The sequence below is a fragment of the Hymenobacter actinosclerus genome (assembly GCF_900111515.1).
GTDB classification, from domain to species: Bacteria; Bacteroidota; Bacteroidia; order Cytophagales; family Hymenobacteraceae; genus Hymenobacter; species Hymenobacter actinosclerus.
The window spans coordinates 113,518-225,353 of the sequence record NZ_FOHS01000004.1; the positions used below are offsets into that span (position 1 = coordinate 113,518).

General features: G+C 63.1%; 109 protein-coding genes and 1 tRNA gene (1 of these 110 running past the window's edge). 51 read left to right on the forward strand and 59 right to left on the reverse strand.

Annotation, left to right across the window (positions count from 1 at the left end; genetic code table 11):
* Positions 1–61: 61 nt before the first annotated feature.
* From BMY67_RS15185 to BMY67_RS15215, 7 genes are all read left to right on the forward strand, one after another.
* Positions 62–658 carry an acyltransferase gene (locus BMY67_RS15185; RefSeq protein ID WP_092773137.1) on the forward strand — a complete coding sequence of 199 codons (597 nt, stop codon included), beginning with the start codon at positions 62–64 and terminating at the stop codon, positions 656–658.
* A 74-nt stretch (positions 659–732) separates the two neighbouring features.
* Complete coding sequence (locus tag BMY67_RS15190) at positions 733–2,031, forward strand: nucleotide sugar dehydrogenase (RefSeq protein WP_092773139.1); 1,299 nt, start codon at positions 733–735, stop codon at positions 2,029–2,031.
* A gap of 93 nt (positions 2,032–2,124) precedes the next feature.
* Positions 2,125–3,156: a UDP-glucose 4-epimerase GalE gene (gene galE / locus BMY67_RS15195; RefSeq protein WP_092773141.1), complete on the forward strand. Its 1,032-nt coding sequence runs from the start codon at positions 2,125–2,127 to the stop codon at positions 3,154–3,156.
* An 82-nt stretch (positions 3,157–3,238) separates the two neighbouring features.
* The gene (rfbB, locus tag BMY67_RS15200; RefSeq protein WP_092773143.1) at positions 3,239–4,291 is read left to right on the forward strand and encodes a dTDP-glucose 4,6-dehydratase; all 1,053 of its coding nucleotides are present in this window, start codon (positions 3,239–3,241) and stop codon (positions 4,289–4,291) included.
* A gap of 127 nt (positions 4,292–4,418) precedes the next feature.
* Positions 4,419–5,426 carry an SDR family oxidoreductase gene (locus BMY67_RS15205; RefSeq protein ID WP_092773145.1) on the forward strand — a complete coding sequence of 336 codons (1,008 nt, stop codon included), beginning with the start codon at positions 4,419–4,421 and terminating at the stop codon, positions 5,424–5,426.
* Positions 5,427–5,564: 138 nt separating this feature from the next.
* Complete coding sequence (rfbA, locus tag BMY67_RS15210) at positions 5,565–6,437, forward strand: glucose-1-phosphate thymidylyltransferase RfbA (RefSeq protein WP_092773147.1); 873 nt, start codon at positions 5,565–5,567, stop codon at positions 6,435–6,437.
* A 137-nt stretch (positions 6,438–6,574) separates the two neighbouring features.
* The gene (locus tag BMY67_RS15215; RefSeq protein WP_092773149.1) at positions 6,575–7,111 is read left to right on the forward strand and encodes a hypothetical protein; all 537 of its coding nucleotides are present in this window, start codon (positions 6,575–6,577) and stop codon (positions 7,109–7,111) included.
* 104 nt (positions 7,112–7,215) lie between these two features.
* On the opposite strand, the gene BMY67_RS15220 is transcribed toward BMY67_RS15215, so the two are convergent.
* The 7 genes from BMY67_RS15220 to BMY67_RS15250 form a co-directional block, all read right to left on the reverse strand.
* Complete coding sequence (locus BMY67_RS15220; RefSeq protein WP_092773152.1) at positions 7,216–8,772, reverse strand: hydroxymethylglutaryl-CoA reductase; 1,557 nt, start codon at positions 8,770–8,772, stop codon at positions 7,216–7,218.
* A 90-nt stretch (positions 8,773–8,862) separates the two neighbouring features.
* Complete coding sequence (locus BMY67_RS15225) at positions 8,863–9,375, reverse strand: energy transducer TonB (protein ID WP_177189855.1); 513 nt, start codon at positions 9,373–9,375, stop codon at positions 8,863–8,865.
* A gap of 1 nt (position 9,376) precedes the next feature.
* A complete protein-coding gene (locus BMY67_RS15230; RefSeq protein WP_177189856.1) occupies positions 9,377–9,805 on the reverse strand; it encodes an energy transducer TonB in 429 nt (142 codons plus the stop codon).
* A gap of 61 nt (positions 9,806–9,866) precedes the next feature.
* The gene (locus BMY67_RS15235; RefSeq protein WP_177189857.1) at positions 9,867–10,082 is read right to left on the reverse strand and encodes an energy transducer TonB; all 216 of its coding nucleotides are present in this window, start codon (positions 10,080–10,082) and stop codon (positions 9,867–9,869) included.
* Positions 10,083–10,154: 72 nt separating this feature from the next.
* Positions 10,155–10,388: a hypothetical protein gene (locus BMY67_RS15240; RefSeq protein WP_092773160.1), complete on the reverse strand. Its 234-nt coding sequence runs from the start codon at positions 10,386–10,388 to the stop codon at positions 10,155–10,157.
* A 1-nt stretch (position 10,389) separates the two neighbouring features.
* Entirely contained in the window at positions 10,390–10,821 is a 432-nt protein-coding gene (locus BMY67_RS15245) for an energy transducer TonB family protein (RefSeq protein WP_092773162.1), read from the reverse strand.
* 160 nt (positions 10,822–10,981) lie between these two features.
* Complete coding sequence (locus tag BMY67_RS15250) at positions 10,982–11,782, reverse strand: WG repeat-containing protein (protein WP_092773164.1); 801 nt, start codon at positions 11,780–11,782, stop codon at positions 10,982–10,984.
* A 224-nt stretch (positions 11,783–12,006) separates the two neighbouring features.
* On the opposite strand from BMY67_RS15250, the gene BMY67_RS15255 reads away from it, so the two are divergent.
* Both BMY67_RS15255 and BMY67_RS15260 read left to right on the forward strand, forming a co-directional pair.
* Positions 12,007–12,822 carry a phytanoyl-CoA dioxygenase family protein gene (locus tag BMY67_RS15255; RefSeq protein WP_092773166.1) on the forward strand — a complete coding sequence of 272 codons (816 nt, stop codon included), beginning with the start codon at positions 12,007–12,009 and terminating at the stop codon, positions 12,820–12,822.
* Between the two features lie 116 nt (positions 12,823–12,938).
* Positions 12,939–13,721, forward strand: a complete 783-nt coding sequence (locus tag BMY67_RS15260) for an SDR family NAD(P)-dependent oxidoreductase (protein WP_092773168.1) — start codon at positions 12,939–12,941, stop codon at positions 13,719–13,721.
* A gap of 202 nt (positions 13,722–13,923) precedes the next feature.
* Here BMY67_RS15260 and BMY67_RS15265 read toward each other — a convergent pair whose 3' ends face one another.
* Entirely contained in the window at positions 13,924–14,619 is a 696-nt protein-coding gene (locus tag BMY67_RS15265; RefSeq protein WP_092773170.1) for a phosphatase PAP2-related protein, read from the reverse strand.
* Between the two features lie 138 nt (positions 14,620–14,757).
* Here BMY67_RS15265 and BMY67_RS15270 point away from each other — a divergent pair, with 138 nt between their 5' ends.
* Both BMY67_RS15270 and BMY67_RS15275 read left to right on the forward strand, forming a co-directional pair.
* Positions 14,758–16,086: an amidohydrolase gene (locus tag BMY67_RS15270; protein WP_177189858.1), complete on the forward strand. Its 1,329-nt coding sequence runs from the start codon at positions 14,758–14,760 to the stop codon at positions 16,084–16,086.
* A gap of 144 nt (positions 16,087–16,230) precedes the next feature.
* Positions 16,231–17,106, forward strand: coding sequence for an ATP-grasp domain-containing protein (locus BMY67_RS15275; protein ID WP_092773172.1), 876 nt, complete (start codon positions 16,231–16,233; stop codon positions 17,104–17,106).
* 161 nt (positions 17,107–17,267) lie between these two features.
* Here BMY67_RS15275 and BMY67_RS15280 read toward each other — a convergent pair whose 3' ends face one another.
* Positions 17,268–18,059 (reverse strand): SDR family oxidoreductase, encoded by a 792-nt coding sequence (locus BMY67_RS15280; protein ID WP_092773174.1) that lies wholly within the window; start codon positions 18,057–18,059, stop codon positions 17,268–17,270.
* Positions 18,060–18,356: 297 nt separating this feature from the next.
* Here BMY67_RS15280 and BMY67_RS15285 point away from each other — a divergent pair, with 297 nt between their 5' ends.
* On the forward strand, positions 18,357–20,831 hold the full coding sequence (locus BMY67_RS15285) for a M4 family metallopeptidase (RefSeq protein WP_092773176.1): 2,475 nt from the start codon (positions 18,357–18,359) through the stop codon (positions 20,829–20,831).
* A gap of 387 nt (positions 20,832–21,218) precedes the next feature.
* Here BMY67_RS15285 and BMY67_RS15290 read toward each other — a convergent pair whose 3' ends face one another.
* Both BMY67_RS15290 and BMY67_RS15295 read right to left on the reverse strand, forming a co-directional pair.
* Positions 21,219–21,998 (reverse strand): outer membrane beta-barrel protein, encoded by a 780-nt coding sequence (locus BMY67_RS15290; protein ID WP_177189859.1) that lies wholly within the window; start codon positions 21,996–21,998, stop codon positions 21,219–21,221.
* Between the two features lie 188 nt (positions 21,999–22,186).
* Positions 22,187–22,927, reverse strand: a complete 741-nt coding sequence (locus tag BMY67_RS15295; RefSeq protein WP_143069854.1) for a tetratricopeptide repeat protein — start codon at positions 22,925–22,927, stop codon at positions 22,187–22,189.
* A gap of 236 nt (positions 22,928–23,163) precedes the next feature.
* On the opposite strand from BMY67_RS15295, the gene BMY67_RS15300 reads away from it, so the two are divergent.
* Positions 23,164–24,042: an alpha/beta hydrolase gene (locus BMY67_RS15300; RefSeq protein WP_092773182.1), complete on the forward strand. Its 879-nt coding sequence runs from the start codon at positions 23,164–23,166 to the stop codon at positions 24,040–24,042.
* A gap of 81 nt (positions 24,043–24,123) precedes the next feature.
* Here the strand turns inward: BMY67_RS15300 and BMY67_RS15305 are convergent, their stop codons facing one another.
* Positions 24,124–24,672, reverse strand: a complete 549-nt coding sequence (locus tag BMY67_RS15305) for a methylated-DNA--[protein]-cysteine S-methyltransferase (protein WP_092773184.1) — start codon at positions 24,670–24,672, stop codon at positions 24,124–24,126.
* Between the two features lie 219 nt (positions 24,673–24,891).
* On the opposite strand from BMY67_RS15305, the gene BMY67_RS15310 reads away from it, so the two are divergent.
* The gene (locus BMY67_RS15310; protein WP_177189860.1) at positions 24,892–26,511 is read left to right on the forward strand and encodes a PA14 domain-containing protein; all 1,620 of its coding nucleotides are present in this window, start codon (positions 24,892–24,894) and stop codon (positions 26,509–26,511) included.
* A 184-nt stretch (positions 26,512–26,695) separates the two neighbouring features.
* On the opposite strand, the gene BMY67_RS15315 is transcribed toward BMY67_RS15310, so the two are convergent.
* The 3 genes from BMY67_RS15315 to BMY67_RS15325 all read right to left on the reverse strand — a co-directional run bounded on the left by BMY67_RS15315 (position 26,696) and on the right by BMY67_RS15325 (position 29,828).
* The gene (locus tag BMY67_RS15315) at positions 26,696–27,478 is read right to left on the reverse strand and encodes a phospholipase D-like domain-containing protein (protein ID WP_092773188.1); all 783 of its coding nucleotides are present in this window, start codon (positions 27,476–27,478) and stop codon (positions 26,696–26,698) included.
* Between the two features lie 76 nt (positions 27,479–27,554).
* On the reverse strand, positions 27,555–28,748 hold the full coding sequence (locus tag BMY67_RS15320; RefSeq protein WP_092773190.1) for an amine oxidase: 1,194 nt from the start codon (positions 28,746–28,748) through the stop codon (positions 27,555–27,557).
* A gap of 117 nt (positions 28,749–28,865) precedes the next feature.
* Entirely contained in the window at positions 28,866–29,828 is a 963-nt protein-coding gene (locus tag BMY67_RS15325) for a cation diffusion facilitator family transporter (protein ID WP_092773192.1), read from the reverse strand.
* A gap of 282 nt (positions 29,829–30,110) precedes the next feature.
* On the opposite strand from BMY67_RS15325, the gene BMY67_RS15330 reads away from it, so the two are divergent.
* Positions 30,111–31,478 carry an APC family permease gene (locus BMY67_RS15330; RefSeq protein ID WP_092773194.1) on the forward strand — a complete coding sequence of 456 codons (1,368 nt, stop codon included), beginning with the start codon at positions 30,111–30,113 and terminating at the stop codon, positions 31,476–31,478.
* Here BMY67_RS15330 and BMY67_RS15335 read toward each other — a convergent pair.
* The 8 genes from BMY67_RS15335 to BMY67_RS15370 all read right to left on the reverse strand — a co-directional run bounded on the left by BMY67_RS15335 (position 31,475) and on the right by BMY67_RS15370 (position 37,232).
* Positions 31,475–31,801 (reverse strand): hypothetical protein, encoded by a 327-nt coding sequence (locus BMY67_RS15335; RefSeq protein ID WP_143069855.1) that lies wholly within the window; start codon positions 31,799–31,801, stop codon positions 31,475–31,477. The genes BMY67_RS15330 and BMY67_RS15335 overlap by 4 nt on opposite strands.
* Positions 31,798–32,004: a hypothetical protein gene (locus BMY67_RS15340; protein ID WP_092773198.1), complete on the reverse strand. Its 207-nt coding sequence runs from the start codon at positions 32,002–32,004 to the stop codon at positions 31,798–31,800. Before BMY67_RS15340 ends, BMY67_RS15335 begins: the two co-directional genes overlap by 4 nt.
* An 8-nt stretch (positions 32,005–32,012) precedes the next feature.
* Complete coding sequence (locus BMY67_RS15345) at positions 32,013–32,543, reverse strand: GNAT family N-acetyltransferase (RefSeq protein WP_092773200.1); 531 nt, start codon at positions 32,541–32,543, stop codon at positions 32,013–32,015.
* Positions 32,544–32,736: 193 nt separating this feature from the next.
* A complete protein-coding gene (hemB, locus tag BMY67_RS15350) occupies positions 32,737–33,729 on the reverse strand; it encodes a porphobilinogen synthase (protein ID WP_092773202.1) in 993 nt (330 codons plus the stop codon).
* Positions 33,730–34,333: 604 nt separating this feature from the next.
* Entirely contained in the window at positions 34,334–34,873 is a 540-nt protein-coding gene (locus BMY67_RS15355; protein ID WP_092773204.1) for a hypothetical protein, read from the reverse strand.
* An 89-nt stretch (positions 34,874–34,962) separates the two neighbouring features.
* Positions 34,963–35,196: a hypothetical protein gene (locus BMY67_RS15360; protein WP_092773206.1), complete on the reverse strand. Its 234-nt coding sequence runs from the start codon at positions 35,194–35,196 to the stop codon at positions 34,963–34,965.
* A gap of 211 nt (positions 35,197–35,407) precedes the next feature.
* Positions 35,408–36,676 carry an ornithine--oxo-acid transaminase gene (rocD, locus tag BMY67_RS15365; RefSeq protein ID WP_092773208.1) on the reverse strand — a complete coding sequence of 423 codons (1,269 nt, stop codon included), beginning with the start codon at positions 36,674–36,676 and terminating at the stop codon, positions 35,408–35,410.
* A gap of 64 nt (positions 36,677–36,740) precedes the next feature.
* Complete coding sequence (locus BMY67_RS15370; RefSeq protein ID WP_143069856.1) at positions 36,741–37,232, reverse strand: DUF2314 domain-containing protein; 492 nt, start codon at positions 37,230–37,232, stop codon at positions 36,741–36,743.
* A 77-nt stretch (positions 37,233–37,309) separates the two neighbouring features.
* On the opposite strand from BMY67_RS15370, the gene BMY67_RS15375 reads away from it, so the two are divergent.
* The 4 genes from BMY67_RS15375 to BMY67_RS15390 all read left to right on the forward strand — a co-directional run bounded on the left by BMY67_RS15375 (position 37,310) and on the right by BMY67_RS15390 (position 40,139).
* Complete coding sequence (locus BMY67_RS15375; RefSeq protein WP_092773212.1) at positions 37,310–37,699, forward strand: Rid family detoxifying hydrolase; 390 nt, start codon at positions 37,310–37,312, stop codon at positions 37,697–37,699.
* Positions 37,696–37,896: a C1orf53 family protein gene (locus tag BMY67_RS15380; RefSeq protein ID WP_092773214.1), complete on the forward strand. Its 201-nt coding sequence runs from the start codon at positions 37,696–37,698 to the stop codon at positions 37,894–37,896. The genes BMY67_RS15375 and BMY67_RS15380 overlap by 4 nt, the downstream gene beginning before the upstream one ends.
* Before the next feature lie 97 nt (positions 37,897–37,993).
* The gene (rpmB, locus tag BMY67_RS15385; protein ID WP_019946872.1) at positions 37,994–38,233 is read left to right on the forward strand and encodes a 50S ribosomal protein L28; all 240 of its coding nucleotides are present in this window, start codon (positions 37,994–37,996) and stop codon (positions 38,231–38,233) included.
* A 286-nt stretch (positions 38,234–38,519) separates the two neighbouring features.
* Complete coding sequence (locus BMY67_RS15390; RefSeq protein ID WP_092773216.1) at positions 38,520–40,139, forward strand: aminopeptidase P family protein; 1,620 nt, start codon at positions 38,520–38,522, stop codon at positions 40,137–40,139.
* A 46-nt stretch (positions 40,140–40,185) separates the two neighbouring features.
* On the opposite strand, the gene BMY67_RS15395 is transcribed toward BMY67_RS15390, so the two are convergent.
* Positions 40,186–40,614, reverse strand: a complete 429-nt coding sequence (locus tag BMY67_RS15395) for a thioesterase family protein (RefSeq protein WP_092773218.1) — start codon at positions 40,612–40,614, stop codon at positions 40,186–40,188.
* Positions 40,615–40,981: 367 nt separating this feature from the next.
* On the opposite strand from BMY67_RS15395, the gene mnmD reads away from it, so the two are divergent.
* Positions 40,982–41,662 (forward strand): tRNA (5-methylaminomethyl-2-thiouridine)(34)-methyltransferase MnmC2, encoded by a 681-nt coding sequence (gene mnmD, locus BMY67_RS15400; protein ID WP_092773220.1) that lies wholly within the window; start codon positions 40,982–40,984, stop codon positions 41,660–41,662.
* Positions 41,663–41,670: 8 nt separating this feature from the next.
* Here the strand turns inward: mnmD and BMY67_RS15405 are convergent, their stop codons facing one another.
* Positions 41,671–42,114 carry a rod shape-determining protein gene (locus BMY67_RS15405; protein ID WP_092773222.1) on the reverse strand — a complete coding sequence of 148 codons (444 nt, stop codon included), beginning with the start codon at positions 42,112–42,114 and terminating at the stop codon, positions 41,671–41,673.
* A gap of 177 nt (positions 42,115–42,291) precedes the next feature.
* Between BMY67_RS15405 and BMY67_RS15410 the strand changes: the two genes are divergently transcribed.
* Entirely contained in the window at positions 42,292–43,539 is a 1,248-nt protein-coding gene (locus BMY67_RS15410) for a DUF2157 domain-containing protein (RefSeq protein ID WP_092773224.1), read from the forward strand.
* Complete coding sequence (locus tag BMY67_RS15415) at positions 43,536–44,114, forward strand: GDYXXLXY domain-containing protein (RefSeq protein WP_092773226.1); 579 nt, start codon at positions 43,536–43,538, stop codon at positions 44,112–44,114. The genes BMY67_RS15410 and BMY67_RS15415 overlap by 4 nt, the downstream gene beginning before the upstream one ends.
* 174 nt (positions 44,115–44,288) lie before the next feature.
* On the opposite strand, the gene BMY67_RS15420 is transcribed toward BMY67_RS15415, so the two are convergent.
* From BMY67_RS15420 to rpmG, 10 genes are all read right to left on the reverse strand, one after another.
* Positions 44,289–44,786, reverse strand: coding sequence for an ExbD/TolR family protein (locus tag BMY67_RS15420; protein WP_177189861.1), 498 nt, complete (start codon positions 44,784–44,786; stop codon positions 44,289–44,291).
* Positions 44,787–44,903: 117 nt separating this feature from the next.
* Positions 44,904–45,485 (reverse strand): 5-formyltetrahydrofolate cyclo-ligase, encoded by a 582-nt coding sequence (locus BMY67_RS15425; protein ID WP_092773230.1) that lies wholly within the window; start codon positions 45,483–45,485, stop codon positions 44,904–44,906.
* A gap of 68 nt (positions 45,486–45,553) precedes the next feature.
* Positions 45,554–46,432, reverse strand: coding sequence for a carboxypeptidase-like regulatory domain-containing protein (locus BMY67_RS15430; RefSeq protein ID WP_177189862.1), 879 nt, complete (start codon positions 46,430–46,432; stop codon positions 45,554–45,556).
* A 57-nt stretch (positions 46,433–46,489) separates the two neighbouring features.
* Positions 46,490–47,032: an FmdB family zinc ribbon protein gene (locus tag BMY67_RS15435; RefSeq protein ID WP_092773234.1), complete on the reverse strand. Its 543-nt coding sequence runs from the start codon at positions 47,030–47,032 to the stop codon at positions 46,490–46,492.
* A 12-nt stretch (positions 47,033–47,044) separates the two neighbouring features.
* The gene (gene bshC / locus BMY67_RS15440) at positions 47,045–48,637 is read right to left on the reverse strand and encodes a bacillithiol biosynthesis cysteine-adding enzyme BshC (protein ID WP_092773236.1); all 1,593 of its coding nucleotides are present in this window, start codon (positions 48,635–48,637) and stop codon (positions 47,045–47,047) included.
* A gap of 193 nt (positions 48,638–48,830) precedes the next feature.
* Positions 48,831–49,640: a phytanoyl-CoA dioxygenase family protein gene (locus BMY67_RS15445; protein ID WP_092773238.1), complete on the reverse strand. Its 810-nt coding sequence runs from the start codon at positions 49,638–49,640 to the stop codon at positions 48,831–48,833.
* A gap of 129 nt (positions 49,641–49,769) precedes the next feature.
* A complete protein-coding gene (rimO, locus tag BMY67_RS15450) occupies positions 49,770–51,083 on the reverse strand; it encodes a 30S ribosomal protein S12 methylthiotransferase RimO (RefSeq protein ID WP_092773241.1) in 1,314 nt (437 codons plus the stop codon).
* A 277-nt stretch (positions 51,084–51,360) separates the two neighbouring features.
* Entirely contained in the window at positions 51,361–52,338 is a 978-nt protein-coding gene (gene ftsY, locus BMY67_RS15455) for a signal recognition particle-docking protein FtsY (RefSeq protein WP_092773243.1), read from the reverse strand.
* 242 nt (positions 52,339–52,580) lie between these two features.
* Entirely contained in the window at positions 52,581–52,742 is a 162-nt protein-coding gene (locus BMY67_RS15460; protein WP_092773245.1) for a DUF4295 domain-containing protein, read from the reverse strand.
* A gap of 8 nt (positions 52,743–52,750) precedes the next feature.
* Positions 52,751–52,933, reverse strand: a complete 183-nt coding sequence (gene rpmG / locus BMY67_RS15465) for a 50S ribosomal protein L33 (RefSeq protein ID WP_019946888.1) — start codon at positions 52,931–52,933, stop codon at positions 52,751–52,753.
* A 325-nt stretch (positions 52,934–53,258) separates the two neighbouring features.
* On the opposite strand from rpmG, the gene rlmN reads away from it, so the two are divergent.
* Positions 53,259–54,335: a dual-specificity RNA methyltransferase RlmN gene (gene rlmN / locus BMY67_RS15470; RefSeq protein WP_092773247.1), complete on the forward strand. Its 1,077-nt coding sequence runs from the start codon at positions 53,259–53,261 to the stop codon at positions 54,333–54,335.
* A 74-nt stretch (positions 54,336–54,409) separates the two neighbouring features.
* On the opposite strand, the gene BMY67_RS15475 is transcribed toward rlmN, so the two are convergent.
* Together BMY67_RS15475 and BMY67_RS15480 are read right to left on the reverse strand one after the other, a co-directional pair.
* On the reverse strand, positions 54,410–55,123 hold the full coding sequence (locus BMY67_RS15475; protein WP_092773249.1) for a hypothetical protein: 714 nt from the start codon (positions 55,121–55,123) through the stop codon (positions 54,410–54,412).
* Between the two features lie 75 nt (positions 55,124–55,198).
* Positions 55,199–56,170: a YihY/virulence factor BrkB family protein gene (locus BMY67_RS15480; RefSeq protein WP_092773251.1), complete on the reverse strand. Its 972-nt coding sequence runs from the start codon at positions 56,168–56,170 to the stop codon at positions 55,199–55,201.
* Between the two features lie 171 nt (positions 56,171–56,341).
* Between BMY67_RS15480 and BMY67_RS15485 the strand changes: the two genes are divergently transcribed.
* Positions 56,342–57,169 (forward strand): hypothetical protein, encoded by an 828-nt coding sequence (locus tag BMY67_RS15485; RefSeq protein ID WP_143069857.1) that lies wholly within the window; start codon positions 56,342–56,344, stop codon positions 57,167–57,169.
* 91 nt (positions 57,170–57,260) lie between these two features.
* Here the strand turns inward: BMY67_RS15485 and BMY67_RS15490 are convergent, their stop codons facing one another.
* Positions 57,261–57,995: a DUF3891 family protein gene (locus BMY67_RS15490; protein WP_092773255.1), complete on the reverse strand. Its 735-nt coding sequence runs from the start codon at positions 57,993–57,995 to the stop codon at positions 57,261–57,263.
* 144 nt (positions 57,996–58,139) lie between these two features.
* Positions 58,140–59,123 (reverse strand): NAD-dependent epimerase/dehydratase family protein, encoded by a 984-nt coding sequence (locus BMY67_RS15495; protein ID WP_092773257.1) that lies wholly within the window; start codon positions 59,121–59,123, stop codon positions 58,140–58,142.
* A gap of 154 nt (positions 59,124–59,277) precedes the next feature.
* Here BMY67_RS15495 and BMY67_RS15500 point away from each other — a divergent pair, with 154 nt between their 5' ends.
* The 5 genes from BMY67_RS15500 to BMY67_RS15520 all read left to right on the forward strand — a co-directional run bounded on the left by BMY67_RS15500 (position 59,278) and on the right by BMY67_RS15520 (position 63,466).
* Positions 59,278–59,715 carry a BLUF domain-containing protein gene (locus BMY67_RS15500; RefSeq protein WP_177189863.1) on the forward strand — a complete coding sequence of 146 codons (438 nt, stop codon included), beginning with the start codon at positions 59,278–59,280 and terminating at the stop codon, positions 59,713–59,715.
* A gap of 59 nt (positions 59,716–59,774) precedes the next feature.
* Positions 59,775–60,926 (forward strand): patatin-like phospholipase family protein, encoded by a 1,152-nt coding sequence (locus BMY67_RS15505; protein ID WP_092773261.1) that lies wholly within the window; start codon positions 59,775–59,777, stop codon positions 60,924–60,926.
* A gap of 59 nt (positions 60,927–60,985) precedes the next feature.
* Positions 60,986–61,639, forward strand: coding sequence for a PH domain-containing protein (locus BMY67_RS15510; RefSeq protein WP_143069858.1), 654 nt, complete (start codon positions 60,986–60,988; stop codon positions 61,637–61,639).
* Positions 61,640–61,666: 27 nt separating this feature from the next.
* Positions 61,667–62,863, forward strand: a complete 1,197-nt coding sequence (gene kbl / locus BMY67_RS15515) for a glycine C-acetyltransferase (protein ID WP_092773265.1) — start codon at positions 61,667–61,669, stop codon at positions 62,861–62,863.
* 189 nt (positions 62,864–63,052) lie between these two features.
* Positions 63,053–63,466, forward strand: a complete 414-nt coding sequence (locus tag BMY67_RS15520) for a hypothetical protein (protein WP_092773267.1) — start codon at positions 63,053–63,055, stop codon at positions 63,464–63,466.
* An 11-nt stretch (positions 63,467–63,477) separates the two neighbouring features.
* Here BMY67_RS15520 and cdaA read toward each other — a convergent pair whose 3' ends face one another.
* Entirely contained in the window at positions 63,478–64,320 is an 843-nt protein-coding gene (cdaA, locus tag BMY67_RS15525; protein WP_092773269.1) for a diadenylate cyclase CdaA, read from the reverse strand.
* On the reverse strand, positions 64,317–65,198 hold the full coding sequence (gene folP, locus BMY67_RS15530) for a dihydropteroate synthase (protein ID WP_092773271.1): 882 nt from the start codon (positions 65,196–65,198) through the stop codon (positions 64,317–64,319). Before folP ends, cdaA begins: the two co-directional genes overlap by 4 nt.
* Before the next feature lie 214 nt (positions 65,199–65,412).
* On the opposite strand from folP, the gene BMY67_RS15535 reads away from it, so the two are divergent.
* The 6 genes from BMY67_RS15535 to BMY67_RS15560 all read left to right on the forward strand — a co-directional run bounded on the left by BMY67_RS15535 (position 65,413) and on the right by BMY67_RS15560 (position 72,281).
* A complete protein-coding gene (locus BMY67_RS15535) occupies positions 65,413–65,961 on the forward strand; it encodes a DUF1599 domain-containing protein (RefSeq protein ID WP_092773273.1) in 549 nt (182 codons plus the stop codon).
* Between the two features lie 155 nt (positions 65,962–66,116).
* On the forward strand, positions 66,117–67,223 hold the full coding sequence (locus BMY67_RS15540; protein ID WP_092773275.1) for a BT_3928 family protein: 1,107 nt from the start codon (positions 66,117–66,119) through the stop codon (positions 67,221–67,223).
* 77 nt (positions 67,224–67,300) lie between these two features.
* The gene (locus tag BMY67_RS15545) at positions 67,301–68,359 is read left to right on the forward strand and encodes an ABC transporter permease (protein WP_092773277.1); all 1,059 of its coding nucleotides are present in this window, start codon (positions 67,301–67,303) and stop codon (positions 68,357–68,359) included.
* A gap of 61 nt (positions 68,360–68,420) precedes the next feature.
* Positions 68,421–68,942: a shikimate kinase gene (locus BMY67_RS15550; RefSeq protein ID WP_092773279.1), complete on the forward strand. Its 522-nt coding sequence runs from the start codon at positions 68,421–68,423 to the stop codon at positions 68,940–68,942.
* Between the two features lie 65 nt (positions 68,943–69,007).
* Positions 69,008–69,688: a sterol desaturase family protein gene (locus BMY67_RS15555; protein ID WP_092773281.1), complete on the forward strand. Its 681-nt coding sequence runs from the start codon at positions 69,008–69,010 to the stop codon at positions 69,686–69,688.
* Between the two features lie 277 nt (positions 69,689–69,965).
* The gene (locus BMY67_RS15560; RefSeq protein ID WP_092773283.1) at positions 69,966–72,281 is read left to right on the forward strand and encodes a T9SS type A sorting domain-containing protein; all 2,316 of its coding nucleotides are present in this window, start codon (positions 69,966–69,968) and stop codon (positions 72,279–72,281) included.
* 75 nt (positions 72,282–72,356) lie between these two features.
* Here BMY67_RS15560 and BMY67_RS19375 read toward each other — a convergent pair whose 3' ends face one another.
* From BMY67_RS19375 to pheS, 5 genes are all read right to left on the reverse strand, one after another.
* Positions 72,357–72,530: a hypothetical protein gene (locus BMY67_RS19375; RefSeq protein WP_177189864.1), complete on the reverse strand. Its 174-nt coding sequence runs from the start codon at positions 72,528–72,530 to the stop codon at positions 72,357–72,359.
* A gap of 145 nt (positions 72,531–72,675) precedes the next feature.
* Positions 72,676–72,749 (reverse strand) — tRNA-Asn (locus BMY67_RS15565).
* A gap of 95 nt (positions 72,750–72,844) precedes the next feature.
* The gene (locus tag BMY67_RS15570; RefSeq protein ID WP_143069859.1) at positions 72,845–73,288 is read right to left on the reverse strand and encodes a Rieske (2Fe-2S) protein; all 444 of its coding nucleotides are present in this window, start codon (positions 73,286–73,288) and stop codon (positions 72,845–72,847) included.
* 71 nt (positions 73,289–73,359) lie between these two features.
* A complete protein-coding gene (locus BMY67_RS15575) occupies positions 73,360–74,262 on the reverse strand; it encodes a 3-hydroxyacyl-CoA dehydrogenase NAD-binding domain-containing protein (protein WP_092773287.1) in 903 nt (300 codons plus the stop codon).
* 100 nt (positions 74,263–74,362) lie between these two features.
* Entirely contained in the window at positions 74,363–75,436 is a 1,074-nt protein-coding gene (gene pheS, locus BMY67_RS15580; RefSeq protein WP_092773289.1) for a phenylalanine--tRNA ligase subunit alpha, read from the reverse strand.
* 224 nt (positions 75,437–75,660) lie between these two features.
* On the opposite strand from pheS, the gene BMY67_RS15585 reads away from it, so the two are divergent.
* Together BMY67_RS15585 and BMY67_RS19380 are read left to right on the forward strand one after the other, a co-directional pair.
* A complete protein-coding gene (locus BMY67_RS15585; protein WP_092773291.1) occupies positions 75,661–76,167 on the forward strand; it encodes a hypothetical protein in 507 nt (168 codons plus the stop codon).
* A gap of 258 nt (positions 76,168–76,425) precedes the next feature.
* Positions 76,426–77,079 carry a hypothetical protein gene (locus tag BMY67_RS19380; protein WP_177189865.1) on the forward strand — a complete coding sequence of 218 codons (654 nt, stop codon included), beginning with the start codon at positions 76,426–76,428 and terminating at the stop codon, positions 77,077–77,079.
* 111 nt (positions 77,080–77,190) lie between these two features.
* On the opposite strand, the gene BMY67_RS15595 is transcribed toward BMY67_RS19380, so the two are convergent.
* Positions 77,191–78,471 carry a M16 family metallopeptidase gene (locus BMY67_RS15595; RefSeq protein WP_092773296.1) on the reverse strand — a complete coding sequence of 427 codons (1,281 nt, stop codon included), beginning with the start codon at positions 78,469–78,471 and terminating at the stop codon, positions 77,191–77,193.
* Positions 78,472–78,604: 133 nt separating this feature from the next.
* Positions 78,605–81,313, reverse strand: a complete 2,709-nt coding sequence (locus tag BMY67_RS15600; protein WP_092773298.1) for a SusC/RagA family TonB-linked outer membrane protein — start codon at positions 81,311–81,313, stop codon at positions 78,605–78,607.
* A gap of 138 nt (positions 81,314–81,451) precedes the next feature.
* Here BMY67_RS15600 and BMY67_RS15605 point away from each other — a divergent pair, with 138 nt between their 5' ends.
* The 4 genes from BMY67_RS15605 to ytxJ all read left to right on the forward strand — a co-directional run bounded on the left by BMY67_RS15605 (position 81,452) and on the right by ytxJ (position 84,668).
* Positions 81,452–83,500, forward strand: coding sequence for an alpha-ketoacid dehydrogenase subunit alpha/beta (locus tag BMY67_RS15605; RefSeq protein WP_092773300.1), 2,049 nt, complete (start codon positions 81,452–81,454; stop codon positions 83,498–83,500).
* Positions 83,501–83,511: 11 nt separating this feature from the next.
* On the forward strand, positions 83,512–83,832 hold the full coding sequence (locus BMY67_RS15610; protein WP_143069860.1) for a hypothetical protein: 321 nt from the start codon (positions 83,512–83,514) through the stop codon (positions 83,830–83,832).
* 128 nt (positions 83,833–83,960) lie between these two features.
* Positions 83,961–84,296, forward strand: a complete 336-nt coding sequence (locus tag BMY67_RS15615; protein WP_143069861.1) for a hypothetical protein — start codon at positions 83,961–83,963, stop codon at positions 84,294–84,296.
* A gap of 30 nt (positions 84,297–84,326) precedes the next feature.
* Positions 84,327–84,668: a bacillithiol system redox-active protein YtxJ gene (gene ytxJ, locus BMY67_RS15620; protein ID WP_092773306.1), complete on the forward strand. Its 342-nt coding sequence runs from the start codon at positions 84,327–84,329 to the stop codon at positions 84,666–84,668.
* A gap of 75 nt (positions 84,669–84,743) precedes the next feature.
* On the opposite strand, the gene BMY67_RS15625 is transcribed toward ytxJ, so the two are convergent.
* The gene (locus BMY67_RS15625; RefSeq protein WP_092773308.1) at positions 84,744–85,148 is read right to left on the reverse strand and encodes an OsmC family protein; all 405 of its coding nucleotides are present in this window, start codon (positions 85,146–85,148) and stop codon (positions 84,744–84,746) included.
* Between the two features lie 102 nt (positions 85,149–85,250).
* Here BMY67_RS15625 and BMY67_RS15630 point away from each other — a divergent pair, with 102 nt between their 5' ends.
* A complete protein-coding gene (locus BMY67_RS15630; protein WP_092773310.1) occupies positions 85,251–86,144 on the forward strand; it encodes a hypothetical protein in 894 nt (297 codons plus the stop codon).
* A 136-nt stretch (positions 86,145–86,280) separates the two neighbouring features.
* The gene (lipA, locus tag BMY67_RS15635) at positions 86,281–87,174 is read left to right on the forward strand and encodes a lipoyl synthase (RefSeq protein WP_092773603.1); all 894 of its coding nucleotides are present in this window, start codon (positions 86,281–86,283) and stop codon (positions 87,172–87,174) included.
* An 89-nt stretch (positions 87,175–87,263) separates the two neighbouring features.
* Here the strand turns inward: lipA and BMY67_RS15640 are convergent, their stop codons facing one another.
* Complete coding sequence (locus tag BMY67_RS15640) at positions 87,264–87,896, reverse strand: DUF4136 domain-containing protein (RefSeq protein WP_092773312.1); 633 nt, start codon at positions 87,894–87,896, stop codon at positions 87,264–87,266.
* Positions 87,897–88,109: 213 nt separating this feature from the next.
* On the opposite strand from BMY67_RS15640, the gene BMY67_RS15645 reads away from it, so the two are divergent.
* Positions 88,110–88,406 (forward strand): hypothetical protein, encoded by a 297-nt coding sequence (locus BMY67_RS15645; RefSeq protein WP_092773363.1) that lies wholly within the window; start codon positions 88,110–88,112, stop codon positions 88,404–88,406.
* A gap of 151 nt (positions 88,407–88,557) precedes the next feature.
* On the forward strand, positions 88,558–92,145 hold the full coding sequence (locus BMY67_RS15650; protein WP_092773366.1) for a PAS domain S-box protein: 3,588 nt from the start codon (positions 88,558–88,560) through the stop codon (positions 92,143–92,145).
* Between the two features lie 121 nt (positions 92,146–92,266).
* On the opposite strand, the gene BMY67_RS15655 is transcribed toward BMY67_RS15650, so the two are convergent.
* Positions 92,267–92,998, reverse strand: a complete 732-nt coding sequence (locus BMY67_RS15655; RefSeq protein WP_092773368.1) for a LytR/AlgR family response regulator transcription factor — start codon at positions 92,996–92,998, stop codon at positions 92,267–92,269.
* Positions 92,999–93,163: 165 nt separating this feature from the next.
* Positions 93,164–94,546: an FAD-dependent oxidoreductase gene (locus tag BMY67_RS15660; RefSeq protein ID WP_092773370.1), complete on the reverse strand. Its 1,383-nt coding sequence runs from the start codon at positions 94,544–94,546 to the stop codon at positions 93,164–93,166.
* Between the two features lie 251 nt (positions 94,547–94,797).
* Between BMY67_RS15660 and BMY67_RS19065 the strand changes: the two genes are divergently transcribed.
* Together BMY67_RS19065 and BMY67_RS15665 are read left to right on the forward strand one after the other, a co-directional pair.
* Positions 94,798–95,031 carry a hypothetical protein gene (locus BMY67_RS19065; protein ID WP_143069862.1) on the forward strand — a complete coding sequence of 78 codons (234 nt, stop codon included), beginning with the start codon at positions 94,798–94,800 and terminating at the stop codon, positions 95,029–95,031.
* Positions 95,032–95,217: 186 nt separating this feature from the next.
* Positions 95,218–97,914, forward strand: a complete 2,697-nt coding sequence (locus tag BMY67_RS15665; RefSeq protein ID WP_177189866.1) for a TonB-dependent receptor — start codon at positions 95,218–95,220, stop codon at positions 97,912–97,914.
* 198 nt (positions 97,915–98,112) lie between these two features.
* On the opposite strand, the gene BMY67_RS15670 is transcribed toward BMY67_RS15665, so the two are convergent.
* From BMY67_RS15670 to BMY67_RS15690, 5 genes are all read right to left on the reverse strand, one after another.
* Complete coding sequence (locus BMY67_RS15670; protein ID WP_092773375.1) at positions 98,113–98,700, reverse strand: alpha-ketoglutarate-dependent dioxygenase AlkB family protein; 588 nt, start codon at positions 98,698–98,700, stop codon at positions 98,113–98,115.
* Between the two features lie 16 nt (positions 98,701–98,716).
* Positions 98,717–99,385: a hypothetical protein gene (locus tag BMY67_RS15675; protein ID WP_092773377.1), complete on the reverse strand. Its 669-nt coding sequence runs from the start codon at positions 99,383–99,385 to the stop codon at positions 98,717–98,719.
* Between the two features lie 149 nt (positions 99,386–99,534).
* On the reverse strand, positions 99,535–100,812 hold the full coding sequence (kynU, locus tag BMY67_RS15680; protein ID WP_092773379.1) for a kynureninase: 1,278 nt from the start codon (positions 100,810–100,812) through the stop codon (positions 99,535–99,537).
* 129 nt (positions 100,813–100,941) lie between these two features.
* Positions 100,942–101,475: a 3-hydroxyanthranilate 3,4-dioxygenase gene (locus BMY67_RS15685; RefSeq protein WP_092773381.1), complete on the reverse strand. Its 534-nt coding sequence runs from the start codon at positions 101,473–101,475 to the stop codon at positions 100,942–100,944.
* Between the two features lie 57 nt (positions 101,476–101,532).
* Positions 101,533–102,084, reverse strand: a complete 552-nt coding sequence (locus tag BMY67_RS15690) for a carbohydrate binding domain-containing protein (protein ID WP_092773383.1) — start codon at positions 102,082–102,084, stop codon at positions 101,533–101,535.
* 247 nt (positions 102,085–102,331) lie between these two features.
* On the opposite strand from BMY67_RS15690, the gene BMY67_RS15695 reads away from it, so the two are divergent.
* From BMY67_RS15695 to BMY67_RS15710, 4 genes are all read left to right on the forward strand, one after another.
* Entirely contained in the window at positions 102,332–104,641 is a 2,310-nt protein-coding gene (locus BMY67_RS15695) for a DUF6311 domain-containing protein (protein ID WP_177189867.1), read from the forward strand.
* A gap of 170 nt (positions 104,642–104,811) precedes the next feature.
* Positions 104,812–105,579, forward strand: coding sequence for a class I SAM-dependent methyltransferase (locus tag BMY67_RS15700; protein ID WP_092773387.1), 768 nt, complete (start codon positions 104,812–104,814; stop codon positions 105,577–105,579).
* Between the two features lie 27 nt (positions 105,580–105,606).
* Entirely contained in the window at positions 105,607–106,530 is a 924-nt protein-coding gene (locus tag BMY67_RS15705; RefSeq protein WP_218144624.1) for a glycosyltransferase family 2 protein, read from the forward strand.
* Between the two features lie 78 nt (positions 106,531–106,608).
* Positions 106,609–108,108, forward strand: coding sequence for an ArnT family glycosyltransferase (locus BMY67_RS15710; RefSeq protein WP_177189868.1), 1,500 nt, complete (start codon positions 106,609–106,611; stop codon positions 108,106–108,108).
* 219 nt (positions 108,109–108,327) lie between these two features.
* Here BMY67_RS15710 and BMY67_RS15715 read toward each other — a convergent pair whose 3' ends face one another.
* Both BMY67_RS15715 and BMY67_RS15720 read right to left on the reverse strand, forming a co-directional pair.
* The gene (locus tag BMY67_RS15715; protein ID WP_143069863.1) at positions 108,328–109,779 is read right to left on the reverse strand and encodes an energy transducer TonB; all 1,452 of its coding nucleotides are present in this window, start codon (positions 109,777–109,779) and stop codon (positions 108,328–108,330) included.
* 213 nt (positions 109,780–109,992) lie between these two features.
* Positions 109,993–111,836 carry the 3' portion of a S9 family peptidase gene (locus BMY67_RS15720; protein WP_092773395.1) on the reverse strand. The gene runs 382 nt beyond the window's last position, so only the last 1,844 of its 2,226 coding nucleotides appear in the window; its start codon lies beyond the right edge, outside the window — the gene reads right to left on this strand; the stop codon is at positions 109,993–109,995.

The following is a 111,836-nucleotide window of genomic DNA, read 5'->3' on the forward strand; positions in this document are numbered from 1 at the left end:
CCGCTAACTTCCAAAAGCCCTACCTTTGCCGGCTCAATTATTGCCGGCCCCGTCTGCCCGTATGTCCGAAACGCCACCCGCCTACTACGCTCACCCAACCGCCGTCCTCGATGAGGGCAGCCGGATTGGGGCAGGATGCCGCATTTGGCACTTCTGCCACGTGAGTGCCGGGGCCGAGCTGGGCGCCGGCTGCAACCTGGGCCAGAACGTGTTCGTGGCCGACGGCGTACGCCTGGGCCGCAACGTGAAAGTGCAGAACAACGTGAGCCTGTACGCCGGCGTAGAGTGCCAGGACGACGTATTTCTGGGCCCCTCGGTGGTGTTTACCAACGTGCGCAACCCCCGCGCCGCCGTGCCCCGCCGCGGCGACGCCCATTACCTGCCCACGCGCCTTGGCCGGGGCGTGAGCATCGGGGCCAACAGCACCATCGTGTGCGGCGTAACGCTGGGCGAGTATGCCTTCGTGGGCGCCGGCTCGGTGGTCACGCGCGACGTGCTGCCCTACGCCCTGGTGTACGGCAACCCGGCCCGCCCCCGCGGCTGGATGAGTGCCCACGGGCACCAACTCACCTTTGATGCCGCCGGCCACGCCACCTGCCCCGAAAGCGGGCAGCAGTACCAGTTCACCAACGGCCAAGTGGCCCTGCTAAGCAGCTAGTATGGCGTTGTCAGGCAAGCAGATAACCCGTCATTCCCGACCCCTCAGACCCCAAGTTTCCAAGACCCTATATCGTGTACGACCAACTAGTTAACAAGCAGGCCAAGCTGGCCGTTATCGGCCTCGGCTACGTGGGCCTGCCCATTGCCCTGGAGTTTGCCCGTAAAATTCAGGTTATCGGCTTCGATATCAACGCCAAGCGCGTGGAGATGATGCGCAACCACGTGGACCCGAGCGGCGAGCTGGTGGCCGCCGACTTCGAGGGCTGCGACATTGAGTTCACCGACTCGCTCGACGTGCTGCGCGAGGCCACGTTCTTTATCGTGGCCGTGCCCACGCCCATCGATGAGCACGCCCAGCCCGACCTGCGGCCCCTGCTCGGGGCGTCCTCTTCGGTGGGCAAGGTGCTCAAGAAGGGCGACTACGTGGTGTTCGAAAGCACCGTGTACCCCGGCTGCACCGAGGACGACTGCATTCCGGTGATGGAAAAGCACTCGGGCCTGAGCTTCGCTAACGGCGACTTTAAAGTAGGCTACTCGCCCGAGCGCATCAACCCCGGCGACAAGGAGCACACGCTCAGCAGCATCGTGAAAGTGGTGGCCGGCTGCGACGCTGAGTCGCTGGAGGACATTGCCAAAACCTACGAGCTGGTGGTGAAAGCCGGCGTGCACCGGGCCAGCTCCATCAAGGTGGCCGAGGCCGCCAAAATCATCGAAAACACCCAGCGCGACGTAAACATTGCGCTCATGAACGAGCTGTCGATGATTTTCGACCGCATGAACATCAACACCTACGAGGTGCTGGAAGCCGCCGGTACCAAGTGGAACTTCCTCCGGTTCTCGCCTGGCCTGGTGGGCGGCCACTGCATCGGCGTCGACCCTTACTACCTCACCTACAAGGCCAAGGAGCTGGGCTACGATGCCAAGGTGATTCTCTCGGGCCGCACTACCAACGATAATATGGGCGCCTACATCGCCCGTAAAACCGTGCAGATGATTATCAAGAAGGGCAAGGACGTGGCCAAAAGCCGGGTGCTGGTGATGGGCGCCACCTTCAAGGAAAACGTGGAGGACATCCGCAACTCCAAAGTCGCCGACGTTATCCAGGAGCTCAAGAACTTCTCGGTGAACGTGGACATCGTGGACCCCCACGCCGACTCCGACGAGCTGTTCCACGAGTACGGCTTCCGCCTGACGCCCGCCGCCGAGGTGCGCACTGACTACGACGCCGTAGTAGTCGCCGTCAGCCACCAGCCCTACACCGAGTGCGACGAAGCCTACTTCCAGTCGATAACCTCCGACGACGCCGTGCTGGTGGATATCAAAGGCCTGTTCCGCGGCAAGGTGCAGCAGATGCAGTACTGGAGCCTGTAAAATCAGTTGTCGGTTGTTAGTTGTTAGTTGTTAGTTTCAGAACGGAACTAACAACTAACAACTAACAACCGACAACTAACAACTGACAACTAGATGTCTAGAACGAAAATACTGGTAACGGGCGGGGCGGGCTACATTGGCTCGCACGCGGTGGTGGAGTTGTATGAGGCCGGTTTTCAGCCGGTTATCATTGACAACTTCGTGAATTCGCGGGAGTCGGCGCTGGATGGAGTGGAGAGCATTCTGGGCGTAAAGGTGCCGCTGCACCGCATCGACTGCAACGACGCCGAGGCCCTGCGGGCCGTGTTTGCCGAGGAAGGTAACGTGCGCGGGGTGATTCACTTCGCCGCTTACAAGGCCGTAGGCGAATCCATCGAAAAGCCGCTGGAGTACTACCAGAACAACGTGGGCTCGCTCCTGACGCTGCTGACGGTGATGCGCGAGTTCGGGGTGGAGGCGCTGGTGTTTTCGTCGTCGTGCACCGTGTACGGCGTGCCCGAAGCGCTGCCCGTAACCGAGCAGACGCCCACCAAGCAGGCCAACTCGCCCTACGGCGCCACCAAGCAGATGTGCGAGGATATCCTGCGTGACGTAGCCGCCGCGCCGGCCAACAAGCTGCGCACTATTCTGCTGCGCTACTTCAACCCGATTGGCGCTCATGCCTCGGCCAAAATCGGGGAGCTGCCGCTGGGCGTGCCCCAGAATCTGGTTCCGTACGTGACCCAGACGGCCGCCGGCATCCGCGAGCAGCTGACCATCAACGGCGACACCTACGACACGCCCGACGGCACCAACATCCGCGACTACGTGCACGTGGTGGACCTGGCCAAGGCCCACGTGGTAGCCGTGCAGCGCCTGCTGGCCGGCACCGGCGAAACGGTGGAGACCTTCAACGTGGGCACCGGCCGCGGCAACTCGGTGCTGGAAGTGGTGCAGGCCTTCGAGCGTGCCACCGGCGTCAAGCTCAACTACCGCATCGGCCCGCCCCGCCCCGGCGACGTGCCCGCCATCTACGCCGACGTCACCAAGTCCGTAGAAATCCTGGGTTTCCAGACCTCGGCTTCGCTGGAAGAGGCGCTGGCCAGTTCGTGGAAATGGCAGCAGCATTTAGCTGATAGCCAATAGCTGTTAGCTGACAGCTTTATGTTCAAACGGACCTTCAACAAAAAGCTAACAGCTGTCAGCTGTCAGCTAAAAGCTTAAAGACATGAAAATCATCATCACCGGCGGGGCCGGCTTTATTGGGTCGCACGTGGTGCGCCTTTTCGTGACCAAGTACCCGGAATACCAGATTCTGAACCTGGACGCGCTGACGTACGCCGGCAACCTGGAGAACCTGCGCGACGTGGAAACCGCGCCCAACTACCGGCTGGTGAAGGGCGACATCACCGACCAGGCTTTTGTAGACGAGCTGTTCGCTACCGAGGAACCCGACGCCGTGATTCACCTGGCCGCGGAAAGCCACGTCGACCGGAGCATTACCGACCCGCTGGCCTTCGTGAAAACCAACGTGCTGGGCACGGTGCACCTGCTGAACGCCGCCAAAAACCTGTGGAAGCCGCTGAACTACGAGGGCAAGGTGTTCTACCACGTGAGCACCGACGAGGTGTACGGCTCGCTGGACTTCGGCCCCGAGATGTTCACCGAGGAAACCAGCTACGACCCCCGCTCGCCCTACTCGGCCTCCAAGGCGGCGTCCGACCACTTCGTGCGGGCCTGGTACCACACCTACCACATGCCCATCAAGCTGAGCAACTGCTCGAACAACTACGGCCCCAACCACTTCCCCGAAAAGCTCATCCCGCTGGCCATCCACCGCATTCAGAACGGGGAAGCCATTCCGGTGTACGGCAAGGGCGAAAATGTGCGCGACTGGCTGTTCGTGAAAGACCACGCCACGGCCATCGACGCCGTGTTCCATAAGGGTACCGTGGGCGAAACCTACAACATCGGCGGCGTGAATGAGTGGGCCAACCTGGAACTCATCCACCTGCTCTGCGACACGCTCGACGAGAAAACCGGCAAACCACAAGGCACCTCGCGCCAGCTGATAAAGTTCGTCACCGACCGCGCCGGCCACGACCTGCGCTACGCCATCGACAGCAGCAAAATCATGAACGAGCTGGGCTGGAAACCGTCCGTTACGTTCGAGCAGGGCCTGAGCCAGACCGTGGACTGGTACCTGGAAAATCAGCAGTGGCTCGACAACGTAACCAGCGGCGCTTACCAGGATTACTACCAGAAGCAGTACAACCGGTAGATCAAGGCAGAAGAAACGTCATGCTGACGAAGGAAGCATCTCTACCGCTTCGTTGCAATGGTTGAATTACTAGCTCGGTAGAGATGCTTCGACAAGCTCAGCATGACGTGCTGATTATCCAAGAAGAATGTACGAAACTCCTTTTCACGACCGGCCGCTCGATAACCTGAGCTTCCTCGTTACCGGCGGAGCCGGCTTCATCGGCTCGAATCTGGTGGAATACCTGTTGAAGTACGGTGCCAAAGAGGTGCGCGTGCTCGACAACTTCTCCAACGGTTTCCGCAAGAACGTGGCGCTGTTTGCGGACAATCCGGCCCTGCGCGTTATCGAGGGCGACATCCGCGACCGGCAGACCTGCATTGATGCCTGCCAGGGCATTGATGTGGTGCTGCACCAGGCCGCGCTGGGCTCCGTGCCGCGCTCCATCAACGACCCGATTACGAGCAACGACGTAAACGTGGGCGGCTTCGTGAACATGCTGGTGGGTGCCAAGGAGGCCGGCGTGAAGCGGTTTGTGTACGCGGCCAGCAGTTCGACTTACGGCGACCATCAGGCCCTGCCCAAAGTAGAGGACCGGATCGGCAAGCCCCTGTCGCCCTACGCCGTAACCAAGTACGCCAACGAGCTGTACGCCGATGTGTTTGGTAAGACCTACGGCATGGAAATCATTGGCCTGCGCTACTTCAACATCTTCGGCCCACGCCAGGATCCAAACGGGGCCTACGCGGCCGTTATTCCGCTCTTCATTGATGCCGTGCTGGAGGGCCGCCCGCCCCGTATGAACGGCGACGGCGGCCAGACTCGCGACTTCACCTTCGTGGAGAACTGCGTGCAGGCCAACATCAAGGCCGCGCTGGTTGACAATAAGGAGGCCGTGAACCAGGTCTACAACGTGGCCGTAGCCGACCGCACCTCCCTCAACGACCTGTTCAACATCCTCAAGGCCGAAGCCGGCTCCGACATCGTGCCCGAGTACGGCCCCGACCGTGCCGGCGACATTCGCGACTCGTTGGCCGACATCTCGAAGGCCCGGAACCTGCTCGGCTACGAGCCGAAAGTACGGATTCAGGAAGGCCTGCAGAGGACGCTGGACTGGTTCAAGACCCATCAGGCGTTTATTGCGGAGCGTAATTAGTCCATCTGTCATCCTGAGCGCAGCGAAGGACCTTGTCACGTTTGCACAACATTGTTGAAGCAAGTCTCATAGACGTGATAAGGTCCCTCGCTCCGCTCAGGATGATATTTTTTCACTCAAGACGTTAACACCCCAGATATGAAAGGCATTATCCTCGCCGGCGGTTCCGGCACCCGATTGCATCCGCTCACGCTGGCCGTATCCAAGCAGATGATGCCGGTGTACGACAAGCCGATGGTGTACTACCCGCTGTCGATTCTGATGATGGCGGGCATCCGCGAAATCCTCATCATCACCACGCCCCATGACCAGGAGCAGTTCAAAAAGCTGCTCGGCGACGGTTCGAAGTTGGGTTGCCGCTTCGAGTACGTGGTGCAGGAAGTGCCCAACGGGCTGGCTCAGGCCTTCGTGCTGGGGGCTGATTTCATTGGTACCGATAAAGTGGCGCTGGTGCTCGGCGACAACATCTTCCACGGTGAAGGCATGGAGGAGCTGCTCAAGAGCAACAACGACCCCGAGGGCGGCGTGGTGTACGCCTACCACGTGCACGACCCCGAGCGCTACGGCGTGGTGGAGTTCGACGCCAATAATAAGGCCCTCAGCATCGAGGAGAAGCCCGCCAAGCCCAAGAGCAACTACGCCGTGCCGGGCCTGTACTTCTATGACAACGACGTGGTACAGATTGCCCGCGACCTGAAGCCCAGCCCCCGCGGCGAGTACGAAATCACCGACGTCAACCAGGAGTACCTGCGCCGCGGCAAGCTGAAGGTGGGCATCCTGGGCCGCGGCACTGCCTGGCTCGATACGGGAACGTTTGAGAGCCTGATGCAGGCCGGCGAGTTCGTGCGGGTGCTGGAGCAGCGCCAGGGCCTGAAGGTGGGCTCGATTGAAGAAGTGGCGTATCGCCAGGGCTTCATCGACGCCGACCAGCTCCGCACCATTGCCGAGCCGTTGCGCAAAAGCGGCTACGGCGACTACCTCATGCGCTTACCCGAGCAGTTGCTGATGTAGTTCTAGAAGTGAGTACCAAGAAGTGAGCCGCATGTCATTCTGAGCGGAGCGAAGAATGACACGCGGCTCATCTCTTACTCTCGCCACCCGCTGAGGCGCAGTTTTCGTAGAAACATGCTCAAACTCCTCCCGACTCCATGAAAAAGCTCCTGTTTCTCGCGCCGCTGCTCGTGGCTCTTTCCCTACTGGGTAGCTGCAAGAAAATCCTCGACTTGCTTGAGTTCAACGTTGAGGACTCGCAGACGGTGGTTGTACCCAAGACGCTGCCACTGGGCTCGTTGCTGCCGTTACCGCCGGTGCAGGTGTCATCGAGCAGCAAAACGACTTATGCCAACAACGGCACCAGCGCCGATTACGTGCAGGACGTGACGCTCGACCGGCTTACGCTGACCATCACCAACCCGACCACCCAGAACTTCAACTTCCTCAAGCGCATCGAAGTCTACATCAGCACCGACCCCAACGGCAACGACCTGTTCCTGCTGGCCTCGCTCGATAATGTGCCCACCGGCGTAAACAGCATTTCGCTGAAGCCCGCCAACCAAAAGCTCGACGTGTTCCTGAGCAAGGATTCCTATACGCTCACCACCAAAGTGCTGCTCAACAGCCTGCTAGCCCAGGACGTGACCATCCGCGCCGACGAGCGGTTCAAAGTAAAAGCCCGTAAGCCGTAAGGTGAGATAGTGAGATAGTGAAATGGTGAGTTGATGTTCGAGGGACCTGATTGCGCTGCTTGCGCCGGTAGGCCCCTCGAACATCAACTCACCATTTCACTATCTCACCGATTCCGGCCGTACTGCTCGTGGCTGCTCACCCAGTCGGAGCTGCTGATGGCCGAGCCCAGGCTGAGCTCGCCGGCCAGCACCACGCCGGCCACGATTTCGGCGAACTTGTTGACCGTGCCGCGGCCCACGCAGCCCAGCATCCGCAGGTACTCGTTCTGGGTAGCCAGGCCCGTGCCGCCACCGTGGGTGGCCACAATCAGGCTCGGGATGGTGATGCTGATGTAGAGGTCTTTCTCGGGCGTGATTTCGGAGTAGAACACGCCCGCCGATGACTCGCTGACGTTGGCTACGTCCTGGCCGGTGGCGATGAACAGGGCCGTGATGCCGTTGGCCGAGTGCGCGCCGTTGTTGTTGGCCCCCGACATGAACGCGCCCACGTTGCTTACCTGCCCGTGATAAGCCAGCTGCTCGGGCGTCACGCGCATACGCTGCTGGAGCAAGTTGCGCGGAATGACGGCTTCGGCCACCACACGCTTGCCGCGGGTGCGCATTACGTTGATTTGGGAAGCCTTTTTGTCGGTGGCGAAGTTGGATTCGAGGTAGAAATGGCGGATGGGGGCGCCCTTGTAGTTTTCCAGAATCCAGGAGCAGGCGGCGAAGGTGGCGCGGCCCACCATGTTCTGGCCGGCCGCGTCGCCGGTGCTGTAGTTGAAGCGCAAAAAGGCGAATTTGTTGCTCAGGTAAGTGTCGATGTACTGGAGTTTGGCGATGCTGGAGGTGCTTTCGGCCTCGGGCCGGATGCGGGCTATTTCTTCCTCCACCCAGCGCCCGAAGTCACGGGCCCCGCGGGCATCATCGAACACAAACACCGGGGCCCGCTGCATGGCGTCGCCGATGACGGTGCACTTGACGCCGCCGCTGAGGTTGAGCAGCTGAATGCCGCGGTTGTAGCTGGCGACCAGCGTGCCCTCGGTGGTAGCCAGCGGAATCAGAAAGTCGCCCTGGGCGTGCTCGCCGTTGACGTGCAGCGGCCCGGCCAGCCCCACCGGAATCTGGGCGATGCCCGTGAAATGTTCGCAGTTGCCCTGCAACGCGTGGGCATCGAAGGAGTACTGCTTGAGGTGCTCGAACTGCTGGCCCGTGAACTCCTCGGCAAAGTCCTGGCGCTTGCGGATGGCCTCGTCGGAGTAATCATCTTGGCTAGAGCGCGGGATGCGGGGGCGGTTGTCGGGCGTGAGCGTGATGCTATCTTCGACTTCCACGTTCAGGTCGCCGAAGGGGTCGGCGGCGAACTGCACCTGAATGGTGTGCAGGCCCTCGGTGAGCTGGTCGGTGGCCAGGTAGAACGTGGCCGACTGACCTACCGGCAGCGTGAAGCCCGCGCTGTCGGCGTTGAACACCACGGCCGGCCGTATGTCGCCCTCGCCCAGGTCAATGGCAATTTCGCCCACGCCCAGCCGCCGGTCGTCAATCTGCACGTGGTCGATGCGGGTGATGCGCACCGTGTCGAGGCGGTTTTTGATGCTGAAAGCTACGCCCTCGGGCGTGTTGCGCAGGCTACCGCGGGTGTAGAGCAGCTTCAGCAGCAGGGGGCTGGGCGTGAAAACCATAGGGGCGGGCGTTAGGGCGTTAGGAATTGCCGATAGTAAAGTAGGAATGTTTTCGGAGAGAGGCCGGGGGCAGCGGGTGGAAGGCAAGGCTTATTTATCCGGTTTTCCTGATTCCGCATCCGAGCCACTGAAGGTTACCGGCAATATGATTCCAACAGCCCAGGACCGGCCGTCAAGGCTGCCCGGCGTGAAACGGCCGCTCAGTAACCTTACCAGCCGTAAAGCCTCCGCATCTGCCAGCGGATTCAGGCTTTGCACGACGCGGGGGGTGCGGACATTCCCGCACTCATCGATGATAAACTGAACACGCACTTTCCCCTTGATAAAACGAGCCAAGCTATCAGGCCACTGAGCATTTCGTTGCAGGAAGATCACAAGGCTATCATTTCCACCTTTAAAAACCGGTGATTTTTCATCACACCCCTTATGCCAGTGATGATACATCCCCCCCGACGCCTGAATATCAAGAATAGTATTAGAGGTGCTATTCAACTCCGTTATTTTAATAGCAGTGGTCGGCACTTGAAACGGCGCTACAACTTGAGCGGCGGCAGAAAAGCCATTCAGCAGCAACAGGCACAGCAGCAACAATTGGTTACGCATCTCACTTGGCGCTGAAGGTGATGGGAATGATGTAACTAAGTGCATCAGCTCGCCCTTTGCGGCCCGTTGGTGTAAAATGCCCACCTAATAATCCAGCCAATCGTAAGGCCTCCGCGTCGGCTAGCGGATGCAGGCTTTTTAAAACGCTGGAACCACTTATTTCGCCATGCTCATCAACCATTACCCGAACGTAAACCTTCCCTGTAGTGGAAAGGGGTAGGCCCTCGGGCCACTGCGCATGTCGGGTTAGAAAAGCAATCAAACTATCATTACCGCCTTTAAAAACCGGTGTTCCCACGCCAGGGCCGAAGCAGTCGATAAAAATTGGCTTTGCAGACGGTTGGGATTCCTTTTGAGCACCTGTGTTTTGCGATTCGGCAGTTTTAATTACCGTTTGGGGTGGCTGACGGGGTGAGTCAGTAGTTGACACATCTTGTCCACGGCCACAACTCAACAGCAACAGACACAGTAGCAGCCGGGCGAAGTTCATCCTATTCTTCGGTGTAGTTGAACATAATGGGAATGTTGTACTCAACGGCTGCGGGCTTGCCATTCTTAGTGCCGGGAGTCCACGATTTCAGCAGGCTGACAACGCGCAAGGCCTCCGCATCGGCATAGGGGTCAAACCCTTTCACAACCCGGACATTCTGCTGCTTGCCTTCCGCATCAATAGTGAACCGCACAAATACTTTCCCGCTTTCGGTCAAGTCGCGCGGATAGCGAATGTTGGTGCTAATGAATTTCTACATCTATTCCCACCCACTCTGGAAAACCGGGTCCTATTCCACTTCTTCAAAAATCTGGTCGGCCGTGGTGGAGCCATTCTTTGGCGCTGCGGTTGTTAGGGGCGTCGCAGGTGTTGCCTTCTTCACCTGGCCCACGGCTCCATGCGCGCCCAGCCCCAACCCGTCTACCAACGCCAGCGCCCCCAGAAACTGCCGCAGCTGCGGGCGCCGGCCCGTGCGGGGCAACAGGAGCGGGAACTGGTCAGGGGCTGATTGGATGAAGCGCATGTTACTTGATGCTAAAGGTGATGGGAATAATCAGTTTTGCCGCCATGGGCCGTCCTTGCGGGTCCAGGGCCGGCGTGAAGCGACCCAGTAGCCTGACGGTCTGCACCGCATTCGAGTCGGCCTCCGGATAAAAAGCCCGCTTTACGATGACGTTCCGTACCTGGCCAGTCGTATCGATGGTAAACTGCACGAATACCCGGCCATCTGTTTGAAGACCAGGCGGAAAGCGCAGGTTCTGGCTGATGGCCCACATCATCCCACCGGTACCGCCGTCCTTGTACACCGGATACTGACAGCCGGAGCAGTGCCACAACGGGTCGTCGCCCGAAAAACCGACAGGCAACAGCGGCCTCGGCTTCTCCGGCGCTACCTGCGCAATGGCAGGCAGGGCACGCAATAGCAACAGGCCCAGCAGAAGTCGGACGACGTTCATGGTACTTAGCGCTGAAGGTGATGGGAATATACGGGAGTCGTTCCGGAACGGTCGTTTTGCCGGCCGGGCAGGAAGCTGCCGTTCAGCAACGCGCCGGCCGCAACAAGCAGCTACTAATACACCACCGCGCCGCTGCTCCAAGGTGCGTGCCCGCACCCGGCTACTTGGAACTCGTGGGCTCCTCGTCGGTCCAGAACTCGCGGCCCTCGGTGTCGATGTAGCCGATGCTGCCCGAGGGCGTTTGCACCCGCGCCACGCCGCCGAAGAACGGCGCGGCCCGCAGGTAGCGCGGCTCGATGAGGCGGTGGCCTTCGGGACCGAGGTAGCCCCAGCGGCCGTTCTGGTGCACGGCCACCAGCAGAGGGCTGCCGCCGCGGCGCACCGAGTCGTACTGCACGGGCTGCACCAGCTTGCCGCGGCTGTCGAGCACGCCCCACTTCGGGCCCTGGCGCACCAGCAGCAGGCCGTTGTAGTTGTCCTTTATTTCGTCGTAGATGGCCGGCACGCGCGCCGCGCCCACCGTGAAGCGGAAGCCCACCTTGCCGTCGGGGCCGCGCACCACGTCGCCCTGTTCGAGCGGGTCCTCCTCCTTGTCGGCCGGCACCTCGTCGGGGGGCAGCCGGCGGCCGGCAGGGTTGATGGCGAAGGTTTCGCCGCCGAGTCTGACGGTAGCCCGGTTGTCGCAGAAGTTACCGGCCTGCTCGTACTGGATTGGCGTAACGGGGCTGCCACTGCCGTCGATGTAGCCGTACAGGGTGCCTATGCGTACCCAAGCCAGCTCGTCGGCGAAGGGGCCCGCCTCGTCGTAGCGGGCGGGCAGCACCAGGCGGCCCCGGCGGTCGGCGTAGCCCCAGTGGCGGCCCTGCCGGAAGGGCACCAGCCGGGCCTCGGTGGCCTGGGCCCGGGCCGCCAATGGCAGCAGCAGCACTGGTACCAGCAGCAAAAGCAGCACTCGTTTCATGGGCGGGGAAAGTGAGTGCCGACCGTAGCCTCACCCGGCGAAGATAGGCACTTTGGCTAAACCAAACCCCACCCAACCGGTTGATTCACGCGTTCTTCACTCCCCACCGGCCAGCTTGCCGGTTCGGGCCCGGCCACCCAACGGGCCGAGCCGTTGAAACTAACCCGCCAGTCGGCGTATCTTTGCACCCGCTTAACCGGGCGGTCGTCAACTCGTTTTACTCTATGCCCTTATCTGTTCCTTATCCGCGCTTCACGCTGGCCGACCGGCTAACCCCGGAGCAGCTGGCTTTTTTCCAAGAATACGGCTTTCTGCATTTCCGGGGCTTCGTGAGCCCCGACACGGTGGCCGAGCTGCTGCGCGCTTCCGAGCAGGTGCAGCAGCGCTGGCTGGCCGATGAGGTAAAGAAAGTAAACGGCGTGCCCATCAAGTACGGCAAGGACGTCGATGGGGCGCCCATTGTGCAGCGGTTTGCCTTCGCCTCGCACCACAGTCCCGTGCTGCACGAGTTTTTGCAGGACCCCCGCTTCACAGCCCTGTTTCCGCTGCTGGAAGCGCCCGGCGGCCGGGTGGGCGAAAACGAGAAGGACGGCCTCGTCATCAACCACTACGTGAACATGGAGGGCTCGGAGTTCTCGCAGATGGGCTGGCACACCGACTCGCTGCGCGACGTGTTCTATGGCAAGAAAATCGGTCCTATGCTGAACGTGGGCGTGCACCTCGACGGCACGCCGGCTACCAACGGCGGCCTGCGGGTGCTGGCCGGCACCCACCGCCAGAGCCTGCGCGACATCCTGTTCCGCAAGAAGTACTACAAAGACGTGGGCCCCGACCCGAACGAAATTATCATCGAAACCGAGCCCGGCGACCTGACCGTGCACGACGGCCGCATGTGGCACCGGGTGGCCCGCTCGCCGCTGGTGGGCGAGGCCTCGCGCCGCCGCGTGATGTACGTGCCCATTCTGGCCGGCAAGTACGAGCCCAAGCACGAGCACAGCCCCACGCCCTTCTACCTGCGCTTTCTGCACCTAGTGAAGTAGATGGCGGTGAACTAGTGAAATGGTGAGTTGACGTTCAACGGCCCTGCTTGCGCCATTTGCACTCCCCGCGCCGCCTAAACATCAAACTCACCACCTCACCATTTCACTATCTCACCTTGAAAACTGCCCTTGTTACTGGTGGCTCGCGTGGTATTGGCCGGGCGCTGGCCCTGGAGCTGGCCCGCCGCGGCTACAACCTGCTGCTCACGGCCCGCTCCGAAACCGACCTGGCGCAGGTGGCCACCGAAGCCCGCCAGCTGGGCCGCGAAGCCTACACCCTGGCCCTCGACCTGGCTTCGCCTAACGCCGACGAGGACCTGGCCGCCTGGGCCCTGGCCCAGCCCGGCGAGCTGACGGTGCTGGTAAACAACGTGGGCTACGGCATCTGGGGCCGCTTCGAGGAACTGCCGCTGAGCAGCCAGCTAAGCATGCTGCACCTGAATATGCAGCTGCCCGTTGCCCTTACCCACCGCTTGCTGCCGGCCCTGCACCGCGCCCCCCAGGCCTACATTCTCAACGTGGCCAGCACTGCCGCCTACCAGGCCGTGCCCACCTTCACGCTCTACGCGGCCAGCAAGGCCTTCGTGCTCAGCTTCAGCCGGGGCCTGCGCTACGAGCTGCGCGAAACCGGCGTGTCGGTCTGCTGCCTCAGTCCCGGCTCCACCGACACCAGCTTCACCGACCGCGCCGGCATGAGCGCCGAGCTGCAATCCAAGGCCAACCGGGTTGCCATGCTGCCCGAGCCCGTCGCCAAAGCCGGCATCGAGGCCCTGCTGGCCGGCCAGGCCGAAGTTATTCCCGGCGCCCTCAACAGCATATCCGCCACGCTCACCCGCTTCGTCCCCAAAAGCCTCACCGAGCGCATTGCGGCGGGGATTTATGAGACGAAGGGAGAGTAGGAAGGAAGGGGAGTTCGGGAGGAAGAAGGGGAGTAGGTAGATGTGAGAAAACGCCGGTCATTCAGAGCGGAGCGAAGAATCTCGCGTGCCATGCTAACTCCTAATGATAGGATTACTTTGGCACGCGAGATTCTTCGCGCTGCTCAGAATGACGTTCTTTTATTGCCCGTTTCCCGTACCGTTTCTCACTACTCACTACTCACTACTCACTACTCACGCTCAACCGCCGGCTGCCCTGCCAGGCCAGCCACACGAACAGCGGGGCGGCCAGCACGTCGTAAGTATAGTGGGCGTGCTGCACCAGTACCAGCGCCCCCACGGCTACGGTGCCAGCCAGCAGCGCCTGGCGGCGCCAGCCGGGCGGTACGGCCAGGGCCAGCAGCAGCAGCGTGGCGGTGTGGCCCGAGAAGAACAGGTCTTTGGTAATGGGCGCGGGGGCGGCATAAATAAGCGCATCGACCAGCGGGTCGCGCAGCAGCACCAGGCCCGATGGCGGCTCCAGCGGCAGCAGCCAGAGCGTGCCGCAGCGCAGCAGGTGTAGCAGCAGGTAGGCCCAGAGTGCCCGCAACAGCCGCGCCGGTCGGGGTAGCAGCGTGGTCATGCCCAGCGCAATGCCCGCATAAATCACCGCGAAAATGGCACGTGATACGTCGTGGGCGGGCAGTCGGGCCAGCAGCGGGTCGGGCAGCAGGTGGCCGGGGCGGGCCTGCACCCAGGCAAAGTAGCGCGGCAGCTGGCTGGCCAGCCCGAGCAGCAACCCCAGCACCAGCCCCAGCCGCGCCCGGAAGGCTGGTCGCCGCCAGGCGGCGGGCCAGGTAAAGGGCGGAGCCGCTACATCGGCCGCTGGGTTGGCGGTTGGGCTGGGGGGCGCAGAGGCGGGAAAATCGGGGGGAAGCATGGCCGGCAAAAGTAGCGCAAAGCAGCCGCTGGCGGCCGGCACCGGCCGGCAGTTGCGGCAGCAGTGGCAGGTAGCGTATATTGGCCTGCGTCGTCGGCCCCGGGCGGCGGCTATCCGCCGTTTTCTTATCTGCTGCCCATGAAAAACTGCTACTCCCTGGCCGCCGTACTGGCCCTGACGCTTGTGGCCGCCGGCCCGGTTTGCGCCCAAAAGGGCAAGCCCGCCACCTCCGCCGACCTTACAGCCCGCGTGGCCCAGCTGGCCGAGCAGGAGAAGACCCAGGTAATTGCCTGGCGGCGCGACCTGCACGAGCACCCCGAGCTGGGCAACCAGGAAACCCGCACCGCCGCCCTCGTGGCCGACCACCTGCGCAAACTGGGCCTGGAAGTGCAAACCGGTGTGGCCCGCACCGGCGTGGTGGCCCTGCTGAAGGGCGGCCGCCCCGGCCCCGTAGTGGCCCTGCGCGCCGATATGGACGGGCTGCCGGTCACCGAAACCACCGGCCTGCCCTTCGCCTCCAAAGTGCGCACCGACTATAACGGCCAGCAGGTGGGCGTGATGCACGCCTGCGGCCACGACACCCACGTAGCCATGCTGCTGGGCGCGGCCGAGGTGCTGGTGAAAATGAAAAAAGACCTGCCCGGCACCGTCAAGTTTATCTTCCAGCCCGCCGAAGAAGGCTCCCTGCCGGGCATCGAAGGGGGCGCCCGGCTCATGGTGAAGGAGGGCGTGCTCGAAAACCCCAAGGTCGATGCCGTGTTCGGACTGCATATTCAGGCCCAGACCGAGGTGGGCCGGCTGAGCTACCGGCCGGGCGGCGAAATGGCCTCGTCCGACGTGTTCAGTATCAAAGTGAAGGGCAAATCGGCCCACGGCGCCTACCCCTGGCTGGCCGTTGATCCGGTGGTAACGGCCGCTCAGATTATCCTGGGGCTGCAAACCATCGTCAGCCGCCAGGCCGAGCTGACGGAAGATGCCGTGGTGCTGACTGTGGGCATGGTGCACGGGGGAGTGCGCAACAACATCATCCCCGAGCAGGTGGAGCTGACCGGCACTATCCGCTGCCTCAACAAAGACATGCAGCAGAAGGTGTGGGCGGCGGTGCGCCGCACGGCCACCGGCATTGCCGAAAGCGCCGGCGCCACGGCCGAAGTCGACATCACCAACTACGCCCCCATCACCTACAACGACCCGGCCCTGACCCGTCGCATGGTGCCCAGCCTGGAGCGCGCCGCCGGCCCGGCCAACGTTACCATCCAAAAGGCCGTAACCGGGGCCGAAGACTTTGCTTTCTACCAGGAAAAAGTGCCCGGCCTGTTCGTGTTCGTGGGCGGCATGCCCAAAGGCACCGACCCCGCGACCACCGCGCCCCACCACACGGCCGGCTTCTTCGTCGATGAAAGCGGCCTGACCCTGGGCGTGCGCACCTTGGCTACTCTGGCGCTGGATTACCTGAACGGAAAGTGAGGTTTCTTGAGCTGCTGGCTGAAAAGCTTTTTAGCTGATAGCTTTGGGGCCATGACACCGCCTGCGGTGCTGGCCACCGGTGAGACAGCACCAGCCTCCGAAACGAATCTGCGTAATCAGCGCAAAAATCTGCGAAAATCTGCGATGAATATTGCCCTTGTAACCTGCGAAAGCCTGGCCCAGTACGGCGCCCCCAACGTGGATGACGAAGACGCCCTGCTCACGCGCTACCTGCGCGCGCAGGGCCACGACGTGGAGCCCCGCATCTGGAGCAACCCGGCCGTGGAATGGAACCGCTACGACGTGGTGCTGCTCAAGTCGCCCTGGGATTATTTTGATAGGGTGGAGGAGTTTATGCACTGGCTCGATGTGTTGGAGCGCGCACAGGTGCGCCTGCTCAACCCCGTGAGCGTGGTGCGCTGGAACGCCAACAAGCGGTATTTGCTGGAGATGGAGCAGGCCGGCGTGCGCATCGTGCCCACCCGCCTGCTGCCCCGCGGCGAGGCCGTGGACGCCGCCGCCCTGCTCGAAGAAATGGGCCAGGAGCAGATTGTGGTGAAGCCGGCCGTGAGCGGCGGCGCCAAAAACACGTTCATCATCGGCCGCCACGAAACGGCCGTGCGCCAGCCCCAGCTAACGGAGCTGGTGGCCTACGAGGATTTCCTGGCTCAGCCCTTCCTCACGCGCATTCAGGAGGAGGGCGAATGGTCGCTGCTCTATTACGGGGGCGAGTTCAGCCACGCGGTGCTCAAAACGCCCAAGGCCGGCGACTTCCGGGTGCAGCACTACCTGGGCGGCGCCATTGCCCCCCGCCCGGCGCCCGCCCACCTGCGCCAGGCCGCCGACCACATCGTGCAGCAGTTCGCGCCCGGTTGCCTCTACGCCCGCGTCGATGGCCTCGACCAGGACGGCGAGCTGCTGCTGATGGAGCTGGAGCTTATCGAACCCTTCCTCTACCTGGCCTCAGATGCCCAGGCCCTGCCCCGCTACGAGCAGGCGCTGCGGCAGCTGAGTGAATGAGTGACTCGGTGAACGGATAACTAACTATGTCATGCTGAGCAAAGGCGCAGCCGTAGTCGAAGCATCTCGCGTGCAATGGTAATCCTGGCGACCGGGTTAGCATTGCACGCGAGATGCTTCGTGGCCTCAGCATGACACGTTTTGCTTAACAGCCTAGCTTCTTACGAGAACCCGTTCACCGTAAAGCCGCCGTCGACGGCCAGGGTCTGGCCGGTGATGTAGGCGGCGGCGGGCAGGCAGAGGAAGGCCACGGCGGCCGCCACTTCCTCGGGCTCGCCCACGCGGCCCATGGGTGTGCGGGCCAGCACGCTGGCGCGGAAATCGTCGTTTTTGAGTACCGTTTCGGCTAGCGGGGTGCGGATGTACCAGGGGGCCACGCAATTGACGCGGATATTATGGCCGGCCCACTCGACGGCCAGGTTGCGGGTGAGCTGCACCAGCGCGGCCTTGGTCATGCCGTAGATGGCGCCGGTACGCACGTGCACAAGGCCCGCCACCGACGAGATATTAACGATGCTGCCGCCCCCGGCCGCCACCAGCCGCGGGTGCAGCCCCCGGCTCAGCTCCCAGGCCGAATCGAGGTTGGTGGCCAGCAGCTGCCGGTACTCGTCGTCGGTGTAGTCGAGGGTGGGCTTGCGGATGTTGGTGCCCACGTTGTTGACGAGGATATGGACCTGGGGCCAACGCTCGGCTATTTCGGCCAGCAGGGTGGTGCGGCCGGCGGGGGTGCTCACGTCGGCGGGCAGGGCATGGGCGGGCAGGCCCTGCTGCTGCCACTCGGCTACCTGCTGCTCCAGGGTTGCGGCGGTGCGGGCCACCGCTACTACCGTGGCGCCCAGCGCCAACAACTCGGCGGCCACGGCCGCCCCGATGCCTTTGGAGGCGCCGGTTACTACGGCTGTCTGGCCCGCGAGGCTCCAGCGGGACAGATGAAGATCAGGTGAAGTTTTCATGTACGTATCTTGAAATGTTTAAAATTCAGGCTATTGTGCCGGGCTATTTTGGGAGCCTTGTTGTGTAAAAAGGCAGCTTATACTTGTTATTGAACTGATTTTCATGCTGTTGTAAAATGAACAACTATTAATTTTTAATAGCAATAACTTCAAGTAAAATGCTGTTATATGATAAATATTTTAACTAAATACATGGTATATTGATAAAAGTATAATTTGCAGAACGGATTGAGCTTCTTTTCACATTGCCGCTCTTCCTTTTGTTCAACCGTTCACTTCCACAACCAACCCCAACCTATGCACAACAAATACTCGGTAGCAGCACTATTGTTGCTGGGCGGCCTCAGTTCATCGGCCGCCTTCGCCCAGGATTATTCGCGGGTTCAAAGTAAGAGCCTGCGCGACAACGGCACCCCTTATATGGTGCAGTTCAAGGCCGCCGGCAATGCCTATAAGCTCAGCGACGCGGCAGCCGTGCTGCGCCAGGAGCTGGCACTCAGCAGCTCCGACGAGCTGCTGTCGGCCGGCACCCAGGCCGATGAGCTGGGCTTCGTGCACGAGAAGTTTCAGCAGTACTACAAAGGCATCAAGGTAGAGCATGCCATTTACGCAGTGCACGCCCGGCAGGGCAACGTGGAAAGCATCAGCGGGCAGATGGAGAAGGTGGATAACCTGAACGTGACGCCCTCGCTCGACGCCGCCACCGGTTTGCAGCGGGCCATGGCCTTCGTGGGCGCCAAGGAGTACATGTGGCAGGATGCCCGCGAGGAAGCCGGCCTGAAGCAGCAGCAGGCCAACCCCAATGCCACCTACAAGCCCCGGGGCGAGCTGGTGGTGATGCGCGATGAAACCAGTGGCCAGCCGGCCCTGGCCTGGAAGTTCAACGTGTATGCCAAGGCACCCGTCAGCCGGGCCTACATCTACGTCGATGCCCACTCGGGCCGCGTGATTTCGCAGGACGCCATCATCAAGCACGCGGCCGCCACCGGCACCTTCGCCACGGCCTACAGCGGCACCCGCACTATGGCCACCGGCACCACCACCGGCGGCTACTACCTGCGCGAAGCCACCCGCGGCCTGGGCATCGAAACCTACAACTGCAAGAAAGGCAACAGCTACACGGCCGCCACCGACTTCATCGACAACGACAACAACTGGACGGCCGCCGAGTACAACAACGCCAACTTCGACAACGTGGCCGGCGACGCCCACTTCGGCGCCCAGGCCACCTACGACTACTGGAAGACGGTGCACAACCGCAACTCCTACAACAACGCCGGGGCCAAAATCAAGAGCTACGTGCATTTTGATGACCAGCCCGGCGGGGCCGGCTACGAAAATGCCTACTGGAACGGCTCGGTGATGACCTACGGCGACGGGGCCAGCACCTTCAAACCCCTGACGGCCCTCGACGTGTGCGGCCACGAAATCGGCCATGCCGTGTGCGAAAGCACCGCCAACCTCACCTACGCCAACGAGTCGGGCGCCATGAACGAGGGCTTCTCCGACATCTGGGGCGCCTGCGTGGAGGCCAAGGCGGTGGCCGACTACGGCCTGACCGGCAAGAGCACCTGGGACATTGGGGAGCAGATTATGAAGAACGGCGGGGCCCTGCGCTCGATGAGCAACCCCAATCAGTATGGCCAGCCCGACACCTACAAGGGCACGTACTGGAAAGCCACTACCTCTTCGCCCTCCAATGCCAACGACCAGGGCGGCGTGCACACCAACTCGGGCGTGCTTAACTACTGGTTCTACCTGCTCAGCCAGGGCGGCTCGGGCACCAACGACATCGGCAGCGCCTACTCGGTAACCGGCCTGGGCATCAGCAACGCCGCTAAAATTGCCTACCGTACCGAAAGCGTGTACCTGACGGCTTCCTCGACCTATGCCCAGGCCCGCACGGCCGCCATTTCGGCGGCTACCGATTTGTTCGGGGCCGGCTCGGCCCAGGTGACGGCCGTTACCAACGCCTGGTACGCCGTGGGCGTGGGCGCCGCTTCGGGTGGCGGTGGTACTACCCCGCCGCCGACCGGCGTGACGTACTGCACCAGCAAGGGCAGCAACGTGAGCTACGAGTGGATTGACCTGGTGAAGCTGGGCTCCATCAACCGCACTTCGGGCGCCGATGGTGGCTACTACAACGGCACGGCCAGCAGCACCAGCATCGCCGCCGGCTCATCGCAGACCATCAACATCTCGGCCGGTTTTGCCTCGACGGCCTACACCGAAAACTGGCGCGTCTACATCGACTACAACCAGGACGGTGACTTCTCCGACGCCGGCGAAACGGTGGTGTCGGGCTCTTCGGCCAGCAGCGCCACGCTGTCGGCCACCTTCACCGTGCCTTCCACGGCCCGGAGCGGGGCCACGCGCATGCGCGTGGTGCTGAGCGACAATGCCGCCACCACCAGCTGCGGCAGCTTCAGCTACGGCGAAACCGAAGACTACACCGTTAACATCAGCGGCGGAGCCGGCCTGACGGCGGGCGCCGGCGCAACCGTAGCGGCCCAGAGTGCCTCGCTCGGCAGCAACAGCTTCGAGAAAGCCCTGACGCTGTATCCTAACCCGGCGGCCAGCGTGGTCAACATTGTGCTGGCGGGCAAAGCTCCGGCCGTATCGGCCGTCGTTACCGACCTGCGCGGGGCCCGCGTGGCCAACGTGCGCTTCGAGAACGGTCAGCTGGACGTGGCCAATCTGGCCAGCGGCATCTACCTGCTCACCGTCTCCGACGGGCAGAAGACCTTCCACGAGCGGTTCGTGAAGCAGTAGCTTTAATTTAAGCTGTTAGCTGAGAGCTATTAGCTGTTAGCTTCCGTTCGGCAGTCAACGGCTGCAACGCACAAAGAGAAGGCCCGCCAATCGGCGGGCCTTTTTCGTTAGCAATGGTGTCAGCAATTTCCTGAAGGCAACCAATAAGCAGCGCTACGTATTCCAGCTAACAGCTAACAGCTAACAGCTAACAGCTAACAGCTAACAGCTAACAGCTAACTGAACTGACAGGCTAATTTGGTGTACAGAACGTCATTCAGAGCGGAGCGAAGAATCTCGCTCGAACAGACGTTGGACAAATTCAAGCGAGATTCTTCGCTGCGCTCTGAATGACGTTCTGCCTACCAATTTACCTTGTCAATTCAGCTAGCAGCTAACAGCTCAAAATCACCGGGCCCAGGGCGCGTATTCCAGCTTAAGCTCCAGCTGACCGTAGTTGTCGTTGAGCGAGGAGGCCGAACGGCTCGACTCGGAGCCGGTAGGAATAAAGGTGCTGATGTCGTCGAGCTGATCGGTGGTCGTGAGCGAGTAGGAACCCTCAAGCGAGGCGTTGAGCCGCGAGGTGAGCCGCACCGTGACCCCTACGCCCACCGGCAGCGTCAGGGCCAGGGCGGGGTAGTCGTAGCGTTCGGGCTTGAGGTAGGCGGGCGTGAGGTTGCCGCTGGGCCGCTCGGTGCCCCGGTATGCTTTGGGGCTGTACAGTGCCAGCCCGACACCCACTTTCAGGTAGGGCTTGATGAGGGCCGATTGCCCGGCCGGCAGCGAGTAGGCACCCGGATCGGTGAGGGGCTCCCAGCGCACGAAGGCCGTGCCCACCCCGTTCTTGCCCTGGAAAGCCAGGCCGCGCTCGGGCAGGTAGTCCTTGGCCCCGAGCTGCAGGTACGACACCTCGCCGCCCACCTGCCAGTGCGGATGAAACTGGTAGAGCAGGCCCGCGCTCAGGCTGGGACCCAGAAACTGGTCGCCCAGGCGGCTGGTCAGGTCGCCGTTGTAGTAGCCCACGCCGCCGCCCAGCGTGAAGCGCACGGGCCCTTTGTAATACAGGCGGCCCTGCTTGTCGTAGTGGCGGGGGCGGCGTTCGGGGCTTAGCGACTGAGCCAGGGCCGAATGCGTAGCGGCCGTTGTGAGCAGCAGGGCCGCCGCGGGCAGAAAGGAGCGAAGGGTCACGAAGTCAGAAAGCAAAATGAAGGGCCGGCCGCGCCAAAAGCCCGGCAGCCCGATGCGCCTCTAACGGAAACCGGCCGTAAATGATTGTCTGCGGATTAGCGGCAAGCTACTAGCCAAAGCTACAAGCGGCCAGCTACAAGCTGACATTCAACATCAGCTTGTAGCTGATGGCTTGCCGCTCAATGTGGTTACTTAAACGTGCCTTTGGGGTCGGGCAGGTGGGTGAGCAGGTCGGCAATCAGGCTGAAGTCAACCGAGGCAACGCTGGTGCTCTGGCCTTTGTGCACGGCGTCCCAGGCTTCGGCGTACTGCTCCTGGTAGTAGTAGGCGCGGGCCAGCTGCTGCCAGGCGGCGGCGTTGGCGGCGTCCTGGGTGGTCGCTTTCTGCAGCAGCTCGGTGCCGGTTTTCAGGTCCTTTTTCTTCTTGCCCTGCTCGTAGCGGATGAGGTAGCTCGTGCCCAGATCGGCGAGCAGCGGCGAGTTGGCAGGAGCCAGCGCTAAGCCCTTTTCCAGCAGCTCAATCGACTGGTCGGGCGTTGGGTTGCTGCTGGCCACCACGCCCAGGCCGTGGTAGGCCTCGGCATTGTTGGGGTCGAGCACCCAGGCCAGGTTGAAGCGGTAGGCGGCCGTATCGCGCTGGTTTTCGGCCAGGTACTCGTAGCCTTTGCGGCTGAAGAACTGGCTGGCTTCGGCCCGCGAGGGGAAGCTGCCGGCCAGCCCGGTTACCGTGGCCGGGCCCAGGGCCTGCTCGGCCTGCACTGCCGAAAGGCCGCCGAACAGCGGCTGGCTGCGGCTGCTGAGCACGGCCTCGCGGGTGGCACCGGCGGCGGCCGTTTTGGCGGCCTTGCCCTTCCGCTGGGCCAACGCCGGCTGCAGTCCGGCCCCGAGCAGAAGCGCGGCGAGAAGAAGGGAGGAAATCGGGAGTTTCATCGAACAGGAAAATAGCGGTAGGAAGGCTTGCGGCTGGCTTAACCGGTGCCGCTGCCTGCCAAAGATACGCCCGCCGCCCCAACCCTGCCCCCAAGGGCCCGGCCGGGCCCAACCTGCCGGCTGCCGCGGCCGTAAGGGCCCCAGCCGTGGCAATCCGGCCCGCGGGTCCCGTCGTAACTGCGCTGTGGTGCTGCCCGTGGCGGCCGCTTGCTGCTTCCTCGTTTTTCTCCTGCCCGATGCGTTTTCTTTTCCTGCGGCTGCTGCCGGCCCTGCTGCTTACGGCAGTGCTGCTGGCCGTTGCTACCGAGTACAGCGTGGCCCGCCCCAGCCGCCGCACCGCCGATATTGCCTACGTGCCGGCCACCGACTCGGCCTACGGCGCCGGCCGGCAGCTGCTCGATGTGTACGCACCCAAAGCCCGCGCCGCCCGGCCCTACCCGGTGGTGGTGTTCATTCATGGCGGCAACTGGGACAGCGGCAGCAAGAACCTGTACTCGTTTGTGGGGCGGCGCCTGGCCAAGCAGGGCGTGGTGGCCGTGGTGATAAGCTACCGGCTGGCGCCCGCCGTGCACGTACCCCAGATGGCCGACGACTGCGCCCGGGCCGTCATCTGGACCCGCCGCCACATTGCCGACTACGGCGGCGACCCGGACCGGCTGTTCCTGCTGGGCCACTCGGCCGGGGGCGGCCTGGCGGCCCTGCTGGCCACCGACGATGCCCGCTTCCGGCGCTGGGGCGAAGCCACCAACCCGGTGCGCGGCGTGGTGCTCGACGATGCCGCCGGCCTTGATATGTACGACTACCTGAAAAAGCTGGCCTACCCCGGCGACCGGCAGTTCCTGGTGCCCTTTGGCCCCCACCCGGCCAGCTGGCGGCAGATGTCGGCGGTGTACCACCTCACGCCCCGGACGCCCCCTTTCCTCCTCTTCGTGGGCGGCGAAACCTACCCGTCCATCAGCAGCAGCAGCGCCGAATTCCGCGACAAGCTCGTAAGCCTGGGCCACCACCCCTACTACCAGGTGCTGCCCGGCAAAAAGCACATTCCCATGGTACTGCAGCTGTACTGGCAGCACAACATCATCTATCAAAAGCTGCTGCCCTTTGTACATGAGTAACTACTTGTCATCCTGAGCTTGCGAAGGATCTGTACAGAAGCTTATAATGGATGTTAGCTTCTGTACAGATCCTTCGCAAGCTCAGGGCGACAGACGCTCACTCGCGAACAGCCCCAGCTGGCGCGGTGGGCTTTCCAGCTCCAGCAGCCATTTTTTGCGCTCCAGGCCGCCGGCATAGCCCGTCAGCTGGCCGCCGGACCCGATGATGCGGTGGCAGGGCCAGATAATGGCCAGCGGATTCTGGCCGTTGGCCGCGCCCACCGCCCGCACCGCGCCGGGGTTGTCCAGCTGCCGGGCCAGGTCGAGGTAGGACGCTGTGCGGCCGTAGGCCACGGCCAGCAGCGCCGCCCACACCCGCCGCTGAAACTCGGTGCCGTCCACAACGGCCGTAAGCACCGTAAACGCGCGCAGCTCGCCCCCGAAGTAGGCCTGCAACTGCTCGTGGGCGGCCCGCAGGCAGGCGGGCACCGCGCCGGCCGGGGTGGCAGTACCGGGGCTGCCGGAAGCCAGAAAGCCCACTGCGCTGAGGCCCGCCTCGGTGCCGCGCAGCTCCAGCGGGCCGAGGGCGGTGGCCAGCACTGCCCGGGCCGGGGTGCTGGGGCTGAGCAGCAGGGCAGGCGACTCGTTCATCAGAAACTGAATTAGATAAAAACGCGGTTTTGCGGCAATTTACTGCCGGTTTCTTGCAGTATGCCGGGGCCGGCAAAGCATCCGCGGACGCAACTGCCTGAGAAAAACCTGTATATTAGTCTGAGCGAAGCAGGAAAATATAAATCTACGCGTAGATTTTTGACTGTTGCTTATTTGCGCCCCTTCCACACCATTTCATCTTCCAAAGCTACCTCTATCGTGCGACGTTTAATTCTTTGCTCTGCGCTCGGTTTGGGCCTGCTCGGCCAGCTGCCGGCGGTCGGAGCGCTGCCCGTGCGGGCTGCCGCACCGAAACCCGTCGAATTGCTGCCCGCCCAGGGTTGGGGCACGGGCCTGACGGCCTCTTACTTCAGCAACGGCTCGCTGGCGGGCCAGCCCGTACTCAAGCGGCAGGATGCGGTCATCGACTTCCGTTGGGGGATGAACTCGCCCGCGCCCGGCCTGCCCGCCGACAACTTCTCGGTGCGCTGGGAAGGGCTGATTGCCGCGCCCGGCACCGGCCGCTACCGCTTTGTGGCCGTAACCACCGACGAGGTGCGCCTGTGGGTGAACGGCCGGTTGCTGCTCGATACCTGGGACGGCAAGAAGTCGAACGGCAAGGAAGAAAACGGCGTTTCGCTGGCCGCCGGCGAGAAGGCCACCATCAAGCTCGAATACAACAATGCCTCCGGTGTGGCCGGCATCCAGCTGCACTGGGTTGCGCCCGGCCAGGGCCCGCAGCTGGTTCCGACCGGCAACCTGTACCCGCTGGGCTCACCCACCACGGCCGACCCGGCCGGCGCGCCGGCCGTGGCTAAGGCCGCCGTGGCCCCCGCTCCCCGCCCCGAGCCCACCCCCGCCCCGGTGGTAGCTGCCGCCCCGAAGCCCGCTCCGGCCCCGGCAGTGGCCCCGGCTCCCAAGCCCGCCCCGGCTCCTAAAGTAGCCAAAGCTGCTCCGGCGCCTAAACCTGCCCCGGCCGCGGCAAAGCCCGCGCCGGTTGTAGCGGCAGCACCAACCAGGAAGCCGGCAGATGATGACGACCCGGCCCCGGTCGGCGACCTGTCGGGCCTGTACGTTATTACGGTTCGCTCGACGGGCAAGCCGCTGGAAGTAACCCAGGACCGCCCGGCCACCCTTTCCGAGCAGCTGGCCATGGCCGGCGCGCCACCCGCCGCCGACCCGCAGTGGCGGCTTGAGCCCACCGGCAGCGGCCTGTACCGCCTGGTGGTGCCCGGCGGCAACAAGGTGCTGGAGGTGCTGGGCAGCTCCACCTCTAACGGTGCCCCCGCCAGCCTCTGGACGTACTACAGCGGCTACAACCAGCAGTGGAAAGTGGAGCCTACCGGCGACGGTTACTTCAAGCTGATTTCGAAAAACGGCCGCAACAAGGCCCTCACCGATAAGGACTCGGTTGACGGGGGCGTGCAGCAGTGGCGCTACACGGGCAAGCTAACCCAGCAATGGAAGCTGACGCCGGCCAAAGCCACCGAGGAGCCCGTGCTGGCCGGGGCCACCAATGCCCGCAAAATCGGCGACAACGGCATGAGCGTGTATCCCAACCCCTCCAATGGGGTGATGCAGATGGCCTACAACCTGAGCGAAGCCAAGCCGCTGGGCTGGGTGCTCTACAACCAGAACGGCGTGGCCGTGCGCGTGTCCGATTACCGCAAGCAGCCCGCCGGCTCGCACCACCAGACCCTCAACTTCACTGGCCTGCCCTCCGGCGACTACTACCTGAGCCTGACCGTGGGCGCCAGCAACACCCGCCAGCTGGTGTCCATTCGCCGGCCCAACGCCGAAGCCCCCGAAGTAGGCGGCGACACCTCGGCGCGCCCGTAGTCCTGTTATTGGCTGATGGCTGTTAGCTTTTCCCCGGGCTGACAACCAGGCGAGGCAGGACGCGAAAGATTACCTGTCTTCACAACTCGTAAAGCGCAATGCCCCATTCCAGTTTCGGAATGGGGCATTGCGCTTTTTTATGGTCGCTGAAAGCCAACAGCTTCTCAGCCAATAGCTTAAAAAGTCAGCCATTGAAAGCCGGCAGGGCGGCCCACAGGCGGGCAAACTCGGTGGCGTAGGCGGCAATCAGGGCGGGGTCGGGGCTGATGAGCAGGTTTTCCTGGTTGAGCTCGGCTGCCGAGCGGGTCCAGTTGTAGGAGCCGGTGAGCACCCGCTGGTCGTCGGCCAGGGCAAACTTGTGGTGCATGTGGTTGCGGCTTTCATCGAGGTGCACGGCAATGCCGCCCTGCTGCAACATGCGTACATCGGAGCCCCGGTCGAGCACCTTTTCGTTGTCGGTGAGCAGGCGCACGCGCACGCCCCGGCGGTGGGCGGCCAGCAGCTCGTCGCTCAGGCGGTTGTCGGCCACGGTAAATACGCACACATTCAGCGTCTGGCGGGCCTGCTGAATAAAGCGCTGAATGGCGGCCACGCAGTCGTCGTTGGGGCTGAAATACACCCGCGCGGCCTCCGCAGTGGCGGCCGGACCAGATGAGGGCTTCGGGAGCGGGCGCAGCTCGGCCGCCGGGGGCTCGCCTGGCGCCGGTGGCCCGGCAGGGGTGGGCAGCAGGGCGCTGGCCGCCTCCAGCCACTCTACTATGGCTTTGTCTTTGAAGGTGTTGAAGTGGTTTTTGGCCAGCCCGAACAGCTGGCGGCGCAGGGCTTCGAGGTTGCCGTGGCGGTGCTGGAACTCGGTCAGCTGGTCGCGTAACTGGGCTGCCTCGGCCGCCGAAAGGTTTACGTCGGCAAAAGCCTGGCGAAACTGGTTGAGCAGCTCGGAAACGGGAGGAGTAGTGGGTTGGGCCATGCCGGAAGGTACGGCAAACTGCCCGACCCGTTGGCCCGGGCAGCCCGGCAACAGTATCCGGACTATCCGCGCCGAATTACAGCACCACGCTTTCCGGCGGCGCCAGCTGCCGGGCCACCAGCGCCTGGGCCTCGGCCAGGGCAACGGCCGAGGGCTCGTGCAACAGCCGGGTGAGGCCGGGCGTAGCCGCCCGGGGGTTGGCATCCCAAAGGCCCGAATGGTGCCAGGGCTTGAGGTGGTCCCAGTCGGGCCTATCGATAATGGGGTAGAGGCAGACACCCAGCAGCGGCACGCCGGCCGCCAGGGTTTTCACGGCTTCCGCGGCCACCATGCGCAGCCAGGCGGGCCGGTCGATGCCGGGGTGGCTGGTTTCGGTGAGCACCACCGGGCGGTTGTACCGCTCGTAGGCCTCGGCCAGCAGCGAGCTAAGCGGCCGGAAGCGCGGGTCGTTTCTTTCGTTGCCCCAGGGCAGGGTTTTGTAGGGTTCCAGCTGCCATTCGTTGTCGTAGTAGAAGTTGAAGCCCAGCAGGTCGAGGTACTCGGGCCGGCCGCCCAGGTCGGGGCAAAGGCGGCCGGCCAGCATATCCACGCTCTGGAACTGGTTGCGGTGGGCCTCCTGGGCCCGGCGCACTTCGGCCGGCCCGGCCCGGCGGCGCGGCACAATGTTGAGCAGCGGTTCGGTGGTGAGGATGCGCACCGCGGGGTCGGCCTCGCGCAGGGCGGCCACGCCCTCAATGTAGGCCCGCATCAGGCCGCGCTTCACTTCCCAGCCCTGCCCCACGCAGTAGGGTGAGGTGCCGCGCACGTCGCCGCCCAGCCAGCTCATAAAGCTCACCTCGTTGATGGGCGTGATAATAAGCACGTCGTCGGGCCGCTGCTGCCGGTAGAAGTCGATGAAAGCCCGGCACAGGGCCGTGAAGCGGCGGGCGAACAGCGGGTGCAGCGGCGTCAGGTCGTCGGGGTAGCCGAAGTGGCACAGGTCCCAGACCTGCTGAATGCCGTGGCGGCGGCCCGCGTCGAGCAGCACCTGCACGGTGCTCCAGTCGTACTCGTAGGGCCGGCGCTCCACCTGGCTCCAGCGGATGCCCTCGCGCACGGTGCCCAGCTGGTGCTGCCGGATGAGCTCGTAATCGGCGTCGAGCAGCGGCAAATGGCCGGTCAGGCTAAGAAAATCGACCCGGTTGCCGAAGGCGTTAAGCTGGTCGGTACACTCGAAACCGGCCATCCAGAACGAGGCAAACGGCGAATCGGCGGTAGCGGGAAAGAGCATTAAGGGCGCGTTGGTGAAAGAAAAGAGGACGATAAGGCGTCCGGCGGCCGGCGCTTCATCGTCCTCTATACCTGCAAAAACCGCTGGGGGTTAGGGCTGGGCTTGCTAGCGTCGGGCTTAGAAGGGCGGCTTGAACGCGGCCGGAGTAACCGGCTGGCGCTGCTTCTGGGTGATGGATTTGGCCTCGATGAAGATGCGCTGGAACTCCGGATACTTGGCCCGGATGGCGTCCTGGAGCTGGTCGATGGCCACTTCCACCTCCGTGGCCGAAAGCGCGTCGTCGAAGTCGACATCGAGGGCCAGAATAACGTCGGCGGGGCCCAGGTACATGGTGAGGGGCGGGCGCAGATTGTGCACGCCCGGCTGCTGGCGGCCGATGGCCTGCAAGTCGGCCAGCACCACCTCGTTTACACCCTCGCCTACCAGCAGGGTCCGGGTCCGGCTCACCAGAAACACGGCTACCACCATCAGCAGCAGGCCAATAGCCACGGAAGCGGCCCCGTCGAGGAAGGGGTTGTTGAGCATGTGGCCGAAGAACACGCCGGCCAGCGCCAGCACCAGGCCCGCCAGCGCGGCCAGGTTTTCGAGCACCGAGGCGTAGATGGCCGGGTCGTGGCTGGTGCTCAGGATTTTCCAGAAGCTGGTGTTTTTGTCGCTGGTGCCCGCATACAGGGCCTTTATGGCCAGCCAGCTGGCCCAGGTTTCAAAGCAGGCAGCCACGCCCAGCACCACGTAGTTCCAGAGCGGGTCGGTGAGCGGCTCGGGGTGCTCGATGTGCTTGATGCCCTCGTAAAACGACATGCCCCCGCCGATGGCGAAAATCAGCACGGCCACAATCAACCCCCAGAAATACAGCTCCTTGGAGCGCCCGAACGGGTGGCGCGCGTCGGCCGGCTTCCGGCTCTGCCTGATGCCGTAGAGCAGCAGCACGGAGTTGCCGCTGTCGACGAGCGAGTGAATGCCCTCGGAGAGCATGGCCGATGAGCCGGTAAAGAACGCGGCCACAAACTTGCTGACGGCAATGCCCACGTTGGCCGCCAGGCCGCCATATAGAGCTGATTTAGAAGAGCCTCCGGCCATATGCGGTGAGGTGGTGAAGTGGTGAATAGTGAGTTGACGGGCCAGGGCCCTGGCATTCTGAGCTTGCGAAGAACCTATGCAGAAGGCAACATCAAACGGTAGCTTCTGTACAGGTCCTTCGTCCTCGCTTGATGCGCGACATGCTCAGGATGGCAGGCGGGCGAGCGGTGCGCGGTGGTGTGGCGCCCGGCTGCCGGTTCGTACGGGGCGGGCGGGGCCGAAGTTAGCGCCGGGCCCAAACAATCTGCCCGAATCCGGCTTTACCAGCCCTATCTTGCTGCTATGCCCGAACCCGCCGCCGCTACTGCTTCTGCCCCCCTGAGCCGCCGCCTCGGGCTGGTGCAGGCCACCGCCCTCAACATGATCGACATGGTGGGCATCGGGCCCTTCGTGACACTGCCGCTGGTGATGGGCTTTATGGGCCCCAACTTTCTGCTGGCCTGGCTGGTGGGCGCGGCCCTGAGCCTAGCCGACGGCTTTATCTGGAGCGAGCTGGGCGCGGCTCACCCCGAAGCCGGCGGCTCGTACCGCTTCCTCAAGCTGGCCTACGGCGAGCATAAGTGGGGCCGGCTGATGTCGTTTCTGTACGTGTGGCAGACGCTGGTGCAGGCCCCGCTGGTGGTGGCCTCGGGCGCCATTGGCTTCGCGCAGTATTTCGCCTACCTCGTGCCCTTGCCGCAGTGGTGGCAGCCCAAGCTGGTGGCCGGCGTGGTGGTGCTGCTGCTCATAGCCCTGCTCTACCGCCGCATTGAGGCCGTGGGCCGGCTGGGCGTGGCGCTCTGGATAGGGGTGCTGGGGCTGCTGGCCTGGCTGATTTTCGGCGGCCTCACCCACGCCAGCATCCCCGTTAGCTGGCTGCCCGAGGGCGGTATCGGGGCGCTGCCGGGCGTGCTGCTGTCGGTGGCCATGGGGCAGGCCACGGTCAAAACCATCTACTCCTACCTCGGCTACTACAACGTGTGCCATCTGGGCGGCGAGGTGAAGGAGCCCCAGAAGCTGATTCCGCGCAGCATTTTCCTGAGCATCCTGGGCATCATGACGCTGTACCTGCTCATGAACTGGAGCGTGGCCTCGGTTATTCCGTGGCAGGAGGCCCGGCACTCCGAGTTTATCGTGAGCTTGTTCATCGAGAAGCTCTACGGGGCCACGGCCGCCAAAATGGCCACCGCGCTGGTGCTGTGGGTGGCGTTTGCCTCGCTGTTTGCGGTGCTGCTGGGCTACTCGCGCATTCCCTACGCGGCGGCCGCCGACGGTGAGTTTCTGCCCATCTTCGCCAAAACTCATCCCACCAAGCACTTCCCGCACGTGTCGCTGCTGCTGCTCGGGGGCGTGGGCTTCGTGTTCAGTCTATTGTTCCGGCTGGGCGAGGTTATCAGCGCCATTCTGGCCATGCGGATTCTGGTGCAGTTCGTGGGCCAGGCCGTGGGGCTAGTGCTGCTGCGGCGCCGCAACGGCACGGCCCACCTGCCCTTCAAAATGCCGCTGTACCCGCTGCCCGTGGTGGTGGCCGTGGTGGTGTGGCTGTGGGTGCTCGTGAGTACGGGCTGGGTGTTTGTGGTATCGGGGGTAGCCGTTACGGCCGCCGGCGTGGGCGCCTTCCTGCTATGGAGCCGCCAGCTCCGGCGCTGGCCGTTTGAGAAGGTCGGCTAGCCCTGGGGCAGGCTGAGCTGGTCGGGGTTGCGCAAGGTGGAGTAGGCATACACGAAAACCAGCTCGGTAGCGTGCACCTCATAAACCACCGCGTATTGCCGGCTGAGCACGGCCCGGCGCAGCACGCGGTCTGGCGCCAGCCTGAAAGGATATACCGGAAACGCGAGCGGAAAGGGCGCGATGGTGTCGAAGGCAAAATCTGTCAGCCGCTTCACCAGCTCCCGGCCTTCGCGGGCCCCGCGCTGCCCGGCCCATTGCTCCAGCTCCAACAGCGAGTCCAGGAAACCCTGGAGCAATACCAGTTCCCGTCCTCCAACAGTCATAGCCCTAGTTGGCTCAAGCCCTCTTCCCAGGTTAGCCGGGGAGAATTCAACGAATCCTGAATGCGCAGCTGCAATTCGCCCGTTGGCTCATCGGTTCCCAGAGCGTGAAACCGGATGGCATTGCCCTTACGCAACCCTTCCAGAATGGTCAATACCATATCTTCATCTTCGGGAGCAAGCACATCTAGTACAAACGTTTTCATACTCTAAGCTACAAAGAATCCCGCGTTGCCGCTCCGGCCAGCCGCTTCTCGTAGCAGAAGAACCGCAGCCCCGGCCGGAAAGCCAGCGTGATTTCGCCCGCGAACCGGTAGCCCAGCTTGGGGAACAGGCGTTGGGTGGCGGCGTTTTCGGAGTTGGTGTCCACCCGTAGCACCCGCAGGCCCTGCTGCCGGGCCAGGGTTTCGGCCTGGGCCAGCAGCGCGGCCGCTACGCCCCGGCCCTGGGCCGCCGGCGCCACCGCCAGCCGGTGGATTACCAGGGCCGGCTCGGCAAAGTCCCAATCGGCCTGGGCGTACTCGGCATCCTGGTCGTTGTGGGTGAGGGCCGCGAAACCCGCCAGCTGCCCGTCCAGCTCCGCCACCCACAGATGGCCCGCTTTTAGGTCGGCGCGGAACACGGCCTCGTTGGGATAGTCGGCCGACCATTGCTGGTTGCCGGCCGTCTGCATCAACGGCACCACCTGGGCCAGTAGAGCGAGTATGGCCGGCAGGTCGGCGGGGGTGGCGAGGCGGAGGGTCATACGTAATGGTCGTTTTGGCGTGGCGCCTCACCCCCTAGCCCCCTCTCCGAAAAAGGAGAGGGGGGACTAGAAGCTAGTATTTAGTTTAGTTGTGGCTGCTCTGATTCTAGAAAGCTAAAAACTAGTTCCCCCTCTCCTTTTTCGGAGAGGGGGCTAGGGGGTGAGGCGCCACGCCAAAACGATTTCCTTTCCCCTACCCGCGGCGCAACACTTCGGCGGCTTCTTTGGCGAAGTAGGTCAGGATGGCGTCGGCGCCGGCGCGCTTGATGCTGAGCAGCACTTCCAGCATGGTCTTTTCGCCGTCGAGCCAGCCTTGCTGGGCGGCGGCTTTTACCATGGCGTACTCGCCCGATACGTTGTAGGCCGTGACGGGCAGGTTGGTGTGCTGCTTGACGTCCATAATCACGTCGAGGTAGCTCAGGGCGGGCTTTACCATCACCATGTCGGCGCCTTCCTGCTCGTCGAGGGCCAGCTCGCGCAGGGCCTCGCGGCGGTTGGCGGGGTTCATCTGGTAGCTTTTCTTGTCGCCTTTTTTGGGGGCCGAGTCCAGCGCGTCGCGGAAGGGGCCGTAGAAGGCCGAGGCGTACTTGGCCGTGTAGCTCATGATGCTCACGTGCTGGAAGGCGTTCTGGTCGAGCACTTCCCGAATCCAGGCTACGCGGCCGTCCATCATGTCGCTCGGGCCGATAATGTCGGCGCCGGCGCGGGCCTGGGCCAGGGCCATCTGGCCGAGCACTTCCAGCGAGGCGTCGTTGAGAATCTCGCCCGATTCGGCGTCTACCACGCCGTCGTGGCCGTCGGAGGAGTAGGGGTCCATGGCCACGTCGGTCATCAGCACCACCTCCGGAAACTGCCGCCGGATGTCGGCCACCGTCTTCAGGTACAATCCCTCGGGGTTGGCCGACTCGCGGGCCAGCCGGTCCTTCAGCCCGTCGTTGATGCTCGGAAACGGCGCGAACGAGTGGATGCCCAGCTCCACGCAGCGCCCGATTTCATCGATAATCCGGTCGGCCGAATACCGGAAAATACCGGGCATCGACTTGACTTCGACTTGCTGGTTCTGGCCCTCAATAAGAAAGAGCGGAAAGATAAGGTTGTGGGCTGTGAGGCGGGTTTCCTGCACCATGTCGCGGATTACCTGCGACTTGCGGTTGCGGCGCGGACGGTTAGTGGGTACTTGGGGCATGGATAGTTTCGATTGGTAAGACCAGCTAGAACAACGGCCGCAAAGGTAAGGTTGCGCGGGGCGGCAGGGAGAAGCCGCCTACTTGCCTCGCCAGCTGCCGACCCACCAACGTGCCAGAAGTAAATAGCCGGGAACGAAGAGCAGCAAGCCTACAGTCAGCCCAGTTGAACCCCCGATAACTAAGCCGGTTATAATGCCCGCTAGTGCCAGGATATCTCCGCCAATCAAGTAAGCTGTGTCGGATATACCCTTCTCACGGGGTGCTGGTAGCACAGGTTTCGATGGCGAAGGTGGCGTAGCAGGTGCCGCGGCCACTTGGCGGTTCTTCTGCCACGCCAACTCGTGGAAAGGCCAATGCGGGGGCTTGTCCTGGCTGGGTGGAGTGGTGCTGACGGGGAGCGTGGCTGTAGAAGAAGGGGTTGGGAGCAGCAAATAAGGCTTGGTAGCCGAAGCTGCTCCAGAATCGGTGGCTGGAGGCGCCAAGCGGCGGGGCGGGGCCGCCACGACTAATTCCGGGGGCAGTGGCACCGGTACCCGTGCTCCGCGACACCCGCCAACAAGTAGTCCGGCTAGCAGCCACAACATTGGACCCCGCTCCATCCCCTCACATATTGAAGAACTCCTGAAACACCTCCAGCCAGGCCTGCCGGCCGCCAATGCCCAGTACCACAAAGTAGTAGCCCAGCAGCACCAGCGCCGCCCCCACGCCCAGCCCCAGCCAGCCGCCCAGCAGCAAACCGCCCACGATGCCCGCCACCACCAGCGCGCCGCCCAGCACCCAGTGCAGCGTATCGGCGCGGTCGGTGCGGGCGGCCGTTGCCGGCCGGCGGGCCCGCAGCGGCGTCAGTGTCCGAAGTTGGCGCCCGGTCCGCTTTAACTGTGGCGCGGGCCGGGCCAGAGCCGCCACGGCCGCTGGGGGCACTGTGGCGCCAGCCACCGCAGCTACGGGCGGGCTGGTCACCAGCGGAACAGGCGCTGTGGGCAAAGTCGCTGCCGCCGCTACGGGCGCAGCAGCGGCAAGCGTAACCGCTGGTGAGCCAAGCTGCGTTGCCGGCCGAAACGAAAACGCGGCCTGTTCGCTGCGGCAGCCTATGGCCAGCAGCAGCCCGGCCAGCCACCAGCTTCCGCGAAGGATTTTTTGCATGGCCGCAAGATAAAAACAAACCGCGGCGGCCTCCGCCCTCGGAAGCCGCCGCGGCGGTTCAACAGGCTAGCACTGCCAGCCGGCGCCGCCTACCGCCGAAACAGGGCCGCCTCTTCGGCCGGCAGTACCGCGCGGGTGGCCTGCGGGCCCTGCGAATCGTGCAGTAATACCACCGTCCCGGCTGAATCGGTGGGGACGTACTCGGAGGGCTGCGCGGCTACTATGCCGGTTGGCTGGGCCGCCAGGGCCAGGCGGCTGGTCTGGCAGCCGGCCAGCGAAGAAACAGCAACACCAGCGAGCAGCAACAGGCGGAACGAACGCATAACAATACTATTGGGGGAGGAATCGAAACAAAGGTACCGGCCCGCTCAGGCTGCGCGCCGGCTTCTTCGTCCAACCTTTGGTTGTGCACTGCCAGTTCCGGCAAATCGTCGGCGGCGACTTGGCCCACCCGCCGGGTGGCCTGCCCGCCACGACGAACGGCCCGCCAGAGGGCGGGCCGTTCGGTTTTATCAATCCGGGTTCTTTCCGAGGTTAGAAAGCCAGAATTACTTCCTCAATCACGTCGCAGGCCTCGTGGAGCTGCTCCTCATTGATGACCAGCGGCGGGGCGAAGCGGATGATGTCGCCGTGGGTGGGCTTGGCCAGCACGCCGCGCTCCATCAAACTCACGCACACGTCCCAGGCGGTGCGGCCGTCGACGGCGGGCGTAATCACCACGGCGTTCAGCAGGCCCTTGCCGCGCACCAGCTGCACCACTTCGGGGCGCTTGGCCTGCACCTGGCGCATCCGCTCGCGGAATACCTCGCCCAGTGCGCGGGCGTTTTCGGTCAGCTTTTCATCAATCAGCACGTCCAGCGCGGCGCGCATCACCACGGCCGCCAGCGGGTTGCCACCGAACGTAGAGCCGTGCTGGCCGGGCTGAATGGTGAGCATGATTTCGTTGCGGGCCAGCACCGCCGACACCGGCAGCACGCCCCCGCTCAGGGCCTTGCCCAGAATCAGAATATCGGGCTGCACGTCCTCGTAGTACACGGCCAGCAGCTCGCCGGTGCGGCCCAGGCCGGTCTGGATTTCGTCGGCAATAAACAGCACGTTGTGCTCGCGGCACAGCGCGGCGGCCTTGCGCAGGTAGCCTTCCGAGGGCACCATCACGCCGGCCTCGCCCTGGATGGGCTCCACCATGAAGGCGCACACCTGCGGGTCTTGCAGGGCCTCGGCCAGCGAATCGAGGTCGTTGTAGGGCACTACCTCGTAGCCGGGCACGTAGGGGCCGAAGCCGGTGGTCGAGTCGGGGTCGGTGCTGAAGGAGATGATGCCGGTGGTGCGGCCGTGGAAGTTGTGCTCGGCCACCAGAATGCGGGCCTGGTTGGGGGCAATGCCCTTCTCCTGGTAGCCCCACTTGCGGGCCAGCTTGAGGGCGGTTTCCACGGCCTCGGCGCCCGAGTTCATCAGCAGGGCCTTATCATACTTGAACAGCTCGCAGAGCTGCTTTTCGGCCGGGCCGAGCTGGTCGTTGAAAAAGGCGCGGCTCGTGAGCGTGAGGCGCTGGGACTGCTCGGTGAGGGCCCCGATGATGCGCGGGTGGCAGTGGCCCTGGTTCACGGCCGAGTAGGCCGACAGGAAATCGAAGTAGTGCTTGCCCTCCACGTCCCACAAATGCACGCCTTCGCCCCGGCTCAGCACCACGGGCAGCGGGTGGTAGTTGTGGGCCCCGTACTGGTCTTCCAGCGCCATAATTTCCTGGCTGCGGGTCTGGTCGGTGGCGGTTTGGGCGGCGGTAGGGTGGGTGGTGGCGGACATAAGCAGAACGATGTTAAAGGGTGGTATGCCCAAAGTTACGGAAAACCCGCCGAGCCGCCCCGGCTCAGTTTTGCAGCGAGTCGATGAGCTTGCCCACGAAATTGCCCTCCTCGCCACCCTCGGCCGTGGTGATGGTCCAGTCGAGCACCGCCGACTCGGGGAACGAAATGACCTGGCCGGACTGGTACTGCCGCACCAGATTCAGCTCATTGCTGATGCGGCCTTCCACCGTGGCGCCCTGCCACGCCTGCACCCGCACAAAAACCTGTTCGTACTGGCCATCAGCATCGAAGAGGCGGGTAGTCAGGTAGCACACCTGGCCCGCGGGCAGGCCGGCTACGAAGCGTTTTTTGGCCGCGGGCAGCGTCTTGCGGGCCTGCTTCACGGCCGGGGCAATCAGCTTGTTGAACGCCCGTAGCGACTGCTCCGCATCGGTGCCGGTTAGCAGCAGGGGCTGGTCGGTAGGAGCGGCGGCGGGGGCTTGGCCGCGAACCGTGAGGGGCAGGGCCAGGGGCAGCAGAACCAGCAGCAGAGCGCTTGGGCGAAAGGCAGGCATAAAACGGGGCCGGGGAAAGGGCCAAGCGGTGTTGCCCGGCCAGGGCAAGATACATTGGCAGGCCGTACCTTTGATTTATGCAAGCTATTCATCATCCGGACGCGCCCGCCGCCGTGGGGCCCTACGCCCAGGCTATCGAGGCCAACGGTTTCGTGTTCTGCTCGGGCCAGACGCCCATAGTACCCGCCTCGGGCAAAGTGGAAGCCCTGACCATCGAAGACCAGACCCGCCAGGTGCTGGCCAACCTGGCCACCGTGCTGTCGGCCCGCGGCCTGGGCTTGGCCGATATCGTAAAAACGACGGTTTTTATGAAGAACTTCGCCGATTTCCAGCGCATGAACGGCGTGTACGCCGAGCAGTTCGGTGCGCACCGCCCGGCCCGCAGCACTGTGGAGGTGTCGCGGCTGCCGCTCGATGCGCTGGTGGAAATTGAGTGCGTGGCCCTGCTGCCACCGGCCGGCCAATGAGCGCCGCCCGCCTGGCCGCGTTCCTGACCAAGCCCCTGCTGCCCGGCGACTTTTACCTCACGCCCGAGGGCTACATGGTGTTCACCGAGCAGTACCACCGCCGCCGGGGCTTCTGCTGCGGCAACGGCTGCCGGCACTGCCCCTGGCAGGGCGCGAAGGGCGAAAAGGCGGGCCCGAACAAGAAATCCGGCGGCTAATCCGCTATTTTTCAGGCCGCGGGTTTTGTTCCTGCCGGAATATTCCGATCTTTGCGGCCCTGTTTTTCCGAATTGAAACCACTAAGTTCCTGATATCATGGCCCGAGTTTGTGATCTGACCGGCAAGCGTACCCGCGTAGGCAACAACGTTTCGCACGCCAACAACAAAACCAAGCGCAAGTTCTACCCGAACCTGCAAAAGAAGCGTTTCTACATCCCCGAGCAGGATGCCTGGGTTACCCTGAAAGTAGCTACCAGCACCATCCGCACCATCAACAAGAACGGCATCATGGCCGTCCTCAAGAAGGCCAAGGAGCAGGGCTTCATCACCTACTAGCTTTCCTGTTTCTCTGCACAGAGAAATAAGCTGACTGGTTAGCACAAAGCTTCCGCGGCGGGTCCCGATTGACTTTCAATCCGGCCCCGCCGCGGAAGCTTTGTGTCGTTGCGGGTAGAAGGTTGCCGCCAGTTGCCGGCCCGGCCCGGGCGGTTGCGGGCTGGCCGGGCCGCCCGGGCTTGTCCAATCGGGCCGAAACCGTAACTTCCGGCCCCGCTGCCGCACTGGGCGTCGGCGGCTTGTCTGCTCCTTGGCCCTTATGCCCGCTATCTGCTTTCCTTCGCGTTTGAAGCCGCTGTGCCTGGCGGCCGGTTTGCTGCTGGCCGCCGGCCCGGCTTTCGCCCAGTCAGCCCCGGCGGTTAGCGCCGCGCCAGCCGCCGGGGGCCTCAGTCCGGCCTTCCATAAGCAGCGGCGTGAGCTGCTGCGGCAGGCGCTGCCGCCGGGCGCCGTGGCCGTGCTGTTTGCCGCGCCCGTGCGCAACCGCGCCAACGACGTCGACTACATCTACCACCAGAACCCCGACTTCTACTACCTCACCGGCTACCAGGAGCCCGAGGCGGTGCTGGTGCTGTTCAAAGAGCCGCAAACCGTGAGCGGCCAGCCGGGCATTACCGAGGCCCTGTTCGTGCAGCCCCGCGACCCCCGGCGCGAGCAGTGGACCGGCCGCCGCTTGGGCGCCGAGGGCGCGAAAAAGCAGCTGCAACTCCAGTTCGCGGCCGACAACCAGGAGTTCGCCAAAGCCGGCATCAAGTGGGCCGGTTTCAGCAGCGTGCAGTTTCTGGACCTGCCCGCCGATGTGCGCGACAACCCCGCCGACCCGGCCGACCTGTTCGACCTGGTAGCCACGTTCCGCCAGCAGGCCGCCGTGCCGGCCGATTTCAACCCCCGGCAGGAGGCCCTCTACCAAGCCATGCAACAGGGCGCTGCCAGCCCCGACCGGCTGAAGCCTTACCTGGAAAACCTGAGCCGGCAGCAGCCCACCGTCGCGCAGGACGCCTACGTGCAGCGCTACCTGAAAGCCACCACTGAGGCCGAGCAGCGGCAGGCGCTGGCCGCCCGGTCCGTGCCGCGCTTCACGGCCCAGGCCCTCAACGGGGCCCTCAGCGAGCTGCGGGCCGTGAAAACACCCGAGGAGCTGGCCCTGCTCCGGCGGGCCGTGCGCATCAGCGCCGTGGGGCAGCAGGAGGTGATGAAGGCGGCCCACGCCGGCCTGGGCGAGCGGGAGTTGCAGGGCATCCACGAGTTTGTGTACCGCAAGTACGACGCCGAGTTCGAGGGCTACCCCAGCATTGTGGGCGCCGGCGCCAACGGCTGCATTCTGCACTACGAAACCAACAACAAGCCCCTGGTGGGCAACGAGTTGGTACTCATGGACTGCGGCGCCGAGTACCGCGGCTACTCGGCCGACGTGACGCGCACCATTCCGCCCAGCGGCAAGTTCAGCCCCGCCCAGCGCCAGATTTACGAGCTGGTGCTGGCCGCCCAGGACGCCGGTTTCGCCGCCACCAAGCCCGGCGCGCCCTTCCAGGCCCCCGACCAGGCCGCCCGGAAAGTGGTAACCGAAGGCCTGCTCAAGCTCGGCATTATCAAGCAGGCCGAGGAAGCCCGCCGCTACTTCCCGCACGGCACCAGCCACTACCTGGGCCTCGATGTGCACGACCGGGGCAGCTACGGCCCGCTGGCGGCCGGCAACGTCATAACCGTCGAGCCCGGCATCTACATCCCCGAGGGCAGCCCCTGCGACCCGAAGTGGTGGAACATCGGCGTGCGCATCGAAGACGACCTGCTCATCACGCCCACCGGCTACGAAAACCTCTCGCGCGAAGCCCCCCGCACCGTGGCCGACATCGAGGCACTAATGGCCCAGCCGAGTGCTTTGGACGGATTTAAGCTGCCCAAGCTATAAGCTCCCGAAGCGGCTAAAAGCTTCGGGAAGGCCGCTGCCATGCCCGCTACTCGCCGCGCAGTTGGGCAGCGTACTGCTCGGGCAGCAGGCGCAGCTTGCGGGTGTTGTAGTCGAAGCAGAGCATGCCGGTTTTGGCCCGGGCAATTTCGCGGCCGGTGGTGGTGGCCACGGCGTACACCAGGTCGAAGCCGTACTTGCTGAGGTCGTCGGCGGCCATCTGGATGCGCAGCACGTCGCCGTGAAAGCCTTCGCCCTTGTACTCGATGGCCACGTCGGCCATGATGTGGCCCAGGCCGGTAGCGGCGTCGAATTCAGGCTGGCCGAGGTGGGCCAGGAACTGCACCCGGGCCTCGTGCAGCAAGCTCAGCAGCGCGTCGTTGCCGAGGTGGGCGCCGTAGTTGAGGTCGGTGATGCGGATGGGCAGCTCGACGGTGAACAGGAATTTTTCGGGCAGATGGACCTTGACGCGGGGCATGGGTTTTGGTGCTTGGTTGTTGCAGTGCTTGGTTTACGGTAAAGGAACGTCATTCTGAGCGAAGGCGCAGCCGCAGCCGAAGAATCTCGCGGGCCAAAGTAATCCTGACTTTAGGAGTTAGTGCAGTTTTTGAATTCGTGGAACGGGCTGTAGAGACGCGACCCATCGCGTCTCCGCGTTGAACGACCCGCCCAGCGCGGCCTCAGCAACATCAGCAACGCCGAGACGCGATGGGTCGCGTCTCTACAGCCCGTTCAGCAACCTGAAATTTGCTTTAGCATTGCCCGCGAGATTCTTCGGCTCCGGCTGCGCCTTCGCTCAGAATGACGTTCCTTTATCTTCTCCACAATCATCAACCACCAATCCCATGCACCCCGACGTGCAACTCCGCGCCACCGCCGACGGCTCCGGCACGCTCTACGTGCCCGCTCTCGATGAGCACTACCACAGCACCCACGGGGCCGTGCAGGAAGCCCGCCACGTGTACCTGGGAGCCGGTCTGGAGCCGGCGCTGGCCGCGGCCACCGGCCCGGTGTGCGTGCTGGAAGTGGGTTTCGGCACCGGCCTGAACGCGCTGCTGACGCTGGAGCGCAGCCGCACGGCCCCGGTGCCCATCGCCTACGATACCGTGGAAAAACACCCGCTGCCCTGGGAGCTGGTGCGCGAGCTGGCCACGGCTCCCGAGTTGCAGGTGCCGCCGCTACCCGCGTTTCGGCAGCAGCTGCACGAGGCGGTTTGGGAGCAGCCGGTGGTTCTGGCGCCCACGTTCACGCTGCGCAAACTGGCCGGCGAGTTGCAGCACTTGGCGCTGGAAGCCGCGGCCTACCAGGTTATCTACTTCGATGCCTTCGCCCCCGACAAGCAGCCCGACATGTGGACCGACGCCGTGTTCGGGCAGCTGTACGCAGCCGCCGCGCCGGGCGGCTGCCTGGTAAGCTACTGCGCTAAAGGCAGTTTCAAGCGCAGCCTGCGGGCCACGGGCTGGCAGGTGGAGGCCATCCCCGGCCCGCCCGGCAAGCGCGAGATGACGCGGGCGTGGAAGCGGTAGAGCGCATTCTACTTAATCACCGGTCCTATCAAATCGGGTGGCATAAACTTCTCGCCCTTCAAGGCCAGCAGTAGCTTTTGTAGTGCCTGCTCGTTACTTAATTTATCTGTATAGGGCACAATAAAGACATTTTGTGCCCCTGCATGCTCTGCTGAATCACGCAACGCTCTTTTCTCTACCTCGCACATACCGTCGCCCAAATCCACTGCGTACTGCACGAGAAAATCATAGGCTGGCTTGAGCCAGCGCGAACCTGAATCTGTTACTTCTTCAGCCACCGTTTTCAGATGCTCTTCAGCCGCATGAAAATCGGCAATGAGCATTCTGTCAATGGAGAATTTACGATTGGATTCGCGATAAATTGTCCGGTTCTTCAGCAAGTCCGTTACCTCCATCGCGTTGGCATGCACTCGCACGTACAGCTTCTCTCTGGAAAAAAGAATGAAAGACATCTGTTTTGAATTTCTGAGTGGATTTCACCTTCTCGGCGACGTTGTAAAGCGAAGATAGTAGCCCGAATTCCAGGTTCTTTTTGATGAATTAAACTGGAGCTATAATCTCGTCGTTGCGGCCAATGCGCAACGTAATCAGCATGTAAGTCGGCCTACTCTGCGTAAGTTGCCGCCCTTATGAGTCGAAAGTTACTGGAAACCGACGGGCCGGAGTGGGTGCGGCGGGGCGTGATAAGCGAGGCGCAGCACGAACAGCTGCTGGCCCTGTACCCTGCGGAGGCCAACGCCATCGGGCTGCTGCCGCTGCTGGGCTCGCTGCTGGTGCTGCTGAGCGCGCTGAGCGTGGTGGCGGCCAACTGGCAGCGTCTGCCCGAGCTGCTGCGGCTGGGGCTGCTGCTGGCTACGCTGGTAGCCGCCTACGCGGGCGGCGAGTACTTCCGGCGGCGCGGCAACACCAACCTGGGCATGGGCCTGGTGGCCTTGGGCCTCGTGGTCTTCGGGGCCAGCATCGTGCTCACCAGCCAGCTCTACCAGCTCATCGGCTACGACCTGACCGGGCTGGTGGCCTGGGCCGTGGCCGGCATGGGCCTGACGTGGCTTTACCGCAGCCGACTGCTGTTTCTGCTCACCGTCGTCATCAGCGGCATCGTGCAGGGCTACAACACCGGGCAGCTCGGCGCTTTTAGCTACCTCACGGCCGCCGGCACGGCGCTGGGGCTGGGCCTGTACTGGTGGCGCCGGCCCGATGCGCTGCTGGGCGGCGTGCTGGCCGGCGGCCTGCTCTGGCAGGCGGCGTTGTTGATAAACCACCTGCACGTCAAAATCACCTGGTTCTTCATCCCGGCTATGCTCGTGTACGCCCTCGGCGACTGGCAGGCCGACCGCCCCGCCGGCCGGGCCCTGCAAGGTCCGCCGCTGGCCGCCGCCTTTTTGTTCACGCTGGGGCTGGCTTTGTTTGGCGAGTCTGATTTCTACGCCGGGCAGCTGCGGGCGGCGCTGCTGCCCTACCTGGCGGCGCTGGGGACCGTGCTGGCGTTGTCGCTGGTGGGCAAGCAGCGCCGCGGCCGCCTCAGCGGCGCCACCGACTGGCTGCTGCTGCTGCCGGGCTTCTACTTCACGGGCGGGCTGCCGCTGGCTATTGCTACGCTGGTGGTGCTCTACGCCTACTCGGGCAGCGTGCTGCTGCGCGCCCATCAGGAGCAAAACCCCGACCGCGTAACGCTGGGCACGGTGCTGTTCGTGCTGACTACCGCCGTGGCCTACTTCAAGCTGACCTGGGGCTTCTTCGATAAGTCGTTGTTTTTTCTGCTGGGCGGACTGCTGCTGCTGGGCCTGAGCTGGTGGCTGCAACGGCGCGCCGCCCGCACCCTGGCCGCCGCCAACGCGGCTACTGCCACTGCCGCCTCCGCCGCCCCTAAGCCATGACCGAGCCGCTGTATTCTCCCCTGAGTCCGGCGCCGGCCGCCGCGCCGGCCCTGCCCGTCCACCATCGCCGCTGGCTGCTGTGGCTGGTGGCGGCGCAGGTGCTGTTCGTGCTGGGCGTGGCCGCGGCCGGCTACGCCACTGCCGCGCTGGGCCGCAATATCACGCTGAAAACCGAGCCCGTCGACCCGCGCGATTTGCTCTACGGCGACCATCTGCGCCTGCGCTACCAGATAAGCGAGCTGCCCGGCAGCCTGTGGCGCGGTGCCCAACAGCCCCGCCGCAAAGACGCCGCCTACGTGCTGCTCGAACCCCGGCCCGCCGGCACCGCCGACTACATGGCCGTGGGCATCTACCCCGCCGCCCCCGCCACCACCGGCCCGCAGGTAGTGCTACGTGGCTCGGTGCAGGATGTGTGGCGCCGCGGCCTGCGCCTGCGCTACGGCCTGGAGCGCTACTACGTGCCCGAAACCATGACCCGCCAGCTGCGCCACCGCCGCCGCCTGCGCGTGCAAATCAGCATCGCCCCCTGGGGCCAGGCCCGCATCACCAGCGTCGATACGCTGAGCGTGCGGTGAATGAGTGACTCGGTGAATGAGTGAATGAGGTGCTGTCATCCTGAGCGGAGCGCATCAAGTGGCGACGAAGGACCTTATCACGCAAGTACAAATCGTCAGTATGGTCGTTCCAGCGTGATAAGGTCCTTCGTTGCCGCTTGATGCGCGGAATGCTCAGGATGACAGGTAGTACTGTTACCGCGCTGCCAACAGCTGCTTTTCGGCTGCGGTCAAATCAACCAGGGCGTATTTGCGCTGGCCGGTGATGTTCATTTCGTCCAGCACGTCCACCAGGTTCTGGTAGCTGGCCTGGTTGCCGGGCTTGATGAGGACCACGCCGCCGGGCTGCTGCTGAAACCGGAGCAGCACCTGGCGCAGGCCGTCGGCGGCCAGGGTGGTGCGGTGCAGCTGGTCGGAGGCCGGGCCGGGGTTGAGGCCGAAGAAGTAGCGCACCTCGCTGTTCTGGCCCAGCAGCAGCGTCAGGGCCTTTTTCGGGTCGACCGGGCTTTCCGGGCCCGGCGTGGGCATGGCCAGTTCCATCACGCTGGGCTTGTTGAAAGTGGTGGTGAGCATGAAGAACGTCAGCAGCAGAAAGGCCAAATCCACCATCGGCGTCATGTCGGGGTGGAAGGCGCGTTTGGTGGCGCGGGGCTTGCCGGATTTGGGGGCGGCGGTAGGTTGGATGCTGGCCATGCTGACGGGGGGGTAGTGGAACATAGCCCTTCAACGATGCCCCGGGGCGCGGTATTGTGCGGGGCCGGTTTCCCGCAGAGGCGCGCGGAGAGTTTCGCGGAGGTTCGCAGAGCCGTTCTACTGCTCAAACCGCCACAGCCGTTCCGGTGTGAGGCAGGCGTGTAGGCGTACGTCGCCGGGCCAGGCGTCGGCAATGCGCGGCACGGGCGGCTCCAGGCCCACCCCGATGCGCAGCGTGTCGGGGCGGCACTCGCGCAAAAACTGGTCGTAGAAGCCCTTGCCGTAGCCCACGCGGTGGCCGGTTTCGTCGAAGGCCAGCAGCGGCACCAGCACCGCATCCAGAATTTCGGGAGCCACTTGCGGCGCATCAGCGGCGGGCTCCGGGATGCCCCAGCGGCTGGATGTCAGCGGCGTATCGGGTGCTAGGGCATAATGGCACAGGGTGCGGCCGTCGGGCTGCACTACCGGTACGGCCAGCTGCAGGTGCGGGTGCTCGGCCCATAGCCGCCGGATGAGCGGCCAGGTGTCGGGCTCGTGCTGGCGGGCAATGGGCAGAAACACGTGCAGCCCGCGCCACTGCGCCACCGGAAATTCGGCCAGCAGCTGCGGCCACAACGCGGCGCTGCGGCGGGCTACCTCGGCTTCGGGCAGGGCGCGGCGGCGGGCCAGGGCCTGGCGGCGGAGGTCTTGTTTGATCACTGATTTTCGCTGCTTTCTTGGCTGATTAGGCTGGTTAGGCTGGTTCTTTCGAGCCTTCACAGTTAAGGTTAGTCGAGAGCAGTTACGTAGAAACTTGCTCGTGGCTGCATGCCCGCCAGGAACGCTCCGGCAGAAGCGCGTTCCCACGCGGCCTGACTGGTAGGGCGCATATAGAGCTCGTTGTTGCGGTAGCCCACACTGGCCGAAAAGGCCAGGCCGGCAGCAACCTTGCCGGCATCGGCCCCACCAATCCACTCCAATGCCAGAAAGAAATCCTCATCTAGCACTAGCTGGTCAGTTGTTAAGTCAATAGAAACTGGCCCTGTCGTTTGGCTGGTAGTTACAATAAGGTCGCGTTGCAGTAGCTTCTCTGACGAAGGGCGACCATTGGGCAGCAACCGGTACAGGTTCACTCGAAATGTGAGGGAGCCAACCCGGTTGTAAGCCATATTAAAGTTGGCGCTAAGCACTTTGGTGGGCTTATGCCGGAGGTTGATAACCGTTCCGATTTCTGCCCCTTTGTCTGTCGCTTCCAGCGTTATTGTAGACGACTGGGAGTTGCCGGTATTACCTAACGTACTGCTGCGCTTGAACAGACCCGGAGCTTGCACCCGCACATCGGCCAACGCTACGGCGGCGGGCGTGAGGAGTATGTGGGGGCTGGCTGCCAACTCCCGCAGCAGCACCCAACGCGGCGTGTAACCGATGCTCGACAGGCGTACCGTATCGGTTGGGGTGGCGCCGGTGTAGGTGAGCTGATAACGGCCTTGCTCGTCGGCTACTGTCCCTACGGTTTTGCCCGGAATCCCGATGTTCACGTAGGGTACTGGCTGGGCCGTACCGGCCTCCGTAACAGTACCCGTCAGGGTTTGGGCCTGCGCCACCGACGCGAAGGCCAGTAGCAGCAAAAGGAGTCCAATGGTTTTGAATGGGCTGCTTATGTACATCAGCAGGTAGAGAAAAAGGTTCTTCTCGCGGATACCAAAACCAGCCAAGGGGTTGCCCTAAGCTGCTTTTAAACCAGCCAACTGAGCCGTCAGCGTTTCTAGCCGTTCTTTCCAGAAAGCAACCGCTTCGGAGTTGCCGACGGATTTTTGTTCCTGCTGCTCTTTTGGCAGAGTCCAAAACCGCGACCAGTTAGCGCGCCGGTCCGCATCGGCTTCGCGCCTGGTTTGGGGCTCGCAGCGGGTTAGCCAAAAATGCTGCTCCGCTACGTAATCCGCCAGCTTGATTTCCAGATAAGTAATCAAAGCCGGCTTATCGGCCGGCACATAACCTGGGCCGCTACAACCGCAGGAGTGGTACGTAATGCCCACCGAATACAGGTCGCGCAGATGTCGCCAAGCCTTGGTATCGTCCTTGGGCGGCGACTTAAAGTCCTTGCCCATATCGGCCATCAGGCCCTGGCACTCCGGGCATGTAGCCGGCGTGGAGTCAGCCATTACCTTGTTACGGTCGATATCGCGCAGCACCCGTCGCTTGAATGTCTTGCGGCACGCGAAGCAGGCGTAATGGTCTTTGTAAGTGATTTGACCGTAGCGGCACATAAACAGAAGGGGTTAGCTTTCTTCCAGCAGCGTAAACTCCAGCGCCAGCGGGTCAAAGGCGTCGAGGAGCTGGGCAATAAAGTCGGGGTTGTTGATGAGGATATTGAGCACATTGTCGGAGCGCTCCTGGAGGCCGCCGTTGGGCAGCAGCTTCTCGCGCAGGCCATCGAGCTGCTGGTAGGCGGTTTCGTGCTTGGCTTCGGCGGCTTTGCTGAGGCGCTTTTCCAGGTTGCCCAGCATGCCGCTGGCCTTTTGCTGTTCGGCGGCTACGGCTTTCACCAGCGTGGGGTCAAGGCGCTGGGCCAGCGCAGCTACCTGCTCGAAGGCGGCGGCCAGCTGCTGCTGCTGCTGGCTCAGGTCCACTTCCTCCTGGCCCAGGTGCGCGGCCAGTTGCTGTTTAAGGGCCGGCAGCTTCTCGAAAACGGCGGTGCTATCGAGCCCCAGCTTGCGCAGCTTGGCGGCGTTGGCCTTGCTGATAAACTGGGCCGAGTTGCGCAGCAGCACTATCGGGAACGGTACGCCGTTTTCCTCGAACACGCCCTTCAACTGGAACCAATAGGCCACCTCGGCCCCGCCCCCGATGTAGCACAGGTTGGGCAGCAGCAGCTCCTGGTACAGCGGCCGTAGCACCACGTTGGGGCTGAACTGCTCGGGGTGGGCGGCGGCTAAGGCCAGCAGCTCGGGCCGGCCCAGGGCTTTGGGCGCGCCGTTGATGGTCAGCGTCACTGAGTCGGTGGTCTGGTCGTATTCCAGCCGCTCGCGCTGGCCTTTTTCAGTGATAAAGAACAGGTTGAAGGGCCGGGCGTACACCTGGGGCTTGTAGCCGGCGGCCTCCAGGCGGGCGTCGGTGGCCTGCACCGCCTGGTAGGAGGCTTGGTCGCGCAGCTCGCGCTCCAGCACCGGGGCCAGGGCCTGCTTGAGCGCCGGCACATCGGCATCGAGGCTCAGCAGCCCGTACTCGCCAAACAAGCCCAGCGCCAGCCGGTGCGTGGCCTCGGCCAGCGTCCTGGATTGGGCGTAGGCGTCGCGGAACAGCGACGGCACATCGGCCGGCAACTGGTCGAGCACCTGTTCCTGCAACCCGTCTAGCGCCATGCGGCCCACGGGCGCGCCGGTTTCGGCCGTCTGCCACTCGTACTGCTTGCCGAACAAACTGAAATGGTTGATTTCGGCGAAATCGTGGTCTTCGGTAGCCAGCCAGTACACCGGCACGAAATCGTAGTGCGGGTACGCCGCCTTCAGCTGCCGGGCCAGCTTAATGGCCGACACAATCTTGTAGATAAAGTACAGCGGCCCGGTGAACAGGTTGAGCTGGTGGCCGGTGGTTACGGTAAACGTCGTGGCCTTTTCCAGTAGCGCGAGGTTAGCCTGTACGGCGGCGGGGGCTTCGGGCAGGCTGGCGTACTGCTGCTGCAGGGCCGCTACCAGCCGCTGCCGGGCCTCGGGCGAGTAGGCGGCCTGCTTCTCCTTTAGCTGCTCGGCAAACGCTGCCAGTGTTGGAAAGCGGTGGTAGAAGGGCTGCAGGGTGTCTTTCTGGGCCAGGTAATCAACCAGCAAGGAAGAAAAGGCGCCGGTTTCGGCGTAGGGAAGCGTAGTGACAGTCATGGGCGGATGGGGTAATCCGGCTATAACCGGCCAGACGCCACAAAGTAACGGGTAGTTTCTCGGTTACCCGGATTTGGGTACGCAATCAGGGCGCGCAAAGCCCTATAACGGGTTCCCGCAGAGGTGCGCAGAGCGAAACCGCAGTGGTTCGCAGTGTTCTGCTGGCCTTCAAACCGCAGCCGAATAAACCGGCTCAGGCTCGCCAGAACCGCATTTCCAGCGAGATGCGGGTGGCGTCGGGGTTCAGGTTGAGGGCCCCGCCGTGCAGCAGGTAGGGCGAAAACAGCAGCACCTCGTTCGGGCCGGGGTTGGGGCGCAGTAGGTGCAGCGGCTCGGCAGCGCTTTTAATGGCGGGCACGCTGTAGGCCGTGCCGTGGTACACGGCCCCTGCGGCCGTGCGCTCGGTGCGGCTTTCGGGCCAGCGGTGGCTGCCAGGCACGAGGGTCAGCGACGAGTCGGCGGTGCTGCCGGCCACGGGGAAATAGATGTTCAGGCCGTCGCGCAGCCGGTCGAGCCAGGTGTCGCGGTGCAGGGGGTTGTTGTCGGTGCGGCCGGGGCGGGCCAGGCGCAGATGAAACCCCTGGTGGCCGTTGTGAGGGTTGAGCATCCGCACCGGATGGCCGCACAGCTCACTCACGCGGGCTTCGAGCCGGCTCAAGGGCACGGGCAGTTCTTCGAGCGGGTATTGCTTGGTTTGCTCCACTACCGCCAGATGCCGGGCCTGGTCGTCGCCGATAAGGCGGTGGTAGTCTGCCACCGGCCAGCCGGCGGGCACGGGCAGGCCGATGCGGCGGAGCGCCAGCCGCACTTTGTCGGCCAGACCTTCCCGGAGAACCGTATTTTCCGCTTCACTCAGAAACGTGGCCACCACGTACCCGGCCGCACTCCAGGGGCAGCCGGCCGTCAGGTCGTCGTCGGAATCCAGCAGCACCCGCTCGTCGGCCGGGGCCGTTTCGCCCTGCACTTCGTAGTTGACTTCGCGTTGGTTTATCGATAGTTTCATAAAGATCCTGCCGCTGGCTTTGACACAATCAGAAAACGCCCCAGGGCTGAAACTCTGGGCTACGGAGCGCGCCAACCGGAACGCTGCATAGCCCAAGGCTTCAGCCCTGGGTATAGAGGACGGATGGGCCTAAACCAGCCGGCCGTACAAATCGAAATCCGAAGCCTCCGTTATTTCCACCTGCGCGAAGTCGCCGAGGCGCACGTAGGTATCGGCGGTGGCGGGCACCAGCACTTCGTTATCGACCTCGGGCGAGTCGTACTGGGTGCGGCCCACGAAGTAGCCGCTTTCCTTGCGGTCGAAGAGCACTTTGTAGGTCTGGCCGATTTTCTGCTCGTTGAGCTCCATCGAAATGCCCTGCTGCAGCTCCATAATCTGGTCGGCGCGGTCCTGCTTTACCTCGGCGGGCACGTCGTCTTCGAGGGTATACGAGTGCGTGTTGTCCTCGTGCGAATAGGTGAAAATGCCCAGCCGGTCAAAGCGGGTGTCTTCCACGAAGCGGTACAGGTCCTCGAAATCCTGCTGGGTTTCGCCGGGGTGGCCGGCAATGAGGGTGGTGCGCAGGGCAATGTCGGGCACGCGCTGGCGGATGGTGTCGACCAGCTCGCGGGTGCGGCGCTGGCTGATGCCGCGGCGCATGGTTTTGAGCATGTTATCCGAAATATGCTGCAGGGGCATATCCAGGTACTTGCACACGTTGGCGCGCTCGTTCATCACATCGAGCACATCAAGCGGGAACTGCGAGGGGTAGGCGTACTGCATCCGGATCCAGTCGATGCCTTCCACATCCGACAAGTGGCGCACGAGGTCGGCCAGCTTGCGGGTGCCGTAGTGCTGGAGGCCGTAGTAGGTCAGGTCCTGGGCAATGAGAATCAGCTCCTTGGTGCCCATGCCGGCCAGGCGCTTGGCCTCGCGTACCAAGTCCTCGATGGGGCGGTCGGTGTGCTTGCCGCGCATGAGCGGGATGGCGCAGAACGAGCAGGGCCGGTTGCAGCCCTCGGCAATCTTGAAGTAGGCGTAGTGCGCGGGCGTAGTCAGCAGCCGCTCACCCACCAGCTCGTGCTGGTAGTTGGCCTCCAGCTTCTTCATCAGCTGGGGCAGCTCCAGGGTGCCGAAATAGGCATCGACTTGCGGAATCTCGCGCTCCAAGTCATCCTTGTAGCGCTGCGAGAGGCAGCCCGTCACGTAGAGCTTCTCCAGCCGGCCGGCCTCCTTTTCGTCGGCGTAGCGCAGAATGGTGTCGATGCTCTCCTGCTTGGCGTTATCAATAAAGCCGCAGGTGTTGATAATGACGATGTTGGCGTCGCTGGTGTCGGCTTCGTGGGTTACCTCGAACTGGTTGGCCCGGAGCTGGCCCATGAGCACCTCCGAGTCGACGATGTTCTTGGAGCAGCCGAGGGTGATGACGTTGACTTTATTGGCCTGCTGGCTTCTTACTTTCATGCTGGGGTGGGAAGGCGGGCGGCCGGGCAATTCTTTCTACCTGAGAAACTTGCCCGCTTTTAGCCCGCGGCGAAATTCGGACCGCAAAGGTACGACCCCGGCAACGCCTTTTCCTAAGCAGAAGGTTTCTTTGTAGTTGAGTGGGTAGATAGACAGCAAAAAAGAGCGTCATGCTGAGCTTGCCGAAGCATCTCTACCGCAGTGCTAATTTCGTCTGATTAGCACTGCGGTAGAGATGCTTCGGCAAGCTCAGCATGACGCTCTTAGTAGTCGTTCTCTACTTCTTGAACAGCGAATTCACGAACGTGGTCCTATCAAACAGCTGCAAATCGGTCATCTTCTCGCCCACGCCGATGTAGCGCACCGGCACCTGCAATTGGGCCGAAATGCCGATAACTACGCCGCCCTTGGCTGTGCCGTCGAGCTTGGTGATGGCCAGCGCCGATACGTCGGTGGCTTTGGTGAACTCCTGGGCCTGCAGGTAGGCGTTCTGGCCGGTGCTGCCGTCGAGCACCAGCAGCACCTCGTGGGGCGCGTCGGGTATCACCTTCTGCATCACGCGCTTGATTTTGCTCAGCTCGTTCATCAGGTTCACCTTGTTGTGCAGGCGGCCGGCCGTGTCAATAATTACCACGTCGGCGCCCATTGCCACGCCTTTCTGCACCGCGTCGAAGGCCACGGCGGCCGGGTCGGTGTTCATGCCGTGCGAAATAACCGGCACGCCCACCCGCTCGCCCCAGATGATGAGCTGGTCGACGGCGGCAGCCCGGAACGTATCGGCCGCGCCCAGCACCACCTTCTTACCGGCCGAGTGGAAACGGTGGGCCAGCTTGCCGATGGTGGTCGTTTTGCCCACCCCGTTCACGCCCACCACCATAATCACGAAGGGCTGGCCGGGGCTGTCGGGCCTATCCAGGATGGCGCGCGAGCCGGTGGCGCTGCTGTTGGCGTCGAGCAGGCCCACGATTTCCTCGCGCAGAATCCGGTCGAGGTCACCGGTGCTCACGTACTTGTCGCGGGCCACGCGCTTTTCGATGCGCTCAATCACCTTCACCGTCGTGTCGATACCCACGTCGGCGTGCACGAGCATGGTTTCCAGGTCGTCGAGCACCGCCTCGTCCACGGTGCTGCGGCCGGCCACGGCCTTGCTGAGCTGGTCGAAGAAGCTGGTTTTGGTTTTCTGCAACCCCTCATCGAGGGCCTGCTGCTGCTCCTTGTTTTCCTTGTCCTTCTTGAAAAAGTCGAAGAGGCCCATAAGTGGGTGGGGTCTGGGTTGGTGGGGTCCGGGGGACTGAGTCAACAAAGAACGTCATTCTGAGCAGAGCGAAGAATCTGGCGTGCCAAAGTAGCCCCTGCGTTAGAGGTTACTGTAGCCCGCGAGATTCTTCGCTCTGCTCAGAATGACGTTCTGGTTTCTCAAAAAATCTATATGCAAAAAAGTCCCACGCTGGCGGGACTTCTTCACTTCGTATCAGGCAGCCCCACAGGGGCCTGCGGCTACTTAACGCCGCTGGTGATATACTCCTGTACTTTGTCAACGGGTACCATTTCCTCGCGGAACGTGTAGGCACCGGTTTTCTCCGACTTCACCGCGCGAATTACCTTCGCCCAGTCTTTGCCGGTAGCGGTCTTCAGGGTTGCTACTACTTTCTTTGCCATGACGCGGGTTACTTAATTTCCTTGTGAACGGTCATCTTACGCAGCACATTGTTGAATTTCTTCAACTCGATGCGCTCGGGCGTGTTCTTACGGTTCTTGGTGGTGATGTAGCGCGAGGTGCCCGGCTGCCCCGAGTTCTTATGCTCAGTGCATTCAAGGATTACCTGCACCCGGTTGCCTTTCTTAGCCATCTCGACGGGGTTTTTGGATTAAGGACTGCAAAGGTACAAGGGAAATCGGCAATGCCAAATAGTTTGTTGATAATTGGGCCTTTAGGACGCCCATGATAGCACAGGTATCCTATCCCGGGCTTCTGGTCTGATAAACAGAGGCGATGAGAAGAGATTTTAAAGGATTAATGACAAGCTCAAGCCCCTTGCGGCCGGGGCTGAAGCTCATGTTCTTCAGCGCCAGCGTAAGCGCTTTGCCGGCAGCCCCCTGCGGCTGGCGGAGGCGGGGGCGCAAAACTGCTGCTGCCCTGGAACCCAACTGCCTCGGCGGTTGTATCTTTGCGCTATGATGATGCTAGACCTGCCCGTAATTTCCAAGCGTGATATCCGCAAACTCAGCCCCGACGAGTTGAAGGGCTTTATGGTGGAGCACGATGAGAAACCCTTCCGGGCCAAGCAGGTAAGCGAGTGGCTGTGGAAGAATACGGCCGGCTCGTTCGAGGAGATGAACAACATCAGCCTGGCCACCCGCGAGCTGCTGGCGCGCCACTTTGTTATAAACGGCGTGCAGGTGCAGAACCAGCAGGTCAGCAACGACGGTACCATCAAATCGGCCTTCCGGCTCTACGATGGCAACATTGTGGAGGGCGTACTCATTCCGCACGACACGCGCATGACGGCCTGCATCAGCTCGCAGGTGGGCTGCTCGCTCACGTGCAAGTTCTGCGCCACCGGCTACATGGACCGCAAGCGCAACCTCGATGCGGCCGAGATTTACGACCAGGTGGTGCGCATTCGCGAGCAGTGTGAGGCCCAGTACGGCACGCCGCTCACCAACATCGTGTACATGGGCATGGGCGAGCCGCTGCTCAACTACGCCAACGTTATCAAGAGCATCGAGCGCATCACGGCCCCCGACGGCCTGAACATGGCCCCGCGCCGCATCACCATCAGCACCGCCGGTATTGCCAAGATGATCAAGAAGCTGGCCGACGACGGCGTGAAGGCCAACCTGGCCCTGAGCCTGCACGCGCCCAACGACACCAAACGCAACGAAATCATGCCCATCAACGAGGCCAACTCGCTGGCGGCCCTGGAGGAGGCGCTCAAGTATTACCACCAGGCCACCGGCCGCAAGGTAACCTACGAGTACATCGTGTTCGAGAGCTTCAACGACACGCTGCAGGACGCCGAGGAGCTGTTTCAGATTTCAAAGTGGCTGCCCTGCAAGGTGAACCTCATCGAGTACAACCCCATCGAAAACGCCGATTACCGCAACACCGGCGAGGCCAAGCTGCTGGCCTTCCACAAGTACCTGGCCGACCGGGGTGTGCAAACTAACCTGCGTCGCAGCCGTGGTAAGGATATCGACGCCGCCTGCGGGCAGCTGGCCGTGAAGCAGCCCCAGGAAACGGCCGGGTAGCTGCCTGACGCTGGCAATTCCGCCCACGGGAGTGTGGGCCCTACAAGAGAAGATTTGCAAGGCAGGCCGCTAGTTTAGCGGCCTGCTTTTTTGGGGTCACTTAGCAGTACCATAATCTCGGGACATTTTTCGCTCATTTTCAGGGCGAGCTTGATGCCAAGGGCCCGCAACTTCTCCTGGTCCTCGAAAATGTCTTCACCATACACCGCCTTCATCTCTTCCATATGGTCAAGCATATACGGGGTGAGGGCGCTTTGAAATAAGGCCTGATTTTGTGCCAGCGTGAATGTCTTTTGACCCTTCATTTTCACTCGTTGCTCCATATCGCCGCACATCTGGGTGGCCATTGGCGTTAACACCGCTTCTTCGGCCGGGTTGCTCACTGCTTGGTCTTTGGTGAGTTGCTGGGCCCCGAGGCGCATAATCATAGGTCGGCTCACCGGGCACTCCCGGAAAAGCCATAGCCCCACTTTGCGGCCCATTACCTCGCCGCTACTTTGGGCCTGATCGGGGTCAGCGGCGATTCTTTTCATGAGCTCGGGGTTGCCCGCCAGGCTCACGAGCATCAGGCGTATGAACAGCTGCTTGGTATCTTCCTGGCTGAGCGCGTCGAGCGGCCGCTTCCGGTTTTCGGCCACCAGCTGCCGGCAGATATCGGCCCCGATAGAGGCGACGATCTTGCTTTCAGCTAAACTGTCGGTGGGAGAAACGGCTTGCGCTGTTCCGCGGAAAGCGGGGAGACACAGCGCGACTAGTACGAGGCTGAGGCGGATAATAAAGGCTTCCATAAGCCCGAAAGTACGCGAAGTTAGATGGCCGGCAAACTCCGCCAGGCAATGCAACCGGCTCGGTGCTCACCCCCGCTACCCCCGCCATTTGCCCTCGGCGGGCGGACGGCCGGTGGCTTTTTCGGCGGCGCTTTCGCCCTGGGGCACCACGCGGGTTTCGATGCGTACGGCGTGGGCCTTAGGCTGCACTTTCTGGCCGAAGGCGTCGGCGAATTCCTGGGTGAACTCGGCCCCGAAGAAGAGGATGAGCGAGGAGTAGTTGATCCAGAGCAGCAGCACAATGGCGGAGCCGGCCGCCCCGAAGGCCGAGCCGGGGCTGGCTTTGGCGATGTAAAAGGCAATCAGGAACTTACCCAGCACGAAGAGCAGGGCCGTAATGAAGGCGCCCACGCCCACATCCTGCCAGCGGATAATGGCATCGGGCAGGAAACGGTAGATAAGGGCGAACAGCAGCGTGGTGACTCCAATGGAAAGCAGCAGGTCGACCATCTTAATGGCAAACACGCCGATGGCCGGAAACCACTCCTGCAGTTGCGCCGTGAACACGCTGAGCACCGCACTGATAACAAATGAAACCAGCAGCAGCAGCGCCACGCTCAGAATCAGGCCGAACGACAACAGCCGCTGCTTGAGAAACTGCCCGATACCCATGCCCTGCGTTTCCACGCGCAGATTCCAGATGTCGTTGATGCTGCTTTGCAGCGTGACGAAAAAGGTGGTAGCGGCGAAAATCAGGGTGCCCAGGCCGATAACGGTGGAAATCGTGCCCTGCTGCTTGATGGTGAACTCGGCAATGCTGTTCTGCAGAAATTCGGCCGAGTCAGGACCAATCAGCCCCCTTAGCTGCCCGTAAATCTGGCCCGTTACGGCTTCGTTGCCATACACGGTGCTGGCCACCGTAATGACGATGAGCAGCAGCGGCGGCAGCGAGAAAATAGTGTAGTACGACAGGGCCGCTGCGTGGCGGAACGAGTTGTTGTCGATGAAGGCGCTGGCCGACGACTTAAATATGCCAACGACGTCGGAAAAACGGTAATGATGAGCCATGCGAATAGAAGAACGGGTAGTACCTGCAGCTTGCTACTACGGCAGCAATCGGGCGGGCGTTCAACCAGAGTAGCCGAAAGGTTGTTGCTTTGCTCCCACAAGCTGCCTGCCTGTTGGGGCGGCGGCGTGCCCCGGATACCTTTCTTCCTCAGTTGTTAATCCCTGAAAACCATGCGTAAACCTGCTTTCTTGCTGCTGCTGGCCCTGGGCTCGGCCGCAGCCGCCTGCCAGCCCCAGTCGGCCACCACACCGGCCGCCAAATCCGGCTCGCCGCTGCCCGCCGTAGCGGCCAACGGCTCGTATCCGGCCGCCGAGGGCTTCGATGCGGCCGGCTCCGATGCCCGCGCCCTGGCCCTGGCCGACCAGGTGATGGCAAAGATGGGCGGCTACGCCGGCTGGCAGCAAACCCGCCTGCTGGGCTGGGACTTCCTCGATGGCTCGTACCAGCTCTGGGACAAGCAAACGGGCGACTTTCGCTGGCAGAAAGACAGCACCGTGGCCCTCTACAACCTGGGCACCAGGCAGGGCAAAGCCTACCGCGCGGGCCGCGACATTTCGGCCACGCCCGACGGCGAGAAGCTGCTCGGCCGCATGTACCCCATCTGGGTGAACAACTCCTGGTGGCTGCTGATGCCCTTCAAGCTCAAGGACTCGGGCGTGACGCTCACTTACAAGGGCCCCGGCCAGTTCATGAGCGGCCAGCCAGCCGAGGTGCTCCACATGACGTTTAAAAACGTGGGCGTTACGCCCGACAACAAGTACGAGGTGCTCATCAACCCCCAAACCCTGCTGGTAGAGGAGTGGGCCTATTTCCCCAAAGCCACCGACGCGCAGCCCGCCTTCCGCCGCCACTGGACCGGCTACCAGCAGTACGGCCCTATCCGCCTGGCCGCCGACCGCTCCGACGGTAAGGACGGCCGCGCCCTGGGCCACATTTCGGCCTCCACCACCGTGCCTGCCGGCCTCATGCAGAACCCCCGGCCGGTTGCTCCTCTCTAAGTCAAAAGATAAAAAGTCAAAAGTAAAAGCCGTTGAACAAGCCAAGTGCTAACGTTCAACGGCTTTTCCCTTTGACTTTTTATCTTTTGACTCACCCTTTCGCAAGTGTCCAGCGCAGCGTGGCAATGGGGGCCGTGTGCAGGGCCTCCGATAACTCGGCGTCGGAGTGAAACTGTAGCTGGCTAAGCTGGCTGACTTCGACGCTGACCTCGAACTGCTTTTCGCGGAAGGGCCAGGGGCTGACGTGCAGCGGGCCGGTAGGAGTGGGCTGGCTGATTTCGTGGGTGTGGCCGTCGGGGCCCTGGTAGATTTCGAGGGCCCGGCCCATCTCCGGGATTTCGTGGCGGCACAGAATCAGGCTGAGCCGGTCGCACCAGTGCAGCAGGGCGTAGGCGCGGTCGGTGTCGGCTTTTTTTAGTTGCAGCTCGCGCCGCCACTGCTTTTGGTGGGCCCGCTGCTCGTCGAGGAAGGCGTCGATTTCCCGGGTCTGGCCCCGTAGCTCCTCATAGAGCGTGCTCAGGTGCAGGCTCGTGAGCAAACTGCGCCAGCGGCCCTGGAAGCGGGCCGCCCGCAGCACGCCGGTGGCCTGCTCCAGCGAAAAGGGCTGCATGGTGAAGTTGGCCGGGGCGCCGGCGGGCGTCAGGCCGTAGTGGCCGGTCCAGGCGGGCTGTTCGTCGTCGTGCTGGGCGGCGGCGGCCAGCAGGCCCACCCACTGGTCGGGCGGCAGCAGGGTGGCGGGCCACTGGTGCAGCAGCTGGGCCGCCAGCAGCGCGTGGGCCTGCTGGTAGATAATCTGCCAGCCCTCGGGCACGTAGTTGACAATCATAGGTTCAGCAGGGTAGGGGGGGGGTAGCCGGTTGCGTCTGCCTGCTGAACGCAGCCCTGCGCGGCGGGTTGGCCAGGGCCCGACAAAAAAGCGCCCCGCCGGAGGGGCGGGGCGCTGGCGGTTTCGGGGCAAGGTTGAACTTGGCTACACGCCGGCCGGCTGCATCTGCTTCAAATGCAGCAGCATGTCGTCGGTCATTTTGTCAAGGTCGAAATCGGGCTGCCAGTTCCAGTCGCGGCGGGCGGGGGTGTCGTCGATGCTGGCGGGCCAGGAGTCGGCAATCTGCTGGCGCTGGTCGGGGCGGTAGCTGACCTGAAAATCGGGGTAGTGGCGGCGGATGCTGGCCACGATTTCGGCCGGGCTGAAGCTCATGGCCCCCAGGTTGTAGGAGCTGCGCACCGTCAGGCTCTCGGCGGGGGCGTGCATGAGGTCGAGCGTGGCTTTGAGCGCGTCGGGCATGTACATCATCGGCAGGTAGGTGTCTTCCTTGAGGAAGCACTCGAAGGCCTCGCCGGCCACGGCCTTGTGGTAGATGTCCACGGCGTAGTCGGTGGTGCCGCCGCCGGGCAGGCTCTTGTAGCCAATCAGGCCGGGGTAGCGCAGGCTGCGGATATCGAGGCCGTGCCTGCGGAAATACCACTCGCCCCACTGCTCGCCGGCCAGCTTGCTGATGCCGTACACCGTGTTGGGGTTCATGGTGGTGAGCTGGGGCGTGTTTTCGCGGGGCGTATCGGGCCCGAACACGGCAATGCTGCTGGGCCAGTACACCTGGCGCACGCCCAGCTCCACCGAGGCGTCGAGCACGTTGAACAGGCCGTCCATGTTCAGGCGCCAGCCAAACTTAGGCTGCTGTTCGGCCGTAGCCGAAAGTAAGGCGGCCAGATGGTACACCTGCGCGGGTTTGTAGCGGCGCATTACCTCGGTCAGGCGGGCCTGGTCGAGCACGTCGAGCAGCTCGAAGGGGCCGGCCTGGGTCAGCTCGGCATCCTGGGGCTGGCGCACATCGGCGGCCACTACGTTGGAGGCGCCGTAGAGGCGGCGTAGCTCGTGGGTGAGTTCGAGGCCCAGCTGGCCGCCGGCCCCGATAACGAGAATGGTGTCGCCGCTGGAGGTGGCAGGTGTAGTCATAAAAAAAGCGGGTGGGAAACGGAAAAAAATCCGGGGTGCGAAGTGCCGCAAAGATAAGGGGTTTGCCGCCCGTCTGCCCCGGTTACGGCTCCGGCCCGGTGCCCGTTCGGCCCGCAGTTGGAACTATCAGTTGAAAAATGGAATTTTACTCACCATGTCTGTTCTCCCCTCGCTGTTTCGACTGGTTTATCAGAGCCAGGCCACGCCGCCGTTCAACGAATGCATGCTCGATGCATTGCTCCGGAAGGCCCGCTCCCACAACCAGGCCCACCACCTGACCGGCCTGCTGCTGTACGTGGAAGGAGAATTTATGCAGGTGCTCGAAGGCCCCGAGCCGGCCCTGAGCCAGCTCTACGGCCGGATTCAGCAGGACCCGCGCCATATCGACGTGCGCACGCTGGCCTACGAGCCCATCACGGCCCGCGCCTTCCCCGACTGGCGCATGGGCTACGCGCAGGTCAGTCCGGCCGAAATGAGGCAGGCTACCGGGTTTCTGCCCCTGCTCCACACGCCCGGCCTAGCCACCCACCCGCCCGCCGAGCTGTGGGACTTGCTGCGCGGTTTCGTGCGGGGCGTGACCATGGACAAGTAAGGCGCCGGCAGGTTAGCTTCGCGCTCGAACTCCTTCTGCCACTTACCCTTCCCGACCGGATGAAGCGCCTGAACCTGCGGTGGCTGCTACTGCTTGCTCTGCTGACTACCGCCGGCAGCCGGCCCGTATGGGCCCAGCACCCGGCCCGGCCGCCCGTGTACCGCAACCTGGTGATGGAGGGCGGCGGCATCCGGGGCATTGCCTACGGCGGGGCACTGGCCGAGCTGGAGCGGCAGGGCCAGCTGCGCGAATTGCGCCGCGTGGGCGGCACCTCGGCCGGGGCCATTCAGGCGGCGCTGCTGGCCGTAGGCTACGCGCCGGCCGAGATTATCGGCATCGTGAACGAGCTGCCGGTGCAGCGCCTCAACGACGGGCAGTACATCTTTATCGGGGGCGGCGCCCGGCTGCTGAAACAGTACGGCTGGTACCGCGGCGACGCCTTTACCACGCTACTGGCCGAGCTGGTGGGCCGCCAGACCCAGCGCCCCGACCTCACGCTGGGCGAGTTGCACGAACTGGCCCAGCAGCAGCCCACCCGCTACCGCGACCTGTACACCACCGGCACCAACCTCACCCGCCAGTGCGTGCAGGTGTTCAGCTACGAAACCCACCCCCACCTGCGCGTAGCCGATGCCGTGCGCATCAGCATGAGTATCCCGCTCTACTTTCGGGCGGTGCTGCTCGATGCCGCCACCGGCCAGGTAGTGGCTCAGCCCGCCAAAGTCCAAGCCGTGGAAGTGCTGGTTGATGGCGGCCTGCTGGCCAACTACCCGCTCGATTTGTTCGACCACCCGCGCTACCTGAGCGCCCCGGCGCCGGCCGCGCCAACTGCTCTTGTTGCATCATCCGCTGTTGCAAAAAAAGATGCAGCACGTCCCGATTCGGCTGCCCGCTTCCGGAACCCCGAAACCCTGGGCCTGCGCCTCGACCGGCCCGAGCAGGTAGCCGTCGATACGCAGCCCGGCGGCCGGGCCCGGCTGGCCCCCTACGCCATCCAGGACTTGGGCTCCTACATCGGGGCTCTCTACACGGTGGCCCTCGAAAACCTCAACCCCACCCACGCCTCCGACTGGCCCCGCACCGTCAGCATCAGCACCGTGGGCTTCAACCCGAAAATCAAGCGCCTTTCGGCCCAGCAGAAGCAGCAGCTCATGGACAGCGGCGCAGCCGGCGTGCGGGAGTTTATGAGCCGCGTGCCGGAGGTGCGGTAGGTTGATAAGGTATTGACATTTAGTTGATAAACAATCAATAGAAATAAGCCTTTCCATCTATGCCGGTTGATACTGCTACCTTATTGGGCGTTTTCGTGTTGGTGCTACTGGTTGTCGTGCTGCCGGTAATGATGAGTGTAAACCAACACTGGCACGACAAAAAGCTTGTGCAACCTGTTGTTCAGTTTACTTATATATGGTGGCGCAACTTAAGCTTATGGTGGACTCTTTTGCAGACCTCGTTCGGGCTGGCGCTATTGGTTGCCGCCGGCCTGCTGGCTGTAAGATGGGGCCCCGGCCCCCTTACTTTTATAGCGGCGGCCGTGCTGCTGCTGGTGGCGTGGCGGCAATTTCCGGCCATTCGTTTGTACTGGACTTACTGGCAATGGGACGGCCAAGCGCGTCTTCGCTTCGACCGGGTGCAGAAGGTGGTGACGTATACCAATCGGGAAATCAACCTCACCTTTGCCGTATCAGCCGTAAGCGCGCTTTCGTTTTACCAGGAGGCCTGGTCCCGGCCGCCCAGCGCCGATTATAGCTACACCATGCTGCACCTTGCCGATGGCCGCCAGCTGGTTATTACCTCCCTGCTGTGCGACAGCTTGGACTGGATATCTTTAGTGCCCGCCGTAAAAACCGAAGTTATCACCCCTAGCTTTGCCTGGTTGCCTGCCGACACTACCTCCGGCCGGTTCTTCACGCCCTTCAACTAATCATCCTCTTTCATACTACCCCCGCCCATGTATACCACCCTTCAGCCCGACTTGCAGCAGCAGCTCCAGGAAATTAAAGACGCCGGCCTTTACAAGCAGGAGCGCGTGATTACCTCGCCCCAGGGCGCCGAAATCGACACCCAGCAGGCCGACGACGTGCTCAACTTCTGCGCCAACAACTACCTGGGCCTCTCGTCGCACCCGGCCGTAATTGAGGCCGCCAAGCAAACCATCGACTCGCACGGCTACGGCATGTCGTCGGTGCGCTTTATCTGCGGCACCCAGGATATCCACAAGGAGCTGGAGGCCAGGCTGGCCGAGTTCCTGGGCACCGAAGACACCATTCTGTACGCGGCAGCTTTTGATGCCAACGGCGGCGTGTTCGAGCCCTTGTTTGGCGAGCAGGACGCCATCATTTCCGACGCGCTCAACCACGCCTCCATTATCGACGGCGTGCGCCTGTGCAAGGCCCAGCGCTACCGCTACCAGCACAACGACATGGCCGACCTGGAAAAGCAGCTCCAGGACGCCGTAGCCAAGGGCAGCCGCCACCGCATCATCGTCACCGACGGCTCGTTCTCGATGGATGGCACCATCGCCCAGCTCGATAAAATCTGCGACCTGGCCGACAAGTACGAGGCCCTGGTGATGGTGGATGAGTGCCACAGCACTGGCTTTCTGGGCAAAACCGGCCGCGGCACCCACGAGTACCGCAACGTAATGGGCCGCGTCGACATTATCACCGGCACGCTGGGCAAGGCCTTGGGCGGGGCCATGGGCGGCTTCACCACCGGCCGCAAAGAAATCATTGAAATGCTGCGCCAGCGCAGCCGCCCCTACCTGTTCAGCAACACGCTGGCCCCGGCCATTGTGGGTGCCAGCCTGCGGGTGCTGGAGCTGCTGACTGAAAGCACCCAGCTGCGCGACCAGCTCGAAGAGAACACCAAGTACTTCCGTGAGCAGATGACGGCGGCCGGCTTCGACATCAAGCCCGGCGAGCACCCCATCGTGCCCGTTATGCTGTATGATGCCAAGCTGAGCCAGGAATTTGCGGCCAAAATGCTGGAAAACGGTATCTACGTGATTGGCTTCTACTTCCCCGTAGTGCCCAAGGGCCAGGCCCGCATCCGGGTGCAGCTGAGCGCGGCCCACACCCGCGCCCAGCTCGATAAGGCCATTGCCGCCTTTATTGCGGTGGGCAAGGAGCTGGAAGTTATCAAGTAAGCGTCGCTTCACAGGCTACTAAAACGGGCCCGTCGGCAACCAGCCGGCGGGCCCGTGTTGCGTGTGGGGCCGGAAACACTTGTCGCAAGCCGTCAGTTACATAGCTATGCTCCCGGCGAAAGCCTGCTGGCAGATAGATGCGTGACTATATTTAGGCCAATCAACCGCCCGCTGCCTGCCTTCCCTGCTATGGAAACCCTGTTCGAAAGTCCCCGCTTTGTTATCAGCTACGATGAAGCCAATGGCTGGCTGCACCTGCTCTGGCAGGGCCACCACAACGAAACCGAATCGAAGGCTTACGGGCAGAAGATTGTGGAAAAAGTGCGCCTGACCGGGGCGACCCGCGTGCTCAACGATGCCACGCTCGACCAGGACGGCTGGGGTGAACTGACACGCTGGATTGCCCTGGATTTTATGGGCCAGCTGGCCGAAGCGGGCATTGTAGCTGCTGCCTGGGTGCTGCCCGAAAACCTCAAAGCCCGCGCCGATGTGCTTAGAGTGCTGGCCCAGGTCAGCTGCCCGCTCATCGATACGTTCGTGGATGTGGAGGCGGCCTACAACTGGCTGAAAACCGGGGCCGTTATTGCCAATCCGGGCTGCTAGCAACCGGTTCGTTACGCCGCCATATCGGCCGCAGTAGTGGCCGCGGCGGCAGCCGGGCGGGCTTCGGCGTCGAACAGAAACTCGTTGAGGCGGGCGCGCAGGTCGGGGCCCGAGAGGTTGCGGAACACTTCGCCGCCGCGCACCACCGAAATCTGGCCGGTTTCCTCGCTTACCACCAGCACCACGGCGTCAGTTACTTCGGTCAGGCCGATGGCGGCGCGGTGGCGCAGGCCCATGGAGGCGGGCACATCGGGGTTTTCGCTCACGGGCAGAATGCAGCGGGCGGCCTTGATGCGGCCGTTGGCGATAATCACGGCGCCGTCGTGCAGGGGGCTGGTTTTGTTGAAGATGCTCAGCAACAGCCGCTTGCTCACGGCCGCGTCGAGCAAATCGCCCGAGTCGGCGAAGAACTTGAGGTCGGAGGCCATGCTGAAGGCAATCAGGGCCCCGGTTTCCTTGCCGGCCATGCTTTTGGCGGCTTCGATGAAGGGCGTCACGTTCATGCGGTCGGCGTTGGCCTCGCGCCGCCACGGAAACACCCGCAGCCGGCTGCCGAAACTGGTGGCCTTGCCCACGTTGAGCAGAAACCGCCGGATTTCCTGCTGAAACAAAATGATGCCGGCCAGCACACCCACGCTCATAAACTGGCCCAGAATGCTGGTCAGCAGCTCCATGCCGGCCGCCTTCACCACCAGGTAAAACAGGTAGAGCGACATGAAGCCCAGGAAAACCTTGAGCGCCACGCTGCCCGTCAGCAGCTTATACAGCTGGTAAAATAGGGTCGTGACCAGCAGCACGTCCACGACGTCAATCCAGCCAATGCGCAGAAAGCCGATGCTGAAAGAGCCAATCACGGAGAAATCGGGGAAGAGGTGGGCGGAAAGGTATTCGATACGAGCTGGATAGTTTGTACGGCTTCGGCTACGTCGTGGACGCGCAGCAGCCGGGCCCCGCCGCGCAAAGCCAGGGTGTTGAGGGCGATGGTGCCGGCCAGCGCCGCCTCGGGCTGAAGACCCAGCGGCTTGTAGACCATGCTTTTGCGCGAGAGGCCCGCCAGCAGCGGCAGGTTCAGCAGATTCAGTTCGGGCAGCCGCCGCAGCAGCTCGTGGCTCTGGGCCGGCGTTTTGGCGAACCCGAAGCCGGGGTCGAGCACCACATCGGTTACGCCGTGGGTGCGCAGGGCGGCCAGCTTATCGCGAAAATAGCAAATCAGCTCCAGTATCAGGTCCTGTTGGTAATCGGTGTGGCGGGTCATAGTTTGGGGCGTGCCGCGCAGGTGCATCAGGATGTAGGGCACGCCCAGGCGGCCGGCGGTAGGCAGCATGTCGGCATCGAGCGTGCCCCCGCTGATATCGTTGAGGATGTCGGCCCCAGCGGCTACGGCCTCCACGGCCACCTCGGCCCGAAACGTATCGACCGACAGAAAAGCCTCGGGAAATTCGCGCCGCATGGCTTGCAGGGCGGGCAGCAGGCGGCGCTTTTCTTCGTCCACGGAAATATCTTCGGCACCGGGGCGCGAGGAGTAGCTGCCCAAATCGAGCACGGCGGCCCCGGCGCGCAGCATGGTTTCGGCCCGGCGCAGCAACTCGGTTTCGGAGCCCACGCGGCTGCCTTCGTAGAACGAGTCGGGCGTGAGGTTGAGGATGCCCATCACCCGCGGGCGGCGCAAATCGAGCACCCGCCCACCGGGGCAGCGCAGGGTTTGGGCCGGTGAAAAGCACGTATCTTGCATGGGTATTGAGGTTTTTTAGGGACTGAGGGTCCGGTTGGCCTGGAAGAACGTCATTCAGAGCGGAGCGAAGAATCTCGCGTGCTGATATTGCAATGCTACTCTGACGTCAGGGGTTAGTTTGGCACGCGAGATTCTTCGCTCCGCTCAGAATGACGTTCTTCCAGGCCAACCGGACCCCAATCAACCCGGACCCCCACAAAATAGCCGCAAAAACTTGGAGAATCAAACGCAGCAGCAATACGACCGGGTAATTGCGCAGTGCCGGACGCTGTTTCTGGCCAAGACCCACGACTACGGCACGGCCTGGCGCATCCTGCGCCTGCCCAGCATCACCGACCAGCTCTACATCAAGGCCCAGCGCATCCGCAGCATTCAGGAAAAGGGCACCCAGTTGGTAGCCGACGGCGTGGAAGACGAGTTCGTGGCCATCGTCAACTACTGCCTGATTGCCCTCATGCAGCAGCAGCTACCCCCCGACGCGCCCCTCGACTTGGAACCCGCCGCCGTGGCCCGCGCCTACGACGAGCAGGTGGCGGCCAACCGCGCGCTGCTGTTCGCCAAAAACCACGACTACGGCGAGGCCTGGCGGCAGATGCGCATTGAAAGTATAACCGACATTATCCTCATGAAGCTGCACCGCACCAAGCAAATCGAGGATTTGGGTGGCCAGACCAAGGTATCGGAAGGCGTGGAGGCCAACTACCGCGACATGCTCAACTACGCCGTGTTCGTGCTGATAAAGATGGGGATGGGGAAGCTGTAGAGACGCATATTTGCGTCTCGTCGTTGAACAGGACCGTGGCCACGTCATCATGCAACGGTACCGTTCAACGCCGAGACGCAAATATGCGTCTCTACATTGTTCTCCGTTCTCCTTCTAAGCCGCATCTTTGCCCCTAAGCCTCCACGACCCTGACCATGAAACAATTTACCCGAATCTGCTGGCTGCTGCTGGGCGCGGTCTTTATCTTCTCGGGCCTCATCAAGCTCAACGACCCGGTGGGCACGGCCCTTAAGCTGGAGGAGTACTTCGAGGTTTTCTCGCGCGACTTCGGCTCGTTTTTCAAGATTTTCCTGCCCCACACCCGTCTGCTGAGTATTTTCCTCAGTTCGCTGGAAGTGGTGCTGGGCGTGGCCGTGCTGCTGCGCTGGATGCTGCGCCAGACGCTGTGGGTGCTGCTGGCGCTGCTCGTGTTCTTCGGCTTCCTCACCTTCTACTCGGCCGCCTTCAACAAGGTAACCGACTGCGGCTGCTTCGGCGACTTCATCAAGCTCACGCCCTGGCAGTCGTTTGCCAAGGATCTGGTGCTGCTGGGTTTGTGGGCGGTGGTGTTCTTCAACGAGCGGTACCTGCGCCGGGTGTTTGCCCGCGGTACGCTGGGCGTGATGTACATCACCATTGCCTCGGCCGTGGCCATTGGTATCGGCGTGCGGGCGCTGGGCCATTTGCCCTACTTTGATTTTCTGCCTTACAAGGTCGGCAACGACATCGGGCAGTTGATGAAGCCCCGCGAGCAGGCCCGCTACCAGTACGTGATGGAGCGCAACGGCGAAAGCAAAACCTTCGCCGACTACCCCACCGACTCGACCTGGAAATATAAGAGTATGGAAGTGCTCAACCCCGAAGCCAGCCGCCCCGTCATCACCGACTTCGCTATTTTTGATGCGGAAGGTACCGACCACACCCAGGAGGTGCTCACCGGCAACAAGCTGCTGCTGATTGTGCAGGACGTGAACAGCGCCGACCGCGACCGGTTCAAGGAAATCAACCGCCTGCTGGAGGGCGCCGCCAAGTCGCGTAGCCAGATCAAGCCCCTGATTATCACCAGCAGCAGCCCCCAGCAGTTCGACGCCTTCCGCCACGACGTGAACCTGCCCGGTACCTACTACTTCGCCGACGCCACCGTGCTCAAGTCCATGATCCGCTCCAACCCCGGCTTTATCCTGCTCCAAAACGGCGTCGTCCTGAGCAAATACCACTACCACGACATTCCGGTGGTAAGCAAGCTGGAGGAAGCCCTCTGATTTAGTTGTCAGTTATTCGTTGCCAGTTGTTAGAACGGTCTGACAACAAATAACTGACATCTGACAACTAACAATCAATGATTCGCTTTATTCTGAGCCGACTTTGGCAGGGGGCGCTGGTGTTGGTGGGCGTGGCCTGTACGGTGTTTTTCCTGTTTCAGGTGCTGCCCGGCGACCCGGTGGCCCTGCTGGCCGGCCAACGCTCCGACGAGGCCACCCGCGCCGCCATTGCCGCCGACCTGGGCCTCGACCAGCCCCTGCCCGGCCAGCTGCTGGGCTACCTCAACGATGTGTCGCCGCTGGGCCTGCACCCGCGCGACTCGGCCGGCGTGGCCCGCTACGGCGGCCTCACGCTGCTGCCGCTGGGCGGCGAGCGGGCCGTCGTGCTGAAAGCGCCCTACCTGCGCCGCTCCTTCCAGAGCAACAAGGAAGTGCTGGCCATTCTGCTCGACCACTTTACCGGCACGCTCTGGCTGGCGCTGGCCGCCATGCTGCTGGCCACGGTGGTGGGCATCGCGCTGGGTATCGTGGCCGCGCTACGGGCCCACACATGGCTCGACCGCATGCTGGTTTCGACCTCCATTCTGGGTATTTCGGTGCCCTCGTTCGTGGCCGGTATTCTGGTGGCCATCACGTTTGGCTACTACTGGAGCGCATACACCGGCCTCAACCTCACGGGCCAGCTCTACGAAACCGATCCGTTCACGGGCCGGCATCTGGTGCTGAAAAACCTGCTGCTGCCGGCCCTGGCGCTGGGCGTGCGGCCGCTGGCCATCATCGTGCAGCTCACCCGCTCGTCCATGCTCGACGTGCTCAGCCAGGATTACATCCGCACGGCCCGCGCCAAGGGCCTCTCGGAATACCGGGTGGTGGTGGGCCACGCGCTCAAAAACGCCCTGAACCCGGTAGTCACGGCCGTATCGGGCTGGCTGGCCTCGCTCATGGCGGGCGCCTTCTTCATCGAGTACATCTTCAACTGGAAAGGCTTAGGCACCGTCACGCTCCGCGCCGTCGAGAACCTGGATTTTCCGGTCGTGATGGGCGCCACCGTGTTCATTGCTGCGCTGTTCGTGCTGGTCAACATCGTGGTCGATATCCTCTACGCCCTGCTCGACCCGCGGGTGAAGCTGGGCTGAATATCAACAATGTAGAGACGCATATTTGCGTCTCTACATTGTTGCTACTACATTCAAAACCATGCGTCTATACCTGATTGGCATGCCTGGTGCGGGCAAGAGCACTCTGGGGCGCACCCTGGCGCTGGGCTACGGGGTGCCATTCGTGGACTTAGACGAAGAAATTGTGCAGCGGGAGCAGCGCAGCATCTCCGAGCTATTCGCGCAGGAAGGGGAAGACTATTTCCGGCAGTGCGAGGCCGATGCGCTGCGGGCCGTGCTGGCCCGGCATCCGGCCCTGGTGCTGGCTACCGGCGGGGGCACGCCCTGCTTCCACCACAACTTGGAGCTGCTGCTCGAAACCGGCCTGACGCTCTATCTGGCCGTGCCCGTGCCCGAGCTGGTGCGCCGGCTGCGGCCCGCCGCCGCGGCCCGCCCGCTGCTGGCCGCCGCCCCCGATGCCGCCGCCCTCGAAGCGCGCCTGCATGAAACCTTAGCCGCCCGCCAGCAGTTCTACGACCGTGCGCCGTTGCGCTGCACCGCCCCCACCTGCTCGCCCGAAACCGTCCGGCGGCTGGTAGCGCGTTACTCCACTACCGCCTGAGTGCCCGGAACCCACCTTTGCGTGGGGTTTGTGTATTTTTGTGCTTTCAACATTCATGTATTGGTATGAATACTGTCCCCGAAACCGCGGAAATGAACGCCCCGTTGGTAACGCCGGTCAAAACGCCCGACGCCATCAAACCCAAGCATAAGGGCTCTGCCCGCCTGTTTGAAAACCCTGTGCTGGAGCGGCTCACCCACACGCACATTGCCGGCCCGCTCACTATCTTCTTTCTGGTGGCGGCCGTGAGCCTCTACTATAGCCTGAGCCGCGGCCTGCTAACGGGCCTGTCGGCGTTCGGCCTGTTTCTGGGCGGCTGGCTGTTGTTCACGCTGGCCGAGTACCTCATGCACCGCTACGTGTACCATATTGATACCAGCACCCCCGCCCGGGCAAAGTTTCAGTACACCATGCACGGCGTGCATCACGAGTTTCCCAAAGACAAAACCCGCCTGGCCATGCCACCCATCCTGACGGTGTTTGTGGCCTCGCTGCTGTTCTTCATCTTCCGCTTCACTTTCGGTAATGCCGGCTTTGGCATTCTGGCTGGCTTCGTGTTCGGCTACGCGCTTTACCTGTTCGTGCACTACGCCCTGCACGTGTACGCACCGCCAAAGAACTTCCTCAAGTTCTGGTGGCACCACCATGCCATGCACCACTACAAGCAGGAAGAAATTGCTTTCGGCGTCAGCACCACCCTCTGGGACCATATCGTGGGTACCATGCCCGCCAAGAAGGGTAAGTAGATAATTCGAGTGCGCAGCTAGTTTTTACTTTAAAGCCGCTAACCCAAAAGGTAGCGGCTTTTTGTTTGGTTGCCTAGTTATCGGCGTAACGCTTAAAACAGGAAAGAGCTTGAAAATAGAAATGTAAACATGAGGTCTTTTGTTTTGATAAAAATTGGATTGATTATATAAATAACCTCTCCATAGCTAGTTTATATCAAGTAAGTTATAATATTGCAATTGGTTTCGGCACAATGATTTGCCGGAGCAATTGTGATCAATACTTTCCTTTTCTGCTATGAAGAAAAATTACTTGCTGTTCGTCGGACTGCTATTGGGGCTGGTACCGGCTGCGCGGGCACAATACGAGTTCAAAGACGCCGCCGATGCCAGTTCCAACGGCCTGGGCCCATATGAGCAGAGCTTCAATACGCTGAGTGGTACTGTGCCCTTCACTAACAACACGACCATACCGGGTGTATATGCGCAGGCCTTTGTCAACGGTGCTCCATACCAGCCTCTGGGTCTCCTAGCCAACGATGGTTCAAATTCTGGGGAGGGCTACTACCACTTCGGGACAGTAGGCAGCTCTGACCGGTCTTTTGGGGGGATTGCAGCCCTCAGTACAGGTACTGGCATTGGCTACGTTGGTATCCGCTTCAAAAACAGCTCCGGCAAACCTATCAAAAACCTGGAGGTGCAGTATGCCATGGAGCAGTGGTACAACTCGGGCCGCCAGGATGCTGCCTCGGTATCGGTGTCGTACCAGATGGGCGGCACGGTTGCCGACCTGCTTACTGGTACCTGGACTGATGTGCCGGAGTTGAAGGTGGATGCCCCTTCTACGGCCACTGTAATTGCCAGCCGCGACGGTAATTCGCCCTCCAATCGGCGCGTCCGCCAGACCACCATCGAAAACATTAACCTAGCTGCTGGGCAGGAGGTGATGATTCGCTGGGGCTATGCACTCAACACCAATACCAACGGCAACGGTCTGAGTATTGATGATGTAGTGGTTACACCGCAAACCAACGTGTTCTACTCAAAGGCTACCGGACAGTTGAATGTGCTGGGTTCCTGGGGCCAGAGCATAGACGGTACGGGCGTGAGCCCAACCAGTTTCACTGCCGACAACACCACCTACTACGTGCAGGGGGCTGAAGCTGACCGCATCAGCACAACCTGGACGGTAAGCGGGGCCAACTCAAAAATTGTGGTGGGTACGGCCACCACCCCGGCCACGCTCCGGATCGAATACAATAAGAATATCAGTGGTCGCATCGACGTCAGCAACAACTCGGTGCTCCTAAATCGGCACACTCCTACTGCCACATACGGGCCGGTGGGCTTCACGTTCGGCGCGTTGGGCCGCACTAGCACCGTCGAGTACAATAGCAATGACACGGAGCACCTTATTCTACCAGCTCAGTACGGTAACCTGAAGGTGTCGGGAGCGGGGGGTAAGCGGCTTGCTTCCACCGTTATCGTCAATGGCAACCTGGATTTGAGCAGCTCGGCGCGCTTGGTGCTGGACAATTACTCACTCACCATCAACAAAGGAGGGAGCCTGTTGAATTCGAGCCCGACGGCTTACGTGGTGACCAACGGCAAAGGCACGCTGCGTCAGACGGTGGCCAACTCCGGGACTGATGTATTGTTCCCGGTCGGCTCGTCGGCTACCAGCTACACGCCGGCGGCACTGCAGCAGCCCAACAGCACCACGGCCCGTAACGAGGATGTGTATGGGGTGCGCGTAATTGATAATGTATACACCACCTACGACAATGCCGGCACGGGCACGACGGTGATTAACAAGGAGAGCGTAAAGAAAACCTGGCTGGTTGATGAGGAAGTGTCGGGTAACTCCGATGTGACGATGACGCTGCAGTGGAACGCAGCCGACGAAACGCCTGCTCCCAATGCCTTCGACCGAACAAAAGCCTACATCAGCCACTATTCGGCCGGAACTTTTGACAAGCCGGCCAGTAGTGCCGCTACGACTGGCACTACTCCCAATGCATACAAGCTGACGCAAACGGGCATTACCAGTTTTTCACCTTTCGTGGTGTCGTCGCGGCCGCGTGGGGTGCTGCCTGTTACCCTGCTTAGTTTTGGGGCCCGCCGGGCGCAGCAAGCGGTGCTATGCGAGTGGCGCACGGCCCAGGAACTCAACAACGACTACTTTATAGTGGAGCGCAGTCTGAGTGGCACCGGTTTCGTGGCCGTGGGTACAGTAACCGGACGTGGAACCACTACCACCGAGCAGCAGTATCGGTTTGTCGATCAGCAGGCTCCCACAGGTCTGGTCTACTACCGCCTGCGTCAGGTTGATACCGACGGTACGGAAACCTACTCGGCAGTTGTAACCATAAGCGCCAATGCAACAGCGGCCGACTACCTAGTGACTGTGACGCCTAACCCCGGTACAGGGCTTTACCAGTTAGTGGCCCCGGCTACGGGCCGGCCGGCCGAGATATTCAACGTGCTGGGCAGCCAAGTACAGACCGTGGCCGCTGACGGGCGCATCAACCTGCAGGCGCAGCCGGCGGGCGTGTATCTGCTCCGTTTGTACCTGCCCGAAGGGCCCCGCTCTATTCGGATAATTAAGGAGTAGGGTGTTGCACACTCAGCCAACCAAAAAGGCCACCCGGTTACGGGTGGCCTTTTTGGTTGAGCTATTGTTCAGGAGTTAGCCGCGCATTTTGCGGACAATAAACCAGAGAAGCAGAACGAGCAGGAACACGCCAATCAGCCCCGTCCAGGCGCCGGCTTTGAAGATGGTGCCGATGGCGTCGCAGCTGCTGAGCGAGAAAGTCAGCAATACCAGTAGGGCCGCAGAGAGAGGAAAGCGTAGCGTATTCATAAGCCAGAGAAGCGAGTAAACAGTTGGTTCCCGAGTATCCGGGTCTGGACTGATGTACTGTGCCTGTTGGCAAAAGGTTAGTTCAACCATAACCAAAAAGCCACAAGGGCCGCTTATCCGTAGATAAGCGGCCCTTGTGGCGTTGCGCTCCCTCCTGGGCTCGAACCAGGGACCCTCTGATTAACAGTCAGATGCTCTAACCGGCTGAGCTAAGGAAGCGGTTATGGCGGCGTTTTCTGCCGTTGCTGGTGCAATATTAAGGCAAAGTTCGGGAAGCACCAAACCCGGCTTTCAAAAAAATGGAGGTTATTTTTCTAGTTCGTGATTGTCAGGGTATTGCCCGAGAGGGCGGTGCTGTAGCGGCGCAGCGGCAGCGTGGCCGGACCGCCCTGGGGTTGGCCGGTAAAGCCAAACTGCGACTGGCAGCAGGGGTCGAAGAGGCGCAGATAGGGCTCGATGCGCACCCGGGCGCAGGTGTCCTGGGGCTGATAGGGGCAGGTGCGGTCGAAGGCCAGGTAGGAACCGGCGTTCTGGCGCACTACAATCAGGCCCCGCAGGCCGCCTTTATGGTACACGGCTCCGTTGTCGAAGCGCAGGGCACTGTTCTGCTGATCGGTCAGGAACAGCACCTCGTTTACAATGGTCAGCGGAATCTGGGGCTGGGCGCTGCTGCCCGAGTTGCAGGCGGCCACGCCCAACGCAGTGGCGGCCAGCGCGCAAAAACCAAGGAAACGGGAAGAAGCCGGTACAAAACGCATACAGCAAAACGAAGAATTGAGCCTTGGCACTGCCAACGCATCTCGGTGTCGGATAGTGCTTAGGCGTCGCCTTAGTCCTTGGCCGGCTTGGCGGCGGGATACGCGTAGAAGCCCCGGCCCGATTTGCGGCCGTGGTGGCCGGCATCTACCTTCTGCTGCTGCAGGCGGCTGGGCCGGAACTTGGCGTCGAAATGAAATGCCTCGTACATGGCCGACGTGACCAGGTAGTTGCTGTCGACGCCGATCAGGTCCATGAGGCGGAAGGGGCCCATTCGGAAGCCGGCCGACTCCAGCAGCTCATCAATCACCTCCAGCGGGGCCACTTGCTCCTCGGCCAGCTTCAGGCCCTCCACGTAGTAGTGCCGCGCCACCCGGTTCACGATGAAGCCGGGCGCATCGGCAGCCCGCACCGGGCGCTTGCCCAGGCGCTCGGCCAGCGCGAATACCGCGTCGGCCACGGCGGGCGCGGTGGCTACGCCGCTGATAACTTCCACCAGCTTCATGATGGGGGCCGGGTTGAAGAAGTGCATGCCCACCACCCGCTCGGGGTTCGGGATGCCCGCCGCCAGCCGGGTAATGGGCAACGACGAGGTGTTGGAGGCGAAAATGCTCGTCGCCGGGTTCTGCCCGGCCAGCTGCCGGAACAGCTGCTGCTTCACATCTAGCCGCTCCACCACGGCTTCCACTATCAGTTCGGCCCGCACCTCGGCCAGCTGGTCGGTGAGCGTGAGGCGGGCCAGCGCGGCGTCGCGCTCCGCCGGGCTCAGCTTCTGCTTTTCTACCAGCTTCCCCAGCCCCGCCGCAATGGCCTGCCGGGCCTTGGGCAGCATGTCGGCGTTGATGTCGAACAGGATGGTGGGCAGCCCGTGCTGCACGCACACCTGCGCAATGCCCAGCCCCATTGTGCCCGCGCCCACCACGGCCACCGTTTCTATCTTATAAGGCTGGCTGGCGGCGGGAATGGGGGAGGGCATAGTAGTTAGACGAAAGGGGTTAGCCGAAAGGAAAGACGATAGGCGAAAAAGACCAATAAAAAAATCAGCGCAATCAGGTTAATCAGCGCAAATCAGCGATTTAGAGCAGGGACTCGAACTGTCGCAGAAAGCGCAGGTCGTTCTCGGTGAACAGGCGCAGGTCCTTGATCTGGTACTTGAGCATGGTGATGCGTTCGATGCCCATGCCCCAGGCGTAGCCCGAGTAGCGCTCGGGGTCGATGCCCGACTGCTCCAGCACGGCCGGGTCGACCATGCCGGCGCCGCCGATTTCCACCCAGCCCGTGCCCTTACAGATGTTGCAGCCCTTACCCTTGCAAATCAGGCAGGTGATGTCGATTTCGGCCGAAGGCTCGGTGAAGGGGAAGAACGAGGGCCGAAAGCGCACCTGCACGTCGTCGCCGAACAGCTCCTGCACGAAGTAGTACACCGTCTGCTTGAGGTCGGCGAAGCTCACGTTTTCATCAATGAACAGGGCCTCCACCTGATGGAACATCATGTGGGCCCGGGCCGAAATGGCTTCGTTGCGGTACACCCGCCCAGGCATGATGCTGCGGATGGGCGGCTTTTGCGCCTGCATAACCCGCACCTGCACCGGGCTGGTATGGGTGCGCAGCAGGTAGCTGGCCGGGGCCTTGGGGCCGAGACCCGCGTCCTGCGGTCCGGCAGCCACGTTTTTCACGAAAAACGTGTCCTGCATGTCGCGGGCGGGGTGGTTTTCGGGAAAGTTGAGGGCCGTGAAGTTGTGCCAGTCGTCCTCGATTTCGGGGCCCTCGGCTACGTTGAAGCCGATGCGGGCCAGAATGCGCACGATTTCCTCGCGCACCAGGCTCAAGGGGTGGCGCGTACCCAGGGCCTGCGGCACGGGCGGCAGCGTGTAGTCGAAGGTGGGGTCGGCGGGGGCGTTGCTGGTAGCGGCTTCCAGCTGCTGCTGGCGCTCGTCGAAACGGGCCTGGGCCAGCTGCTTGAGCTGGTTGAGCTCCTGGCCCACGGCCCGGCGGTCGGCGGGCTCGACGGTTTTCAGCTGGTCGAACAGGTCGGCCAGCTGGCCCTTGCGGCCGGTGTAGGCAATGCGGAACTGGTCGAGTTGTTCGGCCGTGGACAGGTCGGCGGCTTCAATTTCCGCCCGTACCCGGGCAATGGTTTCCTGTAGCATAAGGCAAAGGTAGCCTGATTGCCGATTGTGCGTTAGGGTTGGTTGAATCGATAAAAATTAATCCTTGATTACCAGTTAGATAAACATAGGCAGGGCCTGCCGCGCTACTGCTGCCGGCCGAGTTGGTACGGTTGCTGCAAAACGGCTAAGCAGCCCGCCGGTACCAGCCGGCCGTGCCGCCCCGCCACCCCGGCCAGTCGGCTTCACTCCTGACTTTCTTTGCGATGAAAAAGCTGTTTTTCGCGGCCGCTGCGGCCGCTGCCTTCCTCAGTGCGCCCCTGGCCCAGGCCCAGTCAACTACTCCCGCACCCGCTGCCAGCACTAGCCTGAACGACGCCGACGGCTGGGGCGACTGGCCCGCGCCAACTCCCGTTACCACCCCCGCTGCCGATTATGCCACTGCCCCCGGCGCTGCCGTCATCCCGGCCGATGATGCCATGATGCACTCCTCGGGCGTGCTGGTGGCGCCGGGCATGAGCTCTTCGCCCTACCGTGGCACCAGCACCGACTACAACGGCCGCCCGGTGGCCCGTCGCAAATCGTTCCGGCCACGTTCGGTACGCACCACGTCCACCGACCCGGTAATGGCCTCTTCGGGCGTGATGCTGGCCCCGGGCATGAACACGGCGCCGCACCGCGGCGTGAGCACCGACTACCAGGGCCGTCCGCTGGCCAAGCCAGCCCCCGCCGCCCCGGCCGCCGATGCTACGGCAGTTGCCGCCGGCTGGTAGGCGGCCGCATTTTTAGGAGCACAAAACAGCCGCCCTGCTGCTGTGGTGGCAGAACCAATCACCTGAAACAAAGAAAAATGGAACGATGAACGGGGCTCTTCCGTTAGGCAACATCCGGACAACGTGCGCGTTATCCGGGGACCTGACCGCCGGATTCGGTAGCCGCCAGCATTTAGGCCGCCGAAATGTGAGAAGAGTATTTCGGACCCGCGCAAGGCGCTGTATCTTTGCGTTAACAATCTGTTTAGCATCTGTTTCATGACGAATCGTCAACTAGTTCCGCTGTTGCTGCTCGGCGGCATATTCCTGGCCGCACCGGCCGTAGCGCAAAAGAAATCGGACGGCTGGGGCGACGCCGGCGACGGCTGGGGCACTCCCGCTCCGAAGAAGGCTGCTCCGGCCAAAGCGGCTAAAGCAACGCCTGCCAAGGCCGCTCCAGCCATGGCCGCTCCCGAGCCCGCCGCCCCTGCTGCGGCGGCCGCTTCTGCCGGTAGCGAGTGGGGTGGGGCCAGCGGTGCCGCTGGTACTGCCGCCGCTACCGGCCCCGTCTACGAAGAGCAGCCCATCGGGGCCAGCATTGCGCCTGGCTTCACGGCTGCGCCTTCGCGCCGCGTAACCACCGACTACCGAGGCCGCCCGCTGGCGCCCTACGTACGCCGCTCGGTACGCTCGGCCGACATTGCGCCGCCCACTATGGCTGCCCCCGCGCCCATTCTGGTGCCTGAGCCCGAGCCAATAGCCGCTGCCCCGGCTCCTATGCCCACCGCAAAACCTGCCACCGCAACGGCCGCTACGGCTGCCGGCACGAAGAACGGTGGTGCCGCCGCTACTAAAAAGGCCGCCGCCCCCGCCAAAAAAGCACCCGCCAAAAAAGCCGACGACGGCTGGGGCAGCGGTGGCAGCGGCTGGTAACAGCGGCCGGGCTACCTGCCGGCCCGGGCATTGTTTCTGCCCACTCTCTGATACAAAAAGAAACCCGCTCAGCTACTGCTGGGCGGGCTTCTTTTTGTATTGAAAGCGCGCTTAGTTAGCGCTGTCGGCCACTTCTACCAGCACGGGCTCGGCAATGGGGGTGGCGCGGTAGTAGAGGGTGCTGCAGTTTTCGGGGCGCAGCACCTCGCGGGCGGCCGCCTGCACCTGCGCGGGCGTCACGGCCTGGATTTTGGCGCTTTCCTCGTTGACTAGGTTGGCGTCGCCCAGCAGCTTGCTGAAGGCCAGACTCATGGCCCGGTTCAGCAGCTCAATCTCGCCAAACACGATGCTGACTTCGGCCTGGTTTTTCACCTTTTCCAGCTCCTCGGCGGGCACTTCGGTGGTCAGCAGCTCGGCTACTACGGCCTCTACGGCCATATCGGCCTGCTCCAGGGTGATGTCGGCGTTGAGCTTGCCGCTGATAACGAGCAGGCCCGGCTCCATCGAGCCCATCACGGAGGCCGAAAGCGAGTTGAACAGCTCCTGCTCCTTCACCAGCCGCTGGTACAAGCGGCTCGACTTGCCCCGGCCCAGCACGTCTGACAGCAAATCGGCGGGGTAGTAGCCCTCCTGGCCCCGGCCGGGCATGTGGTACACCTTGTAGAGCGCCGACAAAGGCACTTCGGCGTGGATTTCGAGGAAGCGGGCTTCTTCCTGGCGGGGCTCGGCGGGCAGCTGCCGCTCGTAGCGGGTACCGCCCGGAATGGGGCCGAACCACTTTTCGGCCAGCCGCCGGGCCTCGGCCACGGTTACGTCGCCGGCCACTACCAGAATGGCGTTGGCGGGGGCGTAGTGCTTGGCGAAGAAGGCCCGTACCTGCGCCATCGTGGCGTCTTCGATGTGGCTGATTTCCTTGCCGATGGTGGCCCACTGGTAGGGGTGGTGCTGATAGGCCAGGGGCCGCAGTTTCAGCCACACGTCGCCGTAGGGCTGGTTGAGGTAGTTCTGCTTGAACTCCTCGACCACCACCTTGCGCTGCACCTCCAGCCCGTTGTCGGAAAACGCCAGGTTCAGCATCCGGTCCGATTCGAGCCAGAAGCCGGTTTCCAGGTTGGCGGCCGGCAGCGTGAGGTAGTAGTTGGTGATGTCGGGCGAGGTGAAAGCGTTGTTCTCGCCGCCTACCAGCTGCAGCGGCTCATCGTAGCTGGGGATGTTGACGGAGCCCGAGAACATGAGGTGCTCGAACAGGTGGGCAAAGCCGGTCTGGTCGGGCGTTTCGTCGCGCGAGCCCACGTTGTAAAGCACGTTGAGCACGGCCAGCGGCGTGGTATGGTCTTCGTGCACAATGCAGCGCAGGCCGTTATCGAGGGTAAATTCTTCGAACTGAATCATAAAAAAGGAGCTACAAGCTTTCAGCGGCAAGCTACAAGCTTATGGGCGGTGGGTGGGCCGGGTCGGGGAAACCAGACCAGTCAGTCAGCAAGCTAACCAACTCGCCAAAACGGAAGTTTCGGCCGGGCCGCCGCTACAGCGTGGCGCGCACGCCCACGGCCACGGTACGGGCGGTGGGGTAGTAGCCTCTATCCAGGCCAGCCTGCCGGGGGTCGGCCTCGCCGCCGCTCACATTGGGGTCGAAGCCGCGGTATTTGCTGATGACGAGCAGATTGGTGCCGCTTACGAATACGGCCGCGTTACGTGCGCCGTGTTTCCATACATCGGCCGCGAGCGTGAGGGCGCTCAACCGGAGGTGGTTGCCTGACTGCAGCGTGTAGTTGCTGACCTGGCCGAACCTGGTGTAGCTGGCACCCGCCCGGGGTACCTGGGTGTTGGTGTTGGTCGGCGTCCACCGGTTGCGCACGCGGGTGCTGGCGTTGAAGTAGCCGGTGGGCACATCGAGCAGCGCCAGGTTGGGGTCGTACACCTGATAGCCAAACATGCCATCGACCTGAAATTGGAGGCTGAGGCGGCCATAGCGCGCCGTCTGGCTCAGGCTCAGCAGCTGCCGGGGCAGGCCCGAACCCAGGGCTTCGCGGTTCTGCGACGCAAACTGCGGGTCGCCGCTGGCATCGGGTCCCAGGTAGCGCGAGCCGTAGAACGTGGAAACGGGCTGGTCGGAAATCAGAACAAAATTGGGCCCTGGTACAAAAATCTGAATCGGGGCATCGGCTGGCCGTTGGTAGCGGTTGTGGTTGAAAGAGGCCGCGAGGCTGCTCGTGCCGCTGAGCTTGCCGGCCTGCCAGCTGGCCGCCACCGTGGTTTCCAGCCCCCGGTTCAGCAGTTCCGATTCATCGGGGCTACCTATGCCCAGCCGGATATCGGTTTCGCGCCGGTACAGGGCGGCGCTGAGCGTGAGCCGGTTCTGCCACAGGCCCACGTCCAGCCCCGCGTCGTACTGAGTGGTCAGCTCATCCAGAAACAGAAAGTAACTGCCCAGGTTGCCGCCGAGGGGTTGATTGAAACCGTGGCTGCCCGCAAAATTGCCCCGGTTGCTGGTGACTCCCCAGCCCACCCGGGCATCGAGCCGGCTGATGATGCCCCGGTCTTTCAGCCAGGCTTCCTCGCCCGCGTGCCAGCTCAGCTGGGCGGCGGGCAGGTACTGAGAGGCCTCAGAGCCGCCTAGCAGCGGCGTGGCGTTGCGCTGCCAGCTGGCCGCCACCGCGTAACGGCCGGCGTAAGTGTAGCCGACGCGGGCCGTGATGGCCTGATACTGCTGGCTGGTTTCGTAGCTGGAATAACCAAAGTCGTTGCGGCCGGGTGGGACATTAAATGGCGGCAGTCCGCCGCGGCCGAAGGTGAGCACGCTCCGGCTTTCGTCGCGCTGCCAGTGCGCGGCTTCTATAGAGGCTTGCACCGCATGCTTCCCGCCGAACGTGCGGTCGAACCGCAGGGCCGGGTTCAGCAGGCGCTGCCGGTAAGTGGCCTCGCGCTGCCTGATTTCCTGGCCATCAGTTGGAGCAGTGCTGCTTACTACGCGCGGGCCCTCGTATTCGCTGGCCTGCAGCGCATCGCGCTCCAGGGAAACCCGCAAGTCGAGCTTGAGGCCGGTTAGCAATTCAAACTGCATCTGACCGCGGGCCAGCAGGCGACGGTTGCGCGGGGTGGCGTAGTTCTGCCGGGCCCGCTGCACGGGGTTGGGGTTGTCGTAATCGGTGGCATAGTCGCCGTTGGGCGCATACACCGGTATCATGGGCAGGTAGTACAGGGCAACGGGCATGGCCTGTTGCAAGCCGGTTTGCGCCAGCCGCCGCTCCTGGGTTTCGCCATAGCTCAGGCCCGCGCTGAAATGCGCCCGCCGGCCCAGTTGCTGGTCGAGGTTGAAGCGCAGGGCGTAGCGTTGGAGGCTGGAGTTGAGCACGATGCCAGTCTGGCGCAGGTAGTCGGCGCCCAGGTAGTAGCGCGTGCCGAACTGCGTGTCGGCTGTCCCGAAGCTGCCGTCGGTGCTCAGGTGGTGCTCCTGGATGGCGGCGGTGCGCAGCAACTCGCTTTGCCAGTCGGTACCCCGGCCGAAGGCGGCGAGCTGGGCGGGCGAGTATTCGGGGTCGTAGCCGTTGTTGCGGTTGGCCTCGTTGTGTACTTCGGCCAGCTCACGGGCCCCGAGCAAGTCGTAGCGGTGGCGGGCCTGCTGCACGCCACCGTAGCCGGCGTAGTGCACGCGCGGCGCCTGGCCGGCCTTGCCGCGCTTGGTGGTGATGAGGATGACGCCGTTCTGGCCCAGAAAGCCGTATTGGCCGGTTTCGTAGGCCCCTTTCAATACCTGCACCTGCTCAACATCAGCCACCGGGATGCTCAGCAGTGGGTTGGAGCCGGCCTCGAAATTGAAGTCGGATGAGTAGGGTGAGTTGGCCTCCTGCGGCATAAAGCTGCTGAAGCGGTACTGGAACATTGGCACCCCATCGACCACGTACAGCGGCTGCACGTGGCTGTCGATGCTGGCCGCGCCCCGGATGCGCACCACCTCGCCGGTGCCGGGCGCCCCCGAGTAGGGCGTGGCCTGCACTCCGGCTACCTGCCGGAGTTGCTCCTGGAGGGGCAGGAGGGAGGGGATATAGTGTTCGGGGCATTGATTATCCAGCAGCGGCGTCTGCCCCAAAGGCCAGCAAGACTTATATATAGTCTGATCCAGAATCAATGACTTTTCAATGCACACATCTGGTAGCCGCACAGTGTCGGCTTGCTGGGCCAGGGCGGGCAGGGTGAGGGGCAGCAGGAAACTGAGGGGTAATAGTCGAACCATAGAAATGGTGGGTAGGGAAATTGGACTCTAAAGGTAGATGTGGAGCCCGCTCAGATTTCACAATCGGGCGCTAAATATTTCCCTTCCAACCCAAACCCGTACTTTTGGCCTTCCCCATCCGTTACCGGCCTCTTCGCTATGCAATTCGACCGCAAGGACTACTCCAACGACACGCTGCTGCACCTGTACCACCACCTGCTCAAGCCCCGAATGATTGAGGAGAAAATGCTGATTCTGCTGCGGCAGGGCAAGGTCAGCAAGTGGTTTTCGGGCATCGGGCAGGAGGCCATTTCGGTGGGCAGTACCCTGGCCCTGCAGCCCGACGAGTACATTCTGCCCCTGCACCGCAACCTGGGCGTGTTTACGGGCCGCGACATTCCGCTGGGCCGGCTGTTTGCGCAGTGGCAGGGCAAGGCCACCGGCTTCACCAAGGGCCGCGACCGAAGCTTCCATTTCGGCACCAACGAGCACCACATCGTGGGCATGATTTCGCACCTTGGCCCCCAGCTGGCCGTGGCCGGCGGCATTGCTCTGGCCGACGTGCTGGATGAGAAACCCCGCGTCACGGTAACCTACAGCGGCGACGGTGGCGCTTCGGAGGGCGACTTTCACGAGGCCCTGAACGTGGCTGCCGTGTGGCAGCTGCCGGTTATCTTCATCGTCGAAAACAACGGCTACGGCCTGAGCACGCCCTCCAACGAGCAGTTCCGCTTCCGCTACTTCGTGGATAAGGGCCCCGCTTACGGCATGGAGGCCGTGCAGGTAGATGGCAACAACGTGCTCGAAGTGTACGACACGGTGAAGCGCCTGGCCGAAGACCTTCGCCAGAACCCGCGCCCCGTGCTGCTGGAGGCCCTCACCTTCCGGATGCGCGGCCACGAAGAGGCCAGCGGCACCAAGTACGTGCCCCAGGAGCTGTTCACCGAATGGGCCCAGAAGGACCCGGTGGAAAACTACGAAAAGTGGCTGCTGGCAGAAGGCATCCTCGACGAAGAAGCCCGCATGCGCTACCGCGAAACCATCAAGCGCGAAATCGAGGAGGGCCTCAAAGAAGCCGACGCCGCCCCCGTGCCCACCCCCGACGCCGCCCGCGAGCTGGCCGATATGTACGCTCCGGCTGGCGAGTTGTCAGTTGATAGTGGTCAGTTGTCAGCTTCAGAAGAAGACTCATTGACGAACAACCAGCCACTAACAACTGACAACGACCAACTGACAACAAAGCCAGCCACCGAAAAACGCTACATCGACGCCATTTCCGACGGGCTGCGGCAGAGCATGGAACGGTTTCCGGAGCTGGTGCTGATGGGGCAGGACATTGCCGAGTACGGCGGCGTGTTCAAGATTACCGACGGTTTTGTGGCGCAGTTCGGCAAGGGCCGGGTGCGCAACACGCCGCTCTGCGAGTCGGCCATTGTGGGCGCGGGACTGGGGCTGAGCATCCGGGGCAAAAAGGCCATGGTGGAGATGCAGTTCGCCGATTTCGTAACCTGCGGCTTCAACCAGATTATCAACAACCTGGCGAAAAGCCACTACCGCTGGGGCCAGAACGCCGACGTGGTGGTGCGCATGCCCACCGGCGCCGGCTCGGCCGCCGGGCCCTTCCACAGCCAGAGCAACGAGGCCTGGTTTACCCACACGCCCGGCCTGAAGGTGGTGTTCCCGAGCAACCCGCACGATGCTAAGGGCCTGCTCTGCGCTGCCCTGGCCGACCCCAACCCCGTCCTGTTTTTTGAGCACAAGCTGCTCTACCGCAGCCTCTCGGGCCCCGTGCCCGACGCCTATTACACCACGCCCATCGGGCAGGCGGCGCTGGCCCGCGAAGGCCACGAAATGAGCATCGTCACCTACGGCGCGGGCGTGCACTGGGCCCTGGCCCTGGCCGACGAGCTGAACCTCGACTGCGACATCCTGGACCTGCGCACGCTGCTGCCCTGGGATGAGCAGGCCGTGCGCCGCACCGTGGAGAAAACCGGCCGCCTCATTCTGCTGCACGAAGACACCATGATTGGCGGCCTGGGCGGCGAAATAGGGGCCTGGGTGGCCGAAAACTGCTTCAACAGCCTCGATGCGCCCATTATGCGGGTAGCCTCGCTCGATACGGCCGTACCCTTCGCGCCTACGCTGGAGCAGGATTTCCTGCCCCGCCAGCGCCTGCGGGCCGCCGTGGAGAAAATGCGCAGCTATTAATTCTCAGCCGAATGAAGCATTTTTCTGTTCGGGGCCGCTGGCTGGGGATGCTGGGCCTGGCCGCCACGCTGCTGCTGGCGCCCGCCTGCCAGCGCCACCCCTACCGCATCCCCGACCCCCAGGGCCCGCCCCAGCCCAAAGTCAAGCGCACCGCGGGCGGCAACGAGTCGGCCGACGGGCGGGCGCTGGACGTGGAGCGCGAAGCCGTGCGTACCAAAAAGAACGTGCTCGACAAAAAAACCGGGCTCGTGAAAAAGCCCAAGCTGGAGCGGCGGCGGCTGAAGCGCAAAACCGACCAGCGTAAGTTTCTGGGCATCCCGTGGCCCTTCTGATTGCTCGTACTGCCTGATGCTCCGTAGTAGAAGGAGCCGGGGCCGGTGTGCTGCAGAATGCGTAGCTTTCCGTAGTGCCGGCGGCCCCGCGGCCCAGGCTGTTCGCTTACCTTTTATCGCCCGAAACTATGCGTTATCTGTTGATTGGGGCTCTGCTGCTAACCTTGGCGGCCACCGACGCCCGGGCCCAGCTGGAATCCAGCAGCCCGGCCAGCCAGCGGGCCGCCAGCCGCAAGGCCCTGCGCGATGCCCGCAAAGTGGAGGCGCGCTACAAGGAGTCGCACCTGACGGTGCGCAAAAAGGAGTTGCGCATGCAGGCCGGCGGCCGGCTGGCCGCGCTGCCACTACCCGCCGGGCAGCCCGACTATAAGTTCGACCGCGACGGCACGCCCCGCGTAAGTGAACAATCGAAGGTGCATTTTCGTCTTCGTCGTAAGAAGCCCAACGCGGCCCCGGTGCAGTAGCACCGTTTTGTTCTGTTTTACTCCCCCTCTATGACCCCCTGGCAACCCCTTACCCAAGCCGAACAGCTTTCCGAAATCGTCCGCGAATCGGCCGACCAGCCGGTTATCGTGTTCAAGCATAGCACTACCTGCTCCATCAGCGCCATGGCTAAGAGCAAGATCGAGCGGCAGTGGGCCGATGCCGACCTCGACAATACCAAGCTCTATTACCTCGATTTGCTGAGCTACCGCCCCATCTCGCAGGAGCTGGCCCAAAAGTTTCAGGTGCAGCACGAGTCGCCCCAGCTACTGCTCATCCAGGACGGCGAGTGCACCTACCACGCCTCCCACAACGGCATCCGCCTGAGCGACGTGAAACAGAAGGTGAAATAGGGAGAAGCCAACGAGAAAAAGGCCCTGTCATGCGGAGCGGAGTCGAAGCATGACAGGGCTTTTCTCCCCATCTCCTTACTCATAAGAAAACTGAACCTGCTGCTTTATTTCGGGGTTTAAGCTGAGCGCTACCGGGCAGGTTTTAGCAGCGCGTTCGAGCAGGGTGCGCTCCTTTTCGGGCAGCGCGGCCGGCAGCCGGAACGTCAGGTCAATCTGGCCGATGCGGCGCGGGTCGCTGAGCATGTGCTTGGTCGTGTCCCAGGTGGCGCTGGTCAGGTCGAGGCCGTGGCGCTCAGCCACGATGCCCATAATGGTCATCATGCAGGCGCCCAGGGCCGCACATACCAGGTCGGTGGGCGAAAACGCTTCGCCCCGGCCCTGGTTATCGGTGGGGGCATCCGTCAGGATGGTGTTGCCCGAGGCGGTATGGGTGGCTTCGGTGCGCAGCTGGCCGGCGTAGCGGGCGGAAATGGTGCTCATAAGAAACAGGTAAACAGGCGAAGTATGCGGGCTAATTTACGTACTTTCGAAGGGGTTGGCGGCCAGCGGCAGCCGGGCCCGTCGTTTTTCACTCGTCCTTCTATGCATCTTCGACCCGTACGTACCGCTGCCTGCCTGGCCGGCGGCCTGCTGCTGGCCTTATCCGCTGCCCCGCGGGCCCAGGCCCAGCGCCGGGATCAAGCCCGCCCCGCCGACCAATCCCGCACTTCGGCCCCGGCCCGCTCCGCCGAGCAGCCCGGCACTTCGGCCCCGCGCAAAGCGGCCCCGCCGGCCCGGCCCGGCATCAGCAGCGACCAGCCTTCGTACCGCAAGGAGTTCACCTACGGCCTCAATTTCAACACCCGCGGCGGCCTGATTGGCGGCGCCAGTGTCCGCTCTACCCACCTGCTTACCCAGGACTGGTCGCGGTTCTGGAGCATTGAGGTGGTGGAGATAAAGCACCCCAAGGAGGTGAAGGAGCCCTCGGCCAACGGCTCGTTTGTGCTGGGCAAGAGCAACTATTTCTACTCCGTTCGGCCCTCGGTGGGGTTGCAGCGCGTTGTTTTCCGGAAGGCCCCCGATGCCGGCGTACAGGTAAATGCCTCGCTTAGCGGCGGCCCATCCATCGGCCTGCTGATGCCCTACTACATCAGCTACCTTTATTCCGACCCGAACAGTGCCTCGGCTGTGGATGTGCGCGAAGAGCAGTACGACCCGGCCATTCATACCCAGCTCGACCGGATTTACGACCGCGCCCCGCTGTTTAAGGGTATCGGCGACACCAAACCCATTATCGGGGCGCACGTGCGCGGAGCCCTCAACTTCGAGTTTGGCCGCTACCGCGACGCCGTAACCGGGGTAGAGGTGGGTGCGCTGGTGGAAGCCTACAGCAAAACCCCGGTTATCATCCGCAACCGGCTCACCGACGACAAGTCCATCAACGACCAGTTTCTGCCCTCCGTGTACCTGACCGTTTACCTGGGCAGCCGCAACTGATAACCGCCCCAAACGGGCCCGCTACGAGCATAAGGGATAGAAGCCGAAACAACCCGGTCTTTTATCCCTTATGCTTTTAGCGCTCCTGCCTTATCCTCATTCCCATTCCTCGTACCTTTGTGCCATGGATGATCTGTTGCTGACTCTGCCTATTATTCAGCCCGAAGCTGCTGCCCCCACCAAGGCCCGCAAGCCCGACTGGCTGCGTGTGAAGCTTCCCGTAGGCCCGGCCTACGCCAATGTGCGCCGCCTCGTCGATGAGCACAAGCTGCACACCATCTGCGAAAGCGGCAACTGCCCCAACATGGGCGAGTGCTGGGGCGCCGGTACCGCCACGTTCATGATTCTGGGCAACATCTGCACCCGCTCGTGCTCGTTCTGCGCCGTGGCCACCGGCCGCCCCTCCGAGCTCGACCTCGATGAGCCCCGCCGCGTGGCCGAGGCCATTCAGCTCATGGGCGTCAAGCACGCCGTGCTCACCAGCGTCAACCGCGACGAGCTGAAGGACCGCGGGGCCAGCGTGTGGTACGAAACCGTGGTGCAGACCAAGCAGCTCAGCCCCGCTACCACCATCGAAACCCTGATTCCGGACGTGAAGGCAAACTGGGCCGCCCTCGATACCATGATTGCCGGCGGCCAGGAAGTGGTGTCGCACAACATGGAAACCGTGGGCAGCCTCTACCGCCTCGTGCGCCCTCAGGGCAAGTACGACCGGAGCTTGGAGCAGATCCGGCGCACCAAGGAGGCCGGCAAGCGCACCAAGTCGGGCATTATGCTGGGCCTGGGCGAAACCAAGGACGAAATGTACCAGGCCATGGACGACCTCGTGGCCCACGGCCTCGACATCCTCACGCTGGGCCAGTACCTGCAGCCCACCAAGCGCCACATCGAGGTAGCCGAGTTCATCCACCCCGACCTGTTTGCCCACTACCGCGAAGAAGGGCTGCGCCGGGGCCTCAAGTACGTGGAAAGCGGCCCGCTGGTGCGTTCCAGCTACCACGCCGAGCGCCACGTTAACGTGCCCATCTAAGCCGGGCTGCCAATCCGCAAAAGCTAAAAAAAGCCCGCTCTTCGAAACGAAGAGCGGGCTTTTTGTTATTTGAAAGCTGGGCCGTTGGCTTACTCGCGGTAGGCCTGCGAACTGGCGGGGCGGCCATCCTGGGGCGGGTAGTTGCCCAGAATGCTGGTTACGATCCGCTGCACTTCGGCTTCGGAAATAGTCTGGTTATCCACCTGGGCCTGACCCTGGCCACGCCAGGCCAGCTCCTTGCGGCTGGCATCCACGAAGTCCAGAATCAGCGTGCCGGCCTTGTATTCAGTTACGTAGCCGCGGTTGTAGAGGCTGCCGTAGCCGTAGCCATACCCGTAGTAGGGGTAGCCGTAGGGGCCGTAGGGCGAGGCCACCGACCGTTGCTTGTCCTCGACGCGGGCGCTGTAGGCCACAAATACATCGGGCGTGGCCGTGGCTTCCACCATCGTCATGCCCTTCAGGCCCAGCTGCTGCTCAACGGCCGAGCGAATGCGCTTGTCCAGAAACGACTCGTAGCCCTGGGCCGGGCCGCCCTCGGTGTCGGTGCGCTGCTGCGGGTACCAGGCCCAGGTGCGGTAAGCGCGGAAGTTGACGGAGTGGTCGTAATCGGAGGTGACGCCCACGCGGGCCGTGGTGGTGCAGCTGGTAGCGCCCAGCAGCAGGCTCAGGCCCAGCACGGAGTAGGCGAGCGGGCGGCGCAGAAAGCGGGAAATGCGGTTCATAGAAGTAGAAAAATCAGTAAGAGAAACCCCGTTGGCAGGTAGCTGAAAAGCCGCGCCCCGGGATGCTTAAACAACAGCCGCGGGCGGCCGGACGTTCCAGCAGCGCGGCCGGGCGGGCCCGGACAGCGGCGCAGATTATAACGCCAAAAATTGCCCCGCGATTATAATTGTGGTTATCTTTTGTCGAAATTGTCGTTTCCTGATTTTACCCTCATGAAGAAAACTGTACTCTATTTGGGCGTGCTGGCCCTGTTTACCGCCTCCTGCAGCTCATCGCGCGACGATTCCCGCTCGCGCCACCCCGATTCCAAGCCCGTGGAGCATACGTCGGTGGTCGAGTGCATCCTCTACGATGGCATGACCAAGACCTCCAAGCAGCTGGCCACCCTCAATGCCGGCAGCGAGGTGCAGGTGATGGATACGGTTAGCGCCTACTTCCTGAAAGTGCGCGTAACGGCCGCCGGCAAAACTGAAACCGGCTACATGTACCGCACCTGTTTCGGTAAATAACGGCCGTATCAGTTGTGGCCGGCCGGTGGGGGCCGCGCCGGTCCGTGGGCAAACCGGGCCGGCGCGGCCCCCACCGGCCGCCTGCTTTAAGCGCTTTGTCGGGCGTCGGATGGCTAATCCGGCGTATCTTCGGGGTCTATTATTCCGTGCTATGGCTGCTTCTCCCGCTTCTGCTCCCACTCTCGAAAGCCTGGCCGCCGAGCTGGCCCAGGAACGCCGGCTCCGGCAGGCCTCGGAAGTGCAGGTGGCCGGGCTGCGCCGGCACCTGGCCTCCACCCAGCGCACCGTGGGGCGCCTGGCCGACAGCATTACCCGCCTGACCCAGAACCTGCGCGTGGCCGTACTGGTGGCGCATCAGAACGGCACGGTGGCCCTGCTCAACCAGGAGTTCTGCGACCTGTTCGGCATTGAGGAAGCCCTGCCCCTGGGGTTGTTCGACTGCCCCGTGGAGCCGCTGATTGAAGCCCTGCTGGCCCGCGCCGCCCGGCCCGAGCTGGTCCGCCAGCGCCTCGACTCGCTGCGCCTGGCCAACCAGCGGGTGCTGGGGCAGGATCTGGAGCTGGCCGATGGCACGGTGCTCGAACTCGACTTCGTGCCCCTTAGCGGCCCCGACGAGCTGGTGGCGGCCGGCTACCTGCTCTCGTGCCGCGACGTAACGCAGGCCCGCCGGGCCGAGCAGTACCTGCATTCGCTCTCGCGCATTCCGGGCCAGGACCCCAACCTGATTCTGCGCCTGCACGCCGATGGCCGGCTGCTCTACAGCAACCCCGCCGCTGAGGCCCTGCGCCTCGAATACCTGGAGCCTGAGCAGGAGCCGGCCCTGGCCGGGCAGCTGTACGCGGCCGCCTGCGAAGCCCTCGACAGCCAGCAAATGGTGCAGATGGAGGTTGGATTTGGCCCGCGCTGCTTTCAGCTGGCCATCACGCCCTTCCCCGACGACCAGTACGCCAATCTCTACCTGACCGATATTACTCCCCTCAAGGAGGCCGAGAAGCGGCTGGCCGAGCAGCAGGAGTTCTACGAAACCGTGCTCAACCAGCTGCCCGCCGATGTGGCCGTGTTCGACGCCCGGCACCGCTACCAGTTCGTCAACCCGGCCGCCATCCGCAACGATGCGCTGCGCCACTGGATTGTCGGCCACGACGACTTCGAGTACGCCGCCTACCGCGGGCGCTCCGACCAGCAGGCCCGGCACCGTCGCCAGCAGTTCGAGCAGGTAGTGCAGCAGCGCGTTACGCTGGCCTGGGAAGAGCACCTGACCGGCCCCGACGGCCCGCGGCTGGCCCTGCGCCACATGGCCCCCGTGTTTACGCCCGCCGGCGAGCTGCGCATGGTTATCGGCTACGGCATCGATATTACCGACCGCTACAACGCCGAAAACCTGCTGCGCCAGCGCGAGGCCGAGCTGCGCGAAAACCAGGCGTTCGTGCGGGCCGTGGTCGATACCACGCCCAGCATCATCTGGGCCACCAACGGCCGCGGCACGGTACTGTTCAGCAACCGCACCTTCGACGAGCTGCTGGAACGCAGTACCCACCGCCAGAACCCGGAGGCCGGCACTCCGGCCGCCCGCGAGCTGCAGGAGTTTGTGGCCTCCGACGAGTACGTGCTGCGCACCGGCCTGGAGCTGGTGCAGGAAAACACGTTTACGCAGCGCGACGGCACCATTATGTGGCTGCAAACCGTGAAGCGCCCGCTGGTGCGGGCCGATGGCAGCGTGAACGTGCTGGGGGTGAGCACCGACATCACGGAGATGAAGCAGGCCCGCCAGACCCTGGAGAAGAGCACCAAGCAGTACCGCGACCTGATGCAGTACTCGCAGGCCCTGATCTGCACCCACGACCTGACCGGCCGGATTCTGTCGGTGAACCCGGCGGCGGCCCAGCTGGTGGGCGCGGCGCCCGAGCAGCTGCTGGGCCGCACGCTGCGCCAGATTCTGGCGCCCGAGTTCCACTACCAGCTCGACCAGTACCTGCGCCAGGCCCACGAGCAGCAGCAGCAGCTCACGGGCCTGCTCACGCTCAGCGGCCCCGACGGCCGGCCCCACCACCTCATCTACGACAACTACCGGGTGGAGGAGCCCGGCGAGGAGCCCTACGTAATTGCCTACGGCCAGGAAATAACCGAGCGCCTGCTGGCCGAAAAGGAGCTGATCCGGGCCAAGGAGGAAGCCGAAAACACGGCCCAGGCCAAGGAAAACTTCCTGGCCAACATGAGCCACGAAATCCGCACGCCCATCAACGGCATTCTGGGCATGGCCGGGCTGCTGGCCAAAACGCCGCTCAACGAAACCCAGCAGGAACACCTGCGGATTCTGCGCAGCTCGGGCCGCCACCTGCTCACCGTCATCAACGACGTGCTGGATGTGGCCAAGATGGAAGCCGGCCAGCTGGAACTGGAGCAGGTGCCGTTCGACGTGTGCCAGCTGGTGAAGGAAGCCGTGCAGAGCCTGGCCTACCGCGCCGAGGAAAAAAGTATTGATCTGCGGGTGCAGCCCCTGACGCTGGCTCACTCGCTGGTGGTAGGCGACCCCGGCCGGCTCAACCAGATTCTGCTCAACCTGCTCAGCAACGCCCTCAAGTTCACGCACCAGGGCTACGTGGAGCTGGGCGGGCGGCTGCTCTACGAAACCGACGAGACGCTGGCCCTGGAGTTCTGCGTGCGCGACACCGGCATTGGCATCGCGCCCGATAAGCAGGAAAGCATCTTCGAGAACTTCGCCCAGGCCTACGCCGATATTTCGCGGCGCTTCGGCGGTACGGGCCTGGGCCTGACCATCAGCCGGCGGCTGGTGGAGCAGCTGGGCGGCCGGATGTGGGTGTCCAGCGCCGAAGGGCGGGGCAGCACGTTCTACTTCACGCTCGCGTTGCCCAAAGCTGCCGCCCTGGCGCCCGCCCCCGCGCCCCGCCCCCTGCCCGACTACGAGCGGCTCCGGGGCCGGCGCGTGCTGCTGGTCGAAGATCATCCCGTCAATCAGCAGCTGGCCCTGCTGATGCTCGAAGGCTGGGCCGTGGAAGCACACGTGGCCTCCGATGGCCCCGAGGCCCTGCAGCAGCTCGAAGCCCGCCTCTACGACGTGGTGCTGATGGATATTCAGATGCCCGGCATGAGTGGCCTCGATGTAACCCACGAGCTGCGCCGCCACCCCGACCCGCACCGGGCCGATACGCCCGTTATTGCCCTCACGGCCAACGTAATGCGCTCCGACGATGAGGCCTACCGCGCCGCCGGCCTCGATTATCTGTCCAAGCCCTTTGAGGAGGAGGAGCTGTTGCACAAGCTGGAGGCCAACCTGCGGCCGGTGCCGGCTGCCAGGCTGGAAACCCAGCCGGTGCCGGTGTCGCTGCCCGCCGCCGAACCGGAACCGGCCGCGCCTGAACCGGAGCCCGTGCTGTTCGACCTGACCCGGCTGCGCGACACGGCGCACGGCAGCAGCATTTTCATGCAGAAAATCATCGGCTCATTCCGCACCCACACGCCGCTGGTTGTGAGCCAGCTGCGCGAAGCCGCCGCCGCCTCCGACTGGGATACCGTGGGGGCGCTGGCCCACAAGCTGCGCCCCTCGCTGCAGCTGCTGGGCATTACAAGCACCGATGCGGCCGTGGCCCTGCTCGAACCCCTCTCGCGGCCCGCCACCGCCGCGCTGCCCGATTCCGACGCGCTACTCAACGCCACCTTCGCGCTGGCCGAAACGCTGACCACCGCCGTAGAGCAGCTCGGCACCGTACGGCTGGAATAAGGTAATATAGTGGGGTAGTGAGGTGGTGAGTTGACGTTCCAGGGGGGCTGTCGGCGCAAGTAGCGCAATCAGGCCCCTGGCACGTCAAACTCACCACCTCGCCACCTCACTATATCACCTCTCAGATCCGGTTCAGCTTGCCGAAGAAGGCTTCCTGGTAGGATTTGCCGATGGGCACGTGCTGGCCGCCGGGCACTACGGCCGCGCCGTCTTCGATGGCCTCGATGCGCTTGAGGTTGATGATGTAGGAGCGGTGCACGCGCACAAAATGGTCGAAGCGCAGGCGCGCATCCAGCGACTTCATGGTGGTATACACGATGTACTTCTGCTTCTCGGTAACGATGACGACGTAATCAGACAGGGCCTCGATGTAGAGGACGTCATCGAAGTTGATGCGCACCATTTTGCTGTTCACCTTCACGAACAGGTCGTTGTCGGGGGCGGCGGCGGCGATGGTGGGGGCCGGGGCGGCGGCGGGAGCCGGCGTTTCGTGCTGGAGCAAGGCGCGCTGCACGGCCCGGCTGAAGCGGGCGTAATCGAAGGGCTTCACCAGGTAGTCGGTTACGCGCAGGTCGAAGGCATCGACGGCGAAATCCTCGTGGGCCGTGGTGAGGATGACAATGGGCGGGTCGGGCAGGATGCGCAGCAGATCGAGGCCGTTGAGCTGGGGCATCTGCACATCCAGAAACAGTACATCCACGCGGTTGCCGGCCCGGAAATAGTTCAGCCCCTGCAGCGCATCATCCATCGACTCGACCAGTTTAAGCGAGCTGGTGAGCGAGATGTAGTGTTCCAGCGTCAGCCGGTTAATCTCCTCATCATCGATGATGGCACAGGTAAGAATACTTGGCATAGCAGTGTCGGGATAAGGTCGCCGCGGGTTAACTGGGCGACAGCCGGGAACGGGTGCCTGCGCGCAACCCTGGAAAAGGCCTTAACCAGGGAGATAGCGCGGAAGGTTGATTGGCTAAGCTAGCCTTTTTGGATTTACCAGGCAAGTTGGAGCAGAGGGGCGGGGCTAGCTGCGGCGGGCCATTTCGGCGGCCACCAGCGCCTGCACCTCGGGCCGCTCGTAATCGGCCTCGGCCTGGATGTGCGGCATGAGGCGCTGCATTACCTGCTCCTGGGCCTGGCCATTGGCCAGGGCCTCGGCGTAAGGTATCTGCGAGAAGGTAACCTGCGAGTACAGCGGCAGCCACTGGGCCGGGTACTGGGCGGCCAGCTTGCCCTCAATTTTCTTCTGCAGCAGAAAGCGCGGGTCGGCAACCCGGTCGCGCATTTCATAGAAGTTGTACACCGCCAGGTCGGCCATGGCGTCGGTGTTGGGCTTGCGCATGGTTTCAAACCGGCGCATAATGCGCGGCCAGTCGGAGCCATGCTCGCCGAGCAACTCGGCCAGCACGGCGCAGTCCTCGAAGCCCGAGTTCATGCCCTGCCCATAGAAGGGCACAATGGCGTGCGAGGCGTCGCCGAGCAGCAGCACGTCGTCGGCGTGGCTCCAGGGAAAGCAGCGCACGGTAACGAGCGAGCTGGTAGGGTTGGCAAAGAACTCGGTTTCCAGCTCCGGCATCAGCGGCAGGGCGTCGGCAAAGTGCTCGGCAAAAAAGGAGCGGACCTGGGCCGGCGTCTGCAGAGCGGCAAAGGAGTTGGCACCTTCGTAGGGGAAAAACAGGGTGCAGTTAAACGAGCCGTCGAGGTTGGGCAGCGCAATCATCATGTACTGGCCCCGGGGCCAGATGTGCAGCGCGTGCTTCTCGAGGGGCCAGCTGCCCTTGGGGCCCGCGGCAATGGTCAGCTCCTTGTAGCCGTAGTCGAGGTACTGCTGCGAGTAGTTGAACCGGTCGGTGCGCTGCATGGCGCCGCGCACGGCCGAGTACGCCCCGTCGGCCCCAAACAGGCGCTGGAAGGGCTGGATGCGTGCTTCGCCGGTGGTTTCGTCGCGCATCTCCAGCTGCTTGCGGCGTAAGTCCACGCGCTGGCAGTGCTGGTCGAACTGCACCCGGATGCCGGGCTGCTGCTCCACCAGATCCAGCATCCGCCGGTTCAGGCCGGCCCTCGACACCGAGTAGATGGCCTGGCCATCCTGCCCATACGGTTGGAACGTGAGTTGCCCGTCCGTGCCGTGCATCATGCGGCCGTTCATGGCAATAGCCACTTCGCGTACGGCCTCGGCAATGCCTACGCCCTCCAGCGCCTTCCAGCCGCGGTCGGAGAGGGCCAGGTTGATGGAGCGGGCCTCCACTTTGGCCTCGCCCCGGATGTCGGGCCGGCGCTCAAATAACTCAACCGAATGGCCGTGCCGGGCCAGGTACAAAGCCAGCAGGCAGCCTACCAGGCCCGCACCCATTACGGTAAGGGTTTCGGCCGGGGGCTGCGGGTTGGCGGGGGAGGAAGCTAGCATCAGAGAACGGGTAGGCGGGAAAAGCTGAATGAGACCCCGAAGGTACTTGATTGCCCCGGCATAGGGCCCGGAAGGGCCGGCGCGCGAAGCGTTGGCCGAGGTATTTGGCGCGTTGAGCGAGAAAGTTCCTTCGTGCGGCTTTTTTTCAAATCCGCCCGCCCGGCTGACCCCGTACTTTGTATTATAAAATGATTCGACTGACTTCAGTTTACGGCCTGATGCTACCTACTCCTACTTTTGTTTTATACGATATGGGTCCAAAATTTGCCCGCCATCGTCGGGCCCGGCAGCGGCAACGACTGGTGCGCCTCACCCTAGTGTACAATCCGGCCAGCCAAACGGGCCGGGCGCGGCCGCTGGCTGCTTATCACGAGGGGACGGCGATGGATAAGCGGAGCGCCGGCACAGTATTGTGCATCGGCGGCTATATGGTGGGCGATGAGCATTGCCCGTGGCTGTACGGCCCAACCAACATCCGCTACTAATCCGGTGCGCCTGAGGCAGGCTGCAACCCTTTCTTTTACGCTGATTTTTCACCAGAAATACCAATTAGAAAAAAGTTCAACTATATCGTTGGTAATAACTTAGCGGGTAGGATATGATGCATGCATACTATACATTTGCGGCCTCTTCTGGTTGAAGAGGCTTTTTTGTTTTTTTTATTTCAGCGTATGCGAAAACCTTACTATTTCCTGGTCTTTTTGTTGCTTCTGCTGGGGCAGAGCCTGGCCGGTCGGGCGCAGGAATCGGCGGCCGTCAGCGGCTCCGTTCTCACCGACACCGGCCAGCCGCTGCCGGGAGCTACCATCTTCATCCGGGGTACTTTCATCGGCACAAGCACCAACCGCGACGGCAGTTTCCTGATGCGGGCCGACTTCAGCAACGGACCCGTGACGCTGGCCGTGTCGTTTGTGGGCTACGTAACCCGCGAGGTAACGCTGAGCCAGCCCGATAACAGCATTCGGGTAGAGCTCAAGCCCAACGCCATCCAAACCACCGAGGTGATTGCCTCGGCCTCCCGCAAAGAGGAAAACATTCTGCAGGCCCCCGTAACGGTAGAGAAGGTGACCTCGCAGCAGGTAATGCAGCTGCCCCCGCCCGATGTGCAGGTGGGCCTCAACCAGTTCAAGGGCATCGACGTGAACGGCACGAGCATGCTGATGAACTCGCTCAGCACCCGGGGCTTCAACTCGCCCAAATCGGAGCGCCTGATTCAGCTTACCGACTACTTCGACACCCAGTCGCCTTCGCTCAACATCAACTCGGGCAACCTGCAGGGCCTGCCCGAAATCGATATCGAGAGCATTGAAATTATCCACGGTCCGGCCTCGGCGCTGTACGGCGCCAACGCCTTCAACGGGGTGCTGCTCCAGAACTCGAAAGACCCCTTCGTGACGGAGGGCCTGACGCTGCGCGTGCGCGGTGGCGGGCGCAGCCTCTTCGATGGCCAGCTGCGCTATGCCCAGCGCATCGGTGAGAAGTTCGCCTTCAAGGTTACGGGCGCTTACCTGACGGCCGACGACTGGCTGGCAAATAACTATTCGGCAACCGACCGCCGGGTGGAAAGCCGCAACAATGCCGCTGGCTCGGCGCTGGGCTACGAGGCCGTGAACCGCTACGGCGACGTGGCTTTCACGGTGCCAGCAAACTACCCCGTTGCCGATTTGCGGGGCAAAACGCTGTTTATGCCCGGCTTTACGGAGCAAACGCTGGTAGGGACCGACGACCGGGCCCGGTCGCTGAAAGTGCAGCCATCGGTTTCGTACCTGCTAACCAACTCGATTAAACTGACGGTGGGCGGCAGCTACAGCCGGGGCACGGCCAGCTACCAGAGCTCCAGCCGCTACCGGTTCAAGGATTTCGGTACCAACCAGTACCACGGCGAAATCAAAGGCAGCCGCTGGTTTGTACGCGGCCAGTCGGTGCAGGACTTCGGCAACAACTCGTACGATTTGAACCTGCTGGGCTCGTTTATTCAGAACGCGCCCATTGCTGCGGGCACCGGCACTACCTACGCGCAGCGGTATTTTGGTACTTACCTCAACGCGTACGCCGTGTCGCGGGCCAAGGGCCAGACCGATGAACAGGCGCAGCAGGCGGCTTCCGACCTGGTAAACCAGGGGCCGTACCAGCTCGACCCCAACTCGGCCGAGTTCCGCAGCCTGCGCAGCCAGATTACCGGCGACGCCACGCCCGGGCGCGGTGCCCGGCTCAACCCCAGCTCGCTACTCAACGAGGGCAACGCCCAGTACAACTTCCGGCTGGCCGAAACGGCCGACCTGATTGTGGGCGGTGCCTACCGCAAGTTCCGGCTGGGCTCCAACGGCAACCTGTTCAACGACGTTGAAAACCGTATTCAGAACCACGAGGTTGGCGGCTACGCGCAGCTCACCAAGAAATGGCTCGATGAGCGCGTGAAAGTGGCCCTGGCCGGCCGGGTTGATGAGTTTAAAAACTTCAAGCCGGCCTTCTCGCCCCGGGCTTCGGTGGTGTACTCGGTAGGTGCTACGCGCCAGCATAACTTCCGCGCCAGCTTCGGCCGCGCCTTCCGCTCGCCCACCCAGCTCGACCAGTACATTCAGCTCGATGTGAAGCAGGTGCTCTTGCTGGGCAACGTGGACAATGGCTTTCAGGGCTACCGCATCACCAACGGCCGGCCCGGCGCCGAAATTGATTTGGCTACCCTCAAGCTGGAGCGTTTGAGCTCCTACGAAGTAGGCTACAAAGGTGCCCTGACCGAGCAGCTGGCCTTCGATGTAAACTACTACCGCAACTACTACAACGACTTCATCGGGGCCGTGCGCTTCATCGGCAACCGCGACGGCAGCCGTCCCACCACGGCCCAACTTATGACCGAGGCTACCCGCGTGGCACCCGAGTCGCCGTTCCAGGAGGCCACCTCGCCCACCCGCGTGCTGCAGGTCTGGACCAATGCCAACCAGCAGGTGAGCACCCAGGGCGCGGCCGTGGGCCTGACCTACGCCTTCGCGCCCTTCCTGAAGGTGGCCGCCAACTACACGCTCAACGTGCAGGACCGCTTCGAGGTGCAGGACGCCGACTTCCAGACCTATTTCAACACGCCCAAGCACAAGTACAACGTGGGCGCCAGCGGTACGGCGCTTACCCACCTGAGCTACGCGCTTAACTACCGCTGGGCCCAGGGCCACGAGTACGGCACGCCCTTCGCCGTGGGCCAGCTCGCCGACTACAGCGTAACCGACGCTTACCTGGGCTATAACTTCGTTAAGACGGGGCTGACGCTGCAGGGCGGCGGCTCCAACATCTTCAACGCCAATAATATTCAGGTGTACGGCGGCCCGCAAATCGGCCGCCTGTTGTACCTGGGCCTGCAGTTGGATATAAAGTAAGAAGCAGATCGTGGGTAGCGAGAAATCGTCATTGCGAGGCCCAAGGCCGAAGCAATCTGGTCGTATAAAACGACCAACTCAGTAAAGCAGAAAGCCCTTGTCGTCTGTACTGGCGTCAGGGGCTTTCTGCTTAAAAAAGGCTGTCATTCTGAATAGCCGGATTGCTTCGGCCTTGGGCCTCGCAACGACGTTCTCTTACTACTTCACCAGCCGGAACGTGAGGTTGAGCCGGGGGCCGACGGGACGGGTGGTTTTGGGCAGCGCGTGCAGCCAGTTCTGCTGAGTGGCGCCGCGCATGAGCAGCAGGCTGCCGGCCAGCAGCGGCAGGCTCAGGGCCTGGGCGGCCACGCTGCGGCGGGGCCGCAGGCGGAAGGTGCGGGTAGCGCCCAGCGTGAGCGAGGCAATAACGGGTTCCGGACCCAATTCGGGCTCATCATCGGCGTGGTAGCCCATGCTGTCCTGGCCCGAGCGGTAGAGGTTGAGCAGTACGCTGTTGAAGCGGGCCCCGGTGGCAGTTTCGAGGTGGGCCCGCAGCTGCTGCAGGGCTGGCAGCCAGGGCAGCGGCTCCAGGCGCAGGCCCGAGTAGCGGTACGTGGCCTTGGGGTCGCCGTACCAGGCCGTGAGGCGCGGCTGCATCACCTCTTTCCCAAACAGCTTGATCGGCTGCTGCTGCCAGGCCACCGTAGCCGTCAGCTCGGCCAGCAGGGCCGACGCTTCGGCCGGGGCCAGAAAGCGGGCATCGAGCAGCACGTCGGCGTCGGGCAGGGGTAGGGGCAGCAGCGGCATCGGGTGGCGGTTCGGCTCAGACGGTGCCGGGCATTCCGGCGGGCATGATGCCGTGGAGCTGCACGAGCAGGTAATAGAGGCCCAGCATCAGCAGGCCGCAAATCAGAAGCGGGCCCACCCACGAGCGGCTGCGGTAGGGCTGCCGCCCGATGTAGCGGGGCCAGAAAAACAGGTTGTACACCAGAATGGCGGGCAGGTTGAAGAACGAGCCCAGCCAGTTCACCTGCTCACCGTACACGCTCTTCAGCCACAGCACCAGGTAGCCGCCCCCAAACACGTAGGCCAGCACGAAGGCCACCACCAGCAGGGCCGCCCGGCCGCGCTGCAGCGTCCGCAGGTTCAGCACCAGCATCACGCCCCCGGCAATCATGCTGAAAAGCACCGAGAAGATGGTAATGGCCCCCAGCGAAAACAGCCGGGGCCCAACTTCGGCCGCGTCGGGCGAGGCTTCGCCGCGCGCCACCCGCCGGGCCTGCACCTGCTCGGCCACCTCGGCGCGCACCACGGCCTCGCGGCGCTCGGTCTGCTCCTGGCCCAGGCGCAGCTCAGCCATCAGCGCCTCGGCGTTGGGCTCGGGCAGGCCGCGGCGCTCCAGCTCCGTGAGGGCGGCCAGCACGGCCTCCTCGCGGTACTGGTAGCGCTGCTCCACGTATTCGCGCAGTTCAGCCACCGTTTTACGGCTCATTTTCGCCGGGAAGTCCTCTGCCATGATTCGTTTTTCGTTATTTGTTTTTCGTTTTTCGGCGCTTATGCTTTCGTGCTCTTTCGTTGGTGAATTGGTCAGGGATTGTATTCTCAACGAAAAACGAAAAACAAGCGCCGAAAAACGAAGTCTTACTGAGCCCACTCGGCCAGCACTTCACCCACGCGGAAAACGTCTTCGAAGGTGTTATAGAGCGGGGTGGGGGCCAGGCGGATGACGTTGGGCTCGCGCCAGTCGCCGATAACGCCCACGGCCATCAGGTGCTCGAACAGGTCGCGGCCACCCTGGTGTACCAGCAACGAAAGCTGGCAGCCGCGTTGGGCGGGGTCCTGGGGGGTAATGATTTCGAGCCGCTCGGCCGGCAGGTTCAGGCGTCGGATGAAGAACTCCAGATAGCCCGTCAGCAGCTCGCTTTTGCGGCGCAGCGCGGGCATGCCGCCGGCTTCGTCGTGGATTTTGAGGGCGGCCTCGTGCACGGCCAACGACAGAATGGTGCCGTTGGACAGCTGCCAGCCGGCCGCCCCGTACATGGGCTTAAAGCCCTTTTTCATCTGAAACCGCTCCTTCTCATCGTGGCCCCACCAGCCGGCCAGGCGCAGCAGTTCGGGCTGCTCGGCAAACCGCTCGTGCACGTAGGCGCCGGCCACGCCGCCAGGCCCCGAGTTGAGGTACTTGTAGGAGCACCAGCAGGCAAAATCCACGTCCCAGTCGTGCAGCTGCAGCTCCACGTTGCCGGCCGCATGGGCCAGATCGAAGCCTACCATGGCCCCGGCGGCGTGGCCGGCGCGGGTAATGGCCTCCATATCGAACACCTGGCCCGTGTAGTAGTTGATGCCGCCCATGATAATGGTGCAGAGCGAGTCACCCAGCTCCGCAATCTTGGCTACAATGTCTTCGGTGCGCAGCGTGTGCTCGCCGGGGCGCGGCTCCAGCTCCACAATGGCGTCGTCGGGTGCGAAGCCGCGCAGCTTTACCTGGGTTTCGAGCGCGTACTGATCGGACGGAAAGGCGCCGCCTTCCATGAGCACCTTGTAGCGGGTGGCGGTAGGCTGGTAGAAGCTGATGAGTAGCAGGTGCAGGTTGGTGCTCAGGTTGTTCATCACCACTACCTCGTGGGGCCTGGCGCCCACTACGCGGGCCGAAGGGCCCTGCAGCCGCTCGTGGAAGGGCATCCAGGGCGTGTCGCCCTTGAAGTGGCCCTCCACGGCCAGGTTCTGCCAGTTCTCAAACTGCACTTCGGCGGCGGCGCGGGCCGTGCGGGGCTGCAGGCCCAGCGAGTTGCCGCAGAAATACAGGCACTCGCCCTGCCCGTCGGGCGCGGGCGGAATCAGAAACTGCTGGCGGAAGTCGCGCAACGGGTCCTGCGCGTCGAGCTGGCGGGCGAAATCGAGGGTGGGTTCAAACGTCATCCGGGCAAAGATACCAACCATATAGCCGGACACCTAGCCACCCGCCCGCAGGATTATGGCCACTTGCCGGGCTGCTGCTCTTCCTACCGATGCCCTGAAACAGGCCGGCACTACCCGTGGCCCGGCGGGCTAGGGCGCAGCAACCGGGGTCGGGGCCTCCAGGTAGGTACCGCACATGGTGCAGGTGCGCAACGCGTCGGAGGCCCAGAAGCGGTCCATGATGGGCGGCAGCTGGGCCACGATGTCGGTTATTTCGGCGTACTCCTCATGGAGCTGGTGGCCGCAGTTTTCGCAGTACCACTGGAAGCCATCCAGCTCCCCGGCCGTGCGGTAGCGCTCCAGCACCAGGCCCACCGAGCCAGCTGGCCGCCGGGGCGAGTGGGGCACGCCACCGGGCAGCAGGAACATGCTGCCCGCCTTTATCTCGATATCCACAGGCCGGCCGTCCTCAATGATTTTCACCACGATGTCGCCTTCGAGCTGCAGAAACAGCTCCTCGCCCTCGTCCACGTGGTAGTCTTTGCGGGCGTTGGGGCCGCCCACCACCATCACGATGAAGTCCTTATTATCCTTGAACACCTGCTGGTTGCCCACGGGCGGCCGCAGCAGGTGGCGATGGTCATCAATCCACTGCTGAAAGTTGAAGGGACGGGCAACGGGCATGGGCAGAGAGAACAGGGTAGGAGGTATTCACAAAGAGCCGCAGGTGGTGGCTGGGCGCTAGTCGGCGCGGGAAATAAGTACGTCGTCGAGAAAAACGGGCGGCGTTGCCCCGCCCCGCCACATGTACACGCGCAGCTCGTGAGTGGGCTCTACGCTTTCGGGCAGAACAAAGGTTTTCCTGATCTGCGTCCACTGATTGATGCCCTTTACTTCGTTGCCTAAAGTGATGCTCTCCCAAAAAATCTTTTGCTCAGAATCAGCCGGATTCTTGACTTCCACTACCAGCTGAGCTTCTGAGCCCTGGTCCGTCACCAGTGCCCAGGCGCTCAGCCCGAGCTTCTTTATGCGCATCGGACTGACCTTCCCCACAATGCTGGTGTAGCTCATCGAGTACTCCACGTTGTTATCAACCATGATGGAGTGCCGCCCCGAGTGGGCCTTGGCAGTCGTCAGGGATGGGTTGGATGGAATCCAGCCTTCCAACGATTCGAAGTCGTTGTAAGAGAGCACGTTTTCGGCGTTGGCGGTGGTGCCGCGGCTGGAGCAGCTTACCAGCAGGCCCGCACAGCTGCTTGCAATCAGTAAGGGATAAAAAGGCAACAGGCGCATAACCAGCCGGAAAGGAAATTAACATAAAAAAAGCGCCGCGAAGATATAAAACATATGCAGGCGGAACTGCCGGCGCCGGGTAGGTGCCAGCAGCCGGCGGCCGCCCGGGGCCGGTCGTTTGCGGGGCCCGACTTTCAGGCGGGTGGCGGAGTTCTATTTGCAGGCTATCTATATTTACCCTCCATTTCCTTCTTTTTCGCGCTGTAGAAAAGCCCTGCACTCCTCGGCTTCTGCTTATCGCTTATTTATGCTTATCAATCGGTTGACCCGCTCTTTCTGGGGGGGCATTATTGTGGTATTCCTGTCGGTTGTCACCCTGGCCCTGCTGTTCGGGCCGGCCATGCTGCATCCGGGCCAGTACTATTTCCAGCCCGGCGGCGACGGCATTCAGAGCTACTTCGCCACGGCCTTCTATGCCCTCTACGACGGCGGCGGGCAGCATTTCTCGGGCATGAACTATCCGGTGGGGGAGAATTTCAACTACCCCAACCTGCAGCCCCTCATTGCCTGGGGCATTTACGTGGCCGACCAGCTGGGGCTGCCGGCGGCTACCAATGCCATTGCCATTACCAATGTGCTGGCTATGGGCGCACTGGCGCTTACGCCCCTGGTGGTATATGCCATTCTGCGGCGGTTCCGGCTGCCGGTGGTTTACGCCGTGGTGATGGCGCTGCTGATCGGGTTTCTCTCGCCGCAGGTGCAGCGCCTCGGCGACCATATGTCGCTGAGCTACGCCTGCTTCATGCCGCTGCTGTGGTACTGCATCATCCGGATGCAGGAGGCGCCTTACCGGGCCCGCTGGTACGTGCTGTTTGGTACGCTGGCCACGCTTATGGGCCTGGTGATGCTGTATTTTCTGGCCTGCGGCTGTATTCTGCTGCTGCTGCACGCTTTCCTGCTGGCCCTGCGCCGGCCGCGGCCCTGGGCCGTGGTGTGGCGCATGGTAGTAACGGCCGTGGTGCCGCTGGTTCTTACCCGGGGCTGGCTCTGGTTTACCGATACGGTAACCGACCGTCCCCCCAACCCCTACGGGCTGCTGGTATACGTTTCGAACCTGCAGGGCGTACTAACGCCGGGCGTGGGACCGGGGCAAACCTGGGTGGAGCGCCTGACGGGCTACAACGCGCCGGCCTACGAGGCCATGGCCTATATCGGGCTGATAGCCGCCCTCACGCTGCTGGTAGTGGGGCTGGTGGCGCTGGGTAAGCTGCTGACCAGGCGCTACTCGGGGGAGGGCAAAGGCCTGCTGCCGGCCGGGCTGCCCGCGCCGCTGGCTGTTGGCTTGCTGGCCGCCATGCTGCTGCTGTTTGTGTCATTTGGCTGGCCCATGATTTTTCCTGGCCTGGAGTGGATGGTCGATTATCTGGGGCCGTTCAAGCAGTTCCGGGCGCTGGGCCGCTTTGCCTGGCCGTTCTACTACGCCGCCACGGTGTTTGCAGCCTGGTGCATGTGGCAGCTTTGGACGTGGCAGCGGCAGCGCGGCCAACGCTGGCTGCTGCGCCTGTGGCTGCCGGCGGCCCTGCTGCTGTGGGCCGGCGAGGCCTGGGTTAACCTGCATGTGAAAGCCAGCCAGGTGCTTCAGGGTAGAGGAGCCGAAGACTTTTTCAAGGAAACCAACGGTCTGACGGCCCGCCTGAGCTGGGCCAACCGCCGCCCCGACCATTTCCAGGCCATCCTGCCCCTGCCTTACTTCAACAAGGGCAGCGACCGAATTGACCTCGACGGTTCGGGCGAGTCTATGTTCCAGGCCCACCGGCTGGCCGTTACAACCGGGCTGCCCGAGCTGTCTACCTACGTGTCGCGGCCTTCCATGACGCAGGTGCTGCGGCACGTGCAGCTGCTTAGCAGCCCGCTGGTCGAAAAGCCGTTGCTGGCCTCGTTTCCTTCGCGCAAACCTATTCTGCTGCTGGTAACCTCTCCCTGGCTCTCGCCGGCCGAGTTGCGGCTGATCGGGTTAAGCCATCTGCTGGTGGATGCCCCCGAAGGCCGGCTCTACGAACTGCCCCTCGACAGCCTGGCCCGCACGTCGGTGCCGCAGGAAAGGCGGCGTTTCGAGCAGCTCTGGCCCACGCTGCCGGCGCGGGCCAATGGCCTGCGGGCCACCACGCCCAAGGGCGTGCTGTACCAGCCCTTCGACCAGCGCCCCGACCGCCGGGGCCGCCTGCAGCCGGGCGCTTTCCACGAGCCCCGGCCCATGTTCAGCATCCTCTACGACGGACCGCTGCCCACCCCGGCCGACACCGGCCGCTACGAGGTGAGTGCCTGGATAAACGCCCAAACGGGCTACGGCATTGGCAACATGCAGGTGAAACAGTACGCGGGGCCGGACATGGTCGACCATCAGGTGGCTGATGGACGGCTAACGATGGAGGTGCAGGGCGAGTGGGTGCGGTTGGCCGTTCCCATCCGGGTGCGGCCCGGCGTTACGCGCCTCGAAGTGCTCTACGACAGCCGCGACCTGCTGGCCGACGACCTGCTGATCCGGCCCGCCGATACCGATGTGTACTGGCTGCAGCCCGATAAAACGCCCGTCCTCAACGGCTACCCGCTGCGCTAGCGGCCAGGCTGGGCGCGGTCGGCTTCGTGCGCGGTGTCAAGCGGCGAATAAAAGGCGCCGGCCTGCGGGGCTAAAACGTGGTACCAGCCTGATTTCTACGAACATGATGCTCCGCTGGGGCTGCAGCACAAGGCGGGAGCGTAAGGCCGATTGTCGTAATTTCGCGTTCTATGGATCTGAAGTACGAGGATAAATACCATCAGTTAGAAGAGCAGCACTGGTGGTTTGCCAGCCGGCGTGATGCTGTGTACGACCTTGTTAAAGGCCTGCAGCTGCCTACTACGGCGGCTATTCTGGAAATCGGCTGCTCGGGTGGGCCCCTCATGCAGCGCCTGCGAACGGCCGGCTATACCGATGTTACGGGCATCGATGTAAGCGAAGTAGCCGTGGCGCTGGCCCAGCAGCGGGGCATCCCCCACGCCAGCGTTATGGACGGCGCGGCCCTCACGTTTGCCGATGCCCGCTTCGATCTGGTAATTGCCTCCGACGTGCTGGAGCACATCGAAGCAGAAGGCACCGCCCTGCACGAGTGGAACCGCGTACTCAGGCCCAATGGGCAGCTGATTGTATTCGTACCGGCGCACGCTTATCTGTGGAGCCAGCACGACGTTGTAAACCATCATTTTCGGCGCTATTCGCGGCAGGGGCTGGTGTCGGCCATGAAGCGCGCCGGATTTCAGGTACAACGCAGCTCCTTCTGGAATGCGGCCTTGTATTTCCCTACGGCCGCCCTGCGCCTGGGGCGCCGGCTGCTGGCATCGGGCGGCACCGATGGCCCGGCCCGCCCGGCCGACAGCACCGGCGACCTGCACCATCTGGCCCGGCCACTTAATGCGCTGCTCACGAACTGGGTGAAATTTGAAAACCGGCTGCTGCGTCATCTTAACTTGCCGGTGGGGGTGAGCGTATTCGCGCTGGCCCGCAAGCCCGGTCCGTAACTTCTTCATTCTTTACCGCCGCCCATCGTGGACCTTTCCGTCATCATCCCCATCTACAATGAGGAGGCCAACATCGGGGCGCTCTACGACCGGCTGTGCGGGGTGCTCGACCCGATGGCACTGCCCGGTGGCTACGAGCTCATCTTCGTCAACGATGGCTCGCGCGACCAGTCGCTGGCCCTGATCCGGTTGTTGGTGGCCCGCGACGAGCGGGTGCGCTACGTAGATTTCAGCCGCAACTTCGGCCACCAGATTGCCGTGACAGCCGGCCTCGACCGGGCCCGCGGAGCGGCGGCAGTTATTATTGATGCCGACCTGCAGGACCCGCCCGAACTGATTCCGGCCCTGTACCGGAAGCTGGGCGAGGGCTACGAGGTAGTGTACGCCCGGCGCCGGAGCCGCCAGGGCGAGAGCGTTGCCAAAAAGCTCACGGCCCGGCTGTTCTACCGGCTGCTGGTCAGCATTACGCACATTTCTATTCCCGTCGATACAGGTGATTTCCGGGTGGTGTCGCGCAAGGTGGTGGAGGCCCTGCGCCAGATGCCGGAGCAGAACAAGTTTATCCGGGGCCAGATTTCGTGGATCGGCTACCGCCAGACCTACCTCGAATACGACCGGGCCGAGCGGGCCGGCGGGGCCACCGGCTACACCTACCGCAAGATGTTCCGTCTGGCCCTCGACGGCATCACGGCCTTCTCCGACGTGCCCCTGAAAGTGGCTACCGTGAGCGGCTTCGTCGTGTCGGGCCTGGCGTTTATCGTGATGATCTATACCCTTTACGCCCGTTTCGTGAGCCACGACTACCAGCCCGGCTGGGCCTCCCTGATGGTGAGCATCCTGTTTCTGGGCGGCGTGCAGCTGATTGCCGTGGGTATTATCGGCGAGTATATCTCGCGCCTGTCGGCCAACGTGCGCCAGCGGCCCCTCTATATCGTGTCGGAAGAAGCCTAGATTTACGCTCACTAGTTGTCCGGAGGCGGGCGGGGCAGACCTGACGGTTTCGGGCGGCATTTACGCTTATATTACCCGGTGCTTTCTTCTGCCTCCCTTTCTTCGCCGCGACTTTGGTGGCGCTACGGGCTACCGCTGCTGCTACTGCTGGCGCTTGCCTACTTTCCGCTATTCTGGCAGCTCACTTCCTTCCCGGTGCAGCAATGGGACGAGTCGCGCACGGCCCTCGACGGGCTGGGCATCCTCGTGCACCACGACTGGCTGGTAGTGCGCTATCTGGGCGAGCCCGACCTCTGGAACAGCAAGCCCCCGCTCTGGACCTGGCTGCTGGCCGGCAGCATCCGGCTGCTGGGGCCCACCGAGCTGGGCCTGCGGCTGCCGGCCGCGCTGGCGGCGCTGGCCACTGTGCTGGTGGTGTATGCCACTGCCACCCGCTGGCTGCGCAGCCGGCTGGCCGGCCTGCTGGCGGGGCTGGTTCTGCTCACCAGCCCCGGCTACGTAACCTTTCACGTTGCCCGCACCGCCGATTTTGATGCGCTGCTGACGCTGACCACCACGGTAGGAGTGGTCAGCTGGCTGGCTTACCTGCGCACGGGCCGGGCGCGCTGGGCCTGGGCCACGGGCGGCAGCTTCGCGGCGGCCGTTCTAACCAAGGGCATTGCCGGCGCCATGTTCGGGCCCGGCTTACTGCTGGCCCTGGCCCTGACGGGCAGCGGCCGGCGGCTGCGGCGGCCCGTGCCGTGGCTGGCAGCCGGGCTGGTGCTGGTGGTGGCAGTGGGCTGGTACACGGTGCGCGAAGCGGCGGCCCCGGGTTATCTGGCCGCCGTGTGGCAGTATGAGGTAGGTGGCCCTGCCGCGCAGCAGCTGGAAGGGCACTACGAGCCGTTCAGCTACTACCTCGACCTGCTGGCCGGGGGCAAGTTTGCGCTCTGGCTGCTGCCGGCTTTGGTAGGCGCCGGCCTGGGCTGGTGGCTGCCCCGCGGCAGCCGTGGCTGGTGGCTGGGCCGGGTGCTGGCGGCCGTGGCCGGCTCGTTTTACCTGGTGCTTTCACTTTCCCAAACCAAGCTGTCGTGGTACGATGCGCCGGCTTACCCGCTGCTGGCCCTGCTGGCGGCGGCCGGCCTCACCGAAGCTTTCCGGCTGGCCCGGGCCGCAACCGGCCGCCGGGTAGGCTATGCGGCCCGGCTGGCCGGCGTGCTGGCCCTGGCGGCCTTGCCCTACCTGAACCAGGTGCAGTACCTGCGCCAGCTTTCCAAAATCCGTTTCGAGAACGACCAGCTGGTATACGGCCACCACCTGCGGCGGCAGTGGCAGCAGCTGCCCAACGTGCGCAGCTATATCCTAGGCACCGACAACTCGTTTAATGATGTGCCGGAGTTTTATCGGATGGCGGCCGAGTATGAGCACGGCCACCGCGTGCAACGGCTGGCTCCCTGGCAGCGCGACAAGGCCCAACCCGGCGAAACCGTGGCCGTGTGTGGCCAGCGCGCCATTCAGGCCTGGCAGCAGTACTTCCAGACAACCGTGCTGGTACAGTCCGACTCCTGCCTGACGCTGCGCCTCGGCCCGCGCCGCTGAGTCGGGCTATTACTTTTGTAGAGCAGATTTCAAGTTGGTGTACCGGCTGCAGAGACGCAGCAGTTGGAGTCTCGTCGTTGAACGGTCCAGCCAACAACTTCAGCAACGACGCGGGACTGTAAGTCCTGTATTTCTACAGCCGGTACACCAACTTGAAATCCGCTCTGGGTGCCGGTACGTGAGTTTAACTGATAAATCTGCGCAGCCGGAAACCGGCCTTTAATTCAGCCGGCTCAACGTGGTTTCCAGTTCGGCCAGGGTGGTTTCCTGGAAGCGCAGCGTGTCGGGTGGGGCGCCGGCGGGAGTGGGCTGGCGGGCTAGGAACGGCGCCCCGTTCTCGTAGCGCAAACCTACTACGGTGGCCCCGGCGGGCGCATTCATAAACTGGTAGCCGCCCTGCTGCGGGGCGGCGGCCAGCACCACCCGCCGGCCCGGCACCAGCAGGCGCACGGCCGTTTCGGCGTTGGCCACGAAGGCGGGCACGAACAGCGGGGCGGCCTTGCCTGCCCAGGCCCGGCCAGCGGCCAGCCAGCCCAGGCGGCTGGGCTGCAGCGCGTTGGGGGCCGCGGCCAGCCCGGTGTCTTCCGGGGCTGGCTCAGGAGAGGCTTCGGCTATATCGGACGCAGTAGGGGGCTCAACGTCGGTGGGAATGGCCTGGCCGGGCTGAAATTTGAAGCGGATGGGCAGCATCATCTTCACCTTCACGAAGCGGCCATCCTGCTGGCCGGGCGTCCAGCGGCCCGAGGTCTGGCGTAGCACGCGCAGTACCTCTTCGTCGCAGCCGTCCCCTATGCCCCGCAGAATGCGCGGCTGCTGGATGCGGCCGCTTTCATCGACTACAAACGAGGCGAACACCACGCCTTCGGTCTGGTTTTCCTGGGCCTGGCGCGGGTAGCGGATCAGCTTGTTGAAATCGACAATGTCGTTGCCGTAGCGCGGCATGCGCTGGGCCGAAGTCAGGACCTGGGTTGGGGCGGCGGAAGTGGCCTCGCCGGCGGCCCAGCGCACCACCCCGTCGGCGCCGCTCTGGCCGTAGAACAGCGGGTTGTCGTGGGTGCGGCCCTTTAGTTCGAGCTGAAAATTGCGGCCCGTAGCCAGCGCCAGCTGCCGGCCCTGGGCCGAGGCACGTACCAACACGGCCCCGCTCAGCTCCAGCGGCCGCCCCGATTCGGTTTCGGTCAGCAGATTCGACAGCAGCATGGCGGGGCCCGAATAGCACTCCTTCAGCTCCACCCACACCGTGCCGGTTACCGGCTGCTGGCGGGCATCTACCAGCGCCCCGGCCGGAAACCGCACCACGGTGCCGTCCTGGCCGCGCACTTCAGCCGCCTTGGTGGGGTCAATCTGAAAATACTCGCTGGGCCGCAGCGTCAGGTCCTGCAGGCGGGGCTCGGCGGGCGGAGGGGGCGTTTCGTCCTGGGGTGGGCGCGAGGCGCGGTACACCACCAGCGGGGCATGGCGGGCCGTGGGGCGTGCCACGCGGTGCCAGTCGCGCTTTACGGGCGTGGCGGCCAGGGGCGCGTCGAGCGAGTCATAATCCAGCGAATCGGATAGGGCGGGCGCCACGGGCGGCCCGGCGGGCGTTTCGGCCGGGGTGTCGGGCTGGCAGGCCAGCAGACCGGTACTCAGCACCGGCAACAGAAAAAAGCAGCGTAGAAAGCGAAAGGACATGGGCGGCAGTACGCGGCAAAAGGCGGAAGGTGCCCGAAATTCGCATTTTTCCGCCATACTTTGCAGCTAACCCAGATTTAGTTTACTGCCGCCGCGCCGCCCGCCCGCCATAAACGCACTGCCCCGGCGCCGGCCGCCGGCTCGCCCAACCACAGCCCGGGGCCGCAGAGCGAACCGGCGTCCGACGCCGGGGCAGGTACCTGTTCGGCGCCGCTACAGGTTCTGCAGCACGAAGTTGGTCATCTGCCGGTACAGGTGCAGGCGGGTGTTGCCGCCGTAAATACCGTGGTTGCGGTTGGGGTAGTACAGCGTCTGGAAGTCCTTGTTGGCGCGCACCATGGCATCCACAAAGGCAATGGAGTTCTGGAAATGCACGTTGTCGTCGCCGGTGCCATGTACCAGCAGCAGCTTGCCCTTGAGCTGGTCGGCAAACTGCACGGGCGAGTTGTCGTCGTAGCCGCCCGGGTTTTCCTGGGGCGTTTTCAAAAACCGCTCGGTGTACACGGTGTCGTAGTAGCGCCAGTTGGTAACCGGGGCCACCGAAATGCCCATCTTGAACACGTCGGCGTTTTTGGTGAGGGCCAGCGCCGTCATGTAGCCGCCAAAGCTCCAGCCCCAGATGCCGATGCGGGCCTTATCCACGTAGGGCAGGGTGGCGAAGTAGCGGGCTGCGGCGGCCTGGTCCTGGGTTTCGAGCTTGCCCAGGTTGGCGTAGGTGCTCTTCTTGAAGGCCGAGCCGCGGGCGCCCGTGCCGCGGTTGTCCACGCTCACAATAATGTAGCCCTGCTCGGCCAGCAGCTGGTGCCAGAGGTAGTTGGTGAAGGCAATGCCCCCGCCGGCGTCGTCCTTCACGGTCTGCGAGCCGGGGCCGCCGTACACGTACATCAGCACCGGGTACTTTTTGGCCGGGTCGAAGTTGGCCGGCTTGATGATCGAGGCGTTCAGATCCACGCCGTCGGCCGTCTTGAAGTTCATAAACTCCAGCTTGCCCAGGTTGTAGCCGGCCAGCTTCTGGCGCAGCGCGGCATTGTCTTCCAGCACCTTCACCAGCTTGCCGGTCTGCCCGTCGCGCAGGCTCACCACGGTGGGGTCGCCGGCCTGCGAGTGGTAGTTGAGGTAGTACTTGGTATCAGGGCTGATGTTGACGGCATCCACGCCGTTGCCGGCCTCGCCCAGGCGGGTTTTGCCCTTGCCCTTCAGATTGATGCGGTACAGGTGGCGCTGCAGCGGCGACTCCTCGGTGCTCGTGAAATACACCTCGCCCTTCTGCTCATTAAAGCCCTCGATGCTGGCAATTTCCCAGTTGCCCTTGGTCAGCTGGCGGACCAGCTTGCCGTTCATGTCGTAGAGGTACAGGTGGCGGTAGCCGTCCTTTTCGCTCGTGAACAGAAACTGCTTGCCGCCTTCGAGGTAGCGCAAATCATCGTTTACCTCCACGTAGGCCGCATCGGTATCAGTGAGTACCACCCGGGCCTGGCCGGTGCGGGCGTCGGCGTGCAGAATTTCGAGCTGGTTCTGCAGCCGGTTCATGCGCCGGATGCTGAGCGTGTTGGGCACCTGGGTCCAGAGGATGCGCGGAATATACTGATCGGCCACCGGGCCCACGTCCATCTTCACCGTTTTAGCCCCCGCTACGTCGTACACCGAGATGCCCACGGTCGAGTTTTTCTCGCCGGCCTTGGGGTACTTGAAACGGTCATCCTGCGGATACAGCGGCCCCCACTTCTGCATGTTGTACTCGGGCACGGCGCTTTCGTCGAAGCGGTAAAACGCCACCTGCCGCGAGTCGGGCGACCATTGGAAGCCCTGAGCAAACTCAAACTCTTCCTCGTACACCCAGTCGGTGCCGCCATTAATGATTTTGTTCAGCTCTCCGTCGGTGGTCACGGCCGTTTCGCGCATGGTGGCCAGCTCGGTCACGAACAGGTTGTTGTCGCGCACAAAGGCCACGCGCTTGCCGTCGGGCGAGAACGTGGCGTAAAGCTGCTTGCCCTCGCCCGCACTCAGCGGCACCAGCTGCTTGGCAGCCCGGTCGTACACGAAGAAATACGACTTGC

Bases quoted from the DNA above. Each gene is read 5' to 3' on its own strand.
- BMY67_RS15615 (WP_143069861.1), top strand. From the start codon at position 83,961: ATGCGTTATCTGTTGATTGGGGCTCTGCTGCTAACCTTGGCGGCCACC.
- BMY67_RS15555 (WP_092773281.1), top strand. From the start codon at position 69,008: ATGAATACTGTCCCCGAAACCGCGGAAATGAACGCCCCGTTGGTAACG.
- BMY67_RS15655 (WP_092773368.1), bottom strand. From the start codon at position 92,998: ATGCCAAGTATTCTTACCTGTGCCATCATCGATGATGAGGAGATTAAC.
- pheS (WP_092773289.1), bottom strand. From the start codon at position 75,436: ATGCTACAGGAAACCATTGCCCGGGTACGGGCGGAAATTGAAGCCGCC.
- BMY67_RS15505 (WP_092773261.1), top strand. From the start codon at position 59,775: ATGAAGCGCCTGAACCTGCGGTGGCTGCTACTGCTTGCTCTGCTGACT.
- BMY67_RS15225 (WP_177189855.1), bottom strand. From the start codon at position 9,375: ATGCGTAACCAATTGTTGCTGCTGTGCCTGTTGCTGCTGAATGGCTTT.
- BMY67_RS15185 (WP_092773137.1), top strand. From the start codon at position 62: ATGTCCGAAACGCCACCCGCCTACTACGCTCACCCAACCGCCGTCCTC.
- BMY67_RS15475 (WP_092773249.1), bottom strand. From the start codon at position 55,123: ATGGAAGCCTTTATTATCCGCCTCAGCCTCGTACTAGTCGCGCTGTGT.
- BMY67_RS15360 (WP_092773206.1), bottom strand. From the start codon at position 35,196: ATGCGTTCGTTCCGCCTGTTGCTGCTCGCTGGTGTTGCTGTTTCTTCG.
- mnmD (WP_092773220.1), top strand. From the start codon at position 40,982: ATGCACCCCGACGTGCAACTCCGCGCCACCGCCGACGGCTCCGGCACG.
- BMY67_RS15375 (WP_092773212.1), top strand. From the start codon at position 37,310: ATGCAAGCTATTCATCATCCGGACGCGCCCGCCGCCGTGGGGCCCTAC.
- BMY67_RS15500 (WP_177189863.1), top strand. From the start codon at position 59,278: ATGTCTGTTCTCCCCTCGCTGTTTCGACTGGTTTATCAGAGCCAGGCC.
- rlmN (WP_092773247.1), top strand. From the start codon at position 53,259: ATGATGATGCTAGACCTGCCCGTAATTTCCAAGCGTGATATCCGCAAA.
- BMY67_RS15435 (WP_092773234.1), bottom strand. From the start codon at position 47,032: ATGTGCCGCTACGGTCAAATCACTTACAAAGACCATTACGCCTGCTTC.
- BMY67_RS15330 (WP_092773194.1), top strand. From the start codon at position 30,111: ATGCCCGAACCCGCCGCCGCTACTGCTTCTGCCCCCCTGAGCCGCCGC.
- BMY67_RS15445 (WP_092773238.1), bottom strand. From the start codon at position 49,640: ATGAAACTATCGATAAACCAACGCGAAGTCAACTACGAAGTGCAGGGC.
- BMY67_RS15700 (WP_092773387.1), top strand. From the start codon at position 104,812: ATGGATCTGAAGTACGAGGATAAATACCATCAGTTAGAAGAGCAGCAC.
- BMY67_RS15540 (WP_092773275.1), top strand. From the start codon at position 66,117: ATGAAACAATTTACCCGAATCTGCTGGCTGCTGCTGGGCGCGGTCTTT.
- BMY67_RS15480 (WP_092773251.1), bottom strand. From the start codon at position 56,170: ATGGCTCATCATTACCGTTTTTCCGACGTCGTTGGCATATTTAAGTCG.
- BMY67_RS19375 (WP_177189864.1), bottom strand. From the start codon at position 72,530: ATGAATACGCTACGCTTTCCTCTCTCTGCGGCCCTACTGGTATTGCTG.
- BMY67_RS15335 (WP_143069855.1), bottom strand. From the start codon at position 31,801: ATGACTGTTGGAGGACGGGAACTGGTATTGCTCCAGGGTTTCCTGGAC.
- BMY67_RS15240 (WP_092773160.1), bottom strand. From the start codon at position 10,388: ATGCGCTTCATCCAATCAGCCCCTGACCAGTTCCCGCTCCTGTTGCCC.
- BMY67_RS15420 (WP_177189861.1), bottom strand. From the start codon at position 44,786: ATGGCCAGCATCCAACCTACCGCCGCCCCCAAATCCGGCAAGCCCCGC.
- BMY67_RS15485 (WP_143069857.1), top strand. From the start codon at position 56,342: ATGCGTAAACCTGCTTTCTTGCTGCTGCTGGCCCTGGGCTCGGCCGCA.
- BMY67_RS15255 (WP_092773166.1), top strand. From the start codon at position 12,007: ATGCCCTTATCTGTTCCTTATCCGCGCTTCACGCTGGCCGACCGGCTA.
- BMY67_RS15380 (WP_092773214.1), top strand. From the start codon at position 37,696: ATGAGCGCCGCCCGCCTGGCCGCGTTCCTGACCAAGCCCCTGCTGCCC.
- BMY67_RS15715 (WP_143069863.1), bottom strand. From the start codon at position 109,779: ATGTCCTTTCGCTTTCTACGCTGCTTTTTTCTGTTGCCGGTGCTGAGT.
- folP (WP_092773271.1), bottom strand. From the start codon at position 65,198: ATGCAAGATACGTGCTTTTCACCGGCCCAAACCCTGCGCTGCCCCGGT.
- BMY67_RS15370 (WP_143069856.1), bottom strand. From the start codon at position 37,232: ATGCCTGCCTTTCGCCCAAGCGCTCTGCTGCTGGTTCTGCTGCCCCTG.
- BMY67_RS15305 (WP_092773184.1), bottom strand. From the start codon at position 24,672: ATGAACGAGTCGCCTGCCCTGCTGCTCAGCCCCAGCACCCCGGCCCGG.
- BMY67_RS15690 (WP_092773383.1), bottom strand. From the start codon at position 102,084: ATGCGCCTGTTGCCTTTTTATCCCTTACTGATTGCAAGCAGCTGTGCG.
- BMY67_RS15295 (WP_143069854.1), bottom strand. From the start codon at position 22,927: ATGAAACTCCCGATTTCCTCCCTTCTTCTCGCCGCGCTTCTGCTCGGG.
- BMY67_RS15220 (WP_092773152.1), bottom strand. From the start codon at position 8,772: ATGGTTTTCACGCCCAGCCCCCTGCTGCTGAAGCTGCTCTACACCCGC.
- BMY67_RS15685 (WP_092773381.1), bottom strand. From the start codon at position 101,475: ATGCCCGTTGCCCGTCCCTTCAACTTTCAGCAGTGGATTGATGACCAT.
- BMY67_RS15640 (WP_092773312.1), bottom strand. From the start codon at position 87,896: ATGAACCGCATTTCCCGCTTTCTGCGCCGCCCGCTCGCCTACTCCGTG.
- BMY67_RS15315 (WP_092773188.1), bottom strand. From the start codon at position 27,478: ATGGCCCAACCCACTACTCCTCCCGTTTCCGAGCTGCTCAACCAGTTT.
- BMY67_RS15575 (WP_092773287.1), bottom strand. From the start codon at position 74,262: ATGCCCTCCCCCATTCCCGCCGCCAGCCAGCCTTATAAGATAGAAACG.
- hemB (WP_092773202.1), bottom strand. From the start codon at position 33,729: ATGCCCCAAGTACCCACTAACCGTCCGCGCCGCAACCGCAAGTCGCAG.
- BMY67_RS15460 (WP_092773245.1), bottom strand. From the start codon at position 52,742: ATGGCAAAGAAAGTAGTAGCAACCCTGAAGACCGCTACCGGCAAAGAC.
- BMY67_RS15405 (WP_092773222.1), bottom strand. From the start codon at position 42,114: ATGTCTTTCATTCTTTTTTCCAGAGAGAAGCTGTACGTGCGAGTGCAT.
- BMY67_RS15595 (WP_092773296.1), bottom strand. From the start codon at position 78,471: ATGATTCAGTTCGAAGAATTTACCCTCGATAACGGCCTGCGCTGCATT.
- BMY67_RS15495 (WP_092773257.1), bottom strand. From the start codon at position 59,123: ATGACTACACCTGCCACCTCCAGCGGCGACACCATTCTCGTTATCGGG.
- BMY67_RS19380 (WP_177189865.1), top strand. From the start codon at position 76,426: ATGACGAATCGTCAACTAGTTCCGCTGTTGCTGCTCGGCGGCATATTC.
- BMY67_RS15570 (WP_143069859.1), bottom strand. From the start codon at position 73,288: ATGCGTTTTGTACCGGCTTCTTCCCGTTTCCTTGGTTTTTGCGCGCTG.
- BMY67_RS15430 (WP_177189862.1), bottom strand. From the start codon at position 46,432: ATGTACATAAGCAGCCCATTCAAAACCATTGGACTCCTTTTGCTGCTA.
- BMY67_RS15550 (WP_092773279.1), top strand. From the start codon at position 68,421: ATGCGTCTATACCTGATTGGCATGCCTGGTGCGGGCAAGAGCACTCTG.
- BMY67_RS15415 (WP_092773226.1), top strand. From the start codon at position 43,536: ATGACCGAGCCGCTGTATTCTCCCCTGAGTCCGGCGCCGGCCGCCGCG.
- ytxJ (WP_092773306.1), top strand. From the start codon at position 84,327: ATGACCCCCTGGCAACCCCTTACCCAAGCCGAACAGCTTTCCGAAATC.
- BMY67_RS15340 (WP_092773198.1), bottom strand. From the start codon at position 32,004: ATGAAAACGTTTGTACTAGATGTGCTTGCTCCCGAAGATGAAGATATG.
- BMY67_RS15300 (WP_092773182.1), top strand. From the start codon at position 23,164: ATGCGTTTTCTTTTCCTGCGGCTGCTGCCGGCCCTGCTGCTTACGGCA.
- BMY67_RS15645 (WP_092773363.1), top strand. From the start codon at position 88,110: ATGAAGAAAACTGTACTCTATTTGGGCGTGCTGGCCCTGTTTACCGCC.
- rfbB (WP_092773143.1), top strand. From the start codon at position 3,239: ATGAAAATCATCATCACCGGCGGGGCCGGCTTTATTGGGTCGCACGTG.
- BMY67_RS15355 (WP_092773204.1), bottom strand. From the start codon at position 34,873: ATGCAAAAAATCCTTCGCGGAAGCTGGTGGCTGGCCGGGCTGCTGCTG.
- BMY67_RS15325 (WP_092773192.1), bottom strand. From the start codon at position 29,828: ATGGCCGGAGGCTCTTCTAAATCAGCTCTATATGGCGGCCTGGCGGCC.
- BMY67_RS15410 (WP_092773224.1), top strand. From the start codon at position 42,292: ATGAGTCGAAAGTTACTGGAAACCGACGGGCCGGAGTGGGTGCGGCGG.
- BMY67_RS15270 (WP_177189858.1), top strand. From the start codon at position 14,758: ATGAAAAACTGCTACTCCCTGGCCGCCGTACTGGCCCTGACGCTTGTG.
- BMY67_RS15660 (WP_092773370.1), bottom strand. From the start codon at position 94,546: ATGCTAGCTTCCTCCCCCGCCAACCCGCAGCCCCCGGCCGAAACCCTT.
- BMY67_RS15560 (WP_092773283.1), top strand. From the start codon at position 69,966: ATGAAGAAAAATTACTTGCTGTTCGTCGGACTGCTATTGGGGCTGGTA.
- BMY67_RS19065 (WP_143069862.1), top strand. From the start codon at position 94,798: ATGGGTCCAAAATTTGCCCGCCATCGTCGGGCCCGGCAGCGGCAACGA.
- BMY67_RS15670 (WP_092773375.1), bottom strand. From the start codon at position 98,700: ATGCCGCTGCTGCCCCTACCCCTGCCCGACGCCGACGTGCTGCTCGAT.
- BMY67_RS15510 (WP_143069858.1), top strand. From the start codon at position 60,986: ATGCCGGTTGATACTGCTACCTTATTGGGCGTTTTCGTGTTGGTGCTA.
- ftsY (WP_092773243.1), bottom strand. From the start codon at position 52,338: ATGGGCCTCTTCGACTTTTTCAAGAAGGACAAGGAAAACAAGGAGCAG.
- BMY67_RS15395 (WP_092773218.1), bottom strand. From the start codon at position 40,614: ATGCCCCGCGTCAAGGTCCATCTGCCCGAAAAATTCCTGTTCACCGTC.
- kbl (WP_092773265.1), top strand. From the start codon at position 61,667: ATGTATACCACCCTTCAGCCCGACTTGCAGCAGCAGCTCCAGGAAATT.
- BMY67_RS15675 (WP_092773377.1), bottom strand. From the start codon at position 99,385: ATGAGCCGTAAAACGGTGGCTGAACTGCGCGAATACGTGGAGCAGCGC.
- BMY67_RS15545 (WP_092773277.1), top strand. From the start codon at position 67,301: ATGATTCGCTTTATTCTGAGCCGACTTTGGCAGGGGGCGCTGGTGTTG.
- BMY67_RS15605 (WP_092773300.1), top strand. From the start codon at position 81,452: ATGCAATTCGACCGCAAGGACTACTCCAACGACACGCTGCTGCACCTG.
- BMY67_RS15610 (WP_143069860.1), top strand. From the start codon at position 83,512: ATGAAGCATTTTTCTGTTCGGGGCCGCTGGCTGGGGATGCTGGGCCTG.
- BMY67_RS15250 (WP_092773164.1), bottom strand. From the start codon at position 11,782: ATGAAACGAGTGCTGCTTTTGCTGCTGGTACCAGTGCTGCTGCTGCCA.
- BMY67_RS15320 (WP_092773190.1), bottom strand. From the start codon at position 28,748: ATGCTCTTTCCCGCTACCGCCGATTCGCCGTTTGCCTCGTTCTGGATG.
- BMY67_RS15585 (WP_092773291.1), top strand. From the start codon at position 75,661: ATGAAAAAGCTGTTTTTCGCGGCCGCTGCGGCCGCTGCCTTCCTCAGT.
- BMY67_RS15245 (WP_092773162.1), bottom strand. From the start codon at position 10,821: ATGAACGTCGTCCGACTTCTGCTGGGCCTGTTGCTATTGCGTGCCCTG.
- rfbA (WP_092773147.1), top strand. From the start codon at position 5,565: ATGAAAGGCATTATCCTCGCCGGCGGTTCCGGCACCCGATTGCATCCG.
- kynU (WP_092773379.1), bottom strand. From the start codon at position 100,812: ATGACGTTTGAACCCACCCTCGATTTCGCCCGCCAGCTCGACGCGCAG.
- rpmB (WP_019946872.1), top strand. From the start codon at position 37,994: ATGGCCCGAGTTTGTGATCTGACCGGCAAGCGTACCCGCGTAGGCAAC.
- galE (WP_092773141.1), top strand. From the start codon at position 2,125: ATGTCTAGAACGAAAATACTGGTAACGGGCGGGGCGGGCTACATTGGC.
- BMY67_RS15215 (WP_092773149.1), top strand. From the start codon at position 6,575: ATGAAAAAGCTCCTGTTTCTCGCGCCGCTGCTCGTGGCTCTTTCCCTA.
- rpmG (WP_019946888.1), bottom strand. From the start codon at position 52,933: ATGGCTAAGAAAGGCAACCGGGTGCAGGTAATCCTTGAATGCACTGAG.
- rocD (WP_092773208.1), bottom strand. From the start codon at position 36,676: ATGTCCGCCACCACCCACCCTACCGCCGCCCAAACCGCCACCGACCAG.
- BMY67_RS15280 (WP_092773174.1), bottom strand. From the start codon at position 18,059: ATGAAAACTTCACCTGATCTTCATCTGTCCCGCTGGAGCCTCGCGGGC.
- BMY67_RS15665 (WP_177189866.1), top strand. From the start codon at position 95,218: ATGCGAAAACCTTACTATTTCCTGGTCTTTTTGTTGCTTCTGCTGGGG.
- BMY67_RS15520 (WP_092773267.1), top strand. From the start codon at position 63,053: ATGGAAACCCTGTTCGAAAGTCCCCGCTTTGTTATCAGCTACGATGAA.
- BMY67_RS15625 (WP_092773308.1), bottom strand. From the start codon at position 85,148: ATGAGCACCATTTCCGCCCGCTACGCCGGCCAGCTGCGCACCGAAGCC.
- BMY67_RS15630 (WP_092773310.1), top strand. From the start codon at position 85,251: ATGCATCTTCGACCCGTACGTACCGCTGCCTGCCTGGCCGGCGGCCTG.
- BMY67_RS15695 (WP_177189867.1), top strand. From the start codon at position 102,332: ATGCTTATCAATCGGTTGACCCGCTCTTTCTGGGGGGGCATTATTGTG.
- BMY67_RS15265 (WP_092773170.1), bottom strand. From the start codon at position 14,619: ATGCTTCCCCCCGATTTTCCCGCCTCTGCGCCCCCCAGCCCAACCGCC.
- BMY67_RS15650 (WP_092773366.1), top strand. From the start codon at position 88,558: ATGGCTGCTTCTCCCGCTTCTGCTCCCACTCTCGAAAGCCTGGCCGCC.
- BMY67_RS15490 (WP_092773255.1), bottom strand. From the start codon at position 57,995: ATGATTGTCAACTACGTGCCCGAGGGCTGGCAGATTATCTACCAGCAG.
- BMY67_RS15600 (WP_092773298.1), bottom strand. From the start codon at position 81,313: ATGGTTCGACTATTACCCCTCAGTTTCCTGCTGCCCCTCACCCTGCCC.
- BMY67_RS15275 (WP_092773172.1), top strand. From the start codon at position 16,231: ATGAATATTGCCCTTGTAACCTGCGAAAGCCTGGCCCAGTACGGCGCC.
- BMY67_RS15345 (WP_092773200.1), bottom strand. From the start codon at position 32,543: ATGACCCTCCGCCTCGCCACCCCCGCCGACCTGCCGGCCATACTCGCT.
- BMY67_RS15285 (WP_092773176.1), top strand. From the start codon at position 18,357: ATGCACAACAAATACTCGGTAGCAGCACTATTGTTGCTGGGCGGCCTC.
- bshC (WP_092773236.1), bottom strand. From the start codon at position 48,637: ATGACTGTCACTACGCTTCCCTACGCCGAAACCGGCGCCTTTTCTTCC.
- rimO (WP_092773241.1), bottom strand. From the start codon at position 51,083: ATGAAAGTAAGAAGCCAGCAGGCCAATAAAGTCAACGTCATCACCCTC.
- BMY67_RS15205 (WP_092773145.1), top strand. From the start codon at position 4,419: ATGTACGAAACTCCTTTTCACGACCGGCCGCTCGATAACCTGAGCTTC.